General features: G+C 60.7%; 99 protein-coding genes, 2 tRNA genes, 1 pseudogene and 1 riboswitch (2 of these 103 running past the window's edge). Of the genes and pseudogenes, 31 read left to right on the forward strand and 71 right to left on the reverse strand.

All coding sequences use genetic code 11. The features are described 5' to 3' along the window. Together ICY20_RS09595 and ICY20_RS09600 are read right to left on the reverse strand one after the other, a co-directional pair. On the reverse strand, positions 1 to 3,039 hold the 5' portion of the coding sequence (locus ICY20_RS09595) for an NEL-type E3 ubiquitin ligase domain-containing protein (protein WP_194937362.1). The gene continues 2,145 nt to the left of window position 1, outside the view; only the first 3,039 of its 5,184 coding nucleotides appear in the window; its start codon is at positions 3,037 to 3,039; its stop codon lies off the left edge, out of view. A gap of 69 nt (positions 3,040 to 3,108) precedes the next feature. Beyond that, positions 3,109 to 4,053 (reverse strand): DnaJ C-terminal domain-containing protein, encoded by a 945-nt coding sequence (locus ICY20_RS09600; protein WP_159962702.1) that lies wholly within the window; start codon positions 4,051 to 4,053, stop codon positions 3,109 to 3,111. A gap of 238 nt (positions 4,054 to 4,291) precedes the next feature. On the opposite strand from ICY20_RS09600, the gene ICY20_RS09605 reads away from it, so the two are divergent. Next, a complete protein-coding gene (locus tag ICY20_RS09605; protein ID WP_159962703.1) occupies positions 4,292 to 5,560 on the forward strand; it encodes an Hsp70 family protein in 1,269 nt (422 codons plus the stop codon). A gap of 124 nt (positions 5,561 to 5,684) precedes the next feature. Here the strand turns inward: ICY20_RS09605 and ICY20_RS09610 are convergent, their stop codons facing one another. The 3 genes from ICY20_RS09610 to ICY20_RS09620 form a co-directional block, all read right to left on the reverse strand. Beyond that, entirely contained in the window at positions 5,685 to 6,698 is a 1,014-nt protein-coding gene (locus ICY20_RS09610) for an AI-2E family transporter (RefSeq protein ID WP_032878157.1), read from the reverse strand. Between the two features lie 175 nt (positions 6,699 to 6,873). Continuing rightward, the gene (locus ICY20_RS09615; protein ID WP_005784310.1) at positions 6,874 to 7,173 is read right to left on the reverse strand and encodes a PsiF family protein; all 300 of its coding nucleotides are present in this window, start codon (positions 7,171 to 7,173) and stop codon (positions 6,874 to 6,876) included. A 70-nt stretch (positions 7,174 to 7,243) separates the two neighbouring features. Further along, positions 7,244 to 8,032, reverse strand: a complete 789-nt coding sequence (locus ICY20_RS09620) for an AraC family transcriptional regulator (protein WP_159962704.1) — start codon at positions 8,030 to 8,032, stop codon at positions 7,244 to 7,246. Between the two features lie 97 nt (positions 8,033 to 8,129). Between ICY20_RS09620 and ICY20_RS09625 the strand changes: the two genes are divergently transcribed. Further along, a complete protein-coding gene (locus ICY20_RS09625) occupies positions 8,130 to 9,005 on the forward strand; it encodes a DMT family transporter (RefSeq protein ID WP_159962705.1) in 876 nt (291 codons plus the stop codon). Between the two features lie 116 nt (positions 9,006 to 9,121). On the opposite strand, the gene ICY20_RS09630 is transcribed toward ICY20_RS09625, so the two are convergent. Continuing rightward, positions 9,122 to 10,012 carry an esterase/lipase family protein gene (locus tag ICY20_RS09630; RefSeq protein WP_194937363.1) on the reverse strand — a complete coding sequence of 297 codons (891 nt, stop codon included), beginning with the start codon at positions 10,010 to 10,012 and terminating at the stop codon, positions 9,122 to 9,124. Positions 10,013 to 10,179: 167 nt separating this feature from the next. Between ICY20_RS09630 and ICY20_RS09635 the strand changes: the two genes are divergently transcribed. Further along, positions 10,180 to 10,710, forward strand: coding sequence for a ferritin-like domain-containing protein (locus ICY20_RS09635; protein WP_159962707.1), 531 nt, complete (start codon positions 10,180 to 10,182; stop codon positions 10,708 to 10,710). 133 nt (positions 10,711 to 10,843) lie between these two features. On the opposite strand, the gene ICY20_RS09640 is transcribed toward ICY20_RS09635, so the two are convergent. Beyond that, positions 10,844 to 12,913: an AsmA family protein gene (locus tag ICY20_RS09640; RefSeq protein WP_159962708.1), complete on the reverse strand. Its 2,070-nt coding sequence runs from the start codon at positions 12,911 to 12,913 to the stop codon at positions 10,844 to 10,846. A 349-nt stretch (positions 12,914 to 13,262) separates the two neighbouring features. Here ICY20_RS09640 and ICY20_RS09645 point away from each other — a divergent pair, with 349 nt between their 5' ends. Next, positions 13,263 to 13,727: a hypothetical protein gene (locus tag ICY20_RS09645; protein WP_194937364.1), complete on the forward strand. Its 465-nt coding sequence runs from the start codon at positions 13,263 to 13,265 to the stop codon at positions 13,725 to 13,727. A gap of 151 nt (positions 13,728 to 13,878) precedes the next feature. Continuing rightward, positions 13,879 to 14,511 (forward strand): TetR family transcriptional regulator, encoded by a 633-nt coding sequence (locus ICY20_RS09650; RefSeq protein WP_159962710.1) that lies wholly within the window; start codon positions 13,879 to 13,881, stop codon positions 14,509 to 14,511. A gap of 5 nt (positions 14,512 to 14,516) precedes the next feature. Here the strand turns inward: ICY20_RS09650 and ICY20_RS09655 are convergent, their stop codons facing one another. Further along, entirely contained in the window at positions 14,517 to 15,026 is a 510-nt protein-coding gene (locus tag ICY20_RS09655) for a C40 family peptidase (RefSeq protein WP_159962711.1), read from the reverse strand. Positions 15,027 to 15,303: 277 nt separating this feature from the next. Between ICY20_RS09655 and ureE the strand changes: the two genes are divergently transcribed. From ureE to ICY20_RS09680, 5 genes are all read left to right on the forward strand, one after another. Further along, a complete protein-coding gene (gene ureE / locus ICY20_RS09660) occupies positions 15,304 to 15,804 on the forward strand; it encodes an urease accessory protein UreE (RefSeq protein WP_194937365.1) in 501 nt (166 codons plus the stop codon). Next, positions 15,801 to 16,475 (forward strand): urease accessory protein UreF, encoded by a 675-nt coding sequence (locus ICY20_RS09665; protein ID WP_159962713.1) that lies wholly within the window; start codon positions 15,801 to 15,803, stop codon positions 16,473 to 16,475. Before ureE ends, ICY20_RS09665 begins: the two co-directional genes overlap by 4 nt. Positions 16,476 to 16,487: 12 nt before the next feature. Further along, entirely contained in the window at positions 16,488 to 17,102 is a 615-nt protein-coding gene (gene ureG / locus ICY20_RS09670; RefSeq protein WP_028615537.1) for an urease accessory protein UreG, read from the forward strand. Between the two features lie 22 nt (positions 17,103 to 17,124). Beyond that, complete coding sequence (locus ICY20_RS09675; protein WP_159962714.1) at positions 17,125 to 17,697, forward strand: HupE/UreJ family protein; 573 nt, start codon at positions 17,125 to 17,127, stop codon at positions 17,695 to 17,697. A gap of 171 nt (positions 17,698 to 17,868) precedes the next feature. Next, a complete protein-coding gene (locus ICY20_RS09680) occupies positions 17,869 to 18,978 on the forward strand; it encodes an AGE family epimerase/isomerase (RefSeq protein WP_194937366.1) in 1,110 nt (369 codons plus the stop codon). 120 nt (positions 18,979 to 19,098) lie between these two features. Here ICY20_RS09680 and ICY20_RS09685 read toward each other — a convergent pair whose 3' ends face one another. The 9 genes from ICY20_RS09685 to amaB form a co-directional block, all read right to left on the reverse strand. Further along, positions 19,099 to 20,004 (reverse strand): cation diffusion facilitator family transporter, encoded by a 906-nt coding sequence (locus tag ICY20_RS09685; protein WP_159962716.1) that lies wholly within the window; start codon positions 20,002 to 20,004, stop codon positions 19,099 to 19,101. A gap of 135 nt (positions 20,005 to 20,139) precedes the next feature. Then, on the reverse strand, positions 20,140 to 20,904 hold the full coding sequence (locus tag ICY20_RS09690; RefSeq protein WP_095014487.1) for an SDR family oxidoreductase: 765 nt from the start codon (positions 20,902 to 20,904) through the stop codon (positions 20,140 to 20,142). A gap of 788 nt (positions 20,905 to 21,692) precedes the next feature. Continuing rightward, positions 21,693 to 22,409, reverse strand: a complete 717-nt coding sequence (locus ICY20_RS09695; protein WP_017136079.1) for an ABC transporter ATP-binding protein — start codon at positions 22,407 to 22,409, stop codon at positions 21,693 to 21,695. Then, a complete protein-coding gene (locus ICY20_RS09700) occupies positions 22,406 to 23,281 on the reverse strand; it encodes an ABC transporter ATP-binding protein (RefSeq protein WP_124525577.1) in 876 nt (291 codons plus the stop codon). Before ICY20_RS09700 ends, ICY20_RS09695 begins: the two co-directional genes overlap by 4 nt. Further along, positions 23,278 to 24,555 carry a high-affinity branched-chain amino acid ABC transporter permease LivM gene (livM, locus tag ICY20_RS09705; protein ID WP_159963421.1) on the reverse strand — a complete coding sequence of 426 codons (1,278 nt, stop codon included), beginning with the start codon at positions 24,553 to 24,555 and terminating at the stop codon, positions 23,278 to 23,280. The genes ICY20_RS09700 and livM overlap by 4 nt, the downstream gene beginning before the upstream one ends. 2 nt (positions 24,556 to 24,557) lie before the next feature. Beyond that, positions 24,558 to 25,472: an ABC transporter permease subunit gene (locus tag ICY20_RS09710; protein WP_048727385.1), complete on the reverse strand. Its 915-nt coding sequence runs from the start codon at positions 25,470 to 25,472 to the stop codon at positions 24,558 to 24,560. Positions 25,473 to 25,705: 233 nt separating this feature from the next. Beyond that, positions 25,706 to 26,842 (reverse strand): branched-chain amino acid ABC transporter substrate-binding protein, encoded by a 1,137-nt coding sequence (locus ICY20_RS09715; RefSeq protein WP_159963420.1) that lies wholly within the window; start codon positions 26,840 to 26,842, stop codon positions 25,706 to 25,708. 374 nt (positions 26,843 to 27,216) lie between these two features. Next, positions 27,217 to 28,500 (reverse strand): L-pipecolate oxidase, encoded by a 1,284-nt coding sequence (gene amaA / locus ICY20_RS09720; protein WP_194937367.1) that lies wholly within the window; start codon positions 28,498 to 28,500, stop codon positions 27,217 to 27,219. A gap of 180 nt (positions 28,501 to 28,680) precedes the next feature. Beyond that, entirely contained in the window at positions 28,681 to 30,171 is a 1,491-nt protein-coding gene (gene amaB, locus ICY20_RS09725; RefSeq protein WP_194937368.1) for an L-piperidine-6-carboxylate dehydrogenase, read from the reverse strand. 154 nt (positions 30,172 to 30,325) lie between these two features. On the opposite strand from amaB, the gene ICY20_RS09730 reads away from it, so the two are divergent. The 3 genes from ICY20_RS09730 (at position 30,326) to nadE (ending at position 33,489) form a co-directional block, all read left to right on the forward strand. Next, positions 30,326 to 31,216 carry a LysR family transcriptional regulator gene (locus tag ICY20_RS09730; protein WP_194937369.1) on the forward strand — a complete coding sequence of 297 codons (891 nt, stop codon included), beginning with the start codon at positions 30,326 to 30,328 and terminating at the stop codon, positions 31,214 to 31,216. Positions 31,217 to 31,443: 227 nt separating this feature from the next. Continuing rightward, on the forward strand, positions 31,444 to 32,658 hold the full coding sequence (pncB, locus tag ICY20_RS09735) for a nicotinate phosphoribosyltransferase (RefSeq protein ID WP_116627318.1): 1,215 nt from the start codon (positions 31,444 to 31,446) through the stop codon (positions 32,656 to 32,658). Between the two features lie 3 nt (positions 32,659 to 32,661). Next, positions 32,662 to 33,489 carry an ammonia-dependent NAD(+) synthetase gene (gene nadE, locus ICY20_RS09740; RefSeq protein WP_159960021.1) on the forward strand — a complete coding sequence of 276 codons (828 nt, stop codon included), beginning with the start codon at positions 32,662 to 32,664 and terminating at the stop codon, positions 33,487 to 33,489. A 135-nt stretch (positions 33,490 to 33,624) separates the two neighbouring features. On the opposite strand, the gene azu is transcribed toward nadE, so the two are convergent. Next, entirely contained in the window at positions 33,625 to 34,071 is a 447-nt protein-coding gene (gene azu / locus ICY20_RS09745) for an azurin (RefSeq protein WP_159960019.1), read from the reverse strand. 331 nt (positions 34,072 to 34,402) lie between these two features. Between azu and ICY20_RS09750 the strand changes: the two genes are divergently transcribed. Continuing rightward, entirely contained in the window at positions 34,403 to 34,585 is a 183-nt protein-coding gene (locus ICY20_RS09750) for a hypothetical protein (protein WP_033897398.1), read from the forward strand. Between the two features lie 46 nt (positions 34,586 to 34,631). Here ICY20_RS09750 and ICY20_RS09755 read toward each other — a convergent pair whose 3' ends face one another. The 13 genes from ICY20_RS09755 to rnr form a co-directional block, all read right to left on the reverse strand. After that, entirely contained in the window at positions 34,632 to 35,522 is an 891-nt protein-coding gene (locus ICY20_RS09755; RefSeq protein WP_159960017.1) for a transglutaminase family protein, read from the reverse strand. Then, a complete protein-coding gene (locus tag ICY20_RS09760) occupies positions 35,522 to 38,008 on the reverse strand; it encodes a circularly permuted type 2 ATP-grasp protein (protein WP_194937370.1) in 2,487 nt (828 codons plus the stop codon). The genes ICY20_RS09755 and ICY20_RS09760 overlap by 1 nt, the downstream gene beginning before the upstream one ends. Before the next feature lie 98 nt (positions 38,009 to 38,106). Continuing rightward, entirely contained in the window at positions 38,107 to 41,397 is a 3,291-nt protein-coding gene (locus tag ICY20_RS09765) for a transglutaminase family protein (RefSeq protein WP_194937371.1), read from the reverse strand. Positions 41,398 to 41,573: 176 nt separating this feature from the next. Further along, the gene (locus ICY20_RS09770) at positions 41,574 to 42,023 is read right to left on the reverse strand and encodes a hypothetical protein (protein ID WP_194937372.1); all 450 of its coding nucleotides are present in this window, start codon (positions 42,021 to 42,023) and stop codon (positions 41,574 to 41,576) included. After that, complete coding sequence (locus ICY20_RS09775; protein WP_194937373.1) at positions 42,023 to 42,940, reverse strand: NAD synthetase; 918 nt, start codon at positions 42,938 to 42,940, stop codon at positions 42,023 to 42,025. The genes ICY20_RS09770 and ICY20_RS09775 overlap by 1 nt, the downstream gene beginning before the upstream one ends. A 222-nt stretch (positions 42,941 to 43,162) precedes the next feature. Next, positions 43,163 to 45,466, reverse strand: a complete 2,304-nt coding sequence (locus tag ICY20_RS09780; RefSeq protein ID WP_159960003.1) for a YgiQ family radical SAM protein — start codon at positions 45,464 to 45,466, stop codon at positions 43,163 to 43,165. 97 nt (positions 45,467 to 45,563) lie between these two features. Further along, positions 45,564 to 46,958, reverse strand: coding sequence for a replicative DNA helicase (gene dnaB / locus ICY20_RS09785; RefSeq protein WP_122487475.1), 1,395 nt, complete (start codon positions 46,956 to 46,958; stop codon positions 45,564 to 45,566). 110 nt (positions 46,959 to 47,068) lie between these two features. After that, a complete protein-coding gene (gene rplI, locus ICY20_RS09790; protein WP_003171376.1) occupies positions 47,069 to 47,515 on the reverse strand; it encodes a 50S ribosomal protein L9 in 447 nt (148 codons plus the stop codon). 18 nt (positions 47,516 to 47,533) lie between these two features. Continuing rightward, positions 47,534 to 48,427 carry a YybS family protein gene (locus tag ICY20_RS09795; RefSeq protein ID WP_159960001.1) on the reverse strand — a complete coding sequence of 298 codons (894 nt, stop codon included), beginning with the start codon at positions 48,425 to 48,427 and terminating at the stop codon, positions 47,534 to 47,536. Between the two features lie 36 nt (positions 48,428 to 48,463). Next, positions 48,464 to 48,694 (reverse strand): 30S ribosomal protein S18, encoded by a 231-nt coding sequence (gene rpsR / locus ICY20_RS09800; RefSeq protein ID WP_003171373.1) that lies wholly within the window; start codon positions 48,692 to 48,694, stop codon positions 48,464 to 48,466. A 29-nt stretch (positions 48,695 to 48,723) separates the two neighbouring features. Next, complete coding sequence (gene rpsF, locus ICY20_RS09805; RefSeq protein ID WP_003171371.1) at positions 48,724 to 49,146, reverse strand: 30S ribosomal protein S6; 423 nt, start codon at positions 49,144 to 49,146, stop codon at positions 48,724 to 48,726. A gap of 303 nt (positions 49,147 to 49,449) precedes the next feature. After that, positions 49,450 to 50,205, reverse strand: a complete 756-nt coding sequence (gene rlmB, locus ICY20_RS09810) for a 23S rRNA (guanosine(2251)-2'-O)-methyltransferase RlmB (RefSeq protein WP_159959999.1) — start codon at positions 50,203 to 50,205, stop codon at positions 49,450 to 49,452. Next, positions 50,202 to 52,838, reverse strand: a complete 2,637-nt coding sequence (rnr, locus tag ICY20_RS09815) for a ribonuclease R (protein ID WP_194937374.1) — start codon at positions 52,836 to 52,838, stop codon at positions 50,202 to 50,204. Before rnr ends, rlmB begins: the two co-directional genes overlap by 4 nt. A gap of 225 nt (positions 52,839 to 53,063) precedes the next feature. Here rnr and ICY20_RS09820 point away from each other — a divergent pair. The 4 genes from ICY20_RS09820 to ICY20_RS09835 all read left to right on the forward strand — a co-directional run bounded on the left by ICY20_RS09820 (position 53,064) and on the right by ICY20_RS09835 (position 56,126). After that, positions 53,064 to 53,150, forward strand: a tRNA-Leu gene (locus tag ICY20_RS09820). Positions 53,151 to 53,303: 153 nt separating this feature from the next. After that, positions 53,304 to 53,390: transfer RNA gene (locus ICY20_RS09825), tRNA-Leu, on the forward strand. Between the two features lie 145 nt (positions 53,391 to 53,535). Next, on the forward strand, positions 53,536 to 54,561 hold the full coding sequence (locus tag ICY20_RS09830) for an extracellular solute-binding protein (RefSeq protein WP_194937375.1): 1,026 nt from the start codon (positions 53,536 to 53,538) through the stop codon (positions 54,559 to 54,561). Beyond that, the gene (locus tag ICY20_RS09835) at positions 54,561 to 56,126 is read left to right on the forward strand and encodes an ABC transporter permease (RefSeq protein WP_159959993.1); all 1,566 of its coding nucleotides are present in this window, start codon (positions 54,561 to 54,563) and stop codon (positions 56,124 to 56,126) included. The genes ICY20_RS09830 and ICY20_RS09835 overlap by 1 nt, the downstream gene beginning before the upstream one ends. Positions 56,127 to 56,217: 91 nt before the next feature. On the opposite strand, the gene ICY20_RS28390 is transcribed toward ICY20_RS09835, so the two are convergent. From ICY20_RS28390 to ICY20_RS09895, 13 genes and pseudogenes are all read right to left on the reverse strand, one after another. Then, positions 56,218 to 57,102 (reverse strand): methyl-accepting chemotaxis protein, encoded by an 885-nt coding sequence (locus ICY20_RS28390; RefSeq protein ID WP_371923013.1) that lies wholly within the window; start codon positions 57,100 to 57,102, stop codon positions 56,218 to 56,220. 21 nt (positions 57,103 to 57,123) lie between these two features. Beyond that, a pseudogene (locus ICY20_RS28395) lies at positions 57,124 to 58,179 on the reverse strand (methyl-accepting chemotaxis protein); the annotation flags it as partial. Between the two features lie 112 nt (positions 58,180 to 58,291). Beyond that, the gene (locus ICY20_RS09845; RefSeq protein WP_159959989.1) at positions 58,292 to 59,581 is read right to left on the reverse strand and encodes an adenylosuccinate synthase; all 1,290 of its coding nucleotides are present in this window, start codon (positions 59,579 to 59,581) and stop codon (positions 58,292 to 58,294) included. Between the two features lie 54 nt (positions 59,582 to 59,635). Then, complete coding sequence (locus ICY20_RS09850; protein WP_135308131.1) at positions 59,636 to 60,823, reverse strand: ATP phosphoribosyltransferase regulatory subunit; 1,188 nt, start codon at positions 60,821 to 60,823, stop codon at positions 59,636 to 59,638. A 293-nt stretch (positions 60,824 to 61,116) separates the two neighbouring features. Then, entirely contained in the window at positions 61,117 to 61,983 is an 867-nt protein-coding gene (gene hflC, locus ICY20_RS09855; RefSeq protein WP_159959987.1) for a protease modulator HflC, read from the reverse strand. Next, positions 61,983 to 63,158 (reverse strand): FtsH protease activity modulator HflK, encoded by a 1,176-nt coding sequence (hflK, locus tag ICY20_RS09860; RefSeq protein ID WP_159959985.1) that lies wholly within the window; start codon positions 63,156 to 63,158, stop codon positions 61,983 to 61,985. Before hflK ends, hflC begins: the two co-directional genes overlap by 1 nt. A gap of 96 nt (positions 63,159 to 63,254) precedes the next feature. Beyond that, complete coding sequence (gene hflX / locus ICY20_RS09865) at positions 63,255 to 64,556, reverse strand: ribosome rescue GTPase HflX (protein WP_159959983.1); 1,302 nt, start codon at positions 64,554 to 64,556, stop codon at positions 63,255 to 63,257. A 12-nt stretch (positions 64,557 to 64,568) separates the two neighbouring features. Further along, positions 64,569 to 64,829, reverse strand: coding sequence for an RNA chaperone Hfq (gene hfq / locus ICY20_RS09870; RefSeq protein WP_071482778.1), 261 nt, complete (start codon positions 64,827 to 64,829; stop codon positions 64,569 to 64,571). A gap of 95 nt (positions 64,830 to 64,924) precedes the next feature. Continuing rightward, positions 64,925 to 65,896 (reverse strand): tRNA (adenosine(37)-N6)-dimethylallyltransferase MiaA, encoded by a 972-nt coding sequence (gene miaA, locus ICY20_RS09875; protein ID WP_194937377.1) that lies wholly within the window; start codon positions 65,894 to 65,896, stop codon positions 64,925 to 64,927. Further along, a complete protein-coding gene (gene mutL, locus ICY20_RS09880; protein ID WP_159959970.1) occupies positions 65,896 to 67,809 on the reverse strand; it encodes a DNA mismatch repair endonuclease MutL in 1,914 nt (637 codons plus the stop codon). The genes miaA and mutL overlap by 1 nt, the downstream gene beginning before the upstream one ends. Then, positions 67,809 to 69,230 carry an N-acetylmuramoyl-L-alanine amidase gene (locus ICY20_RS09885; protein ID WP_159959968.1) on the reverse strand — a complete coding sequence of 474 codons (1,422 nt, stop codon included), beginning with the start codon at positions 69,228 to 69,230 and terminating at the stop codon, positions 67,809 to 67,811. Before ICY20_RS09885 ends, mutL begins: the two co-directional genes overlap by 1 nt. A gap of 15 nt (positions 69,231 to 69,245) precedes the next feature. After that, positions 69,246 to 69,716, reverse strand: a complete 471-nt coding sequence (gene tsaE / locus ICY20_RS09890; protein ID WP_194937378.1) for a tRNA (adenosine(37)-N6)-threonylcarbamoyltransferase complex ATPase subunit type 1 TsaE — start codon at positions 69,714 to 69,716, stop codon at positions 69,246 to 69,248. Next, a complete protein-coding gene (locus ICY20_RS09895; RefSeq protein WP_159959956.1) occupies positions 69,704 to 70,564 on the reverse strand; it encodes an NAD(P)H-hydrate dehydratase in 861 nt (286 codons plus the stop codon). Before ICY20_RS09895 ends, tsaE begins: the two co-directional genes overlap by 13 nt. 63 nt (positions 70,565 to 70,627) lie before the next feature. On the opposite strand from ICY20_RS09895, the gene queG reads away from it, so the two are divergent. After that, positions 70,628 to 71,692, forward strand: coding sequence for a tRNA epoxyqueuosine(34) reductase QueG (gene queG / locus ICY20_RS09900; RefSeq protein ID WP_159959954.1), 1,065 nt, complete (start codon positions 70,628 to 70,630; stop codon positions 71,690 to 71,692). On the opposite strand, the gene ICY20_RS09905 is transcribed toward queG, so the two are convergent. Next, positions 71,689 to 72,306: a trimeric intracellular cation channel family protein gene (locus ICY20_RS09905; RefSeq protein ID WP_194937573.1), complete on the reverse strand. Its 618-nt coding sequence runs from the start codon at positions 72,304 to 72,306 to the stop codon at positions 71,689 to 71,691. The genes queG and ICY20_RS09905 overlap by 4 nt on opposite strands. A gap of 191 nt (positions 72,307 to 72,497) precedes the next feature. Next, the gene (gene orn, locus ICY20_RS09910; protein WP_003171343.1) at positions 72,498 to 73,040 is read right to left on the reverse strand and encodes an oligoribonuclease; all 543 of its coding nucleotides are present in this window, start codon (positions 73,038 to 73,040) and stop codon (positions 72,498 to 72,500) included. A gap of 109 nt (positions 73,041 to 73,149) precedes the next feature. Between orn and rsgA the strand changes: the two genes are divergently transcribed. Continuing rightward, on the forward strand, positions 73,150 to 74,181 hold the full coding sequence (gene rsgA / locus ICY20_RS09915) for a small ribosomal subunit biogenesis GTPase RsgA (RefSeq protein WP_048727582.1): 1,032 nt from the start codon (positions 73,150 to 73,152) through the stop codon (positions 74,179 to 74,181). Between the two features lie 48 nt (positions 74,182 to 74,229). Here rsgA and motB read toward each other — a convergent pair whose 3' ends face one another. Together motB and motA are read right to left on the reverse strand one after the other, a co-directional pair. After that, positions 74,230 to 75,246 (reverse strand): flagellar motor protein MotB, encoded by a 1,017-nt coding sequence (gene motB / locus ICY20_RS09920; protein ID WP_159959948.1) that lies wholly within the window; start codon positions 75,244 to 75,246, stop codon positions 74,230 to 74,232. A gap of 3 nt (positions 75,247 to 75,249) precedes the next feature. Continuing rightward, a complete protein-coding gene (gene motA, locus ICY20_RS09925) occupies positions 75,250 to 76,101 on the reverse strand; it encodes a flagellar motor stator protein MotA (RefSeq protein ID WP_099583685.1) in 852 nt (283 codons plus the stop codon). Positions 76,102 to 76,268: 167 nt separating this feature from the next. On the opposite strand from motA, the gene ICY20_RS09930 reads away from it, so the two are divergent. From ICY20_RS09930 to asd, 3 genes are read left to right on the forward strand one after another with little or no spacing between them, the layout of a single operon-like run. Then, positions 76,269 to 77,804, forward strand: coding sequence for an HDOD domain-containing protein (locus ICY20_RS09930; protein WP_159959946.1), 1,536 nt, complete (start codon positions 76,269 to 76,271; stop codon positions 77,802 to 77,804). Positions 77,805 to 77,861: 57 nt separating this feature from the next. Beyond that, positions 77,862 to 78,677, forward strand: a complete 816-nt coding sequence (locus ICY20_RS09935; RefSeq protein WP_194937379.1) for a rhodanese-like domain-containing protein — start codon at positions 77,862 to 77,864, stop codon at positions 78,675 to 78,677. Between the two features lie 15 nt (positions 78,678 to 78,692). Next, the gene (asd, locus tag ICY20_RS09940; protein ID WP_159959942.1) at positions 78,693 to 79,553 is read left to right on the forward strand and encodes an archaetidylserine decarboxylase; all 861 of its coding nucleotides are present in this window, start codon (positions 78,693 to 78,695) and stop codon (positions 79,551 to 79,553) included. Between the two features lie 137 nt (positions 79,554 to 79,690). Here the strand turns inward: asd and serB are convergent, their stop codons facing one another. Next, positions 79,691 to 80,905, reverse strand: coding sequence for a phosphoserine phosphatase SerB (gene serB, locus ICY20_RS09945; protein WP_122485466.1), 1,215 nt, complete (start codon positions 80,903 to 80,905; stop codon positions 79,691 to 79,693). Positions 80,906 to 81,038: 133 nt separating this feature from the next. Between serB and ICY20_RS09950 the strand changes: the two genes are divergently transcribed. After that, the gene (locus ICY20_RS09950) at positions 81,039 to 82,544 is read left to right on the forward strand and encodes an AhpA/YtjB family protein (RefSeq protein ID WP_159959940.1); all 1,506 of its coding nucleotides are present in this window, start codon (positions 81,039 to 81,041) and stop codon (positions 82,542 to 82,544) included. Positions 82,545 to 82,750: 206 nt separating this feature from the next. On the opposite strand, the gene ICY20_RS09955 is transcribed toward ICY20_RS09950, so the two are convergent. The 8 genes from ICY20_RS09955 to ICY20_RS09990 all read right to left on the reverse strand — a co-directional run bounded on the left by ICY20_RS09955 (position 82,751) and on the right by ICY20_RS09990 (position 91,702). Next, positions 82,751 to 83,461, reverse strand: a complete 711-nt coding sequence (locus ICY20_RS09955) for a PqiC family protein (protein ID WP_194937380.1) — start codon at positions 83,459 to 83,461, stop codon at positions 82,751 to 82,753. Positions 83,462 to 83,637: 176 nt separating this feature from the next. Next, positions 83,638 to 85,902 carry a DNA topoisomerase IV subunit A gene (gene parC / locus ICY20_RS09960; RefSeq protein WP_159959936.1) on the reverse strand — a complete coding sequence of 755 codons (2,265 nt, stop codon included), beginning with the start codon at positions 85,900 to 85,902 and terminating at the stop codon, positions 83,638 to 83,640. A 70-nt stretch (positions 85,903 to 85,972) separates the two neighbouring features. Next, the gene (locus ICY20_RS09965; protein WP_194937381.1) at positions 85,973 to 86,968 is read right to left on the reverse strand and encodes an esterase-like activity of phytase family protein; all 996 of its coding nucleotides are present in this window, start codon (positions 86,966 to 86,968) and stop codon (positions 85,973 to 85,975) included. Beyond that, positions 86,968 to 88,872, reverse strand: coding sequence for a DNA topoisomerase IV subunit B (gene parE, locus ICY20_RS09970; RefSeq protein WP_159959932.1), 1,905 nt, complete (start codon positions 88,870 to 88,872; stop codon positions 86,968 to 86,970). The genes ICY20_RS09965 and parE overlap by 1 nt, the downstream gene beginning before the upstream one ends. Before the next feature lie 44 nt (positions 88,873 to 88,916). After that, on the reverse strand, positions 88,917 to 89,525 hold the full coding sequence (locus tag ICY20_RS09975) for a YqiA/YcfP family alpha/beta fold hydrolase (RefSeq protein WP_159959930.1): 609 nt from the start codon (positions 89,523 to 89,525) through the stop codon (positions 88,917 to 88,919). A 205-nt stretch (positions 89,526 to 89,730) separates the two neighbouring features. Continuing rightward, complete coding sequence (gene cpdA, locus ICY20_RS09980) at positions 89,731 to 90,546, reverse strand: 3',5'-cyclic-AMP phosphodiesterase (RefSeq protein WP_194937382.1); 816 nt, start codon at positions 90,544 to 90,546, stop codon at positions 89,731 to 89,733. A gap of 98 nt (positions 90,547 to 90,644) precedes the next feature. After that, positions 90,645 to 91,094: a DUF1249 domain-containing protein gene (locus tag ICY20_RS09985; protein ID WP_159959926.1), complete on the reverse strand. Its 450-nt coding sequence runs from the start codon at positions 91,092 to 91,094 to the stop codon at positions 90,645 to 90,647. Further along, positions 91,085 to 91,702, reverse strand: coding sequence for an NUDIX domain-containing protein (locus ICY20_RS09990; protein WP_122485475.1), 618 nt, complete (start codon positions 91,700 to 91,702; stop codon positions 91,085 to 91,087). Before ICY20_RS09990 ends, ICY20_RS09985 begins: the two co-directional genes overlap by 10 nt. Before the next feature lie 192 nt (positions 91,703 to 91,894). Here ICY20_RS09990 and ICY20_RS09995 point away from each other — a divergent pair, with 192 nt between their 5' ends. Further along, on the forward strand, positions 91,895 to 92,632 hold the full coding sequence (locus tag ICY20_RS09995; protein ID WP_194937383.1) for an RsiV family protein: 738 nt from the start codon (positions 91,895 to 91,897) through the stop codon (positions 92,630 to 92,632). On the opposite strand, the gene cytX is transcribed toward ICY20_RS09995, so the two are convergent. Further along, positions 92,601 to 93,890, reverse strand: coding sequence for a putative hydroxymethylpyrimidine transporter CytX (cytX, locus tag ICY20_RS10000; protein WP_159959922.1), 1,290 nt, complete (start codon positions 93,888 to 93,890; stop codon positions 92,601 to 92,603). The genes ICY20_RS09995 and cytX overlap by 32 nt on opposite strands. Positions 93,891 to 94,036: 146 nt before the next feature. Further along, a complete protein-coding gene (gene thiC / locus ICY20_RS10005) occupies positions 94,037 to 95,941 on the reverse strand; it encodes a phosphomethylpyrimidine synthase ThiC (RefSeq protein ID WP_228758374.1) in 1,905 nt (634 codons plus the stop codon). Between the two features lie 150 nt (positions 95,942 to 96,091). After that, a riboswitch (TPP riboswitch) is annotated at positions 96,092 to 96,197 on the reverse strand. Between the two features lie 194 nt (positions 96,198 to 96,391). Here thiC and ICY20_RS10010 point away from each other — a divergent pair. After that, positions 96,392 to 97,831 carry a TolC family outer membrane protein gene (locus tag ICY20_RS10010; protein WP_194937384.1) on the forward strand — a complete coding sequence of 480 codons (1,440 nt, stop codon included), beginning with the start codon at positions 96,392 to 96,394 and terminating at the stop codon, positions 97,829 to 97,831. A gap of 121 nt (positions 97,832 to 97,952) precedes the next feature. Here the strand turns inward: ICY20_RS10010 and waaA are convergent, their stop codons facing one another. After that, positions 97,953 to 99,230, reverse strand: a complete 1,278-nt coding sequence (gene waaA / locus ICY20_RS10015; RefSeq protein WP_194937385.1) for a lipid IV(A) 3-deoxy-D-manno-octulosonic acid transferase — start codon at positions 99,228 to 99,230, stop codon at positions 97,953 to 97,955. A gap of 23 nt (positions 99,231 to 99,253) precedes the next feature. Then, entirely contained in the window at positions 99,254 to 100,144 is an 891-nt protein-coding gene (locus ICY20_RS10020) for a LysR family transcriptional regulator (protein WP_194937386.1), read from the reverse strand. Positions 100,145 to 100,247: 103 nt separating this feature from the next. Between ICY20_RS10020 and ICY20_RS10025 the strand changes: the two genes are divergently transcribed. From ICY20_RS10025 to ICY20_RS10040, 4 genes are read left to right on the forward strand one after another with little or no spacing between them, the layout of a single operon-like run. Further along, a complete protein-coding gene (locus ICY20_RS10025; RefSeq protein ID WP_024073051.1) occupies positions 100,248 to 100,583 on the forward strand; it encodes a DMT family transporter in 336 nt (111 codons plus the stop codon). Between the two features lie 55 nt (positions 100,584 to 100,638). Continuing rightward, positions 100,639 to 101,814, forward strand: a complete 1,176-nt coding sequence (locus ICY20_RS10030; RefSeq protein ID WP_194937387.1) for an NAD(P)/FAD-dependent oxidoreductase — start codon at positions 100,639 to 100,641, stop codon at positions 101,812 to 101,814. After that, the gene (locus ICY20_RS10035; protein WP_159959910.1) at positions 101,811 to 102,623 is read left to right on the forward strand and encodes an aldo/keto reductase; all 813 of its coding nucleotides are present in this window, start codon (positions 101,811 to 101,813) and stop codon (positions 102,621 to 102,623) included. Before ICY20_RS10030 ends, ICY20_RS10035 begins: the two co-directional genes overlap by 4 nt. Positions 102,624 to 102,656: 33 nt before the next feature. Continuing rightward, the gene (locus tag ICY20_RS10040; protein WP_159959908.1) at positions 102,657 to 103,616 is read left to right on the forward strand and encodes a metal ABC transporter ATPase; all 960 of its coding nucleotides are present in this window, start codon (positions 102,657 to 102,659) and stop codon (positions 103,614 to 103,616) included. A gap of 108 nt (positions 103,617 to 103,724) precedes the next feature. On the opposite strand, the gene ICY20_RS10045 is transcribed toward ICY20_RS10040, so the two are convergent. The 6 genes from ICY20_RS10045 to ICY20_RS10070 all read right to left on the reverse strand — a co-directional run bounded on the left by ICY20_RS10045 (position 103,725) and on the right by ICY20_RS10070 (position 110,631). Then, on the reverse strand, positions 103,725 to 104,660 hold the full coding sequence (locus tag ICY20_RS10045; RefSeq protein WP_194937388.1) for an NAD-dependent epimerase/dehydratase family protein: 936 nt from the start codon (positions 104,658 to 104,660) through the stop codon (positions 103,725 to 103,727). Continuing rightward, entirely contained in the window at positions 104,653 to 106,077 is a 1,425-nt protein-coding gene (gene hldE / locus ICY20_RS10050) for a bifunctional D-glycero-beta-D-manno-heptose-7-phosphate kinase/D-glycero-beta-D-manno-heptose 1-phosphate adenylyltransferase HldE (protein WP_159959904.1), read from the reverse strand. Before hldE ends, ICY20_RS10045 begins: the two co-directional genes overlap by 8 nt. A gap of 103 nt (positions 106,078 to 106,180) precedes the next feature. Then, entirely contained in the window at positions 106,181 to 106,789 is a 609-nt protein-coding gene (gene cysC / locus ICY20_RS10055) for an adenylyl-sulfate kinase (protein WP_194937389.1), read from the reverse strand. Next, positions 106,782 to 107,486: a sulfotransferase family 2 domain-containing protein gene (locus tag ICY20_RS10060; protein WP_194937390.1), complete on the reverse strand. Its 705-nt coding sequence runs from the start codon at positions 107,484 to 107,486 to the stop codon at positions 106,782 to 106,784. The genes cysC and ICY20_RS10060 overlap by 8 nt, the downstream gene beginning before the upstream one ends. 152 nt (positions 107,487 to 107,638) lie before the next feature. Next, positions 107,639 to 109,447, reverse strand: a complete 1,809-nt coding sequence (gene msbA / locus ICY20_RS10065; RefSeq protein WP_159959898.1) for a lipid A export permease/ATP-binding protein MsbA — start codon at positions 109,445 to 109,447, stop codon at positions 107,639 to 107,641. 8 nt (positions 109,448 to 109,455) lie between these two features. After that, entirely contained in the window at positions 109,456 to 110,631 is a 1,176-nt protein-coding gene (locus ICY20_RS10070) for an O-antigen ligase family protein (protein WP_159959896.1), read from the reverse strand. A 147-nt stretch (positions 110,632 to 110,778) separates the two neighbouring features. On the opposite strand from ICY20_RS10070, the gene ICY20_RS10075 reads away from it, so the two are divergent. Next, entirely contained in the window at positions 110,779 to 111,345 is a 567-nt protein-coding gene (locus ICY20_RS10075; protein WP_194937391.1) for a protein kinase family protein, read from the forward strand. Here the strand turns inward: ICY20_RS10075 and ICY20_RS10080 are convergent. The 4 genes in view from ICY20_RS10080 to ICY20_RS10095 are tightly spaced (at most 53 nt apart) and all read right to left on the reverse strand, a layout consistent with a single transcriptional unit that may run on beyond the window. Next, positions 111,334 to 112,419, reverse strand: a complete 1,086-nt coding sequence (locus ICY20_RS10080; protein ID WP_194937392.1) for a glycosyltransferase — start codon at positions 112,417 to 112,419, stop codon at positions 111,334 to 111,336. The genes ICY20_RS10075 and ICY20_RS10080 overlap by 12 nt on opposite strands. A 53-nt stretch (positions 112,420 to 112,472) precedes the next feature. Next, a complete protein-coding gene (locus ICY20_RS10085) occupies positions 112,473 to 113,231 on the reverse strand; it encodes a glycosyltransferase family 2 protein (RefSeq protein WP_159959890.1) in 759 nt (252 codons plus the stop codon). Positions 113,232 to 113,280: 49 nt separating this feature from the next. Continuing rightward, positions 113,281 to 114,237: a glycosyltransferase family protein gene (locus ICY20_RS10090; RefSeq protein ID WP_159959888.1), complete on the reverse strand. Its 957-nt coding sequence runs from the start codon at positions 114,235 to 114,237 to the stop codon at positions 113,281 to 113,283. A gap of 17 nt (positions 114,238 to 114,254) precedes the next feature. Continuing rightward, a protein-coding gene (locus ICY20_RS10095; protein WP_194937396.1) for a PIG-L deacetylase family protein crosses the window boundary here: on the reverse strand, positions 114,255 to 115,343 show its 3' portion. Its footprint extends 285 nt past the window's final position; 1,089 of the gene's 1,374 nt are visible here — the last part of the coding sequence; the start codon falls outside the window, past its right edge; the stop codon is at positions 114,255 to 114,257.

The raw sequence follows: 115,343 nt of genomic DNA on the forward strand, positions 1-115,343 counted from the left end.
CCCTTGACCGACATGGGGCAGGCCCAGGGACAGTCGATGGGAGTCGGTCAGCGCGTGCTGGATCGAACCATAGAGGCTATTGATGACGTTAAGTGAATTGGCCTCCTCATCGAATGCCTGATAGCGGCCTTGAGAGGTCCACACAATTACCTTACGGTTGGTTGCATCGACTGGGCCGAAACTGGCCCGTACCCGCCCGTCATAAGTGAGTTCGCGCACCTCCAGGCGCAAATCGTCCTGCCAGCCCGGCAGGGCTTCCAGGGTGTTGAGTGCCAAGGCCTCGGTATCCGGGTTGGCCAGGGCGTCCAGGTAAAGCCCTTCATAGGCACGCACCAGGCGCATTTGGCGCTGCATCTTGCGCGCCTGTTGGGCAAGCCTGAAGGGTATTTTCCCGGTGTTCTTGAGGGACGCCAGTTCATCGGGGCGGGCAGCATCAAGCAACTCACGACCCATCGTGCTCGGCAATCCCTTGAAATCACGTTGCAAGACTTGCAATGCCGGGTCGGCGGGCGGTGTCTGGTCGGCATACAAACTGTCAAACACGCGCGCGCGTTGCGCGACCGAAAAATCGGCGAGCACCGTCTTGAGCAACACCGCACGTTGCACCGTGTCCTCTGGAACGTACTGATGGGCATTGCGCAGTATTTGCGAAACCTCTTCTTTGCTGAGCGTACCCACTATCCGTTCGGGCAATTTACCGGCCCTGAGGTCTTCCACGCTGATGTTGAGCACATTGGCCGCTGAGGGCCTTCCAGCGTCGAAGCGAACGATCTGTGCCGACGCACCTTCGCCCTCCACGACTTCAATAGCCCAGGAGGTCGGCCAACCGGGAAGCTCGGTCGACAACGGCGCCGCATACTGTGCCAGCGGACTGGGCAAACCGCCGTTGCGGATCAACTCGCTCACCTTCACTGCGTCGGCGTAGGCGCGAAACTGCCTGGAGGTGTCCAGCATTAAGGCCGGGGCGGGGTCGCTTTCTGTGTGCAGACGGCGCAACACTTCATCCGGCACATCACTGACGATACGAATCTGCTCCAGCTCAATGTCGGTAAACCCTTCCATTGCCGGCCCCTGGCGCCGCATCAGACGTGGCTGCTCCCAGCTCAGCGGTTGCTCCACCTCATTGAGCCAGCCACCGGTGCCGTTGTGGCGAATCTCAGGTTGATAAGCATCGGGCCGCCGGGGATGTTGAATGCGGTACTTGCCGGGATACGGGTCTTTTTTCAGCTCCAGGGGCTTGCCTTCCAGCACCAGGATCTTGTCGCTGCCGTGGCTGTGCAAACCCTCTGCCGAGGGCACCGAATCGGGCGCGATGTTGATATTGCGCACGTAGGGCTTGAGGTCCGGCTTCCATAATCGGGTTTTGCCGCTGGGTAGCTTGACGGCCTTCAAGCCCTCGATAAACGGCGACACGGTAAAATGGAACACCGCCCCTCCAACCCCGAGCACCACCAGGTTTTCGATCACATCGCCCAGGTGCTTCCAACCGGCTTCACGGTCACCCGTGCTCAACTCATGGGCCCCTTCAAACACCTCGTAAAACAATTGCGCGGCCGTCACCGCAAGCATCGCGTAACCCAAGGGCGGAACCAGCATCGAGACCGCGTTCAATACCAACATGCCCAGGCCCAGGTAGTGCGACAAGCGGCGAGCACGGTTGCTGGCGTCGGCTTGTGCAGTCGGGATAGCTTGCGAATGGCCGTCGTCGAGCAATCTCGCGCCATGGCCCTCATAAAGCTCGTGCCACAGGTCAATAAATATCCAACGGTCATGGAACGCAATGCTACGGATATCCAGGTTCAACCCATCGGCGGGGATTCGAAGGGTGTGTTCAGGGTCGCCCAACACCGAGGTCATCGGCGTTGGCGCCAGCAATTTTGACCAGAACTGGCCTTGTTCAGAACGCATCCACCCCGCCGCCCAGGTCTGCGGTGGGGCGTCCACAACCAACTCGGTCAATCGGCGAAAGTAATAGGGTCGATCTTTTTTTGCCACGAACTGGCTCAAGAACGTCTGGTACTGCGTAGGCGTATTCCCTTTGGAGCGATCACTCTCTTTGGGGGCGACGCTCAAGCGATCAGTCATCTGTTGCTGCAACTCGGCAAACGACTCGTAACGTTTGATGGGGTGTTTCGGGTCGTCGGGAAACCACGCGATAAACCACGTGCCATAGCGATGTTCGCCAACAAGCTGCATAAGCACACAGCCCTGTAGAGGCAGGTTCATCAGGCAGGGCGTGCTGTAGATAAGGCGCTTTTCGCCGACTTTGATCTCTTTTTCACCGCTGGCTACTCTCAGCAGCAAGGCAAAGTCGTCGGCCTCGATATCACCCTTGAGCAAAGCCATATGCGCTGCCGCTTTGAGGGCGTCTTTTTTCCAGGTGGTGTAGCGCAAACGTAACAGCGACCGGTCGATGGCACCGCCAGGCCGCACATGGGTGTGGAGGTAGGTGTGGTATTTTCTGCCTAGGTCCAGTTCACGGCAAAGCGTGGCAAATGCGTCAATAGAGAGCGCGGTTGTCACACGCTCGAAATGCCCCAGCGTATCGTCAGGGCAAGTGATAAATCCCGAGGCACTGTTGAAGAACCCAGGCGCGGCCTCGGGCTCTTCAAAGTTGTTCAGCGCCGCTTGCAGCAGGGTAAACGTCTTGGACTTGAACCCGCCTGTGCGCCGACCGAAGGCATCTTCCACCGGGACGTAGAGCCGCAAACAGGTTTGCTCGACATCCAGTTCATGGCCGGCACGCTTGAGGGCCGCTTCCAACAGCGGCTTGGTAAACGCGACGACCGTCTGGATCTTGGCCATCTGAGCGTCCCACTGATTCAACGAGTTCCAGCTGGCGTCGACAAAGGTCTTGAGCGTGTCTTTTTGCGCTTGGGTGGCGCTGCTGTACCAGGCGGGAATTTCAGGCTTGAGCTGGCGCAAGGCGCCCCGGTTTTGCTCGGACGCCCTGATCAATACGTTGGGTATGAAACTGATGATTAACGTGAAGTGCCGCCCCTGATCTCCAGGAGGAAGCGGGGCTTGGGAGTGAGCCATGAAGCAGTACCTCATTGGGAAATGAAGAGCTTATTCATGGCCCACTGCGGTCTGGGCCTAACTATGCAGTCAGTTGCTCCAACCTTCCCGCGCGTTAAAGTCGCAGGCTTGCGCCAGCCTCGCCCACAGCGCCTTGGTGTCGTCGTCAGACGCTTTGGGCATCACGGCCTTGAGTTGGATAAACAGATAACCCCGTTCCCCGCCCTTGTTCAGCAAACCATGGCCCTTGGCGCGCATACGCTGGCCGTTCTGGCTGCCAGCCGGCACCTTGAGGTTGATCTTGCCGGTCAGCGTCGGCACGGCCACTTCTGTGCCCAGCGCCAGTTCCCACGGTGCCAAAGGCACTGTGATCACCAAATCCTGCCCTTCCACCTCGAATTTAGGGTGCGGCGCAAACTTGATGATCAGGTACAGGTCACCATTGGCGCCACCGCCAATACCTGGCGCACCCTGCGCTTTTAGGCGGATGCGTTCACCGTCGGCCACGCCGGCGGGGATCTTCACGTTCAAGCTCTTGGTCGTGTTGCTCACATGCCGGCCCGAGGCGTCGTATTGCGGCACCTGGAAGCTGATCTGCTTGGACTCGGTAGAGAGCGTGTCCTCAAGCGAGACCGTCAGCTGCATCTCCACGTCCTGGCCCTTGCGCCCGGCTGGGCGGCGCTGGCCGCCACCGAAGGCATCGCCGCGCGAGCCGAAGATCGAGCTGAAGAAGTCCGAGAAGTCCTCACCGCCGCCACCACCGCCATAACCGCCACGGCTCTGCCAGCCCGGTGGCCCCTGGAACGGTTGGCCATGCTGGCCGTATTTGCGCAGCTCGTCGTATTCGGCGCGCTTGTCGGCACTCTTGAGTGCCTCGTAGGCTTCGGACGCGTCCTTGAACTTGGCTTCGGCGTCTTTTTCCTTGCTCACGTCGGGGTGATATTTGCGCGCAAGCTTGCGATAGGCCGACTTGATTTCTTTATCGTCGGCCGTCGGCTCTACACCCAATATCTTGTAGTAGTCTTTGAAATCCATCGGCGGTTCACCATCCTTAATCGAGATCGCACAGCCTGGGGCACAACGTGCGCTGGTTTGCACCTGTTGAGTCTTGTGGCCTGGGGGTGCGTCAAAGTGTTATCGGCGCTTGCCGTATGCAGCAGATGTGGGGGCGAATCGCCAGGTTTCAAGCAAGATTTAACAGATGGTTGGCCTACGCATCCGCCCTCGACTGGCATACACTGCGCGGCCGTTTTTCAACCGGAACCTGATTGTCATGGAAAACTCTTCCCCAGCCCGTGCCTGCGGCATCGACTTTGGCACGTCCAACTCCACCGTCGGCTGGATCCGCCCCGGCGAGGAGACGCTTATTGCGCTGGAGGACGACAAGATCACGTTGCCGTCGGTGGTGTTCTTCAACTTCGAGGAACGCCGCCCGGTGTACGGCCGCCTGGCGCTGCACGAGTACCTGGAAAACTACGAAGGCCGGCTCATGCGCTCGCTCAAGAGCCTGCTGGGCTCCAAGCTGATCAAGCACGACACCAGCGTACTCGGCACGGCGATGCCCTTTACCGACCTGCTGGCGCTGTTTATCGGCCAGCTCAAGAGCCGCGCCGAAGCCAACGCTGGCCGTGAGTTCGAAGAAGTGGTGCTGGGCCGCCCGGTGTTTTTCGTCGATGACGACCCGATGGCCGACCAGGAAGCCGAAAACACCCTGGTGGACGTGGCACGCAAGATCGGCTTCAAGGACATCTCGTTCCAGTACGAGCCGATTGCGGCGGCGTTCGACTATGAGTCCACCATCGAGAAAGAAGAGCTGGTACTGATTGTCGACATCGGCGGTGGTACGTCCGACTTCTCGTTGGTGCGTCTGTCGCCGGACCGCCGTCATAACGACAACCGCCAGAGCGACATTCTCGCCACCGGCGGCGTGCACATCGGCGGTACCGACTTCGACAAACAGCTCTCGCTGAACGGCATGATGCCGCTGTTTGGCTACGGCAGCCGCATGAAGAGCGGCGCCTACATGCCCACCAGCCACCACATGAACCTCGCCACCTGGCACACCATCAACTCGGTGTACTCGCAAAAGTCCCAGTTGGCCCTGGGCAGCATGCGCTACGACATCGAAGACACCGGCGGTATCGATCGCCTGTTCAAGCTGATCGAAGAACGTGCCGGGCACTGGTTGGCGATGGAAGTGGAAGAAACCAAGATCCAGCTGACCCACGAAGACAGCCGCCACGTAGCGCTGGACCGTATCGAAGCGGGCCTGAGCGTAGACCTTAGCCGGGCGCTGTTCGAGTCGTCCATCGACGCCTTGCTGGAGCGTGTGCGCGGCAGCGTGACCCAACTGCTCAACGACGCTTCGGTAAGCGTGGCGCAGGTGGACACGGTGTTCTTTACCGGCGGTTCGAGCGGGATTCCGGCGCTGCGTCACAGCATCTCGGCGATGCTGCCGAACGCGCGGCATGTGGAAGGCAATATCTTTGGCAGTATCGGCAGTGGTTTGGCGATTGAGGCCAGTAAGCGGTACGGCTACTAAGTTTTAGTTCAGAGATCGCAGCGACCCCATCGGGGGCAAGCCCCCTCCCACACTGACAGTGTTCACAAATCTAAATGTGGGAGGGGGCTTGCCCCCGATGAGGCCAGGCCAGCCAACACAAGGCTTAAACCATCCCCCCAAGCTTCAGCTCACTCTTGAGATAGGCATAATAAATCGGCCCCGCCACCACCCCCGGCAACCCGAATGCTGCCTCAAACACCAACATCGCCAACAACAACTCCCACGACTTGGCACTGATCTGCCCACCCACAATGCGCGCGTTGAGGAAGTACTCAACCTTGTGGATCACGATCAAATACCCCAACGCCGCCACCGCCACCCAGATCGACAACGACAGCGCGACGATGGTGATCAGCGTGTTGGACATCAGGTTGCCGATCACCGGCAGCAGGCCCAGCAGGAAGGTCAGTACGATCAGGGTTTTGGTCAGCGGCAGGTGAATCCCGCACAGCGGCAGCACCACGGCGAGGAACACGGCAGTGAAGGCGGTGTTGAGCGCAGCGATCTTGATTTGAGCGAAAACGATATTGCGAAAGGCCTGGACCAGCAGGTGCAGTCGGTCGAACAGCGCGGCGGCCAGGGGTTTGCGTTTGGTCAGGTCGGGCACGCGCTGCAAAGCGATGATGGCGCCGAGCACCATGCCGATCAGCAAGGTGACGAACATATGGGCAGCATCTTTGCCCACCAGTTGCAGTTCGCTCAGGTGTTTGCTCATCCAGTCGCCAATCGCTACCCGAAACTCGGCAGCACTGGCCGGCAGGTAGGCGTCGATAAACGGCGGCAGTTGCCCGCGCGCGCGATCGACCACGCCCATGAATTTGTCGAGGGAGGCCCCGGGATTTTCCGCTTCGTGGAGCAAAAAGCTGATAGCGCCAGCAAAGATCAGCGTGAGCACGCTGACAATCAGGGTACCCAGCAACGCCACCGCCAGCCAACGCGCGCGTCGACCTTCGATCAGCCGTTGCAGTTGAGGGGTGAGCATGTTGACCAGTTCATAGACCAGCAGACCCGCCAGCAGGCTGGGCAGCAACTTGAGCGGCAGTACCAGCAGCAATCCGCCGAAAATGATGATGTAGCTGGCCAGCAACAACACGTGACGCTGAGAAAACGTTGGCATACAGCCTCAAAACGAACGGCGTTAAAGGATGGGCAGTCTGCCAGCCTTGAGGGAATCAAGCGAGTGGATAGGTTGTGAATGCGATCAAGTATGGGAGCTGGCTTGTCGTATCGCAGCGGTGCGGCGATCCGACAAGCCAGCTCCCACATTGGCGCCAGTACCTGTGAAATCGTGATCAGCCTTTGAGGCACGTGCTCATAAAGGTCTTGCGCGCATCGCCCGTCAACGCCTTGGTCTTCGCCGAGGCATTGCAGTCTTTCATCTTCTGCTGCTGCGGTGTCAGGGTCTTGGCGTCATTGGCTGCCGGCGCCGACAGGCAGGTTTTCATAAACGCCTTACGGTCATCGCCCTTGAGCGTCTTGGTGGTGGCTTCGGCGTTGCAGGTGGTCATTTTGTTTTGCTGGGCGGTAGCGGCAAAGCCTTGGGAACACAGCAGCAGGCCCATCATCAACAGAGGAATTCGCAGCATCTTCATGGAGTTTTCTCCCGGTTACCGTGCCGGAAGGCACGGCCTACCCGCAGTGTAGTCAAAGCCTGTTACATCTTCACCGTGCACGGATACTCGACCGGCGGTACTGCTCCGGCGTGCAACCGGCGTGGCGCTGAAACATTGCGATAAAGGCCGATGCGCTGCTGTAGCCCAAGTCGAACGCCACGTGTTGCACGCTGTGTTCGCTGTCGAGGGCTTCGATGGCAGCCAGGTAGCGCAGGCGCTGGCGCCATTCGCCGAAGCTCATGCCCAACTCCCGCACAAACTGGCGCGCCAGGGTGCGTTCGCTCACGTGCACTTGGTCGGCCCAGTGGGCCAACGGGCGGTTGTCGGCGGGGTCGGCCTGCAGGCTTTCCAGTACGCCGAGTAAACCGGGGTGGCGGGCGTAAGGCAGGAAGCAATCGTGGATCGGCGCTTGCTTGAGTTGGTCCACCAGCACCTGGGCCAGGCGAATGTCGGCTTCGGTCTGCGGGATATTCACGTCACGCTTGGCAAAATCGCTGAGGATCGCCTTGAGGATGTCGCTGATAGCCAGGGTGCAGGGCTTCTGCGGCAATTGCTCACAGAGTTCCGGGGCCAGGCCCACCGAGTGGTACACAATCGCCTCGGCATTGTAAGAACTATGCTCGGTATGCGGAGGCACCCACACCGCATATTGCGGCGGCGACATAAAGCGGTTGCCCGCCACTTCCATGCGCATCACACCGCTGGCCGAATAATCCAGCGAACCCCAGAAGTGCTGGTGGGGGGTGCATTCGGTATCGGGCGCAAAATCGGAGTAACGGAAATACACCGGGCTGGGCAGGCTGCGGAAATCCGCGAGGCGTACGGTATGTCTGGCCATATTGTCTGGATACACAGCTCACTTGTCTGGATCGCAGTATAGGCTTCGAACCAGACAATGGATAATTCGGCTTCATCAACACATCTGGTTTCTTTCGATGCAATACGCTTACCCCCTGCTGGCCATTTTCATCTGGGCCGGCAACACCGTCGTCAACAAGCTCGCCGTAGGGGCGATCTTCCCCGCAGAGATCGGTTTTTACCGCTGGTTGCTGGCGGCGCTGTTGTTTACGCCCTTCATGATCAAACCGGTGAGTGCCAACTGGGCGCTGATCCGCCCGAACCTGGGCAAGATCGTCATCCTCGGCGTGCTGGGCATGGCGGTGTACCAAAGCCTGGCGTACTACGCCGCCTCGCTGACCACAGCGACCAACATGGGCATCATCCTGTCGCTCATGCCGTTGATGGCGCTGACAGCGGCGATCATCAGCCTGGGTCAGCGTCTCACTTACGGCGCACTGACGGGTGCAGTGCTGTCGTTCGCGGGCGTGGTGGTGGTGGTGTCGTCGGGCAGCCTCGGCTCCTTGTTGAAACATGGGGTCAACCTGGGCGACGGCATGATGCTGGTGGCCACCTTGGCCTACGCGGTCTACAGCACCTTGCTGAAAAAATGGCAGCTGCGCCTGCCGCCGCTGGTGTTGCTGTATTTGCAGGTGCTGGTGGCGGTGGTGGTGCTGTTTCCGCTGTATCTGCTTTCAACGAAAGCGGGACTCGGCTGGGCGAATATCCCGTTGGTGCTGTATGCGTGCTTGCTGGCATCCATGCTGGCGCCGTTGGCGTGGATGCATTCGGTGAAGACCCTGGGCCCGAGCCGGACGACGCTGTTTTTCAATTTGCTGCCGTTGATTACGGCGTTGATTGCGGCGGTGGTGTTGAAGGAAGAGCTGGCGTTGTATCACCTGGTGGGTGGTTTGTTGACGCTGGGTGGGGTGATTTTGTCGGAGCGCTGGACTACACCGGTGCGCGCTGGCTGAACGCGGTGAAAAATGTGGGAGCGGGCTTGCTCGCGAATGCGGTGGATCAGCCAACATATGCATCGACTGACACTCCGCTTTCGCGAGCAAGCCCGCTCCCACATTTAGACCGAGTATTACACCCCAGCCGCCTTCAGCCTCTGGGCGTGCTCGACAAACAGGCGAATCGGCTCCGCGCCTTTACCCACCAGCCCCATCGACTGGTTGACGATATCAAAATGGTCCAACGGGTAGTCATCACCGATCACCTTGCCCAGATGTGAGCTGTAGCGCCCGACCATGCCATCGCACTGGCCCTTTTCCCGCACAAAGCTGCGGGCGAACAGGCGACAGCTGCGGTTCGTCCCGTCGAACAGATTGCGCCCGCGGTCGGTGATACCCGGCTGCAAAGTGCCAGACCACGAGTAATAGCGCACGCCATTGACCTCTTCAGCCCCCTGCCCGCCCCAGGTTTGCGGCAATCCCTGTGGAAATTGGCGGTTGAACAGCGCCACCCCCTCGCGGGTCAGGGAATGGTGGGACGCCTGCAAATCCGCCTTGAAACGCGGCCCGCGGTAGCCGGTTTCAAGCACGCCCATTACCCACGCGGTCAGGTGAAACAGCGCGCTCATCAGCCGCCCCTTCACCCCGTCGATGGGGTAGTGGGTGTGGATGTGGTCTGCCAGTTCCGAACCATGATTGGGCCCGGCCACCGACGTCACCGACGCCACCCACTCAGGTCGCTTGGCCGCCGCATACCGCGCCGTGAGCGAGCCTTGGCTATGGCCGATCAGGTTGACCTTGTCGGCGCCGGTCTCGCGGCGGATCTGCTCGATCTGCACCAGCAATTGCTCACCGCGCACCTCGCTGGAATCCAGCGGCGCCACCTGCACGGGAAACACCTGCACGCCGCCCGCCCGTAGCGCCGGGACGATGCCGTACCAGTAGGGGAACAACCCCAGGCGCACAAACCCGAGCATGCCGGGCACCAGCACCAGAGGGTAACGCGTGGCGAATGACTGCGGCATGGGCCGAACGTCCTTGATCAGGAAGGGTTGCCAAAGGCTAGCCGAGTCTCGCGACGAGGGTGTGACACACATCCGATTAAACTTTTTGCGTGACGCGGCACTCACAACTTTGAGCGATCACGCCGCCAGAGCGTGGCGCAAAACCGGATTAGTACCAGGAGATTGAGATGACTGAAGCACACCTGACTGACGTTGCCACCCTGCGCAGCCGCGCCCGCAAAAACGTCGAAAATGGCGCCGTGACCGAAGGTTATGACGCCGACCGCGAAGAAATCATCCGCTTGCTCAACGAGTCACTGGCCACTGAGTTGGTCTGCGTGTTGCGCTACAAGCGCCACTACTTCATGGCCAGCGGTATCAAAGCCTCTGTCGCCGCCGACGAATTCCTCGAACACGCCACCCAGGAAGCCCAGCACGCCGACAAACTGGCCGAGCGTATCGTGCAGTTGGGCGGTGAGCCGGAGTTCAACCCGGACCTGCTGTCGAAGAACTCGCACGCTCAATACGTGGCGGGCAAAGACTTGAAAGAAATGGTTTACGAAGACCTGGTGGCCGAACGGATTGCGGTAGATAGCTACCGCGAAATCATCCAGTACATCGGTGACAAAGACCCGACTACCCGCCGCCTGTTCGAAGAAATCCTGGCTCAAGAAGAAGAGCATGCGGATGACATGGCGGATATCCTGGAAAGTCTGTAACCCAGCAACACTGCAATACCCATGTGGGAGGGGGCTTGCTCCCGATAGCGGTGAATCAGTCGATACATTCATCAACTGACAGACCACTATCGGGAGCAAGCCCCCTCCCACATTTTGATTTACAGAGGGTCAGTTAGCCCTTCACGGTTTTCGGGGCTTTGCCTTCCTTCATCTGTTGCAGCAACGGCGCGCATTCATTGGGTTCACCGCCACTTGGGGCGACCAAGGCGAGCAGCCCGGCAGCAGGCCCGGCGATGATACCGAGCGCTACCATCCCCGCACCTCGCAGTGCCAACGGAATCGCTTTCACCCCCGCATTAGGCTTGATAAACGGCCCGTTGACGTACAACGGTGAACGCAAGGAGAACAACCGAAAGCCTTTCGACTCTGGCGTGATGGTCAGGTCCAACTGCTCCGTGGCCATGTTCGCCGTGCCATCGATATAGATAATTGCGTTCTCGGTATCGAACACAAACAACCGCGTCGTCGCCAAACCGGTCTTGATACCGAAATTGGCCGCCGCGCAGTTGATCTTCACTTCCTTATCGCCAAACAGGCGGCCTACCACGTAGTTGCCCACGTTGAGCCCGGCTATTTCCATCAGGCTGCGGCTGATGGCGCCGTCGTTGATCAGCATTTTCAGATCGCCGTTGGATGTGCCCAACAGCGCTGCCACAGAGTTGCCGCGCCCGGAAATATCCGCATCGCCGTTGAGTTCGCCAAAACTGGTTTTCATCGGTTCAAAGGTCGGGAACAGCTGTTTGAGCTTGAAGTTACGGGCGGTGAGTTTGGCGCGGCCTTCCATGGGAGTAGTGCGGCCGTTCAGGCGAATTTGCGCATCCAACTTGCCGCCCGCTACGCCAAAACGCAGGGGCTCAAGGCTCAGCTCGCCATCGTTGAGCACCAGGTGGGTATAAAGGTCGGTGAAGGGCAGCTCGGCACTGTGGACGATGCGCTTGCCGGTGAATTCAACGTCGGCGTCCATGTCGCGCCAGCGTTCGGTGCGGAACTCTTCCACCGGCAGCACTTTGGTTGCCGGTTGTTTGCTGTCACCGCCACGGGCTTTCTGCTTGGCGTTGGAGTCGGCCCCGATCAGCGGGGCCAGGTCGGTCATCAGCAACTGGTTGGACACCAAGGCCCCGGTGAGTTTTGGCCGCGGCTGACTGGCGACGTAGCCCAGGCTGCCGTGGATATCGCTGTTGCCGATCTTGCCGTTGAAGTTCTCATACTTGAACGTTGCACCGGCGGCTTCGTGCAGCTTGGCGATCAAGTGACCGTCGGTGGAATAGGCCGGCGAATCCGGCAGCGTCACGCCCGTGAGCGGGTAAAGGTTGCCCAGGCTGCTGCCGGCAAGCTTCAGGCGCAGGTCGAGTGCGCCGAGGTTGAGGGGGTCGGTGAGGGTGCCGGCCAGAGCGATGCTGGTGTCAGCGATCTTGACTTGGGCTTGCAGGGGGAACGGCTTGGCCGCGTCCTGCAGGGCAAGCAGGCCGCCGATCTTGCCGGTGCCGTCGAGCTTCTGGCCGTGGTACTGGCCTTTGACCTTGAGGCCGAATGCGTAGTCCTGGGGCTTTGAGCCTTTTTCCAGGGCCTTCTTGGCATCGGCATCGCCAACGATTTCGTCGAACGGGATCGGCTTGCCGAGTGGGTCAATGATGACGTCCAACTGAGTCTTGAGCGTCTGGTCGTCGAGGGTCACGTGGCCTTTATCGAAGCCGATGGCGCCGATGTCCACGACCCAGCTTGAAGGCTCGGCGTTCGGGTCTTTGGGGTCGAACTTGAAGACCCAGTTGGCACGACCATCGGCCAGGCGCTGCAACTGCGCGCTCGGCTCGGTAAGGTCGATACGCGGGATCACCACGCGTTGCGCCAGCAGGGCCAAGGGTGAGATGCGCAGCTCGACTTTCTTGAGGGTGACCATTTGCGGGGCTTTCGACCAGTCGGGGTTGCCCAGACTCAGGTCTTCGGCGATCACATGGGGCCATGGCACCCAGGCGCGCCAGCCGCCTTCATCGATCTCTCGCGCCCACACCACGGCCAGGTTGCCATTGATGGCGAACGGGCGATGCAGCTCATCGGAAACCTTGGCATTGATCTGCGGCTTGATGCGGTTCCAATCGAAGAACACCAGCACCAACACCACCACGGCGATTAACAGGGCGAAGCTGGCGCAGCTCCAAGCGACGATTTTATGAGTGCGCGTCATTGCACAGGACTCCTGAATACGACTACTGACTGAACGACAGCTTATAGGGGTACGACTGGGAAACCTCCCTGGGGTTTAACTCAGTTGCCGATTTAAGCGCAAAAAACCCCTTTCCTGACCAACTCGACAGCATCCAGCCATCAACGGCGCACCATTGTTACCCCGCTTCGTGTCGAAAATACCCATCACGGTGCAAAACCGCGGGCTTGAGAGGCGCGTGCTAGAGGCCTCGCCGAGAACAATCAATTCTGTTGATTATTACCATTGTGTTTATGAACTTTTATATCGACTTATCAAGAGTAGCATTAGCCCTGTACCCACTTTATCGCCCTCCCAAGGAGCAACCATCATGAAACGCCAAATACTCGCTACCGCCCTCTTGTCTATCCTGGCTTCCAGCGCTTTTGCCCTGCCAGCCGCCGAACAAGCGACCCCTCAGAATAAAGCCCAAGCCGTTCAGTCCAGCCAAACCCTGGCTCGCAGCGGTTCGCAAGAAGACGAAAACCGTGACTACGCCAAAGGCGCTGTTGCTGAAAATGGCTCCGACCGTCTGCGCGGCAACACCGTTGCTGAAGATGGCTCAGACCGCCTGCACGGCAACACCGTTGCTGAAGATGGTTCTGACCGCCTGCACGGCAACACCGTCGCTGAAGATGGTTCCGACCGCCTGCACGGCAACACCGTCGCTGAAGATGGTTCCGACCGCCTGCACGGCAACACCGTCGCTGAAGATGGTTCCGATCGTCTGCGCGGCAACATGGTCGCTGAAGACGGTTCCGACCGCCTGAAAGAACAACAACAAGCCCAGAGCTAAGCCTGTGGTGGCCCATAAAAAAGCCCGATCTGCCGATCGGGCTTTTGCTTTCTTGTAGATTACGTCACGCACTTCCTGCGCCAAGTTCGACGCCGATGAAGCTGTTTTGCTAGAGTACGTCGCTGTACTTGTCGACTAAGCCCGCCCGCCGATGCTGCCCCGCGCCGAACAGAAGCAACAGACCCGCCTTGCCTTGATGGACGCAGCCCGCCATCTGATGGAGTGTGGCCGTGGGTTCGGCAGCCTGAGCCTACGTGAAGTTGCAAAGACGGCCGGCATTGTACCTACCGGTTTCTATCGCCATTTTGCCGACATGGACCAGCTTGGCCTGGTGCTGGTCAGTGAAGTGGGCCAGACCTTTCGCGCCACGATCCGCCTGGTTCGCCACAACGAATTCGTGATGGGCGGCATCATCGATGCCTCGGTGCGAATCTTTCTCGACGTGGTTGCGGCCAACCGTTCCCAATTCCTGTTCCTGGCCCGCGAGCAATATGGCGGCTGCCTCGCCGTGCGCCAAGCCATCGGCGCCTTGCGCGAAGACATCACTCGCGACCTGGCGGCCGACCTCACCTTTATGCCCAAGCTGCAGCATCTGGATGCCGAAGGTTTGCACGTAATGGCCGACCTGATCGTCAAAAGTGTGTTTGCCACCCTCCCCGACATCATCGACCCGCCGGTTCAGGCGCTGCCCGCCCACCTCACGCCCCAGGCGAAAATCACCCAGCAGTTGCGCTTCATCTTTATCGGCCTCAAGCACTGGCAAGGCCTGGGCAGTACCGAATAAGCCGATCACCCCGATGTGTGAAAACGCTTGGCCGTGGTGTAGTTCTTGTTCCAATAGCTGTTGCTGAGCGAGTCGATACGGATGTTCTTGCCGGTGCGCGGCGAATGGATAAATTTACCCTCACCGATATACAGGCCCACATGGCTGACCTGACCGCGCCCATTGCCCTTGAAAAACACCGCATCGCCAGGCTTCAACGCGCCGCGCTTGATGGTCACGGCCTTGGAACGGTGCATCGCTGCCGTGGTGCGCGGGATAAGGATATTGGCTTCGGTCTTGAACAGATAGACCAGGAAACTGCTGCAATCAAAGCCCTGCTCTACCGAATTGCCGCCCCACTTGTAAGGCGTGCCCAACAGCTCGTGGGCACGGTCGATTACATTGTCGATCACATCGGTGATCGCAGGCTCTTTGAGCGATTCAATGAAGGTAGGGCGCGGGTTCAGGGTGGCCGAAGCCGATGAAATAACCAAAGACAAGCTGACAATGACTAACCAATAAAATGACTTGATCATGATGAACGTCGCAGTGAATTAAACACGGCGTAAAGACTACTTTTCCTGCGGGAAACGCTGTGAACGGCGAATCCTGATACGCCGTAGGACTAATCCTAAAACGCTCGCAGCGAGTGCGTCAGCTGGAACCGCGCACCAACTTGACGCACAAAAACAGCCTCTAGGCGCCCTACTTAGAGGCGTTTCCGCCTTCGCTGTCAGGCAATTCCTACTTTTGCACCAGATTGGCAAGCCCCTTGCTCTAGCACTTGCATCGCTCATAGCTGGAAGCTTCCTGATGCTGGTGATCCACCGCCGAATCGCCCCCCAAGCCCTCTGGGCCGCCGAGTTGCTGCTGAATTTCGAAGCCCGCAGCAAGAGCCGCCTGCGCTGTTTCAGTGCCGACGGTGAAGACGTCGGCCTTTTCCTGGAGCGTGGCCAGCCGCCGCTGCACGATGGCGAATTTTTGCAAGCCGAAGACGGGCGCGTCATACGCGTGTGCGCTCGCCCCGAACAGTTGCTGCACGTCACCTGCACCAACGCCTTTGAACTGACCCGCGCGGCCTATCACCTGGGCAATCGCCATGTCGCCCTGCAAGTCGGCGATGGTTGGCTGCGCCTGCTCGATGACTACGTGCTCAAGGCCATGCTTGAACAACTGGGCGCCACCACTGAAACCCTCGAAGCGCCATTCCAACCCGAACACGGCGCCTACGGCGGCGGCCATCATCATTCACGCCATGGCGACGAAGACTTCAATTACGCGCCCAAGCTGCATCAGTTCGGCGTGCGTCTATGAACCCAGCCTGGGCGCTGCTGCGTCTGGCCAGTCCGCAATTGCCGATTGGCGGCTACAGCTATTCCCAGGGCCTGGAAATGGCCGTGGACAATGGCCGCGTCAATGACGCTACCACTGCCCGTCGATGGATCGGCGACCAGTTGCTGCTCAACCTCGCCCGCTTCGAAGCGCCGCTGTTGCTCACCCACTGCCGCGCCGCCGCCGATGAAGATTGGTCGCGTCTCACGCAACTGTGCGAAGAACACCGCGCCAGCCGTGAAACTCGCGAGCTGTATCAAGAGAGCCGGCAGATGGGCTATTCGCTGCAACAACTGCTCAACGGCCTGCCGGAACTGGACAGCGCTGCCCGCACCTTTCTTGAGCAATGCAGTGAACCCCACCTCGCCCTGGGCTGGGCCCTGGCCGCCCGTGCGTGGGCCATCAGCCCCGACGACGCCCTCGCCGCCTGGCTGTGGAGCTGGCTGGAAAACCAACTGGCCGTACTGATGAAAACCCTGCCCCTGGGCCAGCAAGCCGCCCAGCGCCTGACCAGCGAACTGCTGCCATTACTGCAACAGGCCCAGCAAGACGCCGAGCGCATCGACCCCACCCATTTCGGCAGCGCCGCGTTCGGCCTGTCCCTGGCGTGCATGGCCCATGAGCGCCAGTACAGCCGCCTGTTCCGTTCCTAGGAGAAGCACCATATGAACACTCAACCTCTGCGCGTCGGCATCGGCGGCCCGGTAGGCTCCGGCAAGACCGCCCTGACCCTGGCCCTGTGCCTGGCCTTGCGCGACCGCTACAACCTGGCCGTGGTGACCAACGATATCTACACCCGCGAAGACGCCGACTTTTTGGTACGCAACCAGGCCTTGGCGCCCGAGCGCATCATCGGCGTGGAAACAGGCGGTTGCCCGCACACCGCCATCCGTGAAGACGCCTCGATCAACCTCGAAGCGGTAGACCAACTCAATCGCCGCTTCCCCGGCCTGGACCTGATCCTGGTGGAGTCCGGCGGCGACAACCTGTCGGCGACCTTCAGCCCTGAGCTGTCCGACCTGACCATCTACGTGATCGATGTGTCGGCCGGCGACAAGCTGCCGCGCAAAGGTGGGCCGGGCATCTGTAAATCCGACCTGCTGGTGATCAACAAGATCGACCTCGCGCCGCTGGTAGGCGCTTCGCTGGAATTGATGAACAGCGACACCACGCGCATGCGCAACGGCAAACCCTTTGTATTCAGCAACCAGAAAACCGGCGTCGGCCTGGATGAAATCGTCGCCTTTATCGAACGCCAAGGTTTGCTGACCGCCGCCTGATCAACCCATAAGGAACCTGCCCATGAACCTCAAGAAACTCTTCGCCGCCGCCACCCTGCTGCTCACCCCTGCCCTGGCCTTTGCCCATCCGGGCCATGGCGACAACGGCCTCGTGGCCGGTATCAGCCACCCGTTGGGCGGCCTCGACCATTTGCTGGCCATGGTTGCCGTGGGTTTGTGGGCCGCCCAACAAAAAGGCGCGGCACGCTGGGCACTGCCTTGCACCTTCGTCGGCACCATGCTGATGGGCGGCGTGCTGGGTTTTGAAGGCATGCAATTGCCGGCGATGGAAAGCGGGATTGCTGCGTCGGTGCTGGCGCTGGGCTTGGCGGTGGCGCTGGCGGTGCGGCCGCCGTTGTTTGTGGCGGTGGGGGCGACGGCGTTGTTTGCGTTGTTCCATGGTGTGGCGCACGGCCTTGAGCTGCCGGATATGTCCAGCCCGTGGGCGTATGCAGCGGGGTTTGTTGGCGCGACGGCGGTGTTGCACGCAGCGGGTTATGCCGTGGTGCGCTTCCTTCCGGCCGCAGCAGCACCGTTGGTGCGGGTTGCCGGGGCGGCTTCGGCGGTGACTGGGGCCTGGTTGTTGGCGGGCTGATTTTCGGCGCCAATCAGGGCCTCTTCGCAGGCAAGCCAGCTCCCACATTTGATTGGGTTCGCAAATCAAAATGTGGGAGCGGGCTTGCCCGCGATAGCGGTCTCAAAGACAACACAGAACCCAAGCCTGCTACCATGCGCGCCTACACCCCTGCCGTGACGACGCCAGCCAATGCCCACCGCTCCAAGCTCCGCCCTGAATGCCGTGCTCACGCACTTTCACAGCCTCATCGTGCCGCTCTGGCAAGGCCCAGGCTGGAATGCCGACCTCGCGCTGCCCTATGAAGCACTGGGCGCCGATCACCGGCCACTGCCCCCACAACGCTACCGCGCCATGGCCTGTGCCCGGCAGTTGTACCTGTTTGCCAGCTTGATCGGCGAGCCCGGTGCAGCCTTCGCCGAAGAGCGTGCAGCGGTGTTGTTCCGCTCCCTGCAACGGCATTTTCACGATGCCGAGCACGGCGGCTGGTTCTACAGCATCGACCCGACCGGGCAGCCCCTGGATAAACGCAAAGACCTCTACACCCACGCCTTCATTATCTTTGCCTGCGCGCACTACTGGGCCAAGGTGCGTGAACCGTTGGTGGAGTCGGTACTCAACGCCGCCCTTGAAGTGGTTGCCCAACGCTTTTGCACCGGCGACGGCCTGTATGAAGCGGTACTGGAGCGCAACTGGTCATCCCTCAAGTCCGGCCCGCTGCAAAACCCGTTGATGCACCTGGCCGAAGGCTTCCTCGCCACCCTCGCGGTGCGTGAAGACGCTGACGTACAAACGGCCCTATTGGGTTTGGCGACGGCCATGCAGCAGCGTTTCATCGACCGCCAGCACGGCGTGATGATGGAAAAACCGCTGGGCGCTGTGGATAACTGGTTTGAACCGGGGCATCAGTTCGAGTGGTTCTTTTTGCTGGAATCGTCGGATGTGCTGCGCGGTACACCGCTGCATGCGTCGCTGACGCGGGCATTTGCCTACGCCGAGCAAATGGGTGTGGATAAGTTGAGCGGTGCGGTCAGCGGCATGTTGGCGCTGGACGGCAGCGTGCGTGATGGCACTCAGCGAATCTGGGCCCAGGCCGAGTACCTGCGGGCGCTGACCTTGCGGCCGGGCAGTGAGGCGGTGTTGCAGCGCCAGTTGCTGGCGCTGCAAAAGTACTTTTTGCATGGCAAAGGTTGGAATGAATGCCTGGATGCCCAGGGCGTGGTGAGTCGGTGGGATATGCCTTCTACAACCCCTTATCACTTGGCGACTTGCTACCAGGGGTTGATCCAGCATCTGGGTTGACCTTTAAGGCCTCATCGGGGGCAAGCCCCCTCCCACATTTGACCGCGGCCTACCTTTGGAATGCGGTTAAATGTGGGAGCTGGCTTGCCTGCGATGGCCTCACCGCGGTCTAACTACCCGTCACGCAATCCACTTGCGATCCCCGGTAAAACTGATGGTCAGCCACCGCGCCGCGTCCGGTTTGCCTAGCCCTGTGGATATCTCTTCGCGCAGCCCATCCAGGGTCGCGACGTTATCCAGCGGGTAATCCGCCGGCAGCACCACATGAATCTCGATAAACCGCGCCCGCCCGTGCTTTTGCACGTAGGACACATAATCATCGAAACCATGCTTGGCCTGCGCCGCATCCATCACCTCGCGCACGGTGTCGTCCAGGTGGTCCGGGGCAATCCCCAGCACCTCGCGCAACGCCGGGCGCAAAATCTTGAACGCTGGCGCCAACATGCTCAGGGCCAGCAGGATCAGGATCAGCGGGTCGACATACACCGCCCACTCGCCATAGCCCTGGGACTTGAGTAACAAGGCCGCCAGGAAGCTGATCAACAAGCCCACCGACAGCATTGCGTCCACCAGCCAACTGATGTTGTCGAACTGGATCAGCGATGACTTGAGCCTGCGATTGCGATAGCGCACGTAGAAGAAGTAGGCGAACTCCACCACGGTAAAGACCGCCGCGTAGATGATCACCAAACCCAGCTCGATCTCACGCCCGCCATTGATGATGCCGAACACACCGTTAAGGAACGCATAGATAGCGATCAGCAACAGAAAGCTGCCCTCGATCAGCAGCACCATGGGCTCCAAGTGCCAATAGCCGAACTGGAAACGCTCGTTGCTTTTCTTGGCGATCAGCTTGGCTGTGATCAGCATCAACACCTTGATGGCGGTGGCGATCAGCGAGAAAAAGCCGTCGAACAGAATGGATTGGGCGCCAGATATCACACCCGTGACAATCCCGGCGATCGCGACCGCGAACATCAGGATGGTCGATTGTTTGAGCAGGGCCTGCTCACCTCGGTTACTCACATTTCCTCCCGTCAAAACCTTAAAACCGCACAGTGCGGAGGGGTTTTCAGGAGAGGAGTGTACCTTATGGCCTGTTTTGGCCGATCTGACGCCATCGGGGGCTTGCCCCCGATGGCAGCGACTCGGTCTAAAGCCTTACTTGGCGCCACGCTCAATCGCAAACCCAGCCCACGTCTGGCTCACCGGCATCAGTTCCAGGCGGTTGATGTTCACATGCGCCGGAGTGTTCATGACCCAGAAGATCGTGTCGGCAATGTCCTGTGGCTGGATCGGCTCGGCACCGGCGTAGGTCGCGTCATACCGCGCCTGGTCGCCACCAAAGCGCACCAACGAGAACTCGCTCTCACACAGGCCTGGCTCGATGTTGGTGACGCGCACGCCGGTGCCTTGCAGGTCGCACCGCAGGTTCAGCGAGAACTGCTTCACGAACGCCTTGGAGCCGCCATACACGTGGCTGCCCGGGTACGGGTAGTTACCGGCGATGGAACCCAGGTTGATGATGCCCGCACCACGGCCATGAGCGATCAGGCGTGGCAGCAGCAGGTTGGTGGTGGTCAGCAGGCCCTTGATGTTGGTGTCGACCATGGTTTCCCAATCGTCGAGGCTGCACTTGGGCGCCGGGTCAGTGCCCACGGCCAGGCCGGCGTTGTTGATCAGCCCGCGCAGTTTGGCGAACGACGGCGGCAGGTTGGCAATGGCGTCTTCCATGCCCTTGCGGTCACGCACGTCCACGACCAGGCCATGCACTTCGGTTTGCTTGGAGAGTTCTTCGACCAATGCATTCAAACGGTCGGCACGACGACCCGTGAGCACCAGTTTCCAGCCGGCTTCGGCAAAACGACGGGCGCAGGCTTCGCCGAAACCTGAGGTTGCGCCAGTAATAAACAGCGTGTCGGACATGGTGTTCTCCTTGCGGGCATCGGGAAAAAAATCAGCCAGCAGAATGCCCGTACCACGCGGTTGCGGCAACCGCTAAGCACACAACTTGATACAAGACTGGTCAGTTTTTAACCATATCGATACAAGCCATATGGGCCGTGGCTTGCAGCCATGTGCACGCAGGTTATCCACAACTGCGCCCACAGTCTTTGGGGGCAAGTGCAAAATGCCCAAAGCCGCTGTATGCGGGGCTTGCAGGCAGTTTTAGAAAGTTTTTTGCTTGACCTTGGCGATCCGGTATGTAGACCCGTCTGCCAAGAAGAAAACAGAACGATGGCTCCAGGCCAGTCATTCCGGCCTCTGCGGCAGTCTTTCCAGAGTTTAATCACAGACTTATCCACAGGCTCAGTGGACATAAATCGGTCATATACCTGTGTCTTTAAACAGGTTGACAAAGCACTCGGCAGGTCACGAAAAAGCCGCTGATCAAAAAATGATCACAAGCCTGTAAGCCACGGTTTTAAAGGTGTTCAGCCAAGTACTACCACGTTACCCACAGCCGGTTCCACAGTAGGTGGGGACAAGTCAAAACTGTGACAAAACAGGTATTTGCGGCGGCTATATGTCGCGCTTTGGAGGGAGGCTGGATTTGTTTTCCACAATTTGATGTGAGCCCTTGAGAACACTACAAAAGCAAATGTGGGAGGGGGCTTGCTCCCGATGGCGGTGGGTCAGTATCAGATGGACTGACTGACACACCGCCATCGGGAGCAAGCCCCCTCCCACAAGGTTTCGCAGTGTTGGTTGAATCAGTGCCCGCCCAGATAAGCGTTGCGCACTTCCTCATTCACCAACAGCTCTTTACCGGTGCCGGTCAGGCGAATCTCGCCGTTGACCATCACATACGCCCGATCCGACAAGCGCAGCGCGTGGTTGGCGTTCTGCTCCACCAAAAAGATGGTCATGCCCGTGGCCGCCAACTCGCGCAGCGTCGAGAAGATCTGCTTAACCACAATCGGCGCCAGGCCCAGGCTCGGTTCGTCCAGTAGCAACAGCTTAGGCCGGCTCATCAGCGCACGGGCGATGGCGAGCATTTGTTGCTCACCGCCGGACATGGTCATGGCCCGCTGGGTACGCCGCTCCTTGAGCCTCGGGAACAGCTCGAACATGCGTTGCATGTCTTCCTGGGCGTACTTGTCACCGATGGGGATGGTGCCCATCAACAGGTTTTCCTCGACGGTCATGTCGGGGAACACCCGCCGCCCTTCCGGCGACTGCGCAATGCCGTTGGAGGCGATGTAGTGGGACGACTTGTGGGTAATGTCGACGCCGTTATAGAGAATCTGCCCCGACTCGGCCCGTGGCTGGCCAAAGATCGACATCAGCAGCGTGGATTTACCCGCGCCGTTGGAGCCGATCAGGCTGACGGTCTCGCCTTCGTTGATGTGCAGCGAGACTTTTTTCAGGGCCTGGATCGGGCCGTAAAACACGTCCAGGTCTTTCATTTCGAGGATAGGTGCACTCATACCAGCTCCTCTTCGTCGGCGCCCAGGTAGGCGGCAATCACTTTCGGGTCGTTGCGGATCGCGTCCGGGCCGCCTTCGGCGATCACGTTGCCGTGGTCAAGCACCACGATGTGGTCGGAAATACTCATCACCATGCCCATGTCGTGTTCGATCAGCACCACCGTGAGGTCGTGTTCGTCGCGCAGCAGGCGAATCATCGCGCTGAGGGCTTCGGTTTCCTGGGGGTTGAGGCCCGCAGCCGGTTCGTCCAGGCAGATGATCTGCGGCCGGGTGCACATGGCGCGAGCGATTTCCAGGCGGCGCTGCTGGCCGTAGGAGAGTTCGCCGGCCAGGCGGTTGGCGCAGTCCACCAGGTCGACCACTTCGAGCCAGTAGAAGGCGTGGTCGAGGGCGTCGCTTTCGGCCTTGCGGTAGCCCTTGGTGTTGAGGATGCCCGCGAGCATGTTGCGGTTGACCCACATGTGCTGGGCGACCAGCAGGTTTTCCACCACCGACATTTCCTTGAACAGGCGAATGTTCTGGAAGGTACGGGCCAGGCCTGCGCGGTTCACCAAATGGGTGCCGCCGAACATTTTGTAGTACACCCGGCTGAGGAAGCTTTTGGGCGACACAAAGTCGGTGGGCTGGAAACGCTCGCCCAGCAACTGGATCACGTCGGTCTGCTTGCCACGCACATTGAGATTGATCTTGCCGCCACTGGCTTTGTAAAAGCCGGTGAGGCAGTTGAACACCGTGGTCTTGCCGGCGCCGTTGGGGCCGATCAGGGCGAAGATCGAGTTGCGTTCGACCTTGAGGCTTACATCGCTCAAGGCCTTGATGCCACCGAAGTGCATCATCAAATGTTCCACGGAAAGAACGACTTCTTTGCTCATGGCGCCACTCCTTTACGTGGGGTCACACCGCTGCGGCTGATACGGATCAACCCGCGTGGGCGCCAGATCATCATCACCACCATCAACACGCCAAACAGCAGCACGCGGTATTCGGAGAAGCTACGCAGCAACTCCGGCGCGACGGTGAGTACAAACGCCGCGATCACCACGCCTACCGTCGAGCCCATGCCGCCCAGCACCACGATGGCCAGGATCAGCGCCGACTCGAAGAAGGTAAACGACGACGGGTTGACAAAGCCCTGGTAGCTGGCGAAGAACACCCCGGCAAGCCCTGCGGTGGAGGCGCCAATGGTGAATGCCGAAAGCTTGACCAGTACGTGGTTCAGGCCCATGGAACGGCAGGCGATTTCATCTTCGCGCAACGCTTCCCAAGCGCGGCCCACCGGCATGCGGGTCAGGCGGTGCTTGATGTACAGCACGGCCAGCACCACCAAAAACAGCACGATGTAGATGAACATGAACTTGATATTGGGGTTGTAATCGAGGCCGAAGAACTCGTGGAACGGAATCCCGCCCTCCTTCGCCTTGCGCCCGAATTCCAGGCCGAGAAAGGTGGGTGACGGTACTGGCATGCCGTTCGGGCCGCCGGTAAACGACAGCCAGTTGTTCAGCACCAGCCGGATGATTTCACCAAAACCCAGGGTCACGATGGCCAGGTAGTCACCGTGCATTCGTAAAACCGGGAAGCCGAGTATGCACCCCGCCAATGCCGCTGCGATGGCCGCCAGTGGCAGCACGCTCCAGAAGCCCAGGCCGAGGTATTGGTAACCGAGCGCTAGGCCGTAGGCACCGATGGCGTAGAACGCCACGTAACCCAGGTCGAGCAGGCCGGCCAGACCGACCACAATGTTGAGGCCCAGGCCGAGCAGTACGTAGATCAGCCCGAGGATCACCACGGTCAGCAGGTACTTGTTGGCGAAGATCGGGAACACGATGGCAATTACGATCAGCGCCGGGATGATCCAGCGCAGCCGCGACTTGTAGTCCGGCGCCAGCACGTGCACGCCCGAACCACTGCTCTCGAAGCCTTGCAGAATCTTCAGGCCCTTGGGGGTTTGCAGGAACAGGCTCAGGGCAAACCGGCCAGCCATCACGATGGCGACCAGAATGGCCACACGGGCCGGTTCCAGGTTGAAGCTGTAGCCGTCGAGCACAACGCCGACGATCGGCCCGAACACGATGAGCGAAATCAGCCCGGCAAGGATCGTATCGACGACGCTTTTCTTGATATCGATAGGTTTGGCAGCAGACATGTTTACACCTTAGCCACGAGTGGGCGACCCAGCAGGCCCTGGGGACGGAATATCAGAATCACCACCAGCAGGGAGAAACTGAACACGTCTTTGTAGTCAGAGTTGATCAACCCCGAGAACAGCGACTCGGAGATACCCAGGATAATCCCACCCAACATCGCCCCAGGCAGGGAGCCGATGCCGCCGAGTACCGCTGCGGTAAATGCCTTGATGCCAATGATGAAGCCGGCATAGAAGTCGAAGGTGCCGTAGTTGAGGGTGATGAGCACGCCGGCCAGTGCGGCCATGGCGGCACCGATGACGAAGACGTAGGAGATCACGCGGTCGGTGTTGATACCGAGGATCGATGCCATCTTGCGGTCTTGCTGGGTGGCGCGGCACATGCGGCCGAGCTTGGTGTATTTGATGATGTAGGTCAGCAAGGCCATGCCTGCGAAGGCAGCGACCAGGATGAACACCTTGGTGTACGTGAGCTGGACGAAGCCGGTGCCGATGTCGACACGCCAGGCCCCTGCCAGCAGGGTTGGAATACCTTGTTGCTTCGCACCTTGGGCGATCTGCGCGTAGTTTTGCAGGATCAGGGAGATGCCGATGGCGCTGATCAGCGGTGCCAATCGCGTGGAGTTACGCAGCGGTTTGTAGGCGACACGCTCAATGACCCACCCGTACACGCCGGTGACGACCACGGTGAAGACCAAAGTGCCGAGAATGAGCAGCGGGAAGGATTCGATGCCGAAGTAAGCCAGCAGTGCCAGACTGATCGCCGCGAGGTAAGCGGAAATCATATAAACCTCGCCGTGGGCGAAGTTGATCATGCCGATGATGCCATAGACCATTGTGTAGCCGATGGCGATCAGGCCGTAGACCGACCCGAGGGTCAGGCCGTTGACCAGTTGCTGCAGGAAAATACCATCCATAACGCAATCTCACGCGGTGAGCACCTGCACACCTGTGGGTGTGCGGCGCTTCTGGAGGAAAAGACAGATTTGTTGCTGGACGCGATGTAGCTGACAACCTTGGTCCCCTGTGGGAGCTGGCTTGCCTGCGATAGCGGTTGCACATTCAACACAGTGTTGACTGTCAGTCCGTCATCGCGGGCAAGCCCGGCTCCCACAGGGGATTTGTGGTGCCCTACTGATCGTGTTTACGCTTATTTCTGCTTGTCCAGCTGATGGTATTTACCGTCTTTGTCCCACTGGTAAACCACGTAGTCGGAGATTTTCAGGTCGCCCTTGCCGTCCCATTCCTTCTTACCCATTACTGTCTGAACAGGGTTGGCTTTCAGCCACTTGGCCGCATCTTCGCCCTTGTTGGACTTGGCGCCATTGAAGCCAGCAGCCAGGGCCTGGACCGAGGCGTAGGCGTACAGGGTGTAGCCTTCCGGCTCAGTGCCATTTTTGCGGAACTCTTCTACCACGGCCTTGCTGTCTGGCAGCAGGCGCGGGTCGGCGCCGAAGGTCATGTAAACGCCATCGACGTATTGCGCGCCGCCAGCGGTGGCTACCAGTTCGTCAGTCACTACGCCGTCATCAGACATGAACTTGACGTCTTTCAAACCGGCTTCGCGGATCTGGCGAACCAGTGGGCCGGCTTCCGGGTGCAGGCCGCCGAAGTACACGACGTCGGCGCCCAGGGAACGGATCTTGGTGACCAGGGCGCTGAAGTCTTTCTCGCCACGGGTCAGGCCCTCTTCCAGCACCGGCTTGACGCCGCGCTTGGTCAACTGGGCAGCGGTGGCGTCGGCCAGGCCTTTGCCGTAGGTGTCCTTGTCGTTGATGACCGCGACTTTCTTGCCCTTGAGCACGTCGACGATATAGTCGCCGGCAACGATGCCTTGCTGGTCGTCACGCCCGCACATACGGAACATGGCACCCAGGCCACGCTCGGTCACTTGTGGGTTGGTGGAGCCTGGGGTGATTGCGATGATGCCCGCTTCGTCGTAGACCTCCGAAGCCGGGATGGTGTTGGAGGAGCAGAAGTGCCCGACCACGCCGATCACTTTGTCCTGGTCGGCCAGGCGGTTAGCCACAGCCACGGCCTGCTTGGGTTCACACGCATCGTCGCCGGCCACCAGGACGATTTTCTCGCCGTTGATACCGCCAGCCTTGTTGATGGTGTCGGCTGCCGCTTGGGCACCCTTCATGTACTGCTCACCGAAAGCGGCGTTGGCGCCCGTCATAGGCCCCGCTACACCGATCTTCACATCAGCTTGAACAAACGTAGAAACACCCAGCGCCGCAGCAACGGCGAGGGCCAGAAAACCTTTCTTGTAAAACGTCTGGGACATGAGTGGTGCTCCGATATTTTTGATTTTTGGCACTACAACTTGCGTTCAAACTTTTCACTGAAAGCTCAGAGCAAGCCTCGTGCCAGTACGTTTTTATTCTTCAAAAAGACACGGTGGAATGGGTATTACGGGCGTTTCGACGCCGCTCGTCAGGACGTGCAACCCTCTAGCTTCGAGAGGTGCAACCAACAAGCCAAAAAAGTACAACCTCAGCAGGTCGCACCTGCAACCAGACGAATAAACGACAGTTCCTAAAGCTGTAACCGACGGCGTAACGGAACTGCACATTTACAGTGCGTGATTGCTACGACTTGCACCAATACAGATTAGTAGCCTGCTAAGAAAATGCAGACTTCTGAGCGGTATTTCGCTGATCAGATCACGATCCTCAGGCATTGCCCCGCGTGATACAGCGAGAATCCCGCTTCATAAAGACAGCTGCGCAGGCCCACTGCGGCCAGCGGCTGCATCGGTGCGAAGGGGATCGGCAGCGCGTGGGGATTCTGGTGACACAAGTAGTCAGCGAACGCCTTGCCGACCACGCTGCCGGTGGTCACGCCACGGCCGTTATAGCCCGTTACTGCCACCAGGCCAGGCGCTGGTTCGAACAGGCGCATCAGGTGGTCGGGGGTGAAGGCGATGCAGCCGGTCCAGGTGTATTCCCACTGCACCGATTTGAGGTATGGGAAGTAGTGCTGCTGCACCCGATCGGCCCACGCCTTGAGGAACCAGGCCGGTTTTTGGTTGCCATTGCCCAGGCTGCCAAGCAACAGGCGGCCATCGGCATCGCGGCGGATGCTGCTCAAGACCTGGCGCGTGTCCCACGAACCTTGACCACCCGGCAGGATTTGTGTGGCCGCATCATCCGTCAGCGGGGCCGACGCGACCTGGTAGTAGTAACCGGGAAAAAAATTGCGCCGCAGCTCGGTCCATTCACCTTCGGTGTAGGCGTTGGAGGCGATCACCACTTGTGCAGCCTGCACCGAGCCCTGCTCGGTCTGCACCGACCAGTGCGAGCCTTGGCGTTCAAGTTGAGTGACCGGCGAATGGTCAAACAACTGCCCGCCCAGGCCCACCGCCGCATTGGCCAAACCACTGGTGTAGGCCATCGGGTTCAAGGTGCCGGCGCGTCGATCCAGCAAGGCGGCGGCAATTTTTTTGGTGCCTGTGGCTTGCTCGCAGGCTTGGCCGCTGAGTAATTCCACTGGCGCGCCACGGCGCTTCCATTGCTCTTCACGACTGCGCAAGTCCGCCTCGCCACGGGCGTTGTGCGCCATGTGCAAGGTGCCTTCACGACGCAGTTGGCAGTCGATGTTGTATTTGTCGATGAGGCTGAACACCAGCGAAGGCGCCGCCCCCAACATGCGGTTGAGCTGGCTGCCTACCGCCTCGCCGAAACCGGCTTCGATGTCATCCGGCGGGATCCACAGGCCAGCGTTGACGAGCCCGACGTTGCGCCCCGAACCGCCGTGGCCGGTGCGATGGGCCTCCAGCACGGCGACGCTTTTACCTTGTTCCAGCAAATGAATGGCCGCCGACAAACCGGTGATCCCGGCGCCGATCACGCACACATCCACCTTGAGTTCGCCATTGAGTGCGGCACGGTCGGGGCGGCTGGGGGTGAGGTGTTCCCATAAACATGTTTCGCGCAATGCCATTGCCAGACTCCGGTGAGACCTAACAAACATCTATTTCGAACTGTAAATATTTCGAACTGCAAATGAGGTCAAATGTGGGAGGGGGCTTGCCCCCGATGGCAGTGGGTCAGCTGTACATCTGGTGGCTGACACACCGCCATCGGGGGCAAGCCCCCTCCCACATTTTTCTGTATTCCAACCTCAGTCGAAGGTAATGCCCTGAGCCAGCGGCAACTCCAGCGAGTAGTTCACGGTATTGGTCTGGCGACGCATATACCCACGCCACGCATCCGAACCCGACTCACGCCCACCGCCAGTCTCTTTTTCACCGCCAAACGCGCCGCCGATTTCCGCGCCGCTCGGGCCGATATTGACGTTGGCGATACCGCAGTCACTGCCCACCGCCGACATGAACTGCTCGGCTTCGCGCACATCGGTCGTGAAGATGCACGACGACAAACCCTGCGGCACTGCATTGTTCAAGCGCAGGGCTTCGGCGAAGTCTGTGTAACCAACCACGTACAGAATCGGCGCAAAGGTTTCAGTGCACACCACGTCACTTTGCTCAGGCATTTCCACAATCGCTGGCGACACGTAGTAGGCATTCGGGAACGTGTCTTCCAACTGACGCTTGCCGCCGAACACCCGGCCGCCTTCGCTCAAGGCTTGCTCAAGGGCGTCCTGCATATTTTCAAAACCGTGCTTGTCGATCAGCGGGCCGATCAGGTTGCCTTCCAGCGGGTGGCCGATGCGCACCTTGGAATACGCAGCCTTGAGGCGGGTGACGATTTCTTCCTTCACCGACTCATGGGCGATCAGGCGGCGCAGGGTGGTGCAGCGCTGGCCGGCGGTGCCGACGGCGCTGAACAGGATGGCGCGTACGGCCATGTCCAGGTCGGCGCTTGGGCCGAGGATCATCGCGTTGTTGCCGCCCAGTTCGAGGATGCTACGGGCAAAACGCGCGGCAACTTTCGGCGCCACTTCCCGGCCCATGCGTGTGCTGCCGGTGGCGCTGATCAGGGCCACACGCGGGTCATCCACCAGGGCGGCGCCGGCATCGCGGCCGCCGATGATGACTTGGCTGAGGTACGGCGGCGCATCGGTGAAGTTTTTCACCACGCGCTCGAACAGCGCCTGGCAGGCCAGGGCAGTGAGCGGGGTTTTTTCCGAAGGTTTCCAGATCACCGCGTTGCCGCACACCAGGGCCAGGGTGGTGTTCCACGCCCACACGGCCACCGGGAAGTTGAACGCGCTGATCACGCCGACCACGCCCAGCGGATGCCAGGTTTCACGCATGTGGTGGCCCGGGCGTTCGGAGGCGATGGTCAGGCCGTAGAGCTGACGGGACAAGCCGACGGCGAAGTCGCAGATGTCGATCATCTCTTGCACTTCACCGAGGCCTTCCTGAGTGATCTTGCCGGCTTCCCACGACACCAGCTCACCGAGATCGGCCTTGTACTGACGCAGCACGTCGCCGAATTGGCGCACCAACTCGCCGCGACGGGGTGCCGGCACTTTGCGCCAGGCCTCGAATGCATGCTCGGCGCGACTGACCTGTTGCTCCACTTCGGCGGCACCTTCCCAGTGCACATTACCGATAACGCTGCCATCAATCGGCGAATGCACGGGCTGTTTACCCGACTGGTACAGCGCCGGGTTTACCCCGAGACGGTCAAGCAATGCAGCAACCATGGGTGACTCCTTCAATCTGCAAACAGAAAATTCGCGCCGCGGCCCGCACGGCGATCCAGGCCTTATTTGTAGCTGGCCCAAGACTTGCCAACAAACGACGATTAGGCGAGATATCATTCCGTTTATTCATGCAAAGCATAAAAAGAGGCACGCCGTGCTGAACAAAAGACATTTGCCCTCGATCACCGCCCTGCAGTGTTTCGAAGCCGCCACCCGCCACTTGAGCTTTACCCGCGCGGCCGAGGAACTAAACCTCACGCAAAGCGCGGTGAGCAAACAGGTGGCGCAGTTGGAAGAGTTGCTGCAACACCTGCTGTTTCGCCGCGTTCGCCGCCGCTTGCAGATGACCCCAGCGGGCGACTTGTACTTGGTGGAGGTGCGCAAGATCCTCACGCAAGTGGAGATGTCCACCCACTACCTGCGCTCTTACGGCGGCGAGACCGAAGTGCTGCGGGTGTCCACGCCCTACACCTTCGGCGCACGCTGGCTGGTGCCGCGCCTCAAGGGCTGGCGGTTGCGCCACCCGCAGATCCACCTCGACCTGTGCAACGAGCAGGAGCCGGACGAACTGCTGCAAGGCAAGGCCGACATGGCCTTCTACTTTGGCCAGGGTTCGCGGCCCGGCACCGAAAGCCTGAAGTTGTTCAGCGAAGAGCTGGTGCCGGTGTGCGCGCCGGAGAGCTTGCCTGCGCAGCCGTTTACCGACCCAACACAACTGAGCGAGCTGGTGCTGCTGCAAAATGCTTCGCGGCCTCAGGGCTGGCATGACTGGTTTGCCAGCCAGGGTTTTCAGACCGAGCACAGCTACCATGGGCCGCGGTTCGACACTTTTTATATGTGCATTCGGGCAGCGCAAGTGGGCTGTGGCGTGGCGTTGTTGCCGCGCTTTTTGGTGGAGGAGGAGCTGGCCGAGGGCAAGCTGGTGATCCCGTGGCAGCACGCGATGCCGAGCCAGGATGCGTATTACCTGGCTTACCCGGAGCATTCGGCAGAAGTGCCCAAGGTTCGGGAGTTTGTGAAGTGGATGATGGAGCAAGTTATTTAGTGCCTGGAATACCGCCATCGGGGGCGAGCCCCCTCCCACATTTACTGAGTTCACAGGTCAAAATGTGTGAATGCAGTCAAGGTGGAAGGGGGCTTGCCCCCGATGAGGCCAGTAGCCACAGCAAAAAATCACTGGCAAACCACCCCTTGCCTATGCGCCACTAGCCCCCTTCCTTAATTGTGCGTAAAGGCCGGCGCCCATCGCCGACCCGTCTGGAGATTCCCGTTATGAGCGAGAGTGTGTTTGCCGATCGCATCGTGCAGAACCTGCTCGACACCGACTTCTACAAGCTGACCATGATGCAGGCGGTGCTGCACAACTACCCCAACGTGGAAGTTGAATGGGAGTTCCGCTGCCGTAACAGCGAAGACCTGCGCCCGTACCTGGCGGAGATCCGCTACCAGATCGAACGCCTCGCCGAATTGAGCCTGAGCCCTGACCAGCTGGGTTTCCTGGAACGCATCAGCTTTATGAAGCCAGACTTTTTGCGCTTTCTCGGGCTGTTCCGCTTCAACCTGCGCTACGTGCAGACCGGTATCGAGAACGGCGAGTTGTTCATCCGCCTGCGCGGGCCGTGGCTGCATGTGATCCTGTTTGAAGTGCCGATGCTGGCCATCGTCAGCGAAGTGCGTAACCGCTATCGCTACCAGACCGTGATCCTCGAACAGGCGCGCGAGCAGCTGTACCGCAAGTTTGATTGGCTGACCGCCAACGCCAGCAGTGAAGAGCTTTCCGAGCTGCAAGTGGCTGACTTCGGCACCCGTCGGCGCTTCTCGTACCGGGTGCAAGAAGAAGTGGTCAGCGTGCTCAAGCACGATTTCCCCGGCCGTTTTGTCGGCACCAGCAACGTACACCTGGCCCGCGAATTCGACATGAAACCCCTGGGCACCATGGCCCACGAGTGGATCATGGCCCACCAGCAACTGGGCCCGCGCCTGATCGATAGCCAGATCGCCGCCCTCGACTGCTGGGTGCGCGAATACCGTGGCCTGCTGGGCATTGCCCTGACCGACTGCATCACCACCGACGCCTTCCTCGGCGACTTCGACTTGTACTTCGCCAAGCTGTTCGACGGCTTACGCCATGACTCCGGCGACCCGGTGCAGTGGGCTGAAAAAGCCATCGCCCACTACCATAAACTGGGCATCGAGCCGATGAGCAAGACCCTGGTGTTCTCCGACAGCCTGTCGTTGCCCAAGGCGCTGGAGATCTTCCGTGCGCTGCGCGGTCGCATTAACGTGAGCTTTGGTATCGGCACCAACCTGACCTGCGATATTCCAGGGGTCGAGCCGATGAGCATTGTGCTTAAAATGACCGCCTGTAATGGCCAGCCCGTCGCCAAGATCTCCGATGAAGCGGGCAAGACCCACTGCACCGACCCCAATTTTGTCGCCTATTTGCGGCACGTTTTCAAAGTACCTGCCCTTTCCAGCAAGGAGTGAATCATGCAAGCCGTACAGCGTGAGATTGCGCAACAGCTCAAGGTTCAAGCACCGTTCCAGGACCAGGCCGCCCTCGAAGCCGAAGTGGCCCGCCGCATCACCTTTATCCAGGATTGCCTGCGCAATTCCGGGCTCAAGACTCTGGTATTGGGTATCAGCGGCGGCGTCGACTCCCTCACCGCAGGCCTTCTGGCCCAGCGCGCCATGCAGGAACTGCGCGCCAGCACCGGTGACGAGGCCTACCGGTTTATCGCCGTGCGCCTGCCTTACGAAACCCAGTTCGATGAAATCGATGCCACGGCGTCGGTGGACTTTATCGAACCGGACGAGCGCCATACCGTCAACATCGGCCCAGCGGTGAAAGCCCTGGCGGGTGAAGTGGCGGCATTTGAGGGCAAGGCGGCGGTGTCCCGCGATTTCGTACTGGGCAACACCAAGGCGCGTATGCGCATGGTCGCGCAGTACACCATCGCCGGCGCAGCGGGCGGTCTGGTGATCGGCACAGACCATGCGGCAGAAGCCGTGATGGGCTTTTTTACCAAGTTCGGTGATGGCGCGTGTGATTTGGCACCGCTGAGCGGGCTGGTGAAGAATCAGGTGCGTTCGATTGCGCGGCACTTTGGTGCGCCGGAATCGTTGGTGGAGAAGGTGCCGACGGCGGACCTGGAAGACTTGTCGCCGGGCAAGCCGGACGAGGCGTCACATGGCGTGACCTATGCCGAGATCGATGCGTTTTTGCACGGGGAGCCGGTGCGGGAGGAGGCGTTCAGGATTATCTGTGAGACCTACCGTAAGACTGAGCATAAGCGGGTCATGCCGTTTGCGCCGTGAGGTAGTCAGATAGTTTTGTGGTGATTGGTAGACCGCTATCGGGGGCAAGCCCCCTCCCACATTTGCCCGAGTTCCAACATGGGAATGCGATCGAATGTGGGAGGGGGCTTGCCCCCGATGAACGATAACGCGGTCTTACTTCAGAACCACCGCGCCTTTCATCATCGAGTTGTGGCCCGGGAACGAGCAGAAGAACTCGTACTCAGTACCCGCCGCCAGCTTGGACACATCAAACGTCACCGAATCTTTCTCGCCTGCACCGATGATCTTGGTGTGCGCGATCACGCGGGTGTCGCCTTCTTTCAGGTAATTCTTGTCGATCCCGGCAGCCATGCCATCGGTGGCTACGGCAGGCATGTCGGCCTTGGTGGTCAGCACCCAGTTATGACCCATCACGTTTTTTGGCAGGTTGCCCGAGTGTTCCAGGTTCACGGTGAAGGTCTTGCAGCTCTTGTCGATGGTGATTTCCTTGGTGTTGAAGGACATCTGATCGGTGGAGTCGACGGTGACCGCGCACTCTGCAGCAAGCAACTGGCCGCTGGCCAGAGTGAGCAGGGAAACAGCAACGAGTTTGGCAAACATGTGAATCTCCAAGGCAGGGTTTAAAAAACGCGTATTGCGACAAGGGTGCCTGATTCAGGCACAAATTCTTATGATCTGTGTCAACGGATTGTATACAACTTTAGGCTATCAGACTTATCAACACAATCTAACAGCCAAAGTCGTACGACTTTTCTATGATCGGCCCACCCCCAATGGAGCCCGAGCCATGCACTTAAACCAACTGTTCAACGGCCTGCTTGCCGCATACGCCTGCGGTAAGTGAAGGCAAAGCACGGTACGAAACTGCTACCATGGCAACCCAAGGCAGCTGCGCGCCGCCAACCTCACCTTCGACCCTAGAGGATCGCCCATGGCCAAACCTAATTACTCCTTCGCCAAACGTCAGAGAGACCTGGCCAAGGAGCAGAAGAAAGAGGAAAAACTGCAACGCAAGAAGGCCGCTGCAGACGAAGAGGCCAATGGGCTGAACGCAGACGTCGACGGTGAAGAAACGAGCGACGAGACCGAAACACCAAAAGATCCAGCTGAATAATTTTCTTTGTGGTGAACCGGTTTGCCAGGCTCACCACAATCTGCCGCTATTGCAGCGGCATCACCGTCACCCGAACCTCCGGGTCATGGCTCCCGCCCCCCAGAATCACCCCCCGCAACGGCGACACATCCGAAAAATCCCGGCCCCAGGCCAGGGTGATGTGCTCCAGTGCCGGCTGCACATTGTTGGTCGGATCGAAATCCACCCAACCCGACACCGGGCAATACACCGACACCCACGCGTGGGACGCATCGGCGCCGATCAGCCGTGGCTGACCGGGCGGTGGCTGGGTCAGCAGGTAACCGCTGATATAACGCGCTGCCAGGCCTCGCGAGCGTAAGCAGGCGAGCATCAGGTGGGCGAAGTCCTGGCACACGCCCCGACGGCGCTCCAGTACTTCCACCAGCGGCGTGGCGACTTGGGTGGCTTCGGCATCGAAGGTGAATTCGCTGAAGATCTTCTGCATCAACGCCTGCACGCCCAGCATTAAGGGCCGCGCAGGCGGGAAGCAACTTTCGGAGAACTCGACGAAAGCTTGCTTCAAATGCACATAGGGCGATTCAAAGCGGTAACGGCATGCCTCGATCACCTCGGCGGTCATCGGCTGGCTGCTGTAGGTCAGGCTGTCGCGGGTCTGGTCCCAGGCCGGTGACTGCTGAAAATCCAGTACCGGTCGCGCCAGAACTTCCACGGTCAGCCCGGCATTCACCAGTAACTCGTCATGGGGCCGTTCAAACGCCAGGCGGGTGATCGGGTTGCCGAACACGTCCAATTCATCGCGCCGCGAAGACGGCAGTGGGCTGATATCCAGTTGCTGCGCAGTGCAGCGTTGCCAGGCGCACGGCCGTGGCCACAGGTGCGCCAGCTGCTGGGCCAGCGACACCGGGCTGTCGTAGTGGTAATGGGTATCGTGGAAAATCTGGTAGCGCGCACTCATCACAGCGACACCGTTTGCTGGCTGACATCATCCACATGGGCAAAGTGGCGCAACGCCAAGCGGTCCGAGACTTGCCCACTCTCATCGGCCACCGCTTGCAGCAGGTCGGCCAGGCCGTCCAACGCGGCACGCACGCTGGACTCACCAAACAACGGGTTCTCCAGGCAACCCAGGTCGAACCGCGCGAGGCGCTCAACCAAGGGGCCGAGGCCGGTTTCCCGGGGCACACCAAAATCATCGTTCAGACGGCGCAAGGTGCGGCTTACCAGCTTCAACTGGAACAGCACTGCATGGGGGTTTTGCTCGTCCAGCAGCAACAGGTCGAGCACCGGGATCAATTGCGGCACCGCCAGGTAGCGCGAACGATAGGTGATGCTGCTGTTGCCCAGTTCCAGCAACCACTCCAGCCCTGCCTGATCGAACACCGCCACGCCGCGCAGGAATGCGGCCAAGCTGCTGCTCAAGAATTGCAGGCGCTCGATGCGCCGGCCCATCATCAAAAAGCGCCAGCCTTCGTCACGGGTCATGTCGTCCAGGGCAAAGCCGGACAACGCCGCCAGGGACATCACCAGGCGATTGAGAAAGTCCAGCAACTCGCCAAAATCCGGTGCTTCGCTTTCCAGCTCCATGGCTTCGCGTTGCAGCTCCACCAGTGCTTGCCAGTTCTCACGGGACAGCTTGCCGCGCACCTGGGACGCCGCCCACTGCAAACGTTGCAGGTTGGCCCGCAGGCTCGACGGCCAGTCATCACCGAGCAAGGCGGCCAACAGGCGCTCAGGCAACTCGCCCTCCTCTGGTAGCAGGCGCAGGGTTTCACCCAGCTCCACCGCCGCCTGCAAAGCTTGTGGGTCATCGCCGTCGACATAGCGGGCCAGCACGATACGCAGCCAGCGCGCACTGTCATCACAGCGCTCGCAGTAACGGCCGAACCAGAACAGGTTTTCAACCACCCGCGAAGGCAGATAAGGATCGCGGCGCACCAGGTCATGAACACCAATCGTGCGTTGCGCGCGCCACTGCTCGCTCCCCGGCGCACCTTCACCCAGTACCCAAGTGTCTTTGCTGGCGCCACCGCGCTGCATCGACACCACTTCGGCATCCGCCTCGGCGGCCACGCGGGTCAGGCCGCCGGGCAGTACGCGATAGCCCTCATCGCTGGCCACGGCATACACGCGCATGCCGATGGCACGGTGTTGCAGATGGTCTTCGACGGTGTGCCACACCGGCGCCTGGGACAGTTGCGCCAGCTCTTGAGCGACGTAGGCGTAGGGCCGCGCACGCATACGTTCGGCCAGGGCCTGGCGCTGTTTTTCGTCCAGATCGCGCCCGAATACCGGGGTGAAACTTTGGGATGGAAACGCCGGCTTGATCAGCAGCTCGGGCAGTTTCTCCAAGGCTTCGGCCAGTACCGGCGCTTCACCGCACCACCAGGTGGCGATGGACGGCAGGATCAGCGCTTCACCAAACAGAAACTCGTTAATCTTCGGCAAAAAGCCGAGCAGACCTGGAGACTCCAGCACGCCGCTGCCCAAGGCGTTGGCCACCAGCACGTTGCCCTGGCGCACCGCATCGAGCAGGCCGGGCACGCCGAGGGCCGAGTCGGTGCGCAGCTCCAGTGGGTCGCAGAAGTCGTCGTCCAGGCGACGCATGATCGCGTGCACACGGCGCAGGCCGCTGAGGGTTTTGAGGAACACGGTGCTGTCGCGCACGGTGAGGTCGCCACCTTCCACCAGCGGGTAACCGAGCTGGCGGGCAAGGTAGAGGTGTTCAAAATAGCTTTCGTTGAAACGCCCCGGCGTGAGCAAAACGATCAACGGCGGCTGGTCGTCGCTGGGCGCCTGGCGGGCCAGGGTTTCCTGCAAGGTGCGGAAGAAACCGGTGAGGTGCTGCACCTGCAAGTCGCGGTACAGGTCCGGGAAGGCGCGGGACACGATGGTGCGGTTTTCCAACGCATAACCGGCACCCGACGGCGCCTGGGTACGGTCGGCGGTGACCCACCAGCGGCCGTCCGGCGTGCGGGCGAGGTCCACGGCGTAGAGGTGCAGGAAGGCACCGTCGGGCGGCTGGATACCCTGGCACGGCCACAAAAAGTTGTTGTGCCCGAACACCAACTCGGCCGGCAGCAGGCCTTCCTTGATCAGACGTTGCGGGCCATAGAGATCGGCGAGTACGGCATTGAGCAGGCGTGCACGCTGGGCAATCCCGGCAGACAGGTGCTGCCACTCTTCGGCCGCCAGCACGTGGGGCAGCAGGTCCAATTCCCATGGGCGGTCGGCGCCCTTGGGGTCGGCGTAGACGTTGTAGGTCACGCCGTTTTCCTGGATCTGCCGGGTCAGCAGCGCCTGGCGCTGGGCCAGTTGCGCAGGGGTGCTGCGTTGCAGGTGGTCGAGCAGGCGCTGCCAATGGGCACGTACTGCGCCGCCGTCATCCAGCAGTTCGTGATAAGTGCCCGGGGTCAGCGGGTAACGGTCGAGCAAGTCGGACATGGAACGCTCGGCAGGGGCAAGGGGGCTCAGATTAACCTACAAACACTGTAAATCTCCTGTGGGAGGGGGCAAGCCCCCTCCCACATTTCGAACCGTGCTCAGTCATTCTTATGGGGGAAGCGCCGCAGATCCAAGGTCATCGGTAATTCATCGTTGATGACCACTGTCGGTACGGGAAGCTTGCCTGGGCTATGCCCCAAACGGAAAAACCGCGCCATCCGCCGGCTCTCCGCCTCATTGGCATTCACCGGCAAGCTGTCGTAATTACGCCCGCCGGGATGCGCCACATGGTACTGACACCCCCCCAGCGAACGCTGCATCCAGGTATCCAGCAAGTCAAACACCAACGGCGCATGCACCGGGATGGTCGGTTGCAGGCAGTTGGCCGGTTGCCAGGCGCGATAACGCACCCCGGCGACAAACTCGCCGACGCGGCCAGTGGCTTGCAGCGGCACCGGGACGCCGTTACAGGTCAGCAGGTAGCGTTGCGGTGGTAGGCCGGTCAATTTGACTTGCAGGCGCTCCAGGGACGAATCCACGTAACGCACCGTGCCGCCCACTGCGCCCTCCTCGCCCAGTACGTGCCAAGGTTCCAGGGCCTGACGCAGCTCCAGCTCGATGCCGCTGACGGCGTAGTCGCCGACCTTGGGGAAACGGAATTCCAGGTGCGCGGCAAACCATTCGGCGCGCAGCGGGTAGCCGGCGGCATTGAGTTCGACGATCACATCGGCAAAGTCCTGCTCGATAAAATGCGGCAGCAGGAACCGGTCATGCAGCTCGGTGCCCCAGCGCGCCAGCTTCGGCGGCGCGTAGGGTTCACGCCAAAAACGCGCAACCAGGGCACGCAGCAGCAGTTGCTGGGTAAGGCTCATGCGCGCATGGGGCGGCATTTCAAAGGCGCGCAGTTCCAGCAAGCCCAGGCGGCCGGTGGCGCCGTCCGGTGAGTAGAGCTTGTCGATGCAGAATTCGGCGCGGTGGGTGTTGCCGGTCACGTCGATCAGCAGATTGCGCAGCAGGCGGTCCACCAACCAAGGCGGGCATTCTTCGCCGGGCTCAGGCATTTGGGCGAAGGCGATTTCCAGTTCGTACAGTGCGTCGTTACGAGCTTCGTCCACCCGTGGCGCCTGGGAAGTCGGGCCGATAAACAGGCCGGAAAACAGGTAAGACAGGGAGGGATGGTTATGCCAGTAGCTGATGAGGCTGCGCAGCAGGTCCGGGCGACGCAGGAACGGTGAATCCTTGGGCGTAGCACCGCCGAGTACAAAGTGATTGCCGCCGCCGGTGCCGGTGTGGCGCCCGTCGATCATGAACTTCTCGGTGGTAAGACGCGTCTGCCGCGCCTCTTCATAGAGAAATTCGGTGCGCTCCACCAACTCATCCCAGGTGGCGGACGGCTGCACATTCACCTCTATCACACCGGGGTCTGGCGTGATGCGCAAGTTGCTCAGCCGTGTATCAGCCGGCGGCTCGTAGCCTTCCAGCAGCACAGGGCAATGCAGCTCTTCGGCGGTGGCTTCGATGGCGGCGACCAGTTCCAGGTAATCCTCGACGCGCTCCAGCGGCGGCATGAACAGGTAAAGCCGCCCCTCGCGGGCTTCGGCGCAAAGGGCGGTGCGGGTGAGCCAGTCGGCTGATTCATCGATCTTCGGCGCGCGATCTTCGCTCAGCGCAGGCTCGCCATGGTTTTGCAGCTGGGTAGTGCTCGGCAAGTTTGGCTGATCCTGATTAGGGTCAGTCGGATGCACAAACGGATACTCCGCCGCCGTCACCCAGGGTTGCGAGGCCAACGGCAGGCGATAGCCCAAGGGCGAATCCCCCGGCACCAGGCGGCAGTGGTTATCCCGCAGGTACCAACGCCCACTCTGCCAGCGGTCATTGGCAGCCGTGCGCGCCAGCGGCAGCACTTGGCCGATGACTTTATCCAGGCCCTGGCTGAACACTTTGCGCAGACGCTCGCGCTCCAGGTCATCGCTCAGACGCGGGTCTTGGGCCGTAACGTTTTGCGGCAACGCACCTTCGCGCCACAGGTAGTAGAAATTGTCTTCGAAGGCCGGGAACACAAAGCGCGCTGGCAGTTTGAGACGCTCGGCAACACTGGCCAGAAAACGCCCAGCCATGGCGCCATCGGCCCCGTAATCCTCTTGCTCATCGGCGATAAGAGCGCTGTTGTGCCAGATCGGCACGCCGTCGCGGCGCCAATAACAATTGAGCGACCAGCGCGGCAGCTGCTCGCCGGGGTACCACTTGCCCTGGCCGAAATGCACCAGCCCCTTGGGCGCGTAGTGTTTGCGCATGCGCTGGAACAGCTCGGCAGACAGGCGGCGCTTGTCCGGGCCGAGGGCGGCGGTGTTCCATTCGGCGCCATCGGGGTCGTCGATGGAGACGAAGGTCGGTTCGCCGCCCATGGTCAGGCGCACATCCTCCTTGAGCAGGTCGCCATCAATCTGCCGGCCCAGGGCCTGGATCGCCAGCCATTGTTCTTCGGTGTAGGGCTTGGTGACGCGCGGCGCCTCCCAAATCCGCTCCACCGACATTTCGTGGGTGAATTCGCACTCGCAGGGTTCCACCAGCCCACTGATGGGCGCCGCAGACGATGGATCAGGACTACACGCCAACGGGATATGGCCTTCACCGGCAAACAGACCGGAGGTGGCATCCAGGCCGATCCAGCCAGCACCGGGCAGATACACCTCGCACCAGGCGTGCAGGTCGGTGAAGTCCACTTCGGTGCCGGACGGGCCGTCGAGGGCTTTGACGTCGGCGGTGAGCTGGATCAGGTAACCGGACACAAACCGCGCCGCCAAGCCCAGGTTGCGCAGTAATTGCACCAGCAACCAGGCCGAATCACGGCACGAGCCGGAGGCGTTTTGCAGGGTGAATTCCGGAGTTTGCACACCGGGCTCCATGCGGATCAGGTAGCCGATATCGGCCGCCAGGCGCTGGTTGAGGCCCACCAGAAAATCCACCGCAGGCAAGGGCGTGCGGTCGATACCGGCCAGGTACGCGGAAAATTGTGGCGTGAGCGGCAGCGTTTCGAGGTACGGCGCCAGCTCCCGCTGCTCATCGGCGGCGTAGCTGAAGGGGATTTTTTCGGCGTAGGGCTCAAGGAAGAAGTCGAACGGGTTGAACACCGCCATCTCAGCGACCAGGTCGACTTCAATGCGTAGCTCATCGGTCTTTTCCGGGAACACCAACCGCGCCAGGTAATTGCCCTGGGGGTCTTGTTGCCAATTGATGAAATGCTGCTCGGGCAGCACTTTCAGCGCGTAGGAGAGAATCCGCGTGCGGCTATGGGCCGCCGGGCGCAACCGCACGATCTGTGGGCCGAGCTCGACAGCGCGGTCGTAGCGGTAATGCGTAACGTGGTGCAACGCGACATGAATCGACACGGCGGCCTCCTGCGAGCCAGGGCATGGGGTTTGACGCGCGCAAGACTTATGCCAGAGCGGCAGTCATTGCGCTTTATCGTAGAGCCCGGTGCAGTACAGCACCAAAACGGCGCCAACGTACGTGCCTTGGTGCAAGAGCTGCACATATTTGTGGCAAGAGGCGGTGAACCTACCAATCAGCGGGGTTTGTGCCGGGCAAGAATGGCTTCGCGCAGATGGCGCACTTCGAGCAGTTTCTGGCGCATTTCACGGTGGCGCTTGCTGTTGAGCAGCAACAACCCAAGCAATGGGAGCAACAGGCTCAAGGCGTACATCACCTTGTTCGGCTGATCATTGAGGGTTGGCAACATCGCCAGAAAGCACAGCCCTAAAAGCCCCACCAACGCTCGCGCCCAGTGGGGACGCCCGCGCGCGATCATGAAGTTGCAATGCACCACAAGCAGCGTGAGCGCGATACCCGTCAGGAAGGAATACTTGACGTTATCCGCCATGGACAGGTTTGGCATGTAGCTATCAAGGAACACTGGGGCCGCCAATACCAGGGTAAAAATGCACGCGAATATCGTCCCCATGAAGACCGGGAAATACGCCGAGAGAAAACTGCGAATGCTGGGCAGCTCATTCATCACTCGGCTTCCTCATACAAACCCACGGCAATCGTGCGTACGTTGCCCGACACCGCACTGCCGGTAAAACCGATGACAGCGCCCAAGGCGTCCTTGATCTGTGTCACGGTTGCATGCTTGACCTCGGTGGGCGTGAACCGCTTGGACAACTCGCCCGACAGCTGCTTGAGCTTGATCATTTTCGAGCTCAGCCGCGGGTCATTAATGCTCAATAGCTCTTTAGTCAGCTTGGCGCGCTCTTGGCGATTCAAGCCCCGGAGTACCTCTCTTACACTTTTCCCCGTGGTTGCCTTGTTCAGCCGAACCAACTTGAGCGTCGCCAGAGAGGATGCGCCAACGCCAACCAATGACGCGGCATCCAGCGCAATCATGGTGTATTGGTACCACTCCTCGCTGTCGAGTTGATCGTTTTTGGCGGGGTTGCGGATTTCATTGACCGTGCGATAGCCGCTGGCAAAACACTGCAACGAGCTGGCTGTCGCAGCGGTGTAGCCGAGCGCCACGACCACCGAGCTGGCCCCCGCCGAAAACGGGACCGCAACGGAGCCACTGAGCACGACGATCCAACCGATCACCGCTCCGGCACACGACAGGGTGGTATTGACCGCCTCCCCCACTAATCGTGACTCTCGCGGGTTGTCTTGCACCTGCTGGGCGAATTGGGTGGGGGCGATGTACTTCTGCGCCTCACGCAGAATCAGCCGCTTGGGCGCGATGCTGCAGATGGGCTGGAATTCGCGCAGGGTGACCACGTTGAAATTGGCATCGATATACACCACACCGGCGCCGACGATGGCGGGGTCGGCATCGATAGCCGCAAACAGGCGCGGCAGGTTGATTTGGCTTTCGATGCGCTGGCGCGCCATGAACTGGGAGCGGTTGGAGTCCATGCCGATGCTGGCCAGGGGGTTGCCCATGGGGGTGTTCTTCCTTGAATTTGGGGGTGACGGGTCTGGCGCCATCGGGGGCAAGCCCCCTCCCACATTTGTCCGCATTCTCATGTCGGAATTCGGTCAAGTGTGGGAGGGGGCTTGCCCCCGATAGCGGCCTAATGGCCGCCACCTTAACAAACAGACTCCCCACAGAACAGAAAGCAAAACGCCAGCACGAGGCTGGCGTTTTGCATATTCAAGCTGCGATCAGCGCGGCACCACCGGCTTGCGCGCAGGCTTACCGCCCTTGCCCTTGGCCGCATCGCTGCGCTCCTTGGCGGCCTGCTTGTTACGCGCCTGGGCCGCGGCCTTGGCTTGCTCACGTTTGTCCCACGGGTTGCTGCCATCGCTGCCGCGCGGTGGCAAACCAGTGTGCTGGGTAAGGATCTTGGTGGTGGTTTCCTTGGCGACCTTATGGCTACCCGCCGGCGTCGAGTTCTTGCGACGGGCGCTCTGGTAGCTGTCGGTGCTCGGCTGGTGCAGCGGGATCAGTTGGTCCTTGCCCGGCCCGATCAGGTCGGCGCGGCCCATGCGCGTCAGTGCTTCACGCAGGATCGGCCAGCCTTTCGGGTCGTGATAGCGCAGGAACGCCTTGTGCAGACGGCGCTGGTCTTCGCTCTTGACGATGGTCACCGCGTCGCTCTTGTAGGTGACCTTGCGCAGCGGGTTCTTGCCCGAGTGGTACATCGCGGTGGCGGTAGCCATTGGCGACGGGTAGAACGCCTGCACCTGGTCGGCACGGAAGCCGTTGCCCTTGAGCCACAGGGCCAGGTTCATCATGTCTTCATCGGTGGTGCCGGGGTGGGCCGCGATGAAGTACGGGATCAGGTACTGCTCCTTGCCCGCTTCCTTGGTGTACTTCTCGAACATGCGCTTGAACTTGTCATAGCTGCCAATGCCCGGCTTCATCATCTGGTTGAGCGGACCTTCCTCGGTGTGTTCCGGGGCGATCTTGAGGTAGCCACCCACGTGGTGGGTGACCAGCTCTTTGACGTATTCCGGCGACTCGACCGCGAGGTCGTAGCGCAGGCCGGAAGCGATCAGGATTTTCTTCACACCCGGCAACGCACGGGCGCTGCGGTACAGCTGGATCAGCGACGAATGGTCGGTGTTCAGGTTCGGGCAGATGCCCGGGAACACGCACGATGGCTTGCGGCACGCGGATTCGATTTCCGGGCTCTTGCAGGCGATGCGATACATGTTCGCGGTCGGGCCGCCGAGGTCGGAGATCACACCGGTAAAGCCCGGCACCTTGTCGCGGATCTCTTCGATCTCGCGAATGATCGACTCTTCGGAACGGTTCTGGATGATGCGGCCTTCGTGCTCGGTGATCGAGCAGAAGGTGCAGCCGCCGAAGCAGCCACGCATGATGTTCACCGAGAAGCGGATCATGTCGTAGGCCGGGATTTTTTCCTTGCCGTACGCCGGGTGCGGAACTCGTGCGTAAGGCATGCCGAACACGTAGTCCATTTCTTCGGTGGTCATCGGGATGGGCGGCGGGTTGAACCACACGTCCACTTCACCGTGCTTCTGCACCAAGGCGCGGGCGTTGCCTGGGTTGGTTTCCAGGTGCAACACGCGGTTGGCGTGGGCGTAGAGCACCGCGTCGCCACGGACTTTTTCTACCGAAGGCAGGCGGATTACAGTTTTGTCGCGGGTCATGCGCGGGCTGGCCAGGATCTGTACGACCTTGGCCTCCTCAGGATCATCCACCGGGCCTTTCTCTTGCTCGATGGCGCAGGCCTGGGTGTCCTGGGTGTTGACGTACGGGTTGATGATCTTATCGATCTTGCCCGGGCGATCGATACGCGTGGAGTCCACTTCGTACCAGCCCGCGGGCGTGTCACGGCGAATGAACGCGGTGCCGCGTACGTCGGTGATGTCTTCGATCTTGTGGCCCCACGACAGGCGCTGGGCAACCTCGACGATGGCCCGCTCGGCGTTGCCGTACAGCAGGATATCGGCGGTGGCGTCGATCAGGATCGAGTTGCGCACCCGGTCTTGCCAGTAGTCGTAGTGAGCGATGCGGCGCAGGGAAGCTTCGATGCCGCCGAGTACGATCGGCACGTTCTTGTAGGCTTCCTTGCAACGCTGGCTGTACACCAGGCTGGCGCGGTCCGGGCGTTTGCCGGCCATGCCGCCTGGGGTGTAGGCGTCGTCGGAGCGGATCTTTTTGTCGGCGGTGTAGCGGTTGATCATCGAGTCCATATTGCCGGCCGCGACGCCGAAGAACAGGTTCGGCTCGCCAAGCTTCATGAAGTCGTCTTTGGACTGCCAGTTCGGCTGGGCGATGATGCCGACGCGAAAGCCCTGGGACTCCAGCAGCCGGCCGATGATTGCCATGCCGAACGACGGGTGGTCAACGTACGCATCACCGGTGACGATGATGATGTCGCAGGAATCCCAGCCAAGCTGATCCATCTCCTCCCTGCTCATCGGCAGGAATGGCGCAGGACCGAAACATTCGGCCCAGTACTTGGGATAGTCAAATAACGGCTTGGCTGTTTGCATGACGGTGACCGGTGTTGAGATGAAAAATCGCGGGCGCGGAATATAGCACAAATTTTGATCAATTCCGACCTTTGCAGTCGGAATTGCAGACGCTTATTTACTCGTCATCGAAGTTGTAACTGCCCGGCGCCAGGTTTTCGAAACGGGTGTATTTACCGATAAACGCCAGGCGCGTCGTACCGATAGGGCCGTTACGTTGCTTGCCGATGATGATCTCGGCAATGCCTTTGTGCTCGGTTTCCGGGTGATACACCTCGTCGCGGTAGACGAACATGATCACGTCAGCATCCTGCTCGATCGCTCCGGATTCCCGCAAGTCGGAGTTGATCGGGCGTTTGTTCGGGCGTTGCTCCAAGGAGCGGTTGAGCTGGGACAGCGCCACCACCGGGCAGTTGAATTCCTTGGCCAGGGCTTTCAACGAGCGGGAGATCTCGGAAATTTCGTTGGTACGGTTGTCACCGCCGGACCCTGGAATCTGCATCAACTGCAGGTAGTCGATCATGATCAGGCCGACATCGCCGTGCTCACGCACCAGGCGTCGGGTGCGCGCACGCATCTCCGATGGGCTGATACCCGCCGTGTCATCGATGAACAACTTGCGGTCGTTGAGCAGGTTGACCGCCGAGGTCAGGCGCGGCCAATCGTCGTCTTCAAGGCGACCGGCCCGCACTTTGGTCTGGTCGATACGACCGAGGGACGAGAGCATCCGCATGATCAGCGATTCACCTGGCATCTCAAGGGAGTAAACCAGTACAGCTTTTTCGCTGCGTAACACGGCGTTTTCCACCAGGTTCATCGCGAAGGTGGTTTTACCCATCGATGGACGGCCCGCGACGATGATCAAGTCAGCCGGCTGCAAGCCGCTGGTCATGCCATCGAGGTCGGTGTAGCCGGTGGACAAGCCCGTAATGGCGTTGTCGGTGTTGAACAGGGTATCGATTCGGTCGATAGCCTTGGTGAGCAGCTCGTTGACGCCCACCGGGCCGCCGGTCTTTGGCCGGGCTTCGGCGATCTGGAAGATCTGCCGTTCGGCTTCATCGAGGATTTCTTCGGCAGTGCGCCCCTCGGGGTTGAAGGCACTGTCGGCGATCTCTGTGGCGATACCGATCAACTGACGCAAGGTGGCCCGCGCGCGAACGATCTGCGCATAGGCCTTGATGTTGGCGACCGACGGGGTGTTTTTCGCCAGCTCGCCGAGATAACCGAGACCGCCCACTTGCGAGGTCTGACCTTCCTTGTCCAATTGCTCGGCAAGGGTCACGACGTCGATAGGGGAATTCAGGTCTGCCAGCTTGGCAATGGCCCGGAAGATCAGGCGATGGTCATGGCGATAGAAATCACCGTCCGAGACTTGATCCAGCACGCGCTCCCAGGCGTTGTTGTCCAGCATCAAACCACCGAGCACGGCCTGTTCGGCCTCGATGGAATGCGGCGGCACCTTCAGGGCAGCGGTTTGCAGATCGTATTGCTCAGGAGCTGAAATATCGTTCATGGCCACTTGGAATTAGGGGATCGTAGAAAAACAAAAGGCACGACCTGTAAACAGGATCGTGCCCGATGTTAACCGGCTGACACGCGAGGTGCCAGTCAGTTAGGTGCTGCTTAAGCTGCTACCACGACAACGCGTACGGTGGCTTCAACTTCAGCGTGCAGGTGCACGGCTACGTCGAATTCGCCTACGTTGCGGATGGTGCCGTTCGGCAGACGAACTTCGCTCTTCTGCACTTCAACGCCGGAGGCGGTCAGTGCATCAGCGATGTCGTGGGTGCCGATCGAACCGAACAGCTTGCCTTCGTCACCGGCGGTGGCAGTGATAGTCACTTCCAGCTCAGCCAGTTGGGCAGCGCGAGTTTCGGCCGAAGCTTTTTTGTCTGCTGCTGCTTTTTCCAGCTCAGCACGACGCTCTTCAAACGCAGCCAGGTTGGCAGCGGTTGCAGCGGTGGCTTTGCCGTATGGCAGCAGGTAGTTACGACCGTAACCGGCCTTAACGTTCACTTTGTCGCCCAGGTTGCCCAGGTTGGCGACTTTTTCCAGAAGGATCAGTTGCATGTGAAAATCCTCTAACTTTTAACCTTCACCGTTCGCGTTATCGGCGTCTTTCGGCGCCAGACGACCGCGAAAATCAATCAGGCCGTCGACAATGGCCAAAACCACGAGTAACGGATAGATCAGCTGCATGAACAGCACCATCGTGACGTACAACCCCACCAGCCAAAACTTGGCCAGGCGCTTATGCGCGACCAGCCCGTGAATCAGGGCCAATCCGGCAAACATCAGCGGTACGCTGCAAAACAGCATCATCAAGGCCATCTGCGAACCGAGGTTCGGCCCGATAACCATGAGCGCCAGCAGCAACATCGCCGGGCCAGCGGGGATTCTGATACTGCGAAACTCGCGACCAAAACCACCCGGGTTGTACAACAACGCCTGCCAGTAACGCCCAAGCATCAGGCTCAGCACGCTGACGATCTGCATCATTACCGCCATCAGGCCGATCAGGGCCGGTGCTATCAGTGCCGCAAGACGCGCTCGCTCATCTACCGAAAACTGCTGGTAGAGTTCCCCGAGGGCCATCGGCAGGATCTTGACGATCTCCTGCGCCAGCGCCTCGATTTGCGGGTGGAAAGCCGCGCCAAGCAACACTGAAAACACCAAACCCAACGCTACGCTGACCAGCAGCGTGCGGACCCAGGATTCACTTGCGCGCAAAACCAACGCAAGGCTCGACGACCCCAACAGCACCATAAGCACCTTGGGTTCGCCCAATTGCAGCCACCAGATCAAGGCGGCCAACAACCCCAGGGCCAGGACGCCAAAGGCATCCCGCAAACCGCGCCGCAGGAGCACAAGGCATCCGGCGGCAGCACCCAACCAATACAACAACGGCAATGCCGCACAGCCGGCCACTACCAGAGTGGCCTGCATACGACCGCGCATGATGAACTCAGCTAAGGCGCGCATGCATTCAATCCCTTACTACTTGTCGACTGCCCGGTCTCAGCGGCCGTGGCTGTCGGTGTAGGCCAGCAGGGCCAGGAAGCGGGCGCGCTTGATAGCGGTGGCCAGCTGACGCTGATAACGTGCTTTGGTACCGGTGATACGGCTTGGAACAATTTTGCCGGTCTCGGATACGTAGGCTTTCAGAGTGTTGAGATCTTTGTAATCGATCTCCTTCACTTCTTCAGCGGTGAAGCGGCAAAACTTACGACGACGGAAGAAACGTGCCATTTGATAGGCTCCTTAATAAGGTCCGTGGATTACTCGTCAGCGTTATCGCTGCTGTCGCTGTCATCACTGTCAGCGCTATCAGCGCCTTCGTGCTCAGGACGGTCGCGACGCTCACGGCGCTCACTGCGGTTTTCTTCAGCCTTGAGCATCTCGGATTGGCCGGTAACGGCTTCTTCGCGACGGATGACCAGGTTACGGATCACTGCATCGTTGTAGCGGAAGTTGTCTTCCAGCTCGGCCAGGGCCTTGCCAGTGCACTCAACGTTCAGCATCACGTAGTGAGCCTTGTGAACATTGTTGATTGCGTAGGCCAGTTGACGACGACCCCAATCTTCCAGACGGTGGATTTTGCCGCCGTCTTCTTCGATCAGCTTGGTGTAACGCTCAACCATGCCGCCGACTTGCTCGCTTTGATCCGGGTGGACCAAAAAGATGATTTCGTAATGACGCATGAATGCTCCTTACGGGTTGTAGCCTGCCGCTCAAAAACGGTCAGACAAGGAGTGAATGACACTTATGGATCTTGCCGAAGGGGGACACCTCGGTGCCCGCCAGGAAGGCAAGGGGCGCAATTGTAGAGAAGGGGGAGGATGCGTGCAAGGTGATTGGTGATTATTTGAACAATCTTCCAAACACCAAAAGCAACTGTGGGAGCTGGTTTGCCTGCGATGCAGACACCTCGGTGTTTCAGTAACACTGAGGTGTCTGCATCGCAGGCAAGCCAGCTCCCACATTCGGAACTGCGCCAGACTTGATTACTTCTTGCCCTTGGCCTTTGCACCGCGCTGACGCTGGGCTTCAAACAGGCACACACCCGTCGCAACCGACACGTTCAAGCTGCTGACGCTACCAGCCATCGGCAAATGCACCAGGTAATCGCAATGCTCACGGGTTAGGCGACGCATGCCCTTGCCTTCGGCACCCATGATCAGGATGGTCGGGCCGGTGAGGTCCTGGTCATAAATGCTGACCTCAGCCTCCCCTGCCGTACCCACAACCCATAGGCCGCGCTGCTGGAGTTTCTCCAGGGTGCGCGCCAGGTTGGTCACGGCCACCAGCGGAATCACTTCCGCCGCGCCGCAGGCCACTTTACGCACAACCGGCGTCAGGGTGGCCGACTTGTCTTTGGGCACGATCACCGCCAATGCACCGGCAGCATCCGCCGAACGCAGGCAGGCGCCGAGGTTGTGCGGGTCGGTCACGCCGTCCAGCACCAGCAGCAGCGGAGCGCCTTCGGTGCGATCGAGCAACTCGTCGAGCATCGCTTCGCCCCAGACTTGGCTCGGGCTTACGTCGGCGACCACACCTTGGTGAACGCCTTCTACCCACACGTCCATTTCACGACGTTCCGCCTGGCCGATAGCGACTTTGTTTTGGGTCGCCAGCTCAACCAACGCTTGTACGCGCGGCTCGCTACGACCTTCTGCCAACCACACTTGCTTGACGCGTTTCGGGTGGTGGCGCAGCAGTGCTTCCACGGCGTGCACACCGTAGATTTTTTCCAGACTCATGACTTGGCCTTAGGTTTGCGCGACCCGCCGCTTTTGGCTGGGGCCGAACCCGCTTTTGGCGGGCCTTTACGGTGTTTACTTGGCTTGCTCGACGGATTTTCCGCCCCGCGGGACTTTCCCCCAGACGCCGCTTTACCACCGCTTTTGGCTTCGTTGAGCAATTGTTGCTTCAACTCTCGGCTCTTGCGCAGCTCGGCATTTTTCGCCGCAGCGTCGCTTGGGCGGTAGGCTTCTGGGGCCTTTTCTTTCGTGGACGAGCGACGACCAGCCTTGGCGGCCGGCTCAGGTTCAGCCGCTTTCGCAGGGGCACCTTTGCCTTTGCTCGCCGGTGCGGTTGGCGTGCTGCCACGATTTTTTTTGCGGCTACCCGGCGATTCGGCTGGTTTATCAGACATACCGAAGTCGATCTTGCGCTCGTCGAGGTCGACGCGCATGACCTGCACTTCCACGGTGTCGCCCAAGCGGAAGCTGCGACCAGTGCGCTCGCCCGCCAGGCGGTGATGCACAGGGTCGAAGTGGTAGTAGTCACCCGGCAAGGCGGTGACATGCACCAAGCCTTCGACGTAGATGTCGGTCAATTCAACGAACAGACCAAAACCGGTCACCGCGGTGATCACACCCGGGAAGGTCTCGCCTACGCGGTCCTTCATGAATTCGCACTTGAGCCAGTTCACTACGTCGCGGGTGGCTTCGTCGGCGCGGCGCTCGCTCATAGAGCACTGCTCGCCCAACTGTTCCAGGGCCGCTTCGTCGTACGGATAGATCCGTGCCTTAGGAATGGTCATGGCACCGGCGCGCTTGACGTGCGGGGTGTTCTGCTTGGAATGGATCACGCTGCGGATGGCGCGGTGCGTGAGCAGGTCCGGGTAACGACGAATCGGCGAGGTGAAGTGAGTGTACGCCTCGTAATTCAGGCCGAAGTGGCCCTGGTTATCGGCGCTGTACACCGCCTGGCTCAGGGAGCGCAGCATAACGGTCTGGATCACGTGGTAATCCGGACGGTCCTTGATGCTGGCCAGCAATGCCTGATAATCCTTCGGCGTCGGGCCGTCCTTGCCTTTGTGCAGGGACAGGCCTAGCTCGCCGAGGAAGGCGCGCAGTTTTTCCAGGCGCTCTGGCGGCGGGCCGTCATGCACCCGGTACAACGCAGGAATTTCGTGCTTCTTCAGGAATTCAGCCGTGGCCACGTTGGCCGCCAGCATGCACTCCTCGATCAGCTTGTGAGCATCGTTACGCGTGGTCGGGGTGATTGCGGCGATCTTGCGCTCGGAACCGAAGACAATTCGGGTTTCCTGGGTTTCAAAATCGATCGCGCCACGGGTGTGACGGGCGCCCAGCAACACCTTGTACAGCGAATAAAGCTGCTTGAGGTGCGGTACCACGCCAGCGTATTCGGTACGCAGGGCCTTGGCTTCGCTGGTCTTCGGTGCTTCCAGGATGGTGCTGACCTTGTTGTAGGTCAGGCGCGCCTGGGAGTGGATCACCGCTTCGTAGAACTGATAGTCGGTCATTTCGCCGGTTTTCGAGATGGTCATCTCGCACACCATGGCCAAACGGTCGACTTTCGGGTTCAGGGAGCACAGGCCGTTCGACAACTGCTCAGGCAGCATCGGGATCACGCGCTCAGGGAAATACACCGAGTTACCGCGCACCTGGGCTTCGTTGTCCAGGGCCGAACCGATTTTCACGTAGCTGGACACGTCGGCAATCGCGACGAACAACTTCCAGCCGCCGGAGAACAGGCGCAGCTTGCCTGGCTTGGCTTCACAGTAAACCGCATCGTCGAAGTCGCGGGCGTCTTCGCCGTCGATGGTGACGAACGGCAGGTGACGCAGGTCGATGCGTTTTTCTTTGTCTTTTTCTTCCACTTCAGGCTTGAGCTTGCTGGCTTCTTTGAGCACAGCCTCAGGCCAGACGTGAGGGATATCGTAGGTGCGCAGCGCAACGTCGATTTCCATGCCCGGCGCCATGTAGTTGCCGACCACTTCAACGATATCGCCCTGTGGCTGGAACCGTGCGGTTGGCCAGTGGGTGATTTTCACCTCGACGAACTGACCGACTTTTGCAGCGCCATTACGGCCCGGGGTGATCAGCACTTCCTGCTGGACCTTCGGGTTATCCGGCACAACAAAGCCGATACCGCCTTCTTCGAAGTAACGGCCTACGATGGACTCGTGGGCACGGGAGACCACTTCGACGATCACACCTTCGCGGCGACCACGACGATCGAGGCCAGACACGCGCGCCAAGGCACGGTCGCCATCGAACACCAGGCGCATTTGCGCCGGGCTCATGAACAGGTCATCGCTGCCGTCGTCCGGAATCAGGAAGCCGAAGCCATCACGGTGACCGGCGATGCGGCCCAGGATCAGGTCAAGCTTGTCCACAGGCGCGTAAGTGCCACGACGGGTGTAGATCAGTTGAGCGTCGCGCTCCATGGCACGCAAACGGCGGCGCAGGGCTTCGAGCTGGTCTTCGGTGGTCAGACCGAACTCTTCAACCAACTGCTCGCGGCTAGCAGGCGAACCCCGATCGGCGAGATGCGCCAGGATCAGTTCGCGGCTAGGAATAGGGTTTTCATATTTTTCCGCTTCACGAGCGGCCTCGGGATCGAGGGACTGCCAATCGGCCATTAGAGAGTTTTCACCTTGTCTATATGCGGGTTAGTTTGGCATACGCGTATTGAAACGGGAAATTTCAGACGCCAACAAGCCTTTAAAAGCCCTTCGCCGCCCCCTGACAGGCACCTTGCACGACCACTGGCGAAATATTCCAGGCTTTTTTCGTGGCGGGGGTTTACAGCTCAATATCCCCTCCGTATAGTGCGCGCCATCGACGACGGCAACGTTGTTGATGTTGCCCAGGTGGTGAAATTGGTAGACACGCCAGCTTCAGGTGCTGGTGATCGCAAGGTCGTGGAAGTTCGAGTCTTCTCCTGGGCACCAAATTCAGATCAAACCCGCGAAAGCGGGTTTTTTCGTTTCAGACCTTTGATTTCTAACGCAATTCTTGATTTATTTTTTTGAATCAGGGGTTTACAGATCAAAAAGGCCTCCGTATAGTTCGCTCCATCAACAGCGGCAACGTTGCTTGATAATGCCCAGGTGGTGAAATTGGTAGACACGCCAGCTTCAGGTGCTGGTGATCGCAAGGTCGTGGAAGTTCGAGTCTTCTCCTGGGCACCAAATTCAGATCAAACCCGCGAAAGCGGGTTTTTTCGTTTCCGGGGTTTGAAAACTCGACCCGCAATTCGCCCCTTTCGCCGCACTTGAGAAGTTTTATCGTTTATCCTTGCAATGATTTGTTGCACTCAAGCGAGGAAACCTCCGGATGATCATCCGCGATACCCGTCTCAAGACATCCCTTCTGCGTGGCCTGACCCTCACTCTGCTCGGCCTGACCCTGCTCTCGCCCACCGCCTATTCTGCCGACAAGGTCTCCCTGACCCTGTACAACGGCCAACACAAAGAAGTCGGCGATGAACTCGCCAAGGCCTTCGAAGCCAAGACCGGCATCCACGTCAACGTGCGCAAAGGCAGCAGCAACCAGCTTGCCAGCCAAGTGGTGGAAGAAGGCGACCGCTCCCCTGCCGACGTGATCTACACCGAAGAATCGCCGCCGCTGAACAAACTCGGTGAGCAAGGCATGCTGGCCAAGATCGACGCCAGCACCCTCGACGTACTGCCCAAGGATTATGTCGGCGCCAACGGCGACTGGATGGGCGTGACCGCGCGCACTCGCGTGGTGGCGTTCAACCCAAAACTGATCGCTGAAAAAGACCTGCCCAAATCGGTACTGGATTTCGCCGGCCCTGAGTGGCAGGGCAAAGTCGGCTTTGTTCCCACCAGTGGCGCCTTCCAGGAACAAGCCGTTGCGATCATCAAGCTGCACGGCCGCGAAGCTGCCGAAGAATGGCTGACCGGCCTGCGCGCCTTCGGCAAGGTGTACAGCAACAACATGGTTGCCCTCAAAGCCGTCGAGAATGGCGAAGTGGCCACCGTACTGGTGAACAACTACTACTGGTTCGCCCTGAAGAAAGAAAAGACCAACCTGGACTCCCAACTGCATTACTTCACCGATGGTGATGCTGGCGGCCTGATCACGGTGTCCTCTGCTGCCGCGCTCAAATCCAGCAAGCACCCCAAGGAAGCCCAGCAGCTGCTGGCGTTCATGGCCAGCGAAGAAGGCCAGCGTGTGATCACCAACACCTCGGCGGAATACCCGCTGCGCGAAGGCATGGAGTCCAACCGTGGCCTTAAGCCGTTCAGCGAGCTGCAGCCGCCGAAAGTTACCCCGGCCGACCTTGGCAACGCCGAAGAAGCCCTGGACCTGGAACGTGACGTTGGCCTGAACTGATGAACCCATCGCTTCCCGCCCCCGCCTTGCGCGAGGGTTTTAGCCCCCGACGCAAACGCCCATCGATCTGGCTGCTGTTGCCCGTGCTGTTCCTGGTGGGCCTAAGCCTGTTGCCGCTGGCGTATGTCGGCACCAAAGCATGGCAGGCCGGCTGGCAGGAAGCGGTGCATCTGTTGTGGCGGCCCTATGTATTCGGTTTGCTGCGCAACACCCTCGCGCTGATGGTCGGCGTGACCGTAGCGTGCGGCGTGGTCGGCCTGTCGCTGGCCTGGCTGCTGGAGCGCAGCAATCTGCCGGGGCGACGCATATGGGGCGTGATCCTGTGCCTGCCGTTTGCGGTGCCGGCGTTTGTCAGCAGCTTTACCTGGGTTTCGCTGAGTGCCAATTTCGAAGGGCTCGGCGGCGCAATCCTGGTGATGAGCCTATCTAAATACCCGTTGGTGTTTTTGCCGGTAGCGGCGACGCTGCGCAATCTTGACCCGTCCCTTGAAGAGTCGGCCCGCACACTGGGCCTGAATCGTTGGGGTGTGTTCTTTCGCATCACGCTGCCGCTGCTATGGCCGTCGCTGCTGGCGGGGGCGCTGCTGATTGCGCTGCATATGCTGGTGGAATTCGGCGCGCTGTCGATCATCGGCCTGCAGACTTTTACTACAGCAATCTACCAACAGTTCGAATTGGAGTTCAGCAACGCCAATGCCGCGATGCTCTCGGCGGTATTGTTGGTGATGTGTCTGACCCTGCTGTGGCTGGAACTGCGCGTGCGCGGTAAAGGCCGGCACGTACGCATCGGCCAGGGCGCGGCGCGGCATGCGGAGCAGGTTCGATTGGGCAAGTGGGCGCCGCTTGGCCAGGTGTATTGCCTGGCATTGGCAATCATCGGCAGCGGGATTCCGCTGGGGATGCTCGGTTATTGGCTGGCGGTGGGGTCGTCGGCCGCATTCCCGGTGGCCGAGATCAGCGAGGCTCTGCTGTCCTCCCTGGCGCTGTCCTTGGGCGGCGCGGCGCTTTGCCTAGTGCTGGCGGTGCCGGTGGGGTTACTGGTGGTGCGCTATAAAGGCCAACTGGCGATCTGGGCCGAGCGCCTGCCATACCTGCTGCACGCCCTGCCCGGTTTGGTGATTGCGCTGACGCTGGTGTATTTCGCGTTGCATTACGTGCCGGCACTGTATCAGACCTGCGCACTGTTGCTGATTGCCTATGCGCTGTTGTTTTTGCCATTGGCACAGGCACCGATTCGCACGGCGCTGAACAAGGCTGCACCGCAGTTGGAAGAAGCTGCACGCACGCTGGGCGCATCATCGTTCAGTGCGTTTTGCCGGGTGACGTTGCCGATTATCTTCCCGGCATTGGGGGCGGCTTTTGCGCTGGTGTTTTTGGATGCCATGAAGGAATTGACGGCGACACTGCTGCTCAGCCCGACCGGGTTGAATACCTTGGCGACGGCGGTGTGGGCGCATACCTCGAATGTAGAGTTTGCGGCGGCGGCGCCTTATGCGGCGTTGTTGATTTTGGTGTCGGGGTTGCCGGTGTATTTGCTGACGACTCGGATGTATCTGAGCCGCTGAGACCGCCATCGCAGGCAAGCCAGCTCCCACATTGGAATGCATTCCACATGTGGGAGCTGGCTTGCCTGCGATGAGGCCTGACCAGACAACCTCAGGCCCGAAACTGCCCCAGGCTGGCCTTCAACTGCGCCGCCAACCCATCCAGCACCTTGCCACTGGCAGTCGTCTCCACCACCGCCTGCGCCGCACGCTCAGCCTGGGCATGGATCACCTCGACCCGCCCGCGCACCGCATGCGCGCCCTGCGCCTGATGCTCCGCCGCACGCGTGGCCAAGCCAATCGCCGCATGCACCTGCTCCACCGACGCCTGCACCGTCTGCTGCAAGCGCACGCTGTCACGCAGCACCAGCAAACCTTCGTTGGCCTGGCGGCCAGCCTTGCCGATGGTTTCTACTGCTTCACGCGCACCCTGCTGCAACGCCACGATGTGCGCCTGGATATCACCAGTGGAGCTTTGGGTCTTGCTGGCCAGGGCACGCACTTCGTCCGCCACCACCGCAAAGCCGCGCCCGGTCTCGCCGGCACGCGCAGCTTCGATGGCCGCGTTGAGGGCCAACAGGTTGGTCTGTTCAGCGATGCCGTGAATCACCGTCAGCACCACCTCAATCTGCTCGCTTTGCTGGGCCAGGCGCTCGATCACTTTGGAGCCGGCCTGTACTTGCCCTGCCAACGCTTCGATCAAGCCACCGACTTCCGCCGAGGTACGCGAGTTTTCATCCGTGGCCTGGCGAATATCCACCACCTGCTGCAACGCCGCCTGCATGGCATGGCTTTCGGCCTGGGCCTCGTCGGCCATCTGCGACAGGGCGCGCAAGCTCTCGGCCACTTCATCACGCTGCAAGCCGGCCGCTGCATCAGCACCGGCGTTGCGCAGCGTCATCGCGCCAATTTCCACGCCCGTACGCTGGGCCACATCACCGGCCTCACGCACGATGGGTTGCAACTTATCCACAAAGCGATTGACCGCCGAGGCCATGTCGCCGATTTCGTCTTTGCTGCTGATTTGCACGCGCTTGGTGAGGTCGCCCTCGCCCGCCGCCAGATCGTCCATGGCGGAAATCAGCAGCTTCAGGCGATTGACTACACGACGTCCCAACACGATAGCGATCAGCAGCAACACGCCGAGCCCGACGAGGGCGAGGCCCATACCGATGCGCCAGCGCAGCGTGCCGGCAGCTTCCTGTACGGCGCTGGTGGTGTTGGCGGTCATTTGGGTCGCGGTGGCTTGCGCCGATTGCAGGCGAGCGCCCATGGCGGTCGCGCTGTCGGCTGCGGCGCCTTTGAGGCTGTCGCCGACCAGCTGATCACCACTGGCGATCAGGGCCGCGAAACGTTTGTCCAGCGCTTGCAGGTCGGCTTCTACCGAAGCGGTGGAGACCCCCATGAGGACTTTGCCGATTTCCACGCCATTAGGGCTGATGGAAGCCTCGACGTAGTACACCGACGGATCGCTCTTGGCTGCATTCAACACTTTATCCAACGCGCGGTCGCCCTGGCCTTTTTCCAAAAGCGCCTTGTTGATGGGGTTTTCCCGGTTGAGGTAGCGAGTCAGATGCTCGCCCGCCGCATCGTCGTAGACCACAAACAGCACATTGGGATTGCGCTGGGCACGCCGCGCGAATTCCGACAGGGTCGGCACATCGCTGTCCCACATGGCACGCGGCGCCACCGAGGCCAGCAGTTGCGCCATGTCATTGGCAGAATCCTTCAGGTCTTTTTCGAGGGTCGCACGCAGTTGCTTCTGCTCTTCCTGCAAGCGAGTGGAAAGCCCGGCGGTCAGCCGCTGGCGAGTGCTTGTCGACAACCTATCGAGACTGGAGGTGACTTCCTTGCCGGCTTGCGCCAGCTCACCCGACAATTTCTGGCTGTCGATACCCAGGCGATTGCCCAACTCCGCTTCCAATGCACCGACGGTGCTCCGCGTCAGGGCGACAGCCACCAGCACTTGCACCAAAAGAGCGATACCTAGGGTAACGAACACCGGCCGCAACAAACGGCTTTGTAACAATGAGAGAACGGCAGACATCGGGAATCCCTCGACCACGGGTGCCATTAATTTGATAGCACCGCGAAAGAAAGAACCGAAGCAAGGGTCGTGCCGCTGGGCAGACAGAAACGACAAAGGGCTCCCGAAGGAGCCCTTTGCTTTTTACATCAACCGCTTATTACGCGAACGGGTGACGCAGAACGATGGTCTCGTTGCGGTCAGGGCCCGTCGAAATAATGTCGATTGGCGCGCCGATCAGTGCTTCTACACGTTTGATGTAGGCACGGGCGTTAGCTGGCAGCTCTTCCAGGGTCTTGGCGCCCACGGTCGATTCGGTCCAGCCCGGCACTTCTTCGTACACTGGCTGCAGGCCGACGTAGCTGTCAGCGTCGGTCGGAGCAACATCATTACCGTTGGCGTCTTTGTAGCCGACGCAGATATTGATGGTTTCCAGACCGTCGAGTACGTCCAGCTTGGTCAGGCAGATGCCCGAGATGCTGTTCACATCGATAGCGCGACGCAGGATAACGGCGTCGAACCAGCCACAACGACGAGCGCGGCCAGTGGTGGCGCCGAACTCATGGCCTTGTTTGGCCAGGTGAGCACCGACTTCGTCGAACAGCTCAGTCGGGAACGGGCCGGAACCTACGCGGGTGGTGTAAGCCTTGGTGATGCCCAGGATGTAGTCCAGGAACATCGGGCCAACGCCGGAACCGGTCGCAACGCCGCCAGCAGTGGTGTTGGAGCTGGTCACGTACGGGTAGGTACCGTGGTCGATGTCCAGCAGGGAGCCTTGGGCGCCTTCGAACATGATGTCTTTGCCAGCGCGACGCAGGTCGTGCAGCTCAGCAGTCACGTCGAGCATCAGCGGCTTGAGCAGCTCAGCGTATTCCTTGCACTCGGCCAGAGTCTTTTCAAACTCGATGGCTGGCTCTTTGTAGTAACCCACCAGCATGAAGTTGTGGTAATCCACCAGTTCACGCAGTTTGTCTTCAAAGCGCGGCATGTTGAGCAGGTCGCCCACACGCAGGCCACGACGTGCAACCTTGTCTTCGTACGCAGGGCCGATGCCGCGACCGGTAGTACCGATCTTCAGCTCGCCACGGGCCTTTTCACGGGCCTGGTCCAGCGCAACGTGGAAGGACAGGATCAGCGGGCAGGACGGGCTGATACGCAGACGCTCACGCACTGGTACGCCTTTCTCTTCCAGCTTGATGATCTCGCGCAGCAGGGCGTCAGGTGCAACCACCACGCCGTTGCCGATCAGGCACTGCACGCCTTCGCGCAGCACGCCCGACGGGATCAGGTGCAAGACGGTTTTTTCGCCGTCGATCACCAGGGTGTGGCCAGCGTTGTGGCCACCTTGGTAACGCACTACGGCGGCAGCATGTTCGGTCAGCAGATCAACGATCTTGCCTTTGCCCTCATCACCCCACTGGGTGCCCAGGACTACGACATTCTTACCCATAACACTTGTCCTCATTCGCGCAAACTTGGTGCCGGCGATGGCCGGCAGGAAAACTCAAGAAGCCAGTGGCGATACTTGCCAAAGCCCGTTCTGCAGAATCAATTGCTGGTCGCAGTCCGCTTCACGGGCGGCGGCCAATGGCTGCCCAGGCAAAGCCTGGACGACACGCTGACCCTCACTGCGCAACTGGCAAACCTGCTGCCAGAGTGCTGCGTCCGTACTGTCGGGCATCCAGATGCCACCAGACGGCAGCTCGACCTCAGCACGCCCCAGGGTCACCAGGGTTTTCAAATCGGTAGAGAAGCCAGTCGCTGGACGGGCGCGACCGAAGTCAGCGCCGATGTCGTCATAACGACCGCCTTGGGCGATGGCTTGGCCAACACCCGGTACAAACACCGCGAACACCACACCGGTGTGGTAGTGGTAACCGCGCAATTCACCCAGGTCGAAATACAGCGGCAACTCCGGGAACCGCGCCGACAACTGCTCGGCAATCGCCAGTACGTCGTCCAATGCAGCCAATACCGGGGCAGGCGCATTCGCCAAGCGCTCACGCGCAGCCACCAGCACTTCACGGCCGCCGCACAGGTTAACCAGCGCACGCAGCATACCGGCCAGATCCGCAGGCACGCCTTCGGTCAGGGCGATCACTTCATCGATGGCCTTGCGTTGCAGGGCATCGAACAACTGTTGCTCTACTTCACCGGACAAACCAGCCGCACGGGCCAGGCCACGGTAGATACCCACGTGGCCCAGGTCCATGTGGACATCAGGTACGTCAGCCAGTTGCAGCATGGCCAGCATCAAGCTGATCACTTCAACGTCGCTGCTCGGGCTGGCATCACCGTACAACTCGGCGCCCAACTGGATCGGGCTGCGCGAAGACGACAACGCACGCGGCTGCGCATGCAGCACACTGCCGGCGTAGCACAGGCGGCTCGGACCTTCGCGACGCAGGGTGTGCGCATCAATTCGCGCCACTTGCGGCGTGATGTCAGCACGGAAACCCATTTGCCGGCCCGATTGCGGGTCGATGACCTTGAAGGTGCGCAGATCCAGGTCCTGGCCCGCGCCGGTCAGCAGGGATTCCAGGTACTCGATATGGGGGGTCACGACAAACTCGTAACCCCAGCTCTGGAACAGATCCAACACCTGGCGACGCGCTACTTCAATGCGCGCAGCTTCTGGTGGCAGTACTTCTTCGATGCCATCTGGCAGCAGCCAGCGGTCTACCGTTGCCATTACGCCATTCCCCTTTGATCCGGGCGGCCAGCCCTCGGCCGAGCCTTGAGTGAAGCAGAAAATGCCCGCCCCTTGCATAAACCACGCGCAAGAGCGACGTGACGAACGACCTGAAACCGGCCTCGTCGGGCACTTTCCTCGAAAAACCTGTCACGCCTGCCGAATCAAACATGCAGACGCAAAAAAGCCGGGAATTTCCCGGCTGCCGCATCATACACCCGTTTTCTGAAAGGATCACCCCGCCAGGCGTTTTAGCCGCCCGACGGAGTGTGGCCTATACAGTGACGAGCTGATTACTTGGCTTTTTCCAGGTAGCGGAAGAAGTCGCTACTTGGGTCCAGCACCATGACGTCGGTTTTGTTCGCGAAGCTTTCACGGTAGGCGCGCAGGCTACGGTAGAACGCGTAGAACTCCTGGTCCTGGCCGTAGGCCTTGGAATAGATCGATGCCGCTTGAGCATCGCCATCACCTCGGGCCTCTTCAGACTCGCGATAGGCTTCGGCCAGCAGTACACGGCGCTGACGGTCGGCATCCGCACGGATACCTTCAGCCAACTCGTTACCCTTGGCGCGGTGCTCACGCGCTTCACGCTCACGCTCGGTGCTCATACGCTCGAACACGCTGCGGTTCACTTCCTTGGGCAGGTCAATGGCCTTGACCCGAACATCGATCACTTCGATGCCCAGCTCTTTTTCAGCCATTGCGTTCAGCGAACGCGTGATGTCAGCCATCAGCGCATCACGCTCACCGGAAACCACCTCGTGCAGGGTGCGCTTACCAAACTGGTCACGCAGGCCCGATTCCAGACGACGCGACAAGCGCTCGTCAGCAATCTGCTTGAGGCCGGAAGTCGCGGTGTAGAAGCGCTCGGCATCCTTGACGCGCCACTTGGCGTAGGCGTCAACCATCACGGCTTTCTTTTCCAGGGTCAGGAAGCGCTGCGTCGGTGCATCCAGGGTCATCAAGCGCGCGTCGAACTTGCGCACCTGGTTGACGTAGGGGACCTTCACATGCAAACCAGGCTGGACGTCCGCCTGCACCACACGACCGAATTGCAGCAACACCGCACGCTCGGTCTGAGCCACGATGTAGAAGCAGTTCCAGGCAGCGATGACCACGACGACACCCACAATCAGGGCTGTCAGCGATTTATTGCTCATCAACGACTCTCCCTGGTACGTGTTTGCTGTTGCAGCAAGTCAGCGGCCGCACGGGCACTCGCTTCGTTGGCAGCGGCATTCGAACTGGTGGACGGCGCAGTATTACCGCTACGGCCCCCTTCGATCATCTTGTCCAGCGGCAGGTACAGCAGGTTGTTCTGCCCACCCTTGCTGCCGGTCACGAGAACCTTGCTGGTGTTGCTGAAGACTTCCTGCATGGTGTCCAGGTACAGACGCTCACGCGTAACCTCTGGAGCCTTGCGGTATTCAGCGACCAGCTTGGTAAAGCGGTCCGCCTCACCCTTGGCGCGGGAGACCACTTCGTCACGGTAACCGTTGGCATCTTCGATGATGCGCTGGGCCTGACCACGGGCTTCCGGCACCACGCCGTTGGCGTAGGTTTCAGCCTGGTTACGCGAACGCTGCTCGTCTTCACGGGCGCGGATCACGTCGTCGAAGGCTTCCTGCACTTCACGCGGTGCTGCTGCGCTCTGTACGTTCACCTGGGTCACGGTGATACCGGTGCGGTAGGTATCGAGGAACCGTTGCAGGCGCTCCTTGATTTCGCTGGCCATCAGTTCACGACCTTCGGTCAGCACCTGGTCCATCGCGGTAGAACCAACGACGTGGCGCAGCGCACTTTCAGTAGCGTGTTGCAGGCTGATTTCCGGCTGGTCAACGTTCAGCACGAAGTCCTGCAGGTTGCTGATCTTGTACTGCACGGTCAGCGGCACTTCGACGATGTTCTCGTCTTCGGTCAGCATCTGGCCCTGCTTGGTGTAGGCACGCTCACGCGTGACGTTTTCCATGTACTTCTTGTCGATCGGCGGGAAGTAGATATTCAGGCCTGGGCCGACAGTCTCGTAGTACTTGCCGAAGCGCAGCACCACGGCTTGCTCCTGCTCGTCCACCACGTAGACAGCGCTGTACAGCCACACGGAAGCGAGCACGACAAGACCCAGGCCCAGCAGGCCATAGCCGCCGCCCTTGCTTGTGCGACCGCCGTCGTCACCACCACGTTTTTTACCACCACCGAACAACCCATTCAGGCTTTCCTGCAGCTTTCGGAAGGCCTCGTCGAGATCTGGTGGCCCCTTGCGGTCGCCATTATTGCGGCGTTTACCACCCCAAGGATCCTGATTATTCGAGTTGCCACCCGGCTCATTCCAAGCCATAGCGCTCTCCATCTGATAAAGCAAAGACGCACCCACGGCGCGCCGACCAATGCTACAGAATGCCTGCTACGGCGGCACAACCGCTTTCGGAGGCTTTTATTGCAAAGTGTGTTGTTCGATGAACTCTGTCGGTACTACGCCTTCGCGGCTGACCAGCCGATTGAGCTCCGAGCGCGGTAATCGAACGGCCAGCAAGCTGACCCCTTCTTCGTCGTGTTCTTCTTTCTGTACCGCACCCAGTTCGAAAAACTGTGCACGCAGTCGAGCAAAACGCTGAGGCAAGCGCAAGGTGCCGACAAACAAATCGCCGCCGAGTAATTCGGAGATGGCTTGTTCGAGCAGCTCCAGGCCACTGCCATCACGCGCTGACAGCCACACCCGCTGGGGCTTGCCGTTCTCATCGCGTTGGATTTGTGGCTCAACGCCTTCAAGCAAATCGAGTTTGTTATAGACCTCAAGGATCGGCAAGTCCTGGGCACCAATCTCGCCCAATACCAGCATCACCTGTTCAATCTGCAACATGCGATCCGGTTCAGCCGCATCGATCACGTGCAACAGCAGGTCGGAATTGCTCGACTCTTCGAGCGTAGACCGAAATGCCTCGACCAGCTTGTGGGGCAAGTGGCGGATGAAGCCCACAGTGTCAGCCAGGACAATCGGCCCCAGGTCAGCCAGGTCCAGGCGACGCAAGGTTGGATCAAGGGTGGCGAACAATTGGTCGGCCGCGTACACGTCGGATTGGGTCACGTTGTTGAACAGCGTGGACTTGCCGGCGTTGGTATAGCCCACCAGGGACACGGTAGGGATATCCGCGCGGGAACGGCCACGGCGCGATTGCTCGCGTTGGCTGCGTACTTTTTCGAGGCGACCCTTGATCTGGCGCAGGCGCACCCGCAGCAGACGCCGGTCGGTTTCGAGCTGGGTTTCACCCGGGCCGCGCATACCGATACCGCCACCTTGACGCTCAAGGTGAGTCCAGCCGCGAACCAGCCGGGTGCTCATGTGGTCAAGCTGGGCCAGTTCGACCTGGAGCTTGCCTTCATGGGTACGGGCGCGCTGGGCAAAAATATCGAGGATCAGGCCGGTACGGTCGATCACGCGACACTCGAAGACACGTTCGAGGTTACGTTCCTGACTGGGCGTAAGGACATGATTGAAGATCACCAGATCGGCTTCTTCGGCGTGGACCAGGTCGCGAAGTTCCTCGACCTTGCCGCTGCCGATCAGGAATTTGGCGGTTGGCCGATGACGCGGCACGTTAAAAAACGCAACGGTCTCGGCGCCGGCCGAATTTGCCAACTCCTGAAACTCCTGCGGATCTTCGCGCGCCTCAGGGTCCTGTCCATCCAAGTGAACGAGAATGACCCGCTCACCACCACCGTGGCGCTCAAAGAACAAAGGAGACTCCTATCAGGCGTTACCTGGCTCAGCGTCACCCACTTCGTCACCGGCTGCGCTAGGCAGACGAATCGGACGAACTGGAACCACTGTCGAGATAGCGTGCTTGTAAACCATCTGGCTGACGGTGTTTTTCAGCAGGATCACGAACTGGTCGAACGACTCGATCGTGCCTTGCAGCTTGATACCGTTGACCAGGTAGATGGAAACCCCCACTTTCTCTTTACGTAAAGTATTCAAGTAAGGGTCTTGTAGCGAATGCCCTTTTGACATGTGTCGCACTCCTTTAAGGATCAATAATAAAAAATCGGAAAAATAGATAGCTCATGGCCGTCACACCCCCAAGGATAGACGGCAATTGCAAGGACTCAGCTCAATATGGAGACCGATCCCAAGTATTTCAAGGCGCGTGACAGATTGTCGCTGTCCAGGCTGTCCAGCCAGTGCAAATCGCTCCAACTGCGCAGCCAGGTGAACTGGCGCTTCGCCAATTGGCGCGTGGCGATGATGCCGCGCTCCTGCATCTCAGCTGACGTCAGATTGCCATCCAGATGATCCCAGACTTGGCGATAGCCTACCGCACGTATCGAAGGCAACCCTGAATGCAGGTCACCTCTGGAACGCAGTGCTACGACCTCGTCCACGAACCCCTGTTCCAACATAATTGTGAATCTTTGTGCAATTCGGTCATGCAGCACCTGGCGATTTGCTGGAGCAATCGCCAGATTCGCCACAGTATAGGGCAATTGTGACCGACCAGATGCGCCTGCGTCGGCACTTTGCGCAGTTTGTTTCAGGCGATGTTCAGTCATGGTCTGGCCACTCACACGCCAGACTTCCAAAGCGCGGGTGAGGCGCTGAGGGTCATTGGGGTGAATCCGAGCGGCTGACACCGGGTCGACTGCGGCCAACTGATCATGCAGGGCTTGCCAGCCAAGGCGTGCAGCCTCTTCCTCTAGCTCGGCACGCACTTGAGCGTCGGCCGGCGGCATATCCGCCAGGCCTTCCTGCAACGCCTTGTAGTAGAGCATCGTGCCGCCCACCAGCAACGGAATATTGCCCCGCGCGGTGATCTCGGCCATGGCGGCCAGGGCATCGGTACGGAAATCCGCCGCCGAATAGCTCTCGGACGGGTCGATGATGTCGATCAGCTTATGCGGGTACTCGGCCAGCAGTTCTTTGGATGGCTTGGCGGTGCCGATGTCCATGCCTCGGTAAACCAGGGCTGAGTCGACACTGATCAGCTCGCACGGCAGCACCTTGGTCAGCTCGATGGCCAGGTCGGTCTTGCCGGCGGCCGTGGGACCCATCAGGAAGATCGCGGGGGGCAAGGCACTCATCAGCGGCCGCGCAAGAATAGTTTGTCCAGATCGTCCAGGCCCATTTGGGTCCAGGTCGGTCGGCCGTGGTTGCATTGGCCACTGCGCTCGGTGTTTTCCATGTCCCGCAGCAGGCCGTTCATTTCCGGCAGGGCCAGACGGCGGTTGGCGCGGATTGCACCGTGGCAGGCCATGGTGCCGAGCAGTTCGTTGATATGGGCCTGGACGCGGTCACTGGTGCCGTATTCCATCAGGTCGGCCAGCACATCGGCGACCAGGCGGTTGGCCTCAGCCTGCTTGAGCAGCGCGGGGATCTGGCGGATGGCCAGGGTTTCCGGGCCCAGGCGCTGCAATTCAAAGCCCAGGCTCTGGAAAACGCCGGCATGTTCTTCGGCGCAATCGGCTTCGCGCTGGCTGACCGCCAGGGATTCGGGCACCAGCAGCGGCTGGCCGCTGAGGCCTTCACTGGCCATGGCGATCTTGAGGCGCTCGTACATGATTCGCTCATGGGCGGCGTGCATGTCGACCAGCACCAGGCCGTGGGCGTTTTCGGCCAGGATATAGATGCCCTTGAGCTGCGCCAGCGCATAACCCAGCGGCGGAATGTCACCACCACCCTCCGGCAACGCCACTGCGCCAGGCTCGGCCCCTGGCAGCGGCGCGAAAAACTCGCGATAGGCCGCCTTGGCTTCGGCCACCGGCACCGCCGATTGCGGACGCGGTGTGTATTGATATTGATAACCCGCGCCCGCGCCAGAACCCGGCGCAGCAAAAGACGGCTGCGGCGGTGTCGATTGCAGCAGGTTGGCCGCCAGGCTCATTTCGCCCTGCGGGCCAAATTCACCGGCCTCCGGGCCACTTGGGCGCACCACCGCTGTCACGATTGGCGCAGACAACTGGTCATCCGGGCGCACATCGCCCAGGGCGCGGTGCAAGGTGCCGTAGAGGAAGTCATGCACCATGCGCCCATCTCGGAAGCGCACTTCATGCTTGGTCGGGTGCACGTTGACGTCGACCACCGACGGGTCGACCTCAAAGAACAGCACAAACGTGGGGTGGCGACCGTTGAACAGCACGTCGCGATACGCCTGGCGCACCGCATGGGCCACCAGCTTGTCGCGCACCGCGCGACCGTTCACAAAGAAGTACTGCAAGTCTGCCTGGCTGCGGGAGAAGGTCGGCAAACCCACCCAACCCCACAGGCGCAGGCCGTTGCGTTCGATTTCGATCGGCAGCGCCTGCTCCAGGAAGCCGCCACCGCAAATCGCCGACACCCGGCGCGCACGAGCCGCGTCATCATGGGCTTCGTGCAAGCTGAGGATGGTCTTGCCGTTATGGCGCAGGTGGAATGCCACATCGAAGCGGGCCAAGGCCAGGCGCTTGATGACTTCTTGCAGGTGATCGAATTCGGTTTTCTCGGCCTTGAGGAATTTACGCCGCGCCGGAGTGTTGAAGAACAGGTCGCGCACTTCTACGGAGGTGCCGACAGGGTGAGCGGCCGGCTGGACCCGAGGCGCCATGTCGCGGCCTTCGGTTTCTACCTGCCAGGCCTGCTCGGCACTACGGGTGCGCGAGGTCAGGGTCAGGCGGGCCACGGAGCTGATGGAGGCCAGGGCCTCACCGCGAAAGCCCAGGCTCATCACCCGTTCAAGGTCTTCCAAGTCGCGAATCTTGCTGGTGGCGTGACGGGCCAGGGCCAGCGGCAGGTCATCGGAGGAGATGCCGCTACCGTCGTCGCGCACCCGCAACAGCTTGACGCCACCCTGCTCCACATCCACGTCGATGCGCTTGGCCCCGGAGTCGATGCTGTTTTCCAGCAACTCCTTGATCACCGAGGCTGGGCGCTCAACTACTTCGCCTGCTGCAATCTGGTTGGCAAGACGCGGGCTGAGCAGCTCAATGCGCGAGCCGTTGTTCAATACGGATTCGCTCATTACTGTGCCGCCAATTCAGTGCCGGGGATGGTCAACACCTGGCCGACTTTAAGCTCATCGGTTTTCAGGTTGTTGGCGCTGCGCAAAGTAGCCGCCGACACCTGGAAACGCACTGCCAGCATGGCGAGCGTGTCGCCGGGCTGTACGCGATGGTCACGCGGGCCCTGGGCGATCTTGCCGGAGTCACGCAGCCAGGCGATGTAAGTGCCCGGCGGTGGATTTTGCTGGAAGAACTGGCGAACACCGGCGCTGATGGAGCGCGCCAGCGCCTGCTGGTGGCTGGCACTGGCCAGCTTGGAGGCTTCGTTGGCGTTGGAGATGAACCCGGTTTCCACCAGGATCGACGGGATATCCGGCGACTTCAACACCATGAACCCGGCCTGCTCCACGCGCTGTTTGTGCAGCGAGGTCACCCGGCCGATATTGCTCAAGACCTTCTGGCCAACGTTCAGGCTGGACGTCAACGACGCCGTCATCGACAGGTCAAGCAGTACGCCAGCGAGCATTTTGTCCTTGTCATCCAGAGACACGTTGCCAGCCCCGCCGATCAAGTCGGAACGGTTTTCGCTGTCTGCCAGCCAACGGGCGGTCTCCGACGTGGCGCCGCGATCCGACAAGGCAAACACCGAAGCACCAAAGGCCGCAGTGGAAGGCGCAGCGTCGGCGTGGATGGAAACGAACAGGTCAGCGCCTTTTTTGCGGGCGATTTCGGTACGGCCGCGCAACGGAATGAAGTAGTCGCCGGTACGCGTCAACTCGGCGCGGTAGCCTTTCATAGCGTTGATCTGGCGCTGCAACTCACGGGCAATCGCCAGCACCACGTCTTTTTCATGCTGGCCGCGCGAGCCGGACGCCCCCGGGTCTTCACCGCCGTGGCCGGCATCGATCACCACGATAATGTCACGCTTGCCCGCTGGGGCCGGTGGCAGAGGTGGCAACTTGACTTGCGGTTGCGCCGGGCTAACCGGCACAGCAGGCACCGTTGCGACGCTAGGTGGTGGCGCAGGCGGCGGGTTGGCATCGGCGGCGTTATCGAACAGGTCGACCACCAGCCGGTTGCCGTACTGGGCGTTCGGCGCCAGTACAAAGCTTTTTGGCGTCACGACCTTTTTCAGGTCGATGACCACGCGCAGGTCGGTCGGCGTACGCTGGGCCGAGCGCATTGCGGTGATCGGGGTATTGGCGGTGGACACGTTCAATGGCCCGCCCAGGGTCGCACCGTTGATATCAATCACCAGGCGATCAGGCGCCGTCAGGGTAAAGACGCTGTGCTGGACCGGGCCAGACAGGTCAAACACCAGTCGCGTGTTATCCGGCGCTCGCCACAGGCGCACACTCTTCACCTGTGAAGCAGCCAGAGCATTGACAGTCATTGCCGCAAGCAACACCCCTACGACAGCAACCAACGCGCGAAAGCGCATACCTAACCCCACCAATTATTTGAATTCCAATGCCAAAGCGGCGCACCACGACTGGCCACGCGCGCTCTGGGGCAACAACTTCAGCTGACGTCCCGTTTCATGCGGCGTAATGGTAATGGTCAGGTCCGGCTTTGGCAAAAAGCCTGTGCCTTTATCTGGCCACTCGATCAGGCACAACGCGTCTTCATCGAAGTAATCACGGATGCCCATGTACTCCAGCTCTTCGGGGTCGACCAGGCGATAGAGGTCGAAGTGAAAGGCGCGCACATCACCGATCTCGTAGGGCTCTACCAAGGTGAACGTCGGGCTTTTTACCGCACCGGCATGACCCAACCCGCGAATGATCCCCCGGGACAACGTGGTCTTGCCCGCCCCCAGGTCGCCTTCAAGAAAGATCAGCCCCACCCCGGCCGTGACTTGGGCGATGCGGTGACCAAAGGCAACCATGGCGTCTTCATCGGCCAAAAACAGGATTACTTCAGGCACGGCGACTGCTCCTCCAACAATTGACGAATGGCCGGTATCAGGTCGCTGGCAGCCAGCCCGCGACCAAAGGTGCCTTGGCGATCACCCGCCGTGGCGTGCAACCACACCGCCAGGCAGCTTGCCTCATAGGCGGGCATGCCTTGGGCCAGCAATGCACCCACCAGGCCAGCCAAAACATCCCCCAGCCCTGCCGCAGCCATCGCCGGATGGCCTTCATCGCATCGTGAAACACGCCCATCCGGGCTGGCAATCAAACTGCCAGCACCCTTGAGGATAGCCACTGCATTGAATTTCTGGCTCAACGCGCGCGCCACCTTAAGACGATCGGCCTGAACCTCGGCTGTCGAGAGGCCCATCAAACGGGCTGCTTCGCCAGGATGTGGCGTGATCACCGAATTGGCCGGCAAGCTCACGCCGCCTTTGGCCAGTTGGTTCAGGGCGTCGGCGTCCCACACCTGCGGCTGCCGGGCATTGGCGGCGACCGACAACAGGCTTTTGCCCCACGCGGCTTCGCCCAGGCCGGGGCCAATGACGATCACCGAGATGCTTTCCAGCAAGCTCATCAACTGGTTGGCCGAACTTACGCCCACGGTCATGACTTCCGGCAAGCGCGCCAATGCCGCGGGGACGTGCTCCGGGCGAGTCGCCAGGGATACCAGGCCAGCACCACTGCGCAAGGCGCTTTCGGCACTCAGCAGCGCGGCGCCGCCCAAGCCACGGTCGCCGCCGATGACCAGCAGGTGACCGAACTGGCCCTTATGGGCGTCCGGGGAACGTGCAACCAGGTGCGGCAAATGGCCGTGCAACAGTGGCTGAACGTCGGGAATTTCGTGTTTTGTCTGCGGCATGCGTCTTCAAGCTCCGATGTCTGGCAGAATTATACGCATCTAACCTGTGGTTTCCCGTGTCTCATGCCCGCTATTACCTCCGATCTGCCCGCCCTCGCCCAATCGATCAAAGACTGGGGTCGCGAACTGGGCTTTCAACAAGTCGGCATCAGCGGCCTGGACCTGGCTGAGCATGAACAGCACCTGCAACGCTGGCTCGACGCGGGCTACCACGGCGAGATGGAGTACATGGGCGCCCACGGCAGCAAACGCTCGCACCCCGACGAGCTGGTGCCCGGCACGCTGCGGGTGGTCTCGCTGCGCATGGACTACCTGCCAGGCGACACCCAAATGGCCCAACTGCTGGCCCAACCGGAAAAAGCCTATATCTCCCGCTACGCCTTGGGCCGCGATTACCACAAGCTGATCCGCAAGCGCGTACAGCAACTGGCTGACCGCATCCAGACGCAGATTGGCCCGTTCGGCTTTCGCGCCTTTGTCGACAGCGCTCCGGTGCTGGAAAAAGCCATCGCCGAACAAGCGGGCCTGGGCTGGATCGGTAAAAACACCCTGGTACTCAATCGCAAGGCTGGCAGCTATTTCTTCCTCAGCGAGCTGTTTGTCGACTTGCCTTTGCCGGTGGACGAACCCCACAGCACCGAACACTGCGGCCGCTGCACCGCCTGCCTGGACATCTGCCCTACCAATGCGTTTGTCGGCCCCTATGTGCTGGACGCGCGGCGCTGTATTTCCTATTTGACGATCGAGCTCAAGAGCGCGATCCCCGAGGACTTGCGCCCGCTGATCGGCAATCGCGTGTTCGGCTGCGATGACTGTCAGATCGTTTGCCCCTGGAATCGTTTCGCTCGCCCCACCGGCGAAAGCGATTTCAAACCGCGCCACAACCTGGATAACGCAGAACTGGCCCAATTGTTTATGTGGGACGAGGATAAATTCCTCAGCAGCACCGAAGGCTCACCCCTGCGCCGCGCCGGGTATGAGCGCTGGCTGCGCAACCTGGCGGTAGGCCTGGGCAATGCGCCGTCGAGCATTCCGGTGCTGGAAGCCTTGAAAGCACGCCGGGATTACCCTTCGGATCTGGTGCGCGAACATGTGGAATGGGCGCTGAACCAGCACGCCAACCGTTAGTGCACGTCGTCGTTGTAGACGAACTTGGGCATTTCCCAGTGAAAACGGATTGCCAACAGCCGCAAGAGAAAGCCGCTGAAGAGCGTCAGCAAGATCGCTTGCTCGCTTGGTAGCTCCAGGTAAAGGCAGAGCAAATAGAACCAGGCCGCCAGGAACGACACGCTGGCATACAGCTCACGGCGGAAGATCAGCGGGATATCGTTGCAGAAAATGTCCCGCAGGATGCCGCCGAACACGCCAGTGATCACGCCGCTGACCGACGCCACCAGCATGCCGTGCCCCATCTCCAGCGCCGTCATGCAGCCGATCAGGGTGAAGGCCACCAGACCCACGGCGTCCAGCGCCAGAAACAGGGAACGCAGACGGCGCATCAGCGGCGCGATGAAGATCGTCAGCAGCGCTGCGACCGAGGTCAGCACCAGGTATTCCGGGTGTTTGACCCAGGTGAGCGGGTAATGGCCCAACAGAACATCGCGCACCGAACCACCGCCCAACGCCGTCACACACGCGATCAGCACCACGCCAAACCAGTCCATACCACGCCGCCCGGCGGACAACGCGCCGGTCATGGCTTCGGCGGTGATGGCGATGAGGTAGAGCATCAACAGCATGATGGCGATCCTTGCTAAGAGGCCGGCAGTCTAATCATTTGCTGAGGGCACCAAAAGGGGGCGCCAGGCGAAAGACCGCGTCGCCTGCATCGCGGGCAAGCCCGCTCCCACAGTTGATCGAGTTCCAACTTTGGAATGCAGTCAACTGTGGGAGCTGGCTTGCCTGCGATAGCGCCAGGTCAGGCGCCACACATTCAGGCCTTGATGAAGTGCTTACGGTAATGCTGCAACTCAGCAATCGACTCACGAATATCATCCAGCGCCAAATGCGTGCTGCCTTTATGAAAGCTGTCTTTAACTTCCGGCGCCCAACGCGCAGCCAGCTCCTTGAGCGTGGACACATCCAGGTTGCGGTAGTGGAAGTAGCTTTCCAGCCCCTTCATGTGGGTGTACAGAAAGCGGCGGTCCTGGCAGATGCTGTTACCGCAGATCGGCGACTTGCCCTTCGGCACCCACTTTTCCAAAAAGGCGATGGTTTCGGCTTCGGCCTCGGCCATGCTGATACGGCTGTCGCGCACACGCTGGGTCAGGCCGGAGTTGCCGTGGGTGCGGGTGTTCCACTCGTCCATGGTGGCGAGTACAGCGTCGCTGTGGTGGATAGCGATCACCGGGCCTTCGGCCAAGGTGTTGAGGTTGCTGTCGGTGACAATGGTGGCCATCTCGATGATGACGTCGGTGTCAGGGTTCAGACCGGTCATTTCCAGATCGATCCAAATCAGGTTCTGTGGGTTTTGCATGGCTTGATTCTCTTGGCACCTGGGCGTAGCCGCGCAGTTTAGCAGGCAGCGGCATGCTAGACTCGCGACCGTTTTACCTATTCCCTTGCATTATCGACACGGAACACCAATGGCCAAACGCCAGCTCAATCGTCGCCAAAACTGGCGCATCGAAAAGATTCAGGGTGAACGCGCCGCTCGCGCCGCCAAACGTGAATCCTCCGCCGTGGAAGCGCTTGAGGGCGGCGACCTGGGCCCCGAACAAACGGGCCTGGTGATCGCGCACTTCGGTGTGCAGGTCGAAGTCGAAGCGCTGGAAGGCGAACTCGCAGGCCAAGTGTTCCGTTGCCACTTGCGCGCCAACCTGCCCGCGCTGGTCACCGGCGACAAGGTCGTGTGGCGTGCTGGCAACCAGGGCATCGGCGTGATCGTCGCCCAGTTGCCGCGCACCACCGAACTGCGCCGCCCCGACAGCCGTGGCCAGCTCAAGCCCGTAGCAGCCAACGTCGACATGATCGTGATCGTGTTCGCGCCGCTGCCCGAGCCCCATGCCAACCTGATCGACCGCTACCTGGTAGCTGCCGAACACGCTGGCATTCGCCCGCTGTTGCTGCTGAACAAATTCGACTTGATCGATGAGCAGAACGCTCCGGCGCTGAATGCGTTGCTGGCGGTGTATCGCACCCTGGGTTACCCGGTGCTGGAGGTTTCGGCGCATCACGGCAATGGGATGGAACAACTGCAACAGCAGCTGGACGGGCGCATCAGCGTGTTTGTCGGCCAGTCCGGCGTGGGCAAGTCCTCGCTGGTCAACAGCCTGCTGCCGGAAGTCGAAACGCGTGTGGGCCCGCTGTCGGAACTGTCCGGCCAGGGCACTCACACCACCACCACCGCGCGGTTGTTTCACTTCCCCGGCGGCGGTGAGTTGATCGACTCCCCAGGTATTCGTGAGTTCGGCCTCGGCCACGTCAGCCGCAGCGACGTGGAAGCGGGCTTTATCGAGTTCAACGACCTGATCGGCACCTGCCGCTTCCGCGACTGCAAGCACGACCGCGAACCGGGCTGTGCGTTGCTCAAGGCGCTGGAAGATGGGCGCGTGCAGCAGCAGCGGATGAATAGCTATCGGTCGATTATTGCGAGTTTGCCCGAAAGCAGTTACTAAGCCGTACATACAACAAGGCCGCGATCATCGCGGCCTTGTTGTATGCGCTTAGGAGCCTGACTTAGGCACCGTAGGATCCTTCACCCCACCATCATCAAACAGGTTCAGCTTCTGGCGCAGCTCATGGGCCGGCAGCGGCTCCTGACTCGGCGGCAGTGCGTTCGGGTCAACCGGAGCCGCACCTGGCGCGGTTGCACCTGGAGCCGGGGCCGGTGGCGGCTGATCACCCTCAATCGCGCGTTGGGCCTTTTTGGTCAGCACCACGATGTCGATCCGGCGGTTGATCGGGTTGTACGGGTCTTCATGATCAAACAGCTGCGACGACGCAAACCCCACCACCCGTGCCACTTGCGGGTCCGGATAGCTGCCGGCCACCAGCGCACGGCGTGCGGCGTTGGCGCGGTTGGCCGAGAGCTCCCAGTTGCCGAAGTCGCCCTGGCCGGCATAAGGCTTGGCGTCGGTATGACCACTGATGCTGATCTTGTTCGGCACCGCCTTGATGGTGTCGGCCATGGCCAGCAGGATGTCTTCAAAGTACGGCTTCAACCGCGCACTGCCAGAGTCGAACATCGGCCGGTTAGCGGCGTCGGTGATCTGGATGCGCAAACCTTCAGGCGTGATTTCAAACGAAATCTGATCCTTGAATTTCAGCAGCTGCGGGTTTTCGTCGACCTTGGTCTGCAATTCCTGCAGCAGCAATTCCAGGCGTTCCTGCTCGACCTGTTCAGCCATGCTTTCGACGGTTTCGCGCTCGATCGGAATGTTTTCCTGGGGCGACTCAGTCTTGACCTCGGGGTTGATGGTGCGCTCAGGCGCCAATTGCGGCGAGCCGCCCAGGTCGATCACGAAGGGCGTGCCGCTTTCCGAGAACCCAATCGGGTCTTTAAAATAACCGGCAATGGCGATCTTTTGTTCCGGCGTGGCGGTGGACATCAGCCACAGCACCAGGAAGAACGCCATCATCGCCGTCGCAAAGTCGGCGAAGGCGATTTTCCAGGCGCCACCATGGTGCCCCGCAGCGAAGCGCTTGACGCGCTTGATGATTATCGGCTGGTTGTTTTCCATGGCTTAGCGACCGCGAACCGCTTGTTCCAACTCGGCGAAGCTAGGGCGATGTTTCGGGTACAGCACTTTACGACCGAACTCCACCGCCAGCGATGGCGGCATACCGGAAGCGGAGGCTACCAGGCTGGCCTTGATCGACTCGTAGAGGTTGATTTCTTCCTTGGCGTCATGGGCCAGGGAGGTCGCCAGCGGGCCAAAGAAGCCGTAGGCCGCGAGAATACCGAAGAAGGTACCTACCAGCGCCGCACCGACGTGCATGCCGATCGCCGCCTGGTCGCCTTCGCCCAGGGAGGCCATGGTCACCACGATACCCAGTACCGCCGCAACGATACCGAAGCCGGGCATGCCGTCGGCGATACCGGTCACCGCGTGGGAAGGGTGTTCCAGTTCTTCCTTGAGGCTGAACAGTTCCATGTCAAACAGGCCTTCCAGCTCATGGGGAGCCATGTTGCCGGAGGACATGATGCGCAGGTAGTCACAGATGTAGGCGGTCATGCGCTCATCTTTGAGCACAGCCGGGTATTTGGCGAAAATCGGGCTGGCAGCCGCGTCTTCGATGTCGGCCTCGATGGCCATCATGCCTTCGCGGCGGCTCTTGTTGAGGATCTCGTAGACCAGGCCCAACACCTCCAGATAGAAGGTATGAGTGAAACGCGAGCCAAACATGGCCAGGGATTTCTTGACCACGTGCATGGTCATGTAGCCGGGGTTTGCCTGCAGGAACGCACCCAGTGCAGCACCGCCGATAATCAACACTTCGAAGGGCTGGATCAACGCAGCGATTTTACCGTGGGACAGGACGTACCCGCCGAGCACGCTTGCGAAGACGACGATGATGCCGATAATTTTAGCCATAGGAGATGAGTACTTGCGCCGTCGGGTTCATGGACATATTTGGGTGAACAGGAAAACTCTTGTTCTACTTATCGGCAAAACTGCGCCAGACTATAGCCCGTTAAGGCGAAAAGCCAGTTCGGCCCGCTCCGGGCGTGTTGACCGCAAGTGATGATCGCGCCCCAATCATGGCTAATGAAACGACAGTCCCAACTGCAAGACCCACTTCTCTAGCCGCTTGGATCAAGCGCCTGGACGATGTGCTGCTGCCCGTCCCCCAGGCCAGCCATGACCGTGTGTGCAAAGCCATTCGCGATAGCCGCAGTTCATTGCGAGATATTGCCGAGCTGATGCAAAGCAGCCCGGCGCTGGTGCTCAGCGTGATGCGCGAGGCCAACAGCCACACCCATGGCAGCCTGGCGGAACCCGCTGAAAACCTCGAAGTGGCGCTCAACCGCCTGGGCCTCAAGCGCGCCGAAGAGTTGCTGGCACGCCTGCCTTCGGTGCCTGCCCATGAGATTCCCGTGGCGTTGCGCCAACTGTTGTTGGTGAGCCAGCACGCCTCCCAGCAAGCCAACGGTTTGTTCGGCAGCCGCCTGGCGCGGTTGTGGCAAGACATTCACTGGGGCAGTCTGCTGTTTCTGTCGCCGATGTGGCCGATGGCGGTGGCCTACCCCAAGTTGCTCGAAGAATGGGAGCTGCGGGTTATCCACAAGGGCGAGTCAGCTCGCCAGGTCGAGCAGCAATTATTCGGCGTACGCCTGCTGGACCTGTGCCTTGGCCTGACCGAGGCTTGGCACCTGCCGATCTGGGTATCCCAGGGCTACAACCTGCTGCTGGGCGAGCAGCGCTTGCTGGTCAAGGCGCTGCACATCGCCCGCGAGGACGACCCGCTGCGTCACCAGCAACTATTGGACGCCGACCCCAACCTGCGCCGCTGGCTGAACCAGCCGGCCAACACCGTGCTACTGGCCAACGGCCTGGCGATGTCGGCACAGGAATCCTGGACCTGCCCGCACACCCAGCGCTGGCAGTACCTCACCGCGCTTTACCTGCAACAGCCTTTGGCCGAGGTGCAGCAACTGGTTCACCAGCAGGCTGCCACCAGCGCGCGCACTACGTTGATGCCCGACCTCTGGCACCCGGCGCTGTCGCTGATCTGGCCGTGGCACGTGCAAAAAATCCATCGCGGCCTGCTGCCGGCGCCACCACCCACCGCCGAGGCCCTGGCCATCTGGCGCAAGCGCTGTACCGAACTGCTGGTGGAGCCAAGCCGCTTCGCCAACGCGATGCACCTGACCACCTGCGCCAAGGAAGCCCTGACGGCCAGCGGCATGCAGCGAGTCATGCTGCTAATGACCGACCGTGCCCAAAGCACCCTACGCGTGCATCAGGTTGATGGTTTGCCCAAGGACGCTGCCAACCTGAGCCTGGACGTGGTCAACAGCACACTGCTGCAACGCCTGCTGGAAAAATCCGCCCAGGTGCGCCTCAACCCAGACAACCACGCCCAGTTCTCGGCGCTGCTGCCACCGATCCTGCGTCGCCTGTTCGCTGGCGAACACCTGCTGCTGCGCTCCCTGAGCTGCAACGGCAAAGTGGTGATGCTGATGGTGGCCGACCAGGGCGGCGGGCCGTTCTCGGAAACCACCGTGCAAGCCTTCGGCAAAACCGCCCAATGCATCGAGAAAGCCCTGCACTGCTTTACCAACCGCAGCGCCTGATGCTTGCGCTACAATCGCGATCCTTTATCACCAACATTTGTGCCCAGGAGACCTCACATGCCTGACTTCTCTGGCTTGCCGCTGGTGATCGAATCCAGCGACCTGCTTGGTCAACTGGATGCCGAACACCTGATTGTGGTGGACCTCACCAGTGCCGCCCGCTACGCCGAAGGGCATATCCCCGGCGCGCATTTCGTTGACCCCAAACGCACCCAACTGGGCCAGCCACCGGCACCGGGCCTGCTGCCCCACAAAGCCGACCTGGAAAAACTCTTCGGCGAACTGGGCCACACCCCCGACGCCACCTACGTGGTCTATGACGACGAAGGCGGCGGCTGGGCTGGGCGCTTCATCTGGATGCTCGATGTGATCGGCCACCAGAAATACCACTACCTCGACGGCGGCTTGCTGGCGTGGCTTGAAGGCCGGCACCAGGTCTCCACCGAGGTACCCGCCCCCGTCGGCGGCCCGGTCAGCCTCACCCTGCACGACGGCCCCACGGCGACGCGCGAATACCTGCAAAGCCGCCTCGGCGCGGCCGACCTGGGTATCTGGGACGCACGCGGCCCACTGGAATATTCCGGCGAGAAAGTGCTCGCCGCCAAAGGCGGGCACATCCCCGGTGCCGTGAACTTCGAATGGACCGCCGGCATGGACAAGGCGCGCAACCTGCGCATTCGCCGCGACATGCCGCAGATCCTCGAAGACCTCGGGCTGACCCGCGACAAAGAAATCATCACCCACTGCCAGACTCACCACCGCTCTGGCTTCACCTATCTGGTGGCCAAGGCGCTCGGTTATCCGCGAGTCAAAGGTTATGCCGGTTCCTGGGGCGAATGGGGCAACCACCCCGACACCCCCGTTGAGATTTAAGGTTTAAGGACAGTTATGAAAAAGCAGTTGTTTATCCTCAGCCAATACTTGCTGCCGCACCACTTGCTGTCGCGCCTGGCCGGCTGCATTGCCGAATGCCGCGTGCGCTGGTTCAAGAATGCGTTCACCAGCTGGTTCGCCAAGCGCTATCAAGTGGACATGTCCCAGGCCCTGGTAGAAGACGTGACCGCTTACGAGCACTTCAACGCGTTCTTCACCCGCGCCCTGAAAGACGGCGCCCGCCCGCTGGACCAAACCCCAGGCGCGGTGCTGAGCCCGGCCGATGGCGCGATCAGCCAACTGGGCCCGATTGAGCATGGTCGTGTGTTCCAGGCCAAGGGCCACAGCTTCAGCGTGCTGGAACTACTGGGTGGCGACTCCGCCGTGGCAGCGCCGTTCATGGGCGGTGACTTTGCGACGGTCTACCTTTCACCGAAGGACTACCACCGTGTGCACATGCCGCTGGCCGGCACCCTGCGCGAGATGATCTACATTCCAGGGCGCATCTTCTCGGTGAACCAGACCACCGCCGAAAACGTGCCGGAGTTGTTTGCGCGTAACGAGCGCGTTGCCTGCATTTTCGACACCGAACGCGGCCCGATGGCGGTGGTATTGGTGGGCGCAATGATCGTGGCGTCGATTGAAACCGTGTGGGCTGGCTTGGTCACGCCGCCCAAGCGCGAGCTGAAAACCTTCCGTTATGACGAAGCTGCGCGCGCGCCGATTCATTTGGAGAAGGGTGCCGAGCTGGGTCGCTTCAAATTGGGTTCGACCGCGATTGTGCTGTTTGGGCCGGATCAGGTTAAGTGGGCTGAAGAGTTGGCTGCGGGCACTTCGGTGCAGATGGGCCAGGGCATGGCTGCACCTAAAGCCTGACCCCAAACAGAGTTGAAGCTGGAACCCTATCAATGTGGGAGCTGGCTTGCCTGCGATGACGGTGGTGAATCCAACACCGCTATCGCAGGCAAGCCAGCTCCCACATTTTTGATCCCATTCCTACAGGGGAAAGAGAGTTACAGCTGACCGTCGCGGTCGCGAAAGCCCAACAGATACAACACCCCATCCAACCCCAACGTCGAAATCGCCTGCTTGGCCGACTGCTTCACCAACGGCTTGGCGCGGAACGCCACACCCAACCCGGCAATCGCCAGCATCGGCAAATCATTTGCCCCGTCGCCGACCGCAATGGTCTGCTCCAGACGCAAGCCTTCCTTGTGGGCCAATTCCTTCAGCAGGTCTGCTTTGCGCTGCGCGTCGACAATCGGCTCTACGGCAACGCCGGTCACTTTGCCATCCACCACTTCCAGCTCATTGGCGAATACGTAGTCGATGCCCAGCTTGGCCTGCAATTGCTTGGCGAAGTAGGTGAAGCCGCCGGACAGGATCGCCGTCTTGTAACCCAGGCGCTTAAGCTCAGCGAACAGGGTTTCGGCGCCTTCGGTCAGGCGCAGGGAGGCGCCGATGGAATCCAGCACGCTCACGTCCAAGCCCTTGAGCAGCGCCAGGCGCTCTTTGAAGCTGGCGCGGAAGTCCAACTCACCGGCCATGGCGCGCTCGGTGATTTCGGAAACTTGTTCGCCCACACCGGCCGCCTTGGCCAGTTCGTCGATGACTTCGGCTTCAATCAGCGTGGAGTCCATGTCGAACACCGCCAGGCGACGGTTGCGACGGAACAGCGAATCTTCCTGGAAGGCGATGTCGACATTCAGTTCCTGGGCCACGCTGAGGAATTCGGCGCGTAGGGCCTGTGGGTCGGCCGGCTCACCGCGCACAGAGAACTCGATGCAGCCCTTGCCCTGGTCGGCCGGAGTATCCAGCGGCATGCGACCCGACAGACGGTCGATATGGTCGATATTCAAACCATATTGCGCCGTAATCGAGCTGACACGTTGCAGCTGCTCGGCGGTGACCTTGCGGGTCAGCAGGGTGACGATATGGCGCTTCTTGCCTTGACCAGCCACCCAATGCTGGTAATCAGCTTCGGACACCGGCGTAAAACGCACCTGTTGATCCAGCTTGTAGGCCGTAAACAGGATGTCTTTGAGTACCGAAGACGCCTGCTCGGTGCTCGGGATTTCGACGAGGATGCCAAACGACAACGTGTCGTGGATCACCGCCTGGCCGATGTCGAGAATGTTCACACCACCCTGGGCCAGAACGCCGGTAATCGCCGCCGTAAGACCCGGGCGGTCTTCACCGGTGATATTAATCAGGACAATTTCGCGCAAGGCGCACCCCCAGGCTGGAAAAAAACCGCATTCTACCCACTTTCAGTGACCATCGGGCGCAGCCAGCGCTTTGCCGGTTCTAGGGCTGTCGCTATACTGCGCGTCAACTTCACGGACCAAGAGCCGAGCGCAAGTGAACCGGCCCACGCCAGTAAAAACCGATAACTTCTTCCTGCTGATCTTCCGGGCACTGCGCCACCGCCGTGTGCCGATCGCATTACGCATCGCCAGCCATAACGTGATCCTGGTCGCCCTGGCCCTGGTGATCTATGCCTGCGTGATGGGCTTGCAGTTCAAGCAGGCCATGCACGAACAGGCCGACGCCCTGGGCGAGAGCCTGACCACGCAAACCGCCACCTCGGCGACTGAGCTGCTGGTGTCCAACGACATCCTCAGCCTCAACGTGCTGCTCAACAACCTGACCAAGAACCCGCTGGTGGCCCACGCCGCCATCTACAGCGTGGACAACCGCATCATGGCCGAAGCCGGGCAGCGCCCGAAGAACGGCCTGCTGGGTGAAGCCGAAGGGTTGTACCAGAGCAACATCACGTTCCAGGACGTGAAGGCCGGCCAACTGCGCATCAGCCTCGATATGCAGCAATTCCAGCAGCCGATGACCATCAGCCTGCAAAGCATGGGCATCCTCAGTGCGATCCTGCTGGCACTGGCGTTGGCCTTGAGCCTGCGCCTGGGTCGACATATCTCCACGCCCTTGATGCAACTGCGCATCTGGCTGCGGGACATCGACGAACACACCCCGGCCACCGACCGCCAGGATGAAATCGGCGACCTCGCCCGCCAACTGCACGCAAGCTTTGCCCCGGAACCGGTGGTGCGTGAAGTCGAGCCTGAGCCTGATTACGACGACGAGCCCGAATTCGACGTCGATGGGCCTGGTTTCGACGAAAGCCCGCCGGTCGCGGGCCTCAAGCCTGCCACCCGCAAGGCGATCCAGGCCGAAGAAGACGAACAGGACGACGAAGACCCCTTCGCCGACCTGCGTGACACCTCGGCCAGCACGCCGGCTGCGGCGCCAAAACCGGCTCCGGTCAAGAATGCCGAGCCCCAGCACAGTGCCGTACTGGCTGTACAACTGGGCTCCCAGGACCAACTGCGCCGCTTGCCACGCGCTCGTCTTACCGAGTTGCTGGAGCGCTACCGCGACTGCCTCGACCAGGCGGCCTCGCTGTACCAAAGCGAGCTGCACACCCTGAACGACGGCAGCACGCTGATGCTGTTCCACAGTGAAGACAGCGGCGAAGACTACCTGACCAACGCCATCTGCTGCGGCGAGTTGCTGCGCGCCTTGGGCCACGAGTTGCAGATCGAAGTCGCTGACAGCGGCATCACCCTGCAGCTTCAACTCGGGCTGACCGTAGGCGACGATCTGTTTGGCATGAGCCAGATCGATCTGCTGCTGACCGAGATCGCCCAGGATGCACTGGCCCTGTCGCAACACAGCCGCAACCTGTTGCTGGTGGAGCGCAAGATCAGCGAAGACACGCTGATTCGCCAGCGCGCGCGCATCCGCCCGATTGCCAGCCCTGAAGGGGCAAGCTGTGTAGAGCGCTTGATGGAGCCGTACCCGTCGATGCTGGAGCGGCAATTGGCGCGGATGCACGAGACCCGCAAGCCCTAAGCAACACTGCAACATCCACTGTGGAGTGGGCTTATGTGGGAGCGGGCTTGCTCGCGAAAGCGGTGGTTCAGTCACTGATGTATCGACTGACACTGCGCATTCGCGAGCAAGCCCGCTCCCACAGTAGATTTCAGTAACAGCTAAATCGCGCACAAACAAAAAGGCCCGCTGAGTCAGCGGGCCTTTTTTTGTGTCAGCGATTCAGGTCAAAACCTGAACACTTCCATATCCGTACGAATCGGCGTGGCCATCGGCATCTTCGGCTTCTGCGGCTCTGCGGGCTTGGCCTGTACCGGAGCGCTCTGCTTGCGTGGCGCCTCGGCAATCGGTGGCTGGTTAGCCAGTGGCTTGAGGGCCACCGACAACTGCTGCGCCAAGTGCTGCAACAACACGCCCTGGGCCTGGACCTGGGACGCGGTGGTGCCCGCGTGCTCTTCCTGCAAATGCACGATGCGGCTATCGCGCACCTGGCCACGGCGATCAATCAGTCGCCATTGGGCGTCGAGGATCGCCGGCTGGGAAGTGCCGGAGTCCAAACGGGTAATCGTCAGCAAGACCTGCACATCCGGGGAAAAACCAGCGGGCGCAGGCGAAAGGACCACGCGCTGGCTGTCCAAGTGACCGGCCACCTGGCGCAACATCAACTGGTTGATGTCGGACGACAAGCTACCCGCCCAACGGCCATCAGTGGAACCTTGCAGGCTGCCGTCGTTCTGACGTTGCAGCAGGGTTTCGCGTTGCAGGTAGTCAGCGACGACTACCGGGCCCAGCAATACAGCCATGCCAGCCGTTTGGGCTGGCTGAGCCGGACTTCCGCTGTCCAGCTGGTACAGCGACACCGGCTGGTGTGTGCTGCAACCCGCCAGCCCCAAAAGGCCAGCGAGTACAAAAATAAAAGGAAGGCGTGGAGCAGTCATCATCCCATCCAGGTGGCTGCCACAAGGCGAACCACAATGTAATACTAAAAATAACCTAAACACGCTCGGCCACGCCGGCGCTGGAAAGGCCATATCATCCGTGAATATGCGCCATGACTCCAGCGCCAAAGCGCCGATCTACGCGTTAAATCGTAGATCGGGGGCTCTAATACGCCTTAAACGGGCGTTTCCACCAACAAAGCATCTACACGCTGGAAACCACGCGGCAGTTTATTACCGCGACGACCGCGCTCGCCTTTGTAGTGCTCCAGGTCGTCAGGTCGCAATGACAGCGTACGCTTACCAGCCTGCAATACCAGCGTGGCGCCTTCCGGGATCACAGCGATGTCGGTCACGTACTCTTCGCGACTGGCCACCCGCTCGCCTGGAATCCCAATAATCTTGTTGCCCTTGCCCTTACCCAGCTGTGGCAGATCGCTGATCTTGAACACCAGCAAACGCCCTTCGGTGGTCACCGAGGCCAGCCAATTGCTCTCACGGTTATCCACGGGCCTCGGCAGGATCACCTTGGCGTTGTTCGGCAGACTCAACAACGCCTTGCCCGCCTTGTTCTTGGCCTGCAGGTCTTCACCCTTGACCACAAAGCCGTAACCCGCATCGGACGCGATGACATACAGCGCATCATCTTCCGGCAGCAGCACACACTCGAAACTCGCCCCAGGTGGCGGCGTGAGGCGCCCGGTCAGCGGTTCGCCCTGCCCCCGTGCAGACGGCAAGGTGTGGGCCGGTACCGAATAACTGCGCCCGGTCGAGTCGATAAACACCGCAAACTGGTTGGAACGCCCGGCCGCAGCCGTTTTGAAACCGTCACCGGCTTTGTACGACAAGCCAGTGGCGTCAATATCATGCCCTTTGGCGGAACGAACCCAACCCTTTTCCGACAGAACGACGGTAATTTTCTCGTTTGGCAACAGCTCGGTTTCTGTCAGCGCTTTCGCTTCGGCGCGTTGCACGATTGGCGAGCGACGATCATCGCCGTAGGTTTCGGCGTCTTTGATCAGCTCGCTGCGCACCAGCTTTTTCAGCTTCGCTTCGCTGCCCAACAGGGCTTGCAGCTTGGCTTGCTCCTTGAGCAGTGCGTCTTGCTCGTCGCGCAGCTTCATTTCTTCCAGTCGCGCCAACTGACGCAAACGGGTGTCGAGAATGTAGTCAGCCTGGATCTCGCTAAGGTCGAAACGCGCAATCAGCTCGGCTTTCGGGTGCTCAGCGGTACGGATGATGTGGATCACTTCATCCAGGTTGAGGTACGCAATCAGCAAACCGTCCAACAGGTGCAGGCGGCGCTCGACCTTATCCAGACGGAATTGCAGGCGGCGACGAACGGTCTGCACGCGAAATTCCAGCCACTCCACCAGCAGGTTGCGCAGGTTTTTCAGCTGCGGCTTGCCATCGAGGCCGATGATGTTGACGTTAACGCGGTAGCTCGACTCAAGGTCGGTGCTGGCAAACAGATGCTGCATCAGCACTTCATGATCGACCCGGCTGTTGGTCGGGATGATCACGATGCGGCATGGGTTCTCATGGTCAGACTCGTCACGCAAGTCGGCAACCTGCGGCAACTTCGACGGCTTGGCCTGCATCAGCGCGGCGATCTGCTCCAGCACCTTGGCACCAGACACCTGGTGCGGCAGCGCGGTGACGATAATGTCGCCGTCTTCTATATGGTACACAGCGCGCATGCGCACCGAGCCTTTGCCGGTCTCGTACATCTTCAGCAGGTCGGCACGCGGCGTGATGATTTCGGCTTCGGTCGGGTAGTCCGGGCCCTGGATATGCTCGCAGAGCTGCTCGACCGTAGCCTTTGGCTCATCGAGTAAGCGTACGCACGCCGTGGCGACTTCCCGCAGGTTGTGCGGCGGCACATCGGTGGCCATACCCACGGCGATACCGGTGGTGCCATTGAGCAGGATATTCGGCAAACGCGCCGGCAATACCAGCGGTTCGTCCAGAGTGCCGTCGAAGTTCGGGCCCCAGTCGGCGGTGCCCTGCCCCAACTCACTCAGCAGTACTTCCGAGTAGCGCGACAGACGCGCCTCGGTGTATCGCATGGCGGCGAAGGACTTGGGATCATCCGGCGCCCCCCAGTTGCCCTGGCCGTCCACCAGCGTGTAGCGATAGCTGAACGGCTGGGCCATGAGCACCATGGCCTCATAGCAGGCGGAGTCGCCATGGGGGTGGAACTTACCGAGTACGTCACCAACGGTACGCGCCGATTTCTTGTGCTTGGAGTCGGCGTCCAGGCCCAACTCACTCATGGCGTAGATGATGCGCCGTTGCACGGGTTTGAGGCCGTCGCCGATATGCGGCAAGGCACGGTCCATGATCACGTACATGGAGTAGTTGAGGTAGGCATTTTCGGTGAAGTCAGCCAGCGACCGGCGTTCTACGCCATCTAAGCTGTCTGCAAGGATGTCACTCATGCGGGCCTCATCATTTGGTAAGACGCAGCGAAAATGTCGCGACGTCGGGTCAATTCAGGAAATTCAGTGTTCATGGTTGGGCACTCCAACCACCGGCCGGGGCGGCGAAACGATAGACCACCGGGCGTTTTTCACCATCGGCGCGCGGGCCGAAATTGTTGTCGATGCCCAGCCAGGCGCCGTCTGCGTCCACCACCAGGGCTTCGGCCAAGCCGTAGGGCTGGGGATAACTGCGTTCGGGCGCCAGGGTTTCGTCGGCAAACGACCAGCACAGCTCGACTTTGGCGGTGACCGCATCACGCCGGCAAATCTGAAACGCATTGCGCTCCAGGGTAAATAGCTTGCCGTTGAACAGCGCCAGGTCGGCGAAATCCTTGGACACGGCCTTGGCATTGGTGAACTTGGCCGGCTGCACTTCCTGGCCCGCTTCGCTCAACAACACACAGGGGCCGTCACAGCCCCACAGGCTTTGCGGGCGCTTGATGGAAATCAACCCACGCCGTTCACGCTCGGCCGCCAACCAGATCTGGTTGCCCTCGGGGTTGATCGCCAACCCTTCAAACAAGGCGTTGAAGTGCAGCAACATGCCACTGGCCCGGGCTTCACGCACCATGCCCGGGGCAATCTTCAACCACTCGGGCTCGCCGCTCGCCGGCACTTTCAGCACCGCCGCATGGGATTCACTGACGATATAGCGATTACCGGCGGCATCGCAGGTGATGCCTTCAAAATCCAGGTCGCCACCGCGAATGAACGACGCTGCCTTGGTGCGCGAACGCAAACCCCAGGGCAGCCCGGACTCCGGCACCGGCGGCACATCGATCGTGACCGCTTCGGCCTGCCAGGTCAGCGCGCTGATATCCAGGCGGTAGATTTGGTCGTCGTCGCGGTCCGAAACGGTCCACAGCTCCTTGCCACACAGGGCCAGCCCAGACAGGTTGCCACCGCGCATGCCGTCCACCGGGTGCTCAGAGACAAGCTTGAGCTCAGCCACGGGGGCGGCCGCCACCTGGGTGGCCGCCAGCCCGCTCAACATCAGGATCGCCAGGGCGAAACCTGTGCGCATCAGCCCAGCACCTCGGCGAGGTTGCCTTTGGATTCCAGCCAGGACTTGCGGTCTGGCGCGCGTTTCTTCGCCAGCAACATGTCCATCATTTCCGACGTGGCGGCGTAGTCTTCGAGGGTCAACTGCACCAGGCGCCGGGTGTTTGGGTCCATGGTGGTTTCGCGCAGTTGCGGCGGGTTCATTTCACCGAGGCCTTTGAATCGCGTGACCTGTGGCTTGCCGCGTTTCTTCTCGGCCACCAGACGGTCGAGGATGCCATCGCGCTCGGCTTCGTCCAGGGCGTAGAAAATCTCTTTGCCCAGGTCGATGCGGTACAGCGGCGGCATGGCGACGTAGACGTGACCGGCATCCACCAACGGGCGGAAGTGCTGCACAAACAACGCGCACAACAAGGTGGCGATGTGCAGGCCGTCGGAGTCGGCGTCGGCGAGGATGCAGATCTTGCCGTAGCGCAGTTGGCTAATGTCTGCCGCGCCTGGATCGACGCCAATGGCTACGGCGATGTTGTGCACTTCCTGGCTGGCCAGCACTTCGCTGCCATCGACTTCCCAGGTGTTGAGGATCTTGCCGCGCAACGGCAGGATCGCCTGGAACTCCTTGTCCCGCGCTTGCTTGGCGGAACCACCGGCGGAGTCACCTTCCACCAGGAACAGCTCGGAGCGCATTGGGTCTTGCCCGGCGCAGTCGGCCAGTTTGCCTGGGAGTGCGGGGCCTGCGGTAATACGCTTGCGCTCGACTTTCTTGCTGGCCTTGAGACGACGGCCAGCGTTGTTGATCGCCAGCTCCGCCAGGGCCAGGCCCAGCTCGGGATGCTCGTTGAGCCACAGGCTGAATGCGTCCTTGACCACACCCGAGACAAACGCCGCCGCCTCACGGGACGACAGGCGCTCCTTGGTCTGGCCGGAGAACTGCGGCTCCTGCATCTTCATCGACAGCACGAACGCGATGCGCTCCCACACGTCTTCCGGCGCCAGCTTCACGCCACGCGGCAGCAGGCTGCGGTATTCGCAGAACTCGCGCATGGCATCCAGCAAACCTTGGCGCAAACCGTTGACGTGGGTGCCGCCCTGGGCGGTGGGGATCAGGTTGACGTAGCTTTCCTGCACGCTGTCGCCGCCTTCTGGCAACCACAGCAGCGCCCAGTCGACGGCTTCTTTGTTACCCGCCAGGCTGCCGCAGAACGGCTCGTTGGGCAGGCGCTCGAAGTCGCTGACGGAGTCTTCCAGGTAGGAGCGCAGGCCGTCCTCGTAGTGCCACTCGACCTTCTCGCCGGTGCCTTTGTCTTCAAAGGTGACCAGCAGGCCCGGGCACAGTACCGCCTTGGCCTTGAGCACGTGCTTGAGGCGGCTGATGGAGAACTTTGGCGAATCAAAGTATTTCGGGTCCGGCGCGAAGTACACGCTGGTGCCGGTGTTTCGCTTGCCAACGGTGCCGATCACGGCCAGGTCGGTGGCTTTGTAGCCATCGGCAAAGGTCATCTCGTATTCGTTGCCATCGCGCTTGACCCTGACCCGCACCAGCGTGGACAAAGCGTTGACCACGGAAATACCCACGCCGTGCAAGCCACCGGAGAACTGGTAGTTCTTGTTGGAGAACTTGCCCCCGGCGTGCAGCTTGGTGAGGATCAGCTCGACGCCCGGCACACCCTCTTCGGGGTGGATGTCCACCGGCATGCCGCGACCATCGTCGGACACTTCCAGGGAATGATCAGCGTGGAGAATGACATGCACCGACTTGGCGTGGCCGGCCAGGGCTTCGTCGACGCTGTTGTCGATGACTTCCTGGGCAAGGTGGTTCGGCCGACTGGTGTCGGTGTACATGCCGGGGCGTTTGCGCACCGGGTCGAGGCCCGAGAGGACTTCGATGGCGTCGGCGTTATAAGAGCTAGCGCTGGGAGTGGCCATGGGGTCTCGTCGTGAGTCGTTCGATTAAAAAATGACCTGCGACTTTACAGTGCCGCAAAGTCGAAGGATTGATACTGATCTGCGCCAATGCCGGCAAAGCTCAACAGGGCCGGCAGTTGCTGGGCGAAACCCTGGTAACCATGGTCGCCACCGGCCTGGATGCGCAAGGCGCAGGCCCGGTAGTACTGCTGGGCGAGGCGATAGTCCAGGGTTTCGTCCCCGGTCTGCAACCACACCTGATAACGCGCAGCATCCTGGGGCGCCGCCACTTCCAACTCGGCCAATGCCGTGACGTGGTCGAGGGTCAATTCCCAGCTTTCATCGGTGTAGAGGTTCTTCTGGGTGCCCAGGTAACCGTCGAACATCCGATGGGGGCTCACTGCGGGGTTGACCAGCAGCGCCTTGAGGCCATGGCGTTCGGCAAGATGGGTTGCATAGTAGCCGCCGAGTGAGCTGCCGACCAGCAGTGGCCGGCCCAGTTCAGCGATAGCCGCTTCCAACTGGGGAATTGCCTGACGGGGATGGTGATGCAGGGCCGGCACGCGCAGTTGATCGGCCAGACCCAGTGCGCCCATCACGGTGATTAGTTGGCTGGCCTTGTTGGACGCCGGCGCACTGTTGAAACCGTGGATATACAGGATCGAAGCGGGCATGCCGGGCTCTCCGTGACTTAGGCCAAAGAGGCGCAGTTTACAGGGATCGGAGTGGTGTGTGAGCACTCGATCTCCCTGAAACCATAGAACCCATGTGGGAGGGGGCTTGCCCCCGATAGCAGAGTGTCAGGCACTGTATCTGTGGCTGACCCACCGCTATCGGGGGCAAGCCCCCTCCCACATTTTTGATCCGTGTTTGCAGCTTTTAATAGCCGTTGCTGCCGTAATCCACCGTAAAGGCAAAGCCTTGCACCCGCTCCACACCCGTCTCCAACCGCCCGTCGGCATGCAACCGCAACCACCGATACCCCGGCGCCTGCTCGCTGACCTTGAAGTCTTCACTGCCCGGCGCGAACTGGATGCAGGTAGACGGCGAGGCCAACAACCGTACGCCATTGCGCTCGCGGTCGATCTCTTGGTGCACATGCCCCCACAACACCGCCTTGACCTGCGGAAAACGGTCCAGCACGGCGAACAGGGCTTCGGGGTTACGCAGGCCAATAGGCTCCATCCACGCACACCCGATAGGCACCGGATGATGGTGGAAACACACCAGATGATGACGGCTCGGCGCTTCACTCAGCGCCTGGGCCAGCAATTGCAGTTGCGAGTCCTGCAAGTAACCGGGTACCGAGCCCGGTACGGCGGAGTCCAGCAAAGTGATGCGCCAGTTGCCGATATCGACCACCGGCTCCAGAAAATCGCTGTGCTCGGCGGCGCGGACCATCACCTGCGGCTCATCGTGATTGCCAGGAATCCAGCGCGCCGGCGCGTCGATCTGCCGGGTCAGGTCGCGAAATTGCTGGTAAGACTCGAGCGTGCCGTCCTGGGACAAGTCCCCCGTGGCCAGCATCAAGTCGACGCGGGGCTGCTGCGTGCGCACCAGCTCGATCACCCGTTGCAGGCTGTCACGGGTATTCATACCCAATAGCGTGCCGTCGGCCTCGGCAAAGAGGTGGCTGTCGGACAGTTGCACCAGCAACGCTGAGGCGTCAGGGGTCACAGTGGATACGCTCGGCAAGGCGCTCTCCCAAGGCAATCACAGAAATGGACGTGTAGCGTGATTATGCTGGGCAGCACACCAAAGAGGAAATACAAGGAATCAGATACAGTTCACATCTACCGCACAGCTTCGAACTCATGACCCAGGGCCAGGCAATGGCTCAACCATTCACCGAGGAACACATTGAGCTGTGCTTTCTCATCGGGCTGGTGCATGAACACGTTCGGGTAAGGATAGATGCTGCGAAAGCGCCGCGCATGTTCGGCGCTGATCACTTCGGCCATTCGCGCATCGTGGTACACCTGCACCTCCAGTTGCGGCACCGGCAGCCACGGCAGGCTGTGCTCCTGGCGCACGCGCAGGGTGGTGGTGTACGGGCAATTGATGATCACTTCCAGAGTGAGCACGCCGAGCATCTGGTCGCCGTGGGTCACCGCGATACGCCGCGCCGCAGGGGCGTGGCGCATATCCGGCAGCAGACGCATCAGCCGCGCATAGTTGGCCTCGCACGCCGCTTGCAGCCCGATCAGGTCGACTCGGTATCGTTCTCGTGCCTTTACTGCCATAACCCCCTCACTTCCGCGCGATTAAGCGCAAGCCATTGCAGGGCGATAATGCTGGCTGCGTTGGAAATTTTACCGTCACGTACCGCTTGCAGAGCATCTTCAAACGCCCAAACGGTGACGCGGATGTCTTCGGCTTCTTCTTCCAATCCATGGACACCCCCCACTCCGGTGCTGTCGCAGCGGCCCAGGTACAGGTGGACAAATTCGGTGCTGCCGCCGGGCGACGGGAAATATTTGGTGATCGGCCACAGCGCGGAGAATGTCAGCCCAGCTTCCTCCTCGGCCTCGCGGTGTGCAACCTCCTCGGGTTGCTCATCCTTGTCGATCAGCCCTGCGACCATCTCGATCAGCCACGGGTTGTCGGTACGGCCCATGGCACCGATGCGAAATTGCTCGTTCAACACCACTTCATCGCGTTGCGGGTCATAAGGCAATACACACACGGCGTCATGACGAACGAAGACTTCGCGGTTGATCACCCGGCTCATGCCGCCGTCGAATTTCTCGTGGCGCAGCTGCAGGCGGTCGAGCTGATAGAAGCCCTTGAACGCATTGTCGCGCTGAACAATTTCAATTTTGCTCGGCGTCGATTTTGCAAAGTCCGTCATATCCTTTCCTCGTTGTGCCTGCGCAATTGGCGCCATCCTAACGCGCTCGTGCCCGTTGATGCAGCCCCTTTCCGGTTGCCGGGATAGACGGCGGGCGTCAAACTCGCTCAAATCAGTTTAGTGGCGAACTGACTGCCACGCTGGTAGTCGAAGCTGCACAATTTCGCTCTTATCGTTAGACGAAGGACACCCATGTCGCTTTTAAAAATCGCCTCCGTGGCCTGCATCGCCCTGACCCTCGGCGCCTGCCAAAGCCTGTTTCAACCGAGCTGGCGCACCCCGCTGGAAGCCACCCGCGACGCCACCGAGCAAAGCAAACCCGGTTGCGCGAGCGCCGACTGCCCGCTGGTGAATATCGACACGGTGCATTTCGCCAAGGAGCCCAAGCTGGACGCTTTGATCGAACAGCGCCTGCTGGAAATGACCCAGGCCGACCCGCTGCCCACCAGCCTTGCGACCTACTCCGAGCAGTTCCTGCGCAGCGCCGCGCCGCGCAACAGCATGTACTTGCAGGCCAAGGTACGCGAGCAGCATGACGGCTTGGTGATCATCGAGTTGTCCAGCTACCTGGACCAGGGCGCCACCCACGGCGAGCCGGGCCGCGCATTCATCAACTACTCGCGCCAGCAGCAAAAGGCCTTGTCGTTGACCGATATGCTGTTGCCAGGCAAAGAGGACGCGTTCTGGAAAGCCGCCCAGGTGGCCCACAACAGCTGGCTGATCAGCACCCGTCTGAGCCTGGAACCGGAGTTTGTGAAAACCTACCCCTTCCAGAAAACCCCGAACGTGGCGCTGACCTATGGTGGCGTGATCCTCAAGTACCCCACCACCACCATTGCACCGTATGCCTTGGGCCACGTCGAATTGCAGATCCCCTACTCGCGCCTCGACGGTATCCTCAAGCCTGAGCTGGTGCCCGCTCGCCAGTAAACGCCCGGCCAAGGATGAACTGCAGCAGCCCTGCCAGCACCAGCGCCGGCAGGGTTGCGCCGATATCCGGATACAGGTTGGCCAGCAGGTGGTAAGTCGCGATACCGCCCAACCAGGCCAACAGCGCCGGCCAGCGTAATGCGGCGACCACACCCTGGCCGCGGCGACGCAGGATGAAGTGGTCCACCAGCACCACGCCAAACAACGGCGCGAACACCGAGCCGATCAGCAGCAGGAAGTTCTGGTACTGGGCCAGCGGCGCAAAGCAGGCGATCAGGGTACAAATCACACCAATCGCAAGCGCCAGGTGCTCGACCTTCAAGCGCAACAGAATGCCGCTGGACACCGCCGCCGAGTGGATATCAGCGAAGGCGTTTTCCGACTCGTCCAGCAGGATCAGCAACAGCGGAATCCCCAGGCCCGCGCCAGCCAACGCCAGTAGCAGCGCATTCACTTCACCGCTCGGCGCAAACGCCAGGGTGTAGGCCACGCCCAGGCTCATCAGCCAGAAGTTACCGATAAAAAAGCCCAACGCGGTGCCGCCAAACACACTTTTGGCGCGCTTGCCGAACCGGGAGTAGTCGGCGATCAGCGGCAGCCATGACAACGGCATGGCAATGGCGATATCAAAACCTACCGCGAATGGCATCGAACCGTCACCGGCCTGGGCCCAGAGTGCGGCGAGGTCGGCTTTGGCGAACAGGTTCCAGGTCAGCCACAGGCACGCGGCGAGCAGCAGCCAGATGCCCCATTTGCGCAGGATCTGCCGCACAAATGTCAGCGGGCCGCTGACGGCCAGCAACGTCGCCAAGCCACCGAAAAACAGCGTCCACAGTAACGGGCTGGCCAAGAGGCTGCCGTCGCTGAACGCCCGCGCGCCCAACAGGCTGGCGGCGTCGCGCATCACGATGATTTCGAACGAGCCCCAGCCGATCAGTTGCAGCAGGTTCAACAGCGCCGGCAGGCTCGCGCCCTTGGCACCGAGGCTGAGCTTGAGCGCGGCCATGGCCGACAGGCCGGTGTCGCTGCCGATCACGCCGACGGCGGCCAGCAGCAAGACGCCCACCAGAGTGCCAAGGAAGATCGCCAGCAACGAGCCGGACAGGCCCAGGCCCGGGGCGAGCAAGGCGCCGGTTTGCAGGACCATCAGGCCGATGCCGAGGGAGAACCAGAGGGAGAAGAGGTCGCGGGCACCGAAGACTCTTTTGTCAGCGGGCACCGCGATGTCGGGGGAATAGGTGCTGGGTTGAATGCTCAAGGGGGGTATCTCTGAGGAATACTTGTTGTTTGGGAGATTGCTTTCGCGAGCAAGCCCGCTCCCACATTTTTGATCTGTGAATACATTCAAAATGTGGGAGCGGGCTTGCTCGCGAAGAGGCCGGCACAGCCTCCAACAATCCCGAATCAGACCTTCTTGTACAGCTGACTCCCTTCCTGCTTGAACCGCTCCGCCTGCTCCGCCAACCCCTTGGCCACGTCCACATCCACCGCTTCAATGCGCTGGTTGGCCGCGTACTCACGCACTTCCTGGGTGATTTTCATCGAGCAGAACTTCGGCCCACACATCGAGCAAAAATGCGCGACCTTGGCCGAGTCTTTCGGCAGGGTTTCATCGTGGTACGAACGCGCCGTGTCCGGGTCCAGGCCGAGGTTGAACTGGTCTTCCCAACGGAATTCAAAGCGCGCCTTGCTCAAGGCGTTATCGCGAATCTGCGCGCCTGGATGGCCTTTGGCGAGGTCAGCCGCGTGGGCGGCGATCTTGTAGGTGATGATCCCGGTCTTCACGTCATCCTTGTTCGGCAAGCCCAGGTGTTCCTTGGGCGTGACGTAGCAGAGCATGGCGCAGCCAAACCAGCCGATCATCGCCGCGCCGATACCGGAAGTGATGTGGTCATAGCCCGGCGCAATGTCGGTGGTCAACGGGCCCAGAGTGTAGAACGGTGCTTCGTCACAGCATTCGAGCTGCTTGTCCATGTTCTCCTTGATCAACTGCATCGGCACGTGGCCGGGGCCTTCGATCATGGTTTGCACGTCGTGCTTCCAGGCGGTCTTGGTCAGCTCGCCGAGGGTTTCCAGCTCGCCGAACTGGGCAGCGTCATTGGCGTCGGCAATCGAGCCTGGGCGCAGGCCGTCGCCGAGGGAGAAGCTGACGTCATAGGCCTTCATGATTTCGCAGATTTCGTCGAAATGCGTGTAGGTGAAGTTCTCTTTGTGGTGCGCCAGGCACCACTTGGCCATGATCGAGCCGCCACGGGAGACGATGCCGGTGACGCGCTTGGCGGTCAGCGGTACGTAGCGCAGCAGCACGCCGGCGTGGATGGTGAAGTAGTCCACGCCCTGCTCGGCTTGTTCGATCAGCGTGTCGCGGAACAACTCCCAGGTCAGGTCTTCGGCGGCGCCGCCGACTTTTTCCAGGGCCTGGTAGATCGGTACGGTGCCGATCGGCACGGGCGAGTTGCGGATGATCCACTCGCGGGTTTCGTGGATGTGCTTGCCGGTGGACAAGTCCATCACGGTGTCCGACCCCCAACGAATGCCCCAGGTCAGTTTCGCCACTTCTTCTTCGATGGACGAGCCCAGGGCGCTGTTGCCGATGTTGCCGTTGATCTTCACCAGGAAGTTACGGCCGATGATCATCGGTTCCAGCTCGGTGTGGTTGATGTTGGCCGGGATGATGGCGCGGCCGCGGGCGATCTCTTCGCGCACGAATTCAGGCGTGATGATCTTCGGCACGCTTGCACCGAAGCTGTGGCCGGCGTGTTGCTGGTCCAAAAGGCCTGCGGCGCGGGCTACTTCGAGCTTCATGTTTTCGCGGATGGCGACGTATTCCATCTCGGCGGTGATGATGCCTTTACGCGCGTAGTGCATCTGCGTGACGTTGGCACCGGCCTTGGCGCGACGCGGGTTCTTCACGTGGGCGAAGCGCAGCGCGGTCAATTCGGCATCACTGAGGCGCTGTTGGCCGAAGTGCGAGCTGAGGCCCGACAGGCGCTCGGTGTCGTTACGCACTTCGATCCACCGCGAGCGCACGTCGGCCAGGCCTTTGCGCACGTCGATGATCACGTTGGGGTCGGTATAGGGGCCGGAGGTGTCGTAGACCACCACGGGGGCGTTGATTTCACCGCCGAAGTCGGTGGGGGTCACGTCCAGGCTGATTTCGCGCATCGGCACGCGGATGTCCGGGCGAGTGCCCTGTACGTAGACTTTTTGCGAGCGGGTAAACGGCTGCACGGAGCCGGAGTCGACCTTGGCCGATTCACTCAGGTGCACGGTGTTTTTGAGTTTTGTACTTTTTATTTCTGTGCTCATCACGGACTCTCCAACATATCCAGGCGGTGGATTTTTGTCGGAGTGAACCTGAGACGGACGGATGCACTGAAAACCAATGCTGTGCTTGGCGCACGAGGGCTGCTCAATAAATGAACAACATCCCGGACGAAGCACAAGAGGACTCGCCGGGTGACGAGAAATCTTGTTCCCTACGCAGGCGCTAACCTGATCAGGTTCAACGGGATCCGGTATTTACCGATCTCAGCCTTCCAACAAGGCACCCCGACAAGAACGCGGCCAGTCTAGACCATGGCGTGGGCAAATTGCCAATAGCGGTGCATTCAGCGTGATGAATGGCGCAATTGCAGGATTGTTGCGCCGTGTAACCACCACTACACTCGGTACGGCTTCAAGGCTTGACGCTCTGGACCTGTCGCCGTAGCCTTGGCCGACAAATTATAGCCGTAATATTTACTCAGGGAACGCCTCATGCTGCGCAAACTTTCACTGGCGCTTGCCGTGTCTTGTGCGACCAACGGAATGGTCTGGGCAGCTGAAGCGCCCTTGTCCGCCAAAACTGACTTGGTCAGCGTCTACCAGGAAGCGGTGGATAACAACGCCGACCTGGCTGCCGCCCGTGCCCAATATGGCGCGCAAAAAGAAGTGGTGCCCCAGGCCCGCGCTGGCCTGCTGCCCAACCTCTCGGGCGCTGCCGATATCAACAACGTGCGCACCCAGATCGACACGCCCGCTGCCACCGCCAACCGCGATGCGCATTCCTGGCGGGCGACCTTGAGCCAGCCGCTATTCCGCGCTGATCGCTGGTTCCAGCTGCAAGCGGCCGAGGCCACCAATGAACAGGCTGCGCTGCAACTGTCTGCTACCGAACAGAACCTGATCCTGCAAAGCGCCGAAAGCTACTTTGCGGTGCTGCGTGCCCAAGACAACCTGGCCTCGACCAAGGCCGAAGAAAATGCGTTCAAGCGTCAATTGGATCAGTCCAACGAGCGCTTCGACGTGGGCCTGTCGGACAAGACCGACGTACTGCAATCCCAGGCAAGCTATGACACCGCCCGCGCCAACCGCATCCTGGCCAACCGCCAGGTCGAAGATGCGTTTGAGGCACTGATCACCCTGACCAACCGCCAGTACAACTCGATCCAGGGCATTGTCCACACGCTGCCGGTATTGCCACCGCTGCCCAATGACGCCAAGGCCTGGGTCGAAACCGCCGGCCGTCAGAACCTCAACCTGCTCGCGAGCAACTACGCGGTGACCGCTGCCGAAGAGACCCTCAAGCAACGCAAGGCCGGGCATGCCCCCACCCTGGACGCCGTGGCGCAGTATGAAAAAGGCGACAACGACGCCCTCGGTTTCAGCAACCCGAATGCCTTCGGCACGCCTTACCGTGGCGACGTAGAGCAACGCACCATCGGCTTGCGCCTGAACATCCCGATCTACAGCGGCGGGCTCACCAGCTCGCAGGTACGCGAATCCTATTCGCGCCTGGGCCAAACCGAGCAACAACGCGAAGGCCTGCGCCGCCAAGTGGTGGAAAACACCCGCAACCTGCACCGTGCGGTGAACACCGATGTGGAGCAGGTACAGGCGCGCCGCCAGTCGATCATTTCCAACCAGAGCGCGGTGGAAGCCACGGAAATCGGTTACCAGGTGGGCACGCGGAACATCGTCGACGTGCTGGATTCACAGCGCCAGCTGTATGCGTCGGTGCGCAATTACAACAACAGTCGCTACGACTACATTCTCGACAACCTGCGCTTGAAGCAGGCGGCGGGTACGTTGAATCCGGGGGATTTGCAGGATTTGGCGCGGTATCTGAAGGCGGACTACAACCCGGATCGGGACTTTTTGCCGCCGGATCTGGCCAAGGCTGCGGCTGAGCAACTCAAGGCCCGCCCAAGTTACTAAGCACACCGCATAACCCATGTGGGAGGGGGTTTGCTCCCGATTGCAGAGTGTCAGTCACTGCATCTGGTGGCTGATACGCCGCTATCGGGAGCAAGCCCCCTCCCACATTTGACCTGTGTTGTCAGTGGGTGATGAGTTTGGCCAGGCCATCCAGCAGGCGCTTCAATGCGCCCTGATTAGCCTGCATCACCTTGAGCCCCGCCTGCGCCATCTTGCGCGCATCCTGGGGCAGCTCGAACAACTGCCGTACCGCCTCGGCCAACCCCTCGGCATCATCCACCTGCCTCAACGCCCCGGCTTCGCGCATCATCGCGGTGATTTCGAGGAAGTTGAACACGTGCGGCCCCATGATCACCGGCTTCGCCAACGCCGCCGGCTCCAGCGGGTTATGCCCGCCGGTGGCGACCAGGCTGCCGCCGACAAAAGCGCTGTCGGCCAGCGCATAAAGGAACAGCAACTCACCCATGGTATCGCCGAGCAACACCGAGGTTTGTGCGGTGACCGGCTCGCCGCTGGAACGGCGCACCGTGGCAAAGCCCTCGCGCTGGCTCAGCTCGAACATCGGCCCGAAACGCTCTTGATGGCGCGGCACCAGGATCAGCAAAGCATTGGGGTAGCTGTCGAGCAACTGACGATGGGCCGCCAACACCACCTCATCTTCGCCCTCATGGGTACTGGCCGCGATCCACACCGGGCGCTCGCTGGCGCCCCACTGCTCACGCAATGCAGCGGCGCGTAGTGGCAGCTCGGGGTCGATGGTCAGGTCGAACTTGATCGAGCCGGTGACGTCGACGGTTTCCGGGCGGGCGCCCAGGCTAAGGAAGCGCTGGGCTTCGGTCTGCGTCTGTACCGCAAACAGGCTCATCTCGGCCAGCATCGGCGCGGTGAGCTTGGCGAAACGCCCGTAGCCCTTGGCCGAGCGCGCCGACAGCCGCGCATTGGCCAGGGCCACTGGAATACCGCGCGTGGCGCAGGCATGGATATGGTTGGGCCACAGCTCGGTTTCCATGATCACCGCCAGCTTGGGCTGCACACGATCCAGAAAACGCTTGGCCGCGCACGGCAAGTCATACGGCAAATAGCAGTGCTGGATGCGCGGCTCATTGGCGAATAGCGCCTGGATGCGCTCGGAACCGGTGGGCGTCATGCAGGTGACGGTGATCGGCAGCGTCGGATAACGCTCCAGCAAACCACGCACCATGGGCGCGGCGGCGATGCTCTCGCCCACCGACACCGCATGCACCCAGATGCCGCCCGGCTGCAACACCGGCAAGCCGTAGGAAAACCGCTCGCTCACACGCTTGGCGTAGGCAGGCGCCTTACGCGCACGCAGCCACAGACGTAAAGCCACCAACGGCAGCGCCAGGTAAAACAGACAGCTGTAGAGAGTTCTATTCATGGCGGCGGAGTTTATCGGCTTTTTCAGTCAATCGCCCGCAGGCACTCAGCAAAACGTTCGGCCAAAAAGCGCGCAGCGGGGCCGAGGGGTTCGTCGCGCCGCCAAACCAGCTCCACCACCAGCGCGGGCGGGGTCCATTCGCTGTCCAGTTCGACCATCTGGTTTTGGTAGGTGGGGTATTGCACCACGTGCCGGGGCAACCACGCCCAACCCAGGCCTCGCGTTAGCCATTCGGCCAATACGTAGAAGCTGTCGGCCCGCCAAACCTGCGGGCTGGCAGCCTCGCTGCCGGGGTAGACGCTGGTCTGGGTCGACATCAGTAACTGGCGATACTGCGCCAGGCCCTGGCAGTCCACGGTTTTTTGCCGGGCCAGCGGATGATTGCGACCGCACACGGTGACCATTTCCACACTGCCCACCACCCGCCGCTCCAACGCTTCGGGGATCTGGTCGTGGTAGAACAGCATGCCCAAATCCGCTTTGCGCTCCACCAGCTTACGTGCGACATCACCCTGCGCGGCACTGGAAATCTGCACTTCCAGGTTGGGAAATTGACCGGCCAACGCATCGAGGCTGTCGAGCACCGGCTGATACAGCATCGCTTCGTCCTGGGCCAGGCGCAGGCAGGCTTCTTCGCCGCGCATCAATGACATTGCCCGGCCGTTGAGGCGTTCGCATTGGCGCAAGACTTCCCTGGCCTCTTCAAGCAGCACCGTGCCCGCTTCGGTCAACCGCGGCTGGCGGCCACTGCTGCGCTCGAACAGGCTCAGGCCGAGGTCGGCTTCCAGCAGGGCAATGCCGGTGCTGACTGCCGATTGCGCCTTGCGCTGGTCCCGCGCCACCGCCGAAAACGAACGCTGCTCGGCGACGCTGACAAACAGGCGCATCTGCTCCAGGTTCCACTGCACACTCATGGCTCAACCCATCTTTTATTCGGATAGGTAATGACTTTACCCCATCTGACAAAGCCCTAAAATGCCGACCTTATCAAATGCGCTCCACACCGAGGACTACCCCATGAACCCTGCCTACTACTACCTGGCTATCGCCATCTGCTCGGAAGTGATCGCTACCGTATCCATGAAAGCCATCAAGGGCTGGAGTACGCCCATCCCGTTGTTGCTGGTAATTGTCGGCTACGGCGTGGCGTTCTGGATGCTGACCCTGGTAGTGCGCACCGTGCCGGTGGGCGTGGCCTACGCGGTATGGGCCGGCATGGGCATCGTGATGGTCAGCATCGCGGCGCTGTTTATCTACGGGCAGAAGCTCGACCTGCCGGCGATGCTGGGCATGGGCCTGATCGTACTGGGCGTGGTGGTGATTCAACTGTTCTCGAAAACCGCCGGGCACTGACCGCCACTCAACAGCCTGTATACTGCGCCTCTTGTCTTGAACACTGAGGTCGCCCATGCCATCCGTTATTTCCACCGACGTTCTGATTGTCGGCGCCGGGGTTGCTGGCCTCTGGCTGAACGCACGCCTGCGTGGCCAGGGGTTTTCCACGGTCGTGGTGGAAAGCGCCACCTTGGGTGGCGGGCAAAGCGTGAAGTCCCAGGGGATCATTCACGGCGGTGCGAAATATGCACTGCACGGCGCCCTTACCGGTGCGTCCGAAGCGATCGCCGACATGCCACGCCGCTGGCGCGAAGCCCTGGCGGGTAACGGCGAACTGGATCTGACCGGCGTGCGCTTGTTGTCCGAGGCCCATTACCTGTGGTCCCCCGGCACTATCGCCGGCAACCTCACCAGCTTCTTTGCCAGCAAGGCCGTGCGCGGCCGTGTCGACCAGGTCAAGGGCGACGACCTGCCGCCGGCCCTGCAAGACCGCCGCTTCAAGGGCAAGGTCTATCGCTTGGCCGAATTGGTTGTGGACGTGCCGAGCCTGATCGAACGCCTGGCGCAACTGGCGGGCGACAGCTTGCTCGCCGGGCAGCACATCGAACCGCTGCTGGATGGCAACAAACTGGTGGGCTTGAAGGTCGATGGCCGTGACATCCAAGCCCAGCGCATTGTTTTAAGCGCCGGCGGCGGCACTGCGGATTTGCTCACTGCCCTGGGCTTGAGCAAGCCCGCCATGCAAAAACGCCCGCTGCACATGATCATCGCCAAAGGCCCGGGCTTGAAGCCGCTGTACGCCCACTGCCTGGGCGGTGGCACCAAGCCGCGTATCACCATCACCACGCACCCGGCCGCCGATGGCAACTGGGTGTGGTACATGGGCGGCGACATTGCTGAGTCCGACGGCGTGGCGCGCACGCCCGAAGCGCAGATCGCCACGGCCCGGCAAGAGCTGGCGCAGTTGTTGCCGTGGATTGATATGAGCCAGACCCAATGGGCCACCCTGCGTGTCGACCGTGCCGAGCCGCTGCAAACCGGCTTGAGCCGCCCCGACAATGCCTTCGTCTTTGAGGAAGGCCGCTTGCTGGTGGGTTGGCCGACCAAACTGGCACTGGCGCCAGACTTCGCCGACCGGGTGATCAACAGCCTGGAACGTGACGGTATCCGCCCAAGCCCAACCGAGCCGTTACCCGAGCTGCCAAAACCCGCCATCGGCGTACCTGCCTGGGAGCAATTGTTGCCATGAGCCTGCCAACCCTGCACGACCTGCACCGCCCCCTGGGCAGCACCGGCCTGCTGGTGTCGCCGCTGGGCCTGGGCACCGTCAAGCTGGGCCGCGACCAGGGGGTGAAATACCCCAATGGTTTCCAGATTCCGGATGACGACGCCGCCCGCATGCTGTTGCGCCAGGCCCGTGAGCTGGGCATCAACCTGATCGACACTGCGCCAGCCTATGGCATGAGCGAAGAACGTCTGGGCCCGCTATTACGTGGCCAGCGCAAGGACTGGGTGATTGTCAGCAAGGTGGGTGAAGAATTCGAAAACGGCGTGTCCAGCCACGATTTCAGCGCGGCCCACACCCGGATATCGATTGAACGCAGCTTGAAACGACTTGAAACGGATTTTATCGACCTAGTGCTGGTGCACTCCGACGGCGACGACCTGCACATCCTCAATGATTGCGAGGTATACCAGACCCTGGCGGCGTTGAAACAGGAAGGCAAAATCCGCGGTTTCGGTTTTTCCGGCAAAACCGTCGAGGGTGGCGTGAAGGCTCTGGAGCAAGGTGATTGCGCCATGGTCACCTACAATTTGAACGAACAGACCGAGAAAGCCGTCATTGATTATGCGGCGGCCCACGGCAAGGGCATCCTGGTGAAAAAAGCCCTGGCCAGTGGCCACGTTTGCCTGGAACCTGGAGTGGATCCAATACACGCCAGTTTCAAGCTGTTGTTTGCGCAAACCGGCGTCGCCAGTGCTATTGTCGGGACCATCAATCCGCTGCACCTGGCCCATAACGTGGCGACTGCTGCCAAGGTCATTCGTCAACTCTGATGCCGCCGACCCCGTCGCAAGGAAGGAGCCGACATGCCGCGAACGCTCATAAGAAAAAACCCCAGCAACTTCAAAACACTGCCCCTGCACGTCGAAGCCACCCCCGAAGGCCTGAGCTACCAGAGCGTCGGCATGCCGCTCAACTTTGCCCAGACCCTGCAACGCCGCAAACCGGTCGAGGTGCCAGACGCCGAGCGCTTCGCCCTGGAGTTGGCCAACCTCGGCGTATCGGTGCGACTGACTCTGCATTGGCAGAACCGCGATTACTGGGTGTTGGTGCGCCAACGCCGCCAGGACCGTGGCGATGTGGTGCTCAAGCTGATCTCCGGCTACGTCCCGGCCCACGAACTGAACCTGCCGCTGCACACGGCCATCCAGGAAATTGCCGAAGAATGCCTGCTGGAGACACCCGAAGGCTGGCTCAGCGGGCGCTTTAACGACACCTGGCTGCCGGCGCCCTACTCCGCCGCACTGCATTACCGCGAAGCGCTGCCGTTTCGCTTGAGCCCGCTGTCCGGCGCAGCACGCCCGGTGCGCTGCGCCACCACCCAGCTGATCGAGCGCCCACGGGCCTACGTGCATCTGCCTACCGCATCGTTACAACTGATTTACGACCTGCGCCTGGAAGTGCCCAAGGAAGCCAAATCCCTGAGCCTGTTTCATGTCGACGAACGCTTGGAAGGTGACCAGTTGGTGGCGCGCCTGGACCGTCAGCGTCCCGACCTGTACTTGATGCCACTCAAAGACGGCCAGCCGCTGGCCGAGCTGTATACCGTCAAGAAAGACCAGCTCTACCCGGCCAGCACGCGCGGCTTGTACCTGGCGGAAAGCTTCGCCCAGCAAGAGGGCTGGTTGGTGCGCGATGAGCGGATTCGCTGGAAGGATTGGCTGCGCCAACAGGGTTTGGCGGAGCCGGAGAAAGAGTCCAAGCTCAAGCGCCTGGCACAGCGCGTGTTGCGCAAGATAACGCCGAAGAAGAAGGCCAAGGCCTGACGTAATCTACTGTGGGAGCTGGCTTGCCTGCGATGGCATCACCTCGGTGCAACAGATACACCGAGTCGCCTGTATCGCAGGCAAGCCAGCTCCCACATTTGATCGTATTCAGCCGTTGAGCAAGTGTTCCAGGCCGACCTTTAGCGGTGTCGGCTCGGGCAACGTGAAGCTGGCCAGCAAGCGCTGGTTATTGGCCCGCGAATGCTTGATGTCCCCCGAGCGCGCAGGCCCGTAGGTCACGGCGGGCAAACTGCCGACCGCTTCTTCCAACGCCTGCAACACCTGCTTGAGGGTGGTAGTGCGGTTCCAGCCGACATTGATCGCGCCCAACGGCGCATCCGGTGCTTCAATAGCCTGCACCAGCAGGTCGACCAGGTCGCCCACGTACATGAAGTCACGGGTTTGCTCGCCGTCGCCAAACACGGCAATCGGCAGACCCTGTTGGACACGCTCGCTGAAGATACTGATCACGCCGGAATACGGCGAGGACGGGTCTTGGCGCGGCCCGAAGATGTTGAAGAACCGAAAAATCACCGGCTCCAGGCCATGCTGGCGACGATAGAAGTCGAAGTAATGCTCACCAGCCAACTTGTCGGACGCATAGGGCGTCAATGGCGCCTTGGTGGTCTCTTCGTCAATCGAGGCCCCTTCGCCGTTGTTGCCATACACCGCCGCGCTGGAGGCATACACCACACGCTTGACGCCGGCTTTACGCATCGCTTCGCAGACGTTCAAGGTGCCCACAAAGTTGCTCTGATGCGTGCTGACCGGGTCGTCCACCGAGGCCTGCACCGAGGCCACGGCGGCCAGGTGCACAACGGCCGTTGCGCCGACAGCGGCACGCGCCACCAGCTCGGCATCCGCCACATCGCCTTCGAGCAACTCGACCCGCGGGTTGCCCAGCGCCAGGTTGCTGCGCTTGCCGGTGGACAGGTTATCCAACACCCGCACGCCATAGCCCTTGGCAACCAATGCATCCACCAGGTGCGAGCCGATAAAGCCCGCGCCGCCGGTGATCAGGACCCACTTATCAGCGTTACTCATTGTTGCGAATCTTCTCGACAATCGCCGTGGTCGAGCTGTTCTCAACCAGGCCCAACACTTTGACCGTGCCGCCATAGGCGCTGACAATATCGGCGCCGACCACTTGGTCGACGGAGTAGTCACCGCCCTTGACCAGCACGTCTGGTTTGACCTGAGCCAGCAGGTTTTCGGGGGTCGCTTCCGGGAAGCTGATCACCCAGTCCACCGCGCCCAAGCCTGCCAGTACCGCCATGCGGCGGTCGACACTGTTGATCGGACGGCCCGGGCCTTTAAGGCGACTGACCGATGCGTCGTCATTGACCGCTACGATCAGGCGATCCCCTTGGGCGCTGGCCTGCTCCAGGTAAGTCACGTGACCGGCGTGCAGGATGTCGAAACAGCCGTTGGTGAACACAATGCTTTCACCATGGGCGCGTGCATCGTCAATCGCCAGCAGCAATTGCTCGATGGTCAGCACGCCACGTTCCGAGCCTTCGGAGCGCTGGATGGCACGGCGCAATTCAGGCGCGCTGATGGCAGCGGTACCCAGCTTGCCCACCACAATGCCCGCCGCCAGGTTGGCCAGGGCCACGGCGTGGGGCAGTTCTTCACCGGCCGCAATCGAGGCGGCCAAGGTGGAGATCACCGTGTCACCGGCACCGGTAACGTCGAACACTTCACGGGCCCGCGCCGGCAGGTGCATGGCCGGGTGGCCAGGACGCAGCAGGGTCATGCCGTGCTCGCCACGGGTCACCAGCAAGGCGCCCAGGTCGAGATCGGCCATCAACGCCGCACCCTTGCTCACCAACTCGTGCTCGTCGGCGCAACCGCCAACGATGGCTTCGAACTCGCTCAGATTCGGGGTGATCAGGCTGGCGCCTCGATAAATCGAGAAGTCCTTGCCCTTGGGATCGGCCAGCACAGGAATGCCCTTGGCCTTGGCGGCCTGGATCAGTACCTGGTGGTTTTTCAACGCGCCTTTGCCGTAGTCGGACAACACCAGCACCTTGATGCCTTCGAGCAACTCGTCGACCTGGCCGCTAAGGGCCAGGGCGTCGGTAGCGAAGGGTTCTTCGAAATCGATACGCAGCAATTGCTGGTGACGGCTCATGACCCGCAGCTTGACGATGGTCGGCTGGTGGGCAATACGCTGGAACAGCGCGCGCACGCCGGCACCGCGCAGGCTGTTGGCCAGGCTGTCGGCGGCTTCGTCGTCGCCGGTCACACCCACCAGGGAGGCCGGTGCGCCGAGGGCGGCTATGTTTAGGGCAACGTTGGCAGCGCCACCTGGACGGTCTTCGATTTGCTCGACCTTGACTACCGGTACCGGCGCCTCAGGGGAAATCCGTGAGGTACCACCATGCCAGTAACGGTCGAGCATGACATCGCCGACCACCAAGACAGGGGCTTGATCGAATCGCGGCATGGACAACTTCATGGAGCAACCCACATACAAAATGAACAGGGGCGCGATATTAGCACAGGGTGAGCGCCGGCTCGTTCGAGAGCTTTATCTGTCAGGCATCGGGCGGCACAACTGGTCACTTTTTAAACAAAGTCGCCAGAATTTGGTCCACGGCGTCGCTGAGTTCGACTTCGTCGGTGTTGATCACGCAGTCCGCCAGGGTCGGCGCCTCATAGGGGCTGTCCAGGCCGGTGAAGGCTTTGATGCGCCCTTCCAGCGCCAGGCGGTAAAGCCCCTTGGGGTCGCGCCGCGCGCATACGTCGAACGGCGTGCTGACGTAGACCTCAAAAAACTGCTGCGGCCCAAACAAGCCCCTGGCAGTAGCGCGGTCGATGCTGAACGGCGAAATCGCCGAGACGATCACGATCAACCCCGCGTCTACCATCAGCCGCGCCACTTCGCCGATGCGCCGGATATTTTCCTTGCGCGCCGCATCGGTCATGCCCAGGTCATTGCACAGGCCGGTGCGCAGGTTATCGCCGTCGAGCACAAAGGTATGCCGCCCCTGCTCGCTGAGTCGCACTTCCAGGGCATTGGCCAGGGTCGATTTGCCCGAGCCAGACAACCCCGTCAGCCACAGGCAGCACGGCTGCTGCTGTTTGAGCGCCGCCCGCGCGGCCACCGATAACGACAAGGCAAAGGGACGAATAGAAGCAGAACCACCGGCAAGCGACTGGCTATTCATAACCCAACACCTCGTAGTCACGTTGATAGGCACGCCTGACCAGGCGGCGCGTTCGTAGGGTGCAAAAGTCCCGGACCGGTTCGTTGCGCCGCTCCAGGGAAACATTCAAATGTGGCAGGGAGGTTTCCACGCCAAGGCGCTCGCACAGGTGCTGGAAGTCTTGCTGCAACGACTCTTGTCGGCCCAGAAAGTCCATCGCCATCTGGCCCATCTGATCGACCAAAAAATCGGTCTGGGGCGCAAAGTGCAACTGGCGACGCAGGTTGTCCGGGTGCAGCCAGCCGGCGACGAAGTGATCGAAGTCGCGATAATGGGCGACCAGCGCCTGGGCTTGCAGGTCGCGCTCGCCCATGCGGTTGTTGCGCAGGTAGGCGTACGCCGAGTAGGCGCGCTCCAGCGGGTCGCGCACAAAGGCAAACTTGAAACTGCGCTCGCAGTGCTGCGGGAATTGCTGCTCGTACCAGTAATACGGCAGATGCCCCGGCCAGCGCCCGTCGAGCAACGCCGAGCACACGCTGCTGCCCGCGCATTTGGGCACGTGGATAAACACGCACTTATGCCGCTCGAAGCCAGACGGCAGTGTGGTCAGCGCCGACAGGGACTTGTTGACCGCCTGCCGATCCACCACCGACAAACGCCCCAGCAAAAACACCCTCTGAGGCTTGGGGAGGAGTTTCCAGAACAGACGTTGCAACATTCCATTACCCACGCAAGAAGGTTAGCCCTCTCGTTCGTCATTCGAATCGAGGAGGCCAACATAACAAACGATAGGCAGCGAATTATGTGGCTTTGGTAAAGCCTGTAAGGGGCTTGATACAAAAAACGGGGCGCATTGCGCGCCCCGTTCCATTAGGTGATGTTGGCCGTTACCGGCTCATCCAACCCCATGGCGTGCAGGCGGGAGTAATAGCCCCCCAACGCCAGCAGTTCGACATGTGTACCACGCTCGACAATTTCACCGTGATCCATCACCAGAATCAGGTCGGCTTTCTCGATAGTGGACAGTCGGTGCGCGATCACCAGGGTGGTGCGCCCCTTCATGACCTTGTCCAGCGCCGCCTGGATGTGGCGCTCGGATTCGGTATCCAAGGCCGAAGTCGCCTCGTCCAGAATCAGCAGCGGGGCATTTTTCAGCAACGCCCGGGCGATCGCCAAACGCTGACGTTGGCCACCAGAGAGCAGCACACCGTTTTCACCGACTTCAGTGTCCAGGCCCTTGGGCAGCTCGGAAATGAAGTCCATGGCATAGGCATCTGCGGCCGCTTTTTCGATGTCTTCACGCGGCGCGCTCGCCAAGTCGCCATAGGCGATGTTGTTGGCCACGGTGTCGTTGAACAACGTGACATGCTGGGTCACTTGAGCTACGTGCTTACGCAGGTTGCGCAGGCGGTAGTCCTCGATCTCCACTTCATCGAGCAGAATCTCGCCGTTTTCATGGTGATAGAAGCGTGGGATCAGCGCAGCCAGGGTGGACTTGCCACTGCCCGAACGGCCGACCAACGCCACCATCTGGCCCGGCGCGGCAGTGAAGCTGATGCTCTTGAGCACTTCGCGCTCGGTGCCGGGGTAGGTGAAGCTCAGGTTGCGTACTTCCAGATGGCCGCTGACCCGATCTTTTTCCACGGTGCCATTGTCGGCTTCCGGCTCGACATCCAGTTGCTCGAAGATGCTTTCGGCACCGGCGACGCCCTTCTGGATGGTCGAACTGACTTCCGACAACTGCCGGATCGGCTTTGGCAGCAAGCCCGCAGCCGTGATGTAGGCCACCAGGTCGCCGGCCGTAGCGTCGCCCCGCAGGAACAGCACCAAAAACATCAGTGCCGCCATGGCGGTGTAGATCACCAGTTGCAGCATGGGGGTGTAGACCGCGCCGGTCTTGGTCATGCGCATCTGTTTTTCGGTGTTGCTTTGGCTGGCCTTGGCAAAGCGCTGTTCTTCGTAGGTTTCCCCACCGAAGCTGCGCACCACGCGGTAGCCCTGGATCGTCTCCGAGGCCACGTGGGTCACGTCGCCCATCGCCACCTGGATTTTCTTGCTCTGCTTACGGAATTTCTTGCTGGTGCTACCCACCATCATGGCAATAATCGGCAGGATCGCCAGCATCACCAGGGTGAGCTTCCAGTTCATCCACAGCAGGTAACCGAACAGGAACACCACCGTCAGGCCTTCGCGGATCACGACTTTGATCGCATCCGTGGCAGCGCCGGTGACCATGGTCACGTTAAAGGTGATGCGGGAGATCAGGTGCCCGGAGCTGTGGGTGTCGAAATAGCGGTTGGGCAATACCAACAGCTTGTTGAACAACTGCACACGCAGGTCGTGGACCAGCCCCAGGGAGACCTTGGCCAGGTAGTAGTTACCCAAGAACGACCCCAGCCCCTGCCACGCGGCGATCAGCACGATCAGCAGCGGCACGGCCATCAGCAGTTTCAGGTCTTTGAGGTACGGGACACTGGGGAAAAACACCACGTCCGGGTTGCTCAGGCCATCAACGAAATACTTGAGAATCCCGGCCAGCATGGGCTGGGTGGACGCGAACATCACGAAACCGACGATGCTCACCAGGAACATGCCGATGTACGGTTTCACATAGCCCAGCAGCCTGAAATAAATTTTCAGGCTGGATTCCTGTTCCGCTTTAGGCGGTGCATCACTCATTGTTGAGCTCACTGAATAGGTAGGGCGGCAACTTTATCACAAGCGTCAGGTTTGGCCCGCGCCCAGACCAACACACTGGCCAGTGCCACCGGCAACCAGGTGATAAACCATTCGGCGCGAGGTGTACCCGTGAGGCTAGCAGCATCGAACTGCATCGCCAGCGCGGAAAACACCCACATCCCGATGATGCCTTTGCCGTAGGCCGTGTCACGCGCCTTCCAGGCTTGCCACAGCACGCCAAACCATACGGCGGACCAAAGGAGCAGACCTGGCAGGCCCAGCTCGATCGTCACGTGGGTGAACAGGTTGTGGGAGTGATCGAAAAAACGGTCCTGCCATGGCACAACATAAGCACTGCCCAAGCCCAAGCCCGTCCAAGGGTGCTCAGAAATCATCTGCAGGGCCGACATAAAAATCTGCGGCCGGTAAGACGCGCCCCGCATCATTGACGATTGCATGGCCACAAAGACCACGACCGCCGCCACTGCCGCTGCAATAGCGATCATCGTGCTGCGACGGTCACGGCTCCACAGAGGCATGGCCACCACACTCAACAACAACGCCAGCGCGGCACCACGGCTTTGGCTTGCCACCACAAACAGGCCGAGCAGCGCGACTGCCAGCAGAGCGGCCACTTGCATCCAGCGCCCACGAGGCACCCAGTGCAGCATCCAGGTGGCAGCCAGACCGATCACATAAGCGCCCAAAATCGGATGGGACAGTTGGCCCAGCCCCTGAAGACGTGCAGTCCAGACGTTACCCTCAAGGCCATAGAACTTGATCATCGCCAACAGCGCAGACAGCGCCAGGCCAAAGCCACCCCACTGCATCACACGAATGATTCGTTGAGGCTGCCCGCCGCCGAGCACCGGGAAAAACAGCAGGAATACACCGATATAGAGCAGCCGCTTGGCCTCCCGCGAACCGTCTTCGGCGCTGGTCCAAAACAGGCTGACCAAACTCCAGACCGCCAGCAGACAAAGCGTCACGCAAACCCAGCGCTGCTCGCGCCAGACTTCCTTGAGCCGCTCGCGGGCCGACCAGGCAAACACCATGGCCGGCAACCACAGAAACAGGGTCAAGCCTTGCTGATAAATCTTGTTGGTTGGCGCGAAGGCAATGGCCAGCAAAAACCAAAGCAACCCGAAAACCATCCATACCTGCGCCCAACGACTTGCGTGCATCACTTGCTCCTAATACGGCCAACCTGCCAACCCGGCATGGTTAAAATCCAAAACTTTCGGCATCATTGCCGACCACTGCGCCCGCGACTTCCACAAGGCTTTTCGACGATGCAATGCTCAAGGCTTTCCCAAGCCGCTTTAAACACGATGATTGCCGACGCCAGAATCCTGGAGAAGGACAGCTACGGCCCCAAAGTCTACCTGCTGACGGACGGGAACATTCTGAAACTGTTTCGCCGCAAACGGTTTTTTTCCTCGGCGCTGCTTCGCCCGTACTCCAAGCGTTTTATCGACAACGCGCTCGAACTGCAAAAGCGCGGCATTCCTACCCTGACCGTCCTTGAAAGCTATCAACTGGAAGCGCCCGGCATGACGGCCGTGCTGTATCGCCCACTGCCGGGCGAGACGCTGCGCCAGCTGTCCAACAAGGAAGGCTTCGACTGGCAACACAACCTTGAGCCGTTGGTGGCGCTGATTCGCCGGCTGCATGAAGCGGGCATCTACTTCCGTTCACTGCACCTGGGCAACGTTGTCGTGACGCCCGACAACCAGATGGGCCTGATCGACGTCGCTGATATGCGCTTCCTGCGCGCACCGCTGAGCCCAGCATTGGTCAGGCGCAACCTGCAGCACTTCGCCCGCTATATTGCGCGCGAGAAGCTGAACGAACGCTTTCCAATGCAAGCACTGGAAAAGGCGCTGTTACCGGGTTGAAAACAGACGGCGGGCGGTGGTAGTGAAATCCTGCCAGGCCTGCTCTGGCGCCAAGGCCTGTAGCTGGCCCGCCGCGACGGCGCCAGGGTCAGCCGAGAAAGCCCGCTGCATAAGTTGCACCCAAGCCTTGACGTCATCAGCCGGCGCGTACCAGCCGGTTTCGGCCACTTGCTCGCGGAACACCGCCAGCTCGCTGGTCAGCACGGGAACACCGGCCATCACCGCCTCTTGCAGCACCAGCCCCAAGCCCTCCGACGAAGACGGAATCGCCATCCAGTCGAATGCCCGGTACAGGCTCGCTGCATCCTCCAAATGCCCAGAGAGCAACACTTTGCCGCGCAAGCCGAGACGTTCGACCTGCGCTTCAAGGTCGGCCCGCCCAGCCCCTTCGCCAATAATCACCAGTCGCAAATCAGGCTGTTGCTCCGATAGACGGGCGAAGGCGTCCAGCAAACAGGCAAAGCCTTTGCTACTCACCAACCGCCCAACGGCACCCAGCACCGGCGCATCGCCGGGCGACAGGCCAAGACGCGCACGGGCCTGATCTCGGGGCAGCATTGCGGCGACAAACGCCCCAGGGTCGAACGCACTGCGCAGCACAGCAACAGGTCGCTGCAAGCTCTGTTGCAGCGACGCAGCGAGGGTCTGCGACACCGCCGCCACGGTCAGCCGGGCGTCTGAAAACTGTGCGAACAACTCACGATCGCTGCTGCGCAGGCGCGTCTCACCATGAAACAGCACCACAGCTCGCACGTCGGGCAAAGCGTTGAGCACCGGCAGCAGCGCCCGGGCAACACCAATCCCATCCAGCAATACCACCTTCACGTCTTGCGGCAGCGCACGGCGAAAACGCGCGCGCATGCGTGGAATCAACAGCTTCCACAGGTGACGCCCCTTGAGCTGGGCAGACGAGAGGTTCCACTCGACGGCCACTTCACCCGCTTGCGCACCGCCCTGTAGCAACCAGGTATGAACAGGTGCACCGCACTCGATAGCGGCAAGCACTTGCCGATGAACCTTCTGCACAGACGCGAATGCAGAACCACCGGCCCACATAATATTAAGAATGCTCATTGACTAATTCGAACCTTCTGCGACGTTCTGGTTGCGTGCGGTAAAAAAACCAATCAGATAAACCAACCAACGCCGATACCCAGCAGCAACATCACCACCAACTTGACGCGCTCGCGCCGCTTGCGCCGAGCCTTGATCACGCGCTCGGCCGATGTCGATACATGCAACCCGAAGCCGGTGTGCAACACCGCATCGCCCTCAAGGGTTACAGCCATCAGGTTCAACTCGGCATACCGCCGGGACAGCCCCTTTTCCCCCTCAAACCCTGCATAGGGAGCACACAACGCATATTCCTTGAGCCGTCGCAGGCCGGGGTTCAGGGAAAATGCCTGCCATTCAGGCTTGTCGGAGATCAGCGGGTAACACGGCACTGCACCAATCAGCTCACGTGGCCCCAGGCGAATATAGGGGCTGTGTACCTGCAAGTCGTAGACAAAATTTCGCAACCACACCTGAAGAATATCCGGGCGCAGCTCCAGAATCGTCTTGGAGTCCTCGACAAACCCCGGGCGGTAGAATTCCCAATCATCTTCACAGTGGAAAATATAGGGGGTTTTTACCGACGCATAGGCCAGGTCGATAGATGCCAGTTGCCCAAGCTTGGGGCGGTTGACGAAGAACGTGCAATGCTCCCGCCAATGCTCAGGGATCGCCTGGCGCACTGCATCATCGCCGGAGTCTTCGGTAATGAACACTTCACGGATGGGCGCCGTATTGAACCGGTCGAAACTCTCGAGCGTGCGTTGCAACAGATCGAATCGACCACAACTGGTCACCACGAGTGTTATGTCGCTTTGATCGGAGAATTGCATTTTTCGCCTCAACAGTATCATAGGGCCACCATCCGTGGCCGCACTCACGTTAAACACCCAGCTTCAGGCGCAACCTTTCGAGCAGACTCAATGCCGCGCGCGGGCGCAGCGGCGGTTGGAGCGCTTCAACGATGCGCTGGCCGATTCGGGCAAAGCTGAACTGGCTGACGGCCAGCGCCTGCCCGTTACGCGCGATATCGGCCGCCAACCCAGGGTTGGCGCGCAATACGGCCAGTTTTTCCTGCAACTGTGGAATGTCCTTGTAGAACACCACGTTGACCATGTCTTCAAAGCCCAGGGCCGCATTTTCTGCAGCACCCTGATCAAACGCCAGCAATACGCAGCCGCAGGCCATGGCTTCGAAATTCTTGATCATGTACTCGCCCATGCCCACATCGGCACTGACGAAAAAGCGTATGCGGTTGAGGGTCGCGCAGTATTCCTCACCGGATTTGGTGCGCGTCACCACCAACGGCTCCACCTGCGCCAGCTCATCGAGCAGCGCCTTGCGACCGCTGTAGGCCACGCTGTTGGTGCTGCCGACAAACGCCAGCTCGATATCGCGCTCCCGCGCCTGCGGTTGCAACAGCGCCTGATCGTAACCCTTGGGCACAAACACCGCGTCAAAGCCTTCTTCGCGCAAGCGCTCGGTGACCATGAAGCCCGAGCTGATCACCCGCACCCACGGCAGGCGGCGGTAGTGCGCGCTGAATTTGCCGGTGTACTTGCAGGGGATGTAATTCTGATAGGCGTCGTGTTCGAGGATCACCAGGTTGGGGATCGTGCGGATAAACGCAGCCTGACGGATTTCCTGCTTGAAGCGCAGGAAGAACACGATGCGGTCGTAGCGAGTCACGTCGACCTCGCGTCGAAAGTACCCGCGCAGGTTGCGTTGCTCGGCGCTGCTCAACCAACGGGTATCGCATTCACAGTGCTCGGCCACACCCTCGTACAGCCGATCCAGGATGGCGCGCTGTTCTTTCTGCACCAGAAATAAAACTTTCATGCTCTTCCTTTCACAGGTCACAAACGCCAGAACAATTCATGTCGCCGTACCGCCTTGCGGAAGAACTCGTTCTCCCCATAAGGCGAGCGCGCGCGCCCGACCAGTACACGTTGCAACCACCGACGCACACGCCGCTTGAACGGCGGTGGCGGTTGCAGGTCATGCATCATGCCCAACGCCATGGCCTTGTCGCGCTGCTGCGCCACGGTCAACGGCAGGCTGCACGGGTGCAGTTCCTGGGTCGCGTCGAACAGCGGTGGCAAGGCAATACCGGTGCCCGCGTCGCCCATGGGCCAGCGGTCGTTGTCGTGCAGGTGGTTGGCGTAGCCGAGCACGGTGGACGGTTGCCAGTCCAACCCTTGCAACGCTTCGACGACCGCTTGCTGCGCGCAGATATGATCGGGGTGGGGGTCGATGATCGGGTGCGGCAAGACGATGACATCCGGGCGCGCCGTCAGCAGTAGTTGCCGTAGATCGGCCAGCAGGTTGTTCCAGGTGGGCAGGCCATCCTGGTCAGCTGGCAGCGGGAATGGATTGAATTGGCGAAACAGGCGGATATCCGACAGGTCGGCCTCGCGGGAGCCGACAGGCTGGTCAGGGGTTGCCCGCATCGTAGGCAGTTGCAGGCAGAAATAACCCAATTGCACGCAGTGTGCCTCTGGCACCCCGGCCCAGCGCGGTACGGCGATGCTGTCCCAGGCGCGCAAGCGACCCTTGATGCGCGAAGCCTCGGCCGGGCCCAGGCCCATCTGCTGGTAATGCTCGGCTTCGATTTCACCGGCAGTCAGGGTCACGATCCAGGGTTTTTCAGCCTGACTGTAGAGCCCGAAGGCTGCCAATTCGGCATCGTCTGCATGGGGCGCGATCACCATTACACGCTGTGCGCGGTAATCCGGGTGGGTCCAGGCCCACAAGCGGGGCGTGCCGAGCACGCGGCAATGACGACCGCGCAGCTGTAAATCGCTGAGATCTGAACCACTGAGGTTCAGATAACGCAACCCGTTGACGCCACGCTCGAAGGTTTGCCGGTCGCCCGCGAACTCGATGTTCGGGTCGAGAAAACGTCCCAGCCAGTTACTCTTGATCTTGATCGCCAACACCAGCGT

It is taken from the genome of Pseudomonas pisciculturae (genome assembly GCF_015461805.1).
Taxonomy (GTDB): domain Bacteria; phylum Pseudomonadota; class Gammaproteobacteria; order Pseudomonadales; family Pseudomonadaceae; genus Aquipseudomonas; species Aquipseudomonas pisciculturae.

Bases quoted from the DNA above. Each gene is read 5' to 3' on its own strand.
- ICY20_RS09600 (WP_159962702.1), bottom strand. From the start codon at position 4,053: ATGGATTTCAAAGACTACTACAAGATATTGGGTGTAGAGCCGACGGCC.
- ICY20_RS09605 (WP_159962703.1), top strand. From the start codon at position 4,292: ATGGAAAACTCTTCCCCAGCCCGTGCCTGCGGCATCGACTTTGGCACG.
- ICY20_RS09610 (WP_032878157.1), bottom strand. From the start codon at position 6,698: ATGCCAACGTTTTCTCAGCGTCACGTGTTGTTGCTGGCCAGCTACATC.
- ICY20_RS09615 (WP_005784310.1), bottom strand. From the start codon at position 7,173: ATGAAGATGCTGCGAATTCCTCTGTTGATGATGGGCCTGCTGCTGTGT.
- ICY20_RS09620 (WP_159962704.1), bottom strand. From the start codon at position 8,032: ATGGCCAGACATACCGTACGCCTCGCGGATTTCCGCAGCCTGCCCAGC.
- ICY20_RS09625 (WP_159962705.1), top strand. From the start codon at position 8,130: ATGCAATACGCTTACCCCCTGCTGGCCATTTTCATCTGGGCCGGCAAC.
- ICY20_RS09630 (WP_194937363.1), bottom strand. From the start codon at position 10,012: ATGCCGCAGTCATTCGCCACGCGTTACCCTCTGGTGCTGGTGCCCGGC.
- ICY20_RS09635 (WP_159962707.1), top strand. From the start codon at position 10,180: ATGACTGAAGCACACCTGACTGACGTTGCCACCCTGCGCAGCCGCGCC.
- ICY20_RS09640 (WP_159962708.1), bottom strand. From the start codon at position 12,913: ATGACGCGCACTCATAAAATCGTCGCTTGGAGCTGCGCCAGCTTCGCC.
- ICY20_RS09645 (WP_194937364.1), top strand. From the start codon at position 13,263: ATGAAACGCCAAATACTCGCTACCGCCCTCTTGTCTATCCTGGCTTCC.
- ICY20_RS09650 (WP_159962710.1), top strand. From the start codon at position 13,879: ATGCTGCCCCGCGCCGAACAGAAGCAACAGACCCGCCTTGCCTTGATG.
- ICY20_RS09655 (WP_159962711.1), bottom strand. From the start codon at position 15,026: ATGATCAAGTCATTTTATTGGTTAGTCATTGTCAGCTTGTCTTTGGTT.
- ureE (WP_194937365.1), top strand. From the start codon at position 15,304: ATGCTGGTGATCCACCGCCGAATCGCCCCCCAAGCCCTCTGGGCCGCC.
- ICY20_RS09665 (WP_159962713.1), top strand. From the start codon at position 15,801: ATGAACCCAGCCTGGGCGCTGCTGCGTCTGGCCAGTCCGCAATTGCCG.
- ureG (WP_028615537.1), top strand. From the start codon at position 16,488: ATGAACACTCAACCTCTGCGCGTCGGCATCGGCGGCCCGGTAGGCTCC.
- ICY20_RS09675 (WP_159962714.1), top strand. From the start codon at position 17,125: ATGAACCTCAAGAAACTCTTCGCCGCCGCCACCCTGCTGCTCACCCCT.
- ICY20_RS09680 (WP_194937366.1), top strand. From the start codon at position 17,869: ATGCCCACCGCTCCAAGCTCCGCCCTGAATGCCGTGCTCACGCACTTT.
- ICY20_RS09690 (WP_095014487.1), bottom strand. From the start codon at position 20,904: ATGTCCGACACGCTGTTTATTACTGGCGCAACCTCAGGTTTCGGCGAA.
- ICY20_RS09695 (WP_017136079.1), bottom strand. From the start codon at position 22,409: ATGAGTGCACCTATCCTCGAAATGAAAGACCTGGACGTGTTTTACGGC.
- ICY20_RS09700 (WP_124525577.1), bottom strand. From the start codon at position 23,281: ATGAGCAAAGAAGTCGTTCTTTCCGTGGAACATTTGATGATGCACTTC.
- livM (WP_159963421.1), bottom strand. From the start codon at position 24,555: ATGTCTGCTGCCAAACCTATCGATATCAAGAAAAGCGTCGTCGATACG.
- ICY20_RS09710 (WP_048727385.1), bottom strand. From the start codon at position 25,472: ATGGATGGTATTTTCCTGCAGCAACTGGTCAACGGCCTGACCCTCGGG.
- ICY20_RS09715 (WP_159963420.1), bottom strand. From the start codon at position 26,842: ATGTCCCAGACGTTTTACAAGAAAGGTTTTCTGGCCCTCGCCGTTGCT.
- amaA (WP_194937367.1), bottom strand. From the start codon at position 28,500: ATGGCATTGCGCGAAACATGTTTATGGGAACACCTCACCCCCAGCCGC.
- amaB (WP_194937368.1), bottom strand. From the start codon at position 30,171: ATGGTTGCTGCATTGCTTGACCGTCTCGGGGTAAACCCGGCGCTGTAC.
- pncB (WP_116627318.1), top strand. From the start codon at position 31,444: ATGAGCGAGAGTGTGTTTGCCGATCGCATCGTGCAGAACCTGCTCGAC.
- nadE (WP_159960021.1), top strand. From the start codon at position 32,662: ATGCAAGCCGTACAGCGTGAGATTGCGCAACAGCTCAAGGTTCAAGCA.
- azu (WP_159960019.1), bottom strand. From the start codon at position 34,071: ATGTTTGCCAAACTCGTTGCTGTTTCCCTGCTCACTCTGGCCAGCGGC.
- ICY20_RS09750 (WP_033897398.1), top strand. From the start codon at position 34,403: ATGGCCAAACCTAATTACTCCTTCGCCAAACGTCAGAGAGACCTGGCC.
- ICY20_RS09755 (WP_159960017.1), bottom strand. From the start codon at position 35,522: ATGAGTGCGCGCTACCAGATTTTCCACGATACCCATTACCACTACGAC.
- ICY20_RS09760 (WP_194937370.1), bottom strand. From the start codon at position 38,008: ATGTCCGACTTGCTCGACCGTTACCCGCTGACCCCGGGCACTTATCAC.
- ICY20_RS09770 (WP_194937372.1), bottom strand. From the start codon at position 42,023: ATGAATGAGCTGCCCAGCATTCGCAGTTTTCTCTCGGCGTATTTCCCG.
- ICY20_RS09775 (WP_194937373.1), bottom strand. From the start codon at position 42,940: ATGGGCAACCCCCTGGCCAGCATCGGCATGGACTCCAACCGCTCCCAG.
- ICY20_RS09780 (WP_159960003.1), bottom strand. From the start codon at position 45,466: ATGCAAACAGCCAAGCCGTTATTTGACTATCCCAAGTACTGGGCCGAA.
- dnaB (WP_122487475.1), bottom strand. From the start codon at position 46,958: ATGAACGATATTTCAGCTCCTGAGCAATACGATCTGCAAACCGCTGCC.
- rplI (WP_003171376.1), bottom strand. From the start codon at position 47,515: ATGCAACTGATCCTTCTGGAAAAAGTCGCCAACCTGGGCAACCTGGGC.
- ICY20_RS09795 (WP_159960001.1), bottom strand. From the start codon at position 48,427: ATGCGCGCCTTAGCTGAGTTCATCATGCGCGGTCGTATGCAGGCCACT.
- rpsR (WP_003171373.1), bottom strand. From the start codon at position 48,694: ATGGCACGTTTCTTCCGTCGTCGTAAGTTTTGCCGCTTCACCGCTGAA.
- rpsF (WP_003171371.1), bottom strand. From the start codon at position 49,146: ATGCGTCATTACGAAATCATCTTTTTGGTCCACCCGGATCAAAGCGAG.
- rlmB (WP_159959999.1), bottom strand. From the start codon at position 50,205: ATGAGTCTGGAAAAAATCTACGGTGTGCACGCCGTGGAAGCACTGCTG.
- rnr (WP_194937374.1), bottom strand. From the start codon at position 52,838: ATGGCCGATTGGCAGTCCCTCGATCCCGAGGCCGCTCGTGAAGCGGAA.
- ICY20_RS09830 (WP_194937375.1), top strand. From the start codon at position 53,536: ATGATCATCCGCGATACCCGTCTCAAGACATCCCTTCTGCGTGGCCTG.
- ICY20_RS09835 (WP_159959993.1), top strand. From the start codon at position 54,561: ATGAACCCATCGCTTCCCGCCCCCGCCTTGCGCGAGGGTTTTAGCCCC.
- ICY20_RS28390 (WP_371923013.1), bottom strand. From the start codon at position 57,102: ATGGCCTCGGCGGTCAATCGCTTTGTGGATAAGTTGCAACCCATCGTG.
- ICY20_RS09845 (WP_159959989.1), bottom strand. From the start codon at position 59,581: ATGGGTAAGAATGTCGTAGTCCTGGGCACCCAGTGGGGTGATGAGGGC.
- ICY20_RS09850 (WP_135308131.1), bottom strand. From the start codon at position 60,823: ATGGCAACGGTAGACCGCTGGCTGCTGCCAGATGGCATCGAAGAAGTA.
- hflC (WP_159959987.1), bottom strand. From the start codon at position 61,983: ATGAGCAATAAATCGCTGACAGCCCTGATTGTGGGTGTCGTCGTGGTC.
- hflK (WP_159959985.1), bottom strand. From the start codon at position 63,158: ATGGCTTGGAATGAGCCGGGTGGCAACTCGAATAATCAGGATCCTTGG.
- hfq (WP_071482778.1), bottom strand. From the start codon at position 64,829: ATGTCAAAAGGGCATTCGCTACAAGACCCTTACTTGAATACTTTACGT.
- miaA (WP_194937377.1), bottom strand. From the start codon at position 65,896: ATGAGTGCCTTGCCCCCCGCGATCTTCCTGATGGGTCCCACGGCCGCC.
- mutL (WP_159959970.1), bottom strand. From the start codon at position 67,809: ATGAGCGAATCCGTATTGAACAACGGCTCGCGCATTGAGCTGCTCAGC.
- ICY20_RS09885 (WP_159959968.1), bottom strand. From the start codon at position 69,230: ATGCGCTTTCGCGCGTTGGTTGCTGTCGTAGGGGTGTTGCTTGCGGCA.
- ICY20_RS09895 (WP_159959956.1), bottom strand. From the start codon at position 70,564: ATGCCGCAGACAAAACACGAAATTCCCGACGTTCAGCCACTGTTGCAC.
- queG (WP_159959954.1), top strand. From the start codon at position 70,628: ATGCCCGCTATTACCTCCGATCTGCCCGCCCTCGCCCAATCGATCAAA.
- orn (WP_003171343.1), bottom strand. From the start codon at position 73,040: ATGCAAAACCCACAGAACCTGATTTGGATCGATCTGGAAATGACCGGT.
- rsgA (WP_048727582.1), top strand. From the start codon at position 73,150: ATGGCCAAACGCCAGCTCAATCGTCGCCAAAACTGGCGCATCGAAAAG.
- motB (WP_159959948.1), bottom strand. From the start codon at position 75,246: ATGGAAAACAACCAGCCGATAATCATCAAGCGCGTCAAGCGCTTCGCT.
- motA (WP_099583685.1), bottom strand. From the start codon at position 76,101: ATGGCTAAAATTATCGGCATCATCGTCGTCTTCGCAAGCGTGCTCGGC.
- ICY20_RS09930 (WP_159959946.1), top strand. From the start codon at position 76,269: ATGGCTAATGAAACGACAGTCCCAACTGCAAGACCCACTTCTCTAGCC.
- ICY20_RS09935 (WP_194937379.1), top strand. From the start codon at position 77,862: ATGCCTGACTTCTCTGGCTTGCCGCTGGTGATCGAATCCAGCGACCTG.
- asd (WP_159959942.1), top strand. From the start codon at position 78,693: ATGAAAAAGCAGTTGTTTATCCTCAGCCAATACTTGCTGCCGCACCAC.
- ICY20_RS09955 (WP_194937380.1), bottom strand. From the start codon at position 83,461: ATGACTGCTCCACGCCTTCCTTTTATTTTTGTACTCGCTGGCCTTTTG.
- parC (WP_159959936.1), bottom strand. From the start codon at position 85,902: ATGAGTGACATCCTTGCAGACAGCTTAGATGGCGTAGAACGCCGGTCG.
- ICY20_RS09965 (WP_194937381.1), bottom strand. From the start codon at position 86,968: ATGCGCACAGGTTTCGCCCTGGCGATCCTGATGTTGAGCGGGCTGGCG.
- parE (WP_159959932.1), bottom strand. From the start codon at position 88,872: ATGGCCACTCCCAGCGCTAGCTCTTATAACGCCGACGCCATCGAAGTC.
- ICY20_RS09975 (WP_159959930.1), bottom strand. From the start codon at position 89,525: ATGCCCGCTTCGATCCTGTATATCCACGGTTTCAACAGTGCGCCGGCG.
- ICY20_RS09985 (WP_159959926.1), bottom strand. From the start codon at position 91,094: ATGGCAGTAAAGGCACGAGAACGATACCGAGTCGACCTGATCGGGCTG.
- ICY20_RS09990 (WP_122485475.1), bottom strand. From the start codon at position 91,702: ATGACGGACTTTGCAAAATCGACGCCGAGCAAAATTGAAATTGTTCAG.
- ICY20_RS09995 (WP_194937383.1), top strand. From the start codon at position 91,895: ATGTCGCTTTTAAAAATCGCCTCCGTGGCCTGCATCGCCCTGACCCTC.
- thiC (WP_228758374.1), bottom strand. From the start codon at position 95,941: ATGAGCACAGAAATAAAAAGTACAAAACTCAAAAACACCGTGCACCTG.
- ICY20_RS10010 (WP_194937384.1), top strand. From the start codon at position 96,392: ATGCTGCGCAAACTTTCACTGGCGCTTGCCGTGTCTTGTGCGACCAAC.
- waaA (WP_194937385.1), bottom strand. From the start codon at position 99,230: ATGAATAGAACTCTCTACAGCTGTCTGTTTTACCTGGCGCTGCCGTTG.
- ICY20_RS10020 (WP_194937386.1), bottom strand. From the start codon at position 100,144: ATGAGTGTGCAGTGGAACCTGGAGCAGATGCGCCTGTTTGTCAGCGTC.
- ICY20_RS10025 (WP_024073051.1), top strand. From the start codon at position 100,248: ATGAACCCTGCCTACTACTACCTGGCTATCGCCATCTGCTCGGAAGTG.
- ICY20_RS10030 (WP_194937387.1), top strand. From the start codon at position 100,639: ATGCCATCCGTTATTTCCACCGACGTTCTGATTGTCGGCGCCGGGGTT.
- ICY20_RS10035 (WP_159959910.1), top strand. From the start codon at position 101,811: ATGAGCCTGCCAACCCTGCACGACCTGCACCGCCCCCTGGGCAGCACC.
- ICY20_RS10040 (WP_159959908.1), top strand. From the start codon at position 102,657: ATGCCGCGAACGCTCATAAGAAAAAACCCCAGCAACTTCAAAACACTG.
- ICY20_RS10045 (WP_194937388.1), bottom strand. From the start codon at position 104,660: ATGAGTAACGCTGATAAGTGGGTCCTGATCACCGGCGGCGCGGGCTTT.
- hldE (WP_159959904.1), bottom strand. From the start codon at position 106,077: ATGAAGTTGTCCATGCCGCGATTCGATCAAGCCCCTGTCTTGGTGGTC.
- cysC (WP_194937389.1), bottom strand. From the start codon at position 106,789: ATGAATAGCCAGTCGCTTGCCGGTGGTTCTGCTTCTATTCGTCCCTTT.
- ICY20_RS10060 (WP_194937390.1), bottom strand. From the start codon at position 107,486: ATGTTGCAACGTCTGTTCTGGAAACTCCTCCCCAAGCCTCAGAGGGTG.
- msbA (WP_159959898.1), bottom strand. From the start codon at position 109,447: ATGAGTGATGCACCGCCTAAAGCGGAACAGGAATCCAGCCTGAAAATT.
- ICY20_RS10070 (WP_159959896.1), bottom strand. From the start codon at position 110,631: ATGCACGCAAGTCGTTGGGCGCAGGTATGGATGGTTTTCGGGTTGCTT.
- ICY20_RS10075 (WP_194937391.1), top strand. From the start codon at position 110,779: ATGATTGCCGACGCCAGAATCCTGGAGAAGGACAGCTACGGCCCCAAA.
- ICY20_RS10080 (WP_194937392.1), bottom strand. From the start codon at position 112,419: ATGAGCATTCTTAATATTATGTGGGCCGGTGGTTCTGCATTCGCGTCT.
- ICY20_RS10085 (WP_159959890.1), bottom strand. From the start codon at position 113,231: ATGCAATTCTCCGATCAAAGCGACATAACACTCGTGGTGACCAGTTGT.
- ICY20_RS10090 (WP_159959888.1), bottom strand. From the start codon at position 114,237: ATGAAAGTTTTATTTCTGGTGCAGAAAGAACAGCGCGCCATCCTGGAT.